Origin of the sequence: Polaribacter septentrionalilitoris (genome assembly GCF_009832745.1) — a bacterium.
Taxonomy (GTDB): domain Bacteria; phylum Bacteroidota; class Bacteroidia; order Flavobacteriales; family Flavobacteriaceae; genus Polaribacter; species Polaribacter septentrionalilitoris.
In genome coordinates this window covers 230,687-346,029 of sequence record NZ_VRMJ01000014.1, presented here as the reverse complement: position 1 = coordinate 346,029, position 115,343 = coordinate 230,687, and the positions used below count along the sequence as shown (strand labels likewise).

At 30.4% G+C, this 115,343-nt stretch carries 105 protein-coding genes and 2 tRNA genes (2 of these 107 running past the window's edge); 51 read left to right on the top strand and 56 right to left on the bottom strand.

What is annotated here, in order from left to right:
- Positions 1 to 126, top strand: partial view of an EamA family transporter gene (locus tag FP421_RS03655; protein ID WP_236548016.1) — the end only. The gene continues 771 nt to the left of window position 1, outside the view; only the last 126 of its 897 coding nucleotides appear in the window; its start codon lies off the left edge, out of view; it ends in the stop codon at positions 124 to 126.
- 1 nt (position 127) lies between these two features.
- Entirely contained in the window at positions 128 to 1,432 is a 1,305-nt protein-coding gene (locus tag FP421_RS03650) for an MFS transporter (protein ID WP_159947695.1), read from the top strand.
- Between the two features lie 7 nt (positions 1,433 to 1,439).
- Here FP421_RS03650 and FP421_RS03645 read toward each other — a convergent pair whose 3' ends face one another.
- Positions 1,440 to 4,580, bottom strand: coding sequence for a WD40/YVTN/BNR-like repeat-containing protein (locus tag FP421_RS03645; RefSeq protein ID WP_159947693.1), 3,141 nt, complete (start codon positions 4,578 to 4,580; stop codon positions 1,440 to 1,442).
- A 423-nt stretch (positions 4,581 to 5,003) separates the two neighbouring features.
- On the opposite strand from FP421_RS03645, the gene FP421_RS03640 reads away from it, so the two are divergent.
- The 4 genes from FP421_RS03640 to FP421_RS15260 all read left to right on the top strand — a co-directional run bounded on the left by FP421_RS03640 (position 5,004) and on the right by FP421_RS15260 (position 8,966).
- Entirely contained in the window at positions 5,004 to 6,767 is a 1,764-nt protein-coding gene (locus FP421_RS03640) for a VWA domain-containing protein (RefSeq protein ID WP_236548013.1), read from the top strand.
- A gap of 46 nt (positions 6,768 to 6,813) precedes the next feature.
- Positions 6,814 to 7,707, top strand: a complete 894-nt coding sequence (locus FP421_RS03635; RefSeq protein ID WP_159947691.1) for a cation diffusion facilitator family transporter — start codon at positions 6,814 to 6,816, stop codon at positions 7,705 to 7,707.
- A 45-nt stretch (positions 7,708 to 7,752) separates the two neighbouring features.
- Positions 7,753 to 8,583 (top strand): prohibitin family protein, encoded by an 831-nt coding sequence (locus tag FP421_RS03630; protein ID WP_159947689.1) that lies wholly within the window; start codon positions 7,753 to 7,755, stop codon positions 8,581 to 8,583.
- 260 nt (positions 8,584 to 8,843) lie between these two features.
- The gene (locus FP421_RS15260; RefSeq protein WP_262885935.1) at positions 8,844 to 8,966 is read left to right on the top strand and encodes a hypothetical protein; all 123 of its coding nucleotides are present in this window, start codon (positions 8,844 to 8,846) and stop codon (positions 8,964 to 8,966) included.
- A 73-nt stretch (positions 8,967 to 9,039) separates the two neighbouring features.
- On the opposite strand, the gene FP421_RS03625 is transcribed toward FP421_RS15260, so the two are convergent.
- From FP421_RS03625 to FP421_RS03615, 3 genes are all read right to left on the bottom strand, one after another.
- The gene (locus FP421_RS03625) at positions 9,040 to 9,843 is read right to left on the bottom strand and encodes a carboxypeptidase-like regulatory domain-containing protein (protein ID WP_159947687.1); all 804 of its coding nucleotides are present in this window, start codon (positions 9,841 to 9,843) and stop codon (positions 9,040 to 9,042) included.
- An 88-nt stretch (positions 9,844 to 9,931) separates the two neighbouring features.
- Positions 9,932 to 10,015: transfer RNA gene (locus FP421_RS03620), tRNA-Leu, on the bottom strand.
- A gap of 45 nt (positions 10,016 to 10,060) precedes the next feature.
- Positions 10,061 to 10,133, bottom strand: a tRNA-Lys gene (locus FP421_RS03615).
- Positions 10,134 to 10,228: 95 nt separating this feature from the next.
- On the opposite strand from FP421_RS03615, the gene FP421_RS03610 reads away from it, so the two are divergent.
- Complete coding sequence (locus FP421_RS03610) at positions 10,229 to 10,756, top strand: shikimate kinase (RefSeq protein WP_159947685.1); 528 nt, start codon at positions 10,229 to 10,231, stop codon at positions 10,754 to 10,756.
- Here the strand turns inward: FP421_RS03610 and FP421_RS03605 are convergent.
- Positions 10,736 to 11,242, bottom strand: coding sequence for a phosphoribosyltransferase domain-containing protein (locus FP421_RS03605; protein ID WP_159947683.1), 507 nt, complete (start codon positions 11,240 to 11,242; stop codon positions 10,736 to 10,738). The genes FP421_RS03610 and FP421_RS03605 overlap by 21 nt on opposite strands.
- A 5-nt stretch (positions 11,243 to 11,247) precedes the next feature.
- A complete protein-coding gene (locus tag FP421_RS03600; protein WP_159947681.1) occupies positions 11,248 to 11,619 on the bottom strand; it encodes an RNA-binding S4 domain-containing protein in 372 nt (123 codons plus the stop codon).
- 79 nt (positions 11,620 to 11,698) lie between these two features.
- On the opposite strand from FP421_RS03600, the gene FP421_RS03595 reads away from it, so the two are divergent.
- The gene (locus FP421_RS03595; protein ID WP_159947679.1) at positions 11,699 to 12,499 is read left to right on the top strand and encodes an FKBP-type peptidyl-prolyl cis-trans isomerase; all 801 of its coding nucleotides are present in this window, start codon (positions 11,699 to 11,701) and stop codon (positions 12,497 to 12,499) included.
- A 78-nt stretch (positions 12,500 to 12,577) separates the two neighbouring features.
- Here the strand turns inward: FP421_RS03595 and FP421_RS03590 are convergent, their stop codons facing one another.
- The 5 genes from FP421_RS03590 to smpB form a co-directional block, all read right to left on the bottom strand.
- On the bottom strand, positions 12,578 to 13,177 hold the full coding sequence (locus FP421_RS03590; protein WP_159947677.1) for a porin family protein: 600 nt from the start codon (positions 13,175 to 13,177) through the stop codon (positions 12,578 to 12,580).
- A 41-nt stretch (positions 13,178 to 13,218) separates the two neighbouring features.
- A complete protein-coding gene (locus tag FP421_RS03585) occupies positions 13,219 to 14,175 on the bottom strand; it encodes a transketolase family protein (protein ID WP_159947675.1) in 957 nt (318 codons plus the stop codon).
- Between the two features lie 133 nt (positions 14,176 to 14,308).
- A complete protein-coding gene (locus FP421_RS03580) occupies positions 14,309 to 14,887 on the bottom strand; it encodes a Maf-like protein (protein WP_159947673.1) in 579 nt (192 codons plus the stop codon).
- The gene (locus FP421_RS03575) at positions 14,888 to 15,787 is read right to left on the bottom strand and encodes a geranylgeranylglycerol-phosphate geranylgeranyltransferase (protein ID WP_159947671.1); all 900 of its coding nucleotides are present in this window, start codon (positions 15,785 to 15,787) and stop codon (positions 14,888 to 14,890) included. It abuts the gene before it with no gap.
- Positions 15,788 to 15,791: 4 nt separating this feature from the next.
- Entirely contained in the window at positions 15,792 to 16,253 is a 462-nt protein-coding gene (smpB, locus tag FP421_RS03570; RefSeq protein WP_201288782.1) for an SsrA-binding protein SmpB, read from the bottom strand.
- 95 nt (positions 16,254 to 16,348) lie between these two features.
- On the opposite strand from smpB, the gene FP421_RS03565 reads away from it, so the two are divergent.
- From FP421_RS03565 to FP421_RS03545, 5 genes are all read left to right on the top strand, one after another.
- A complete protein-coding gene (locus FP421_RS03565; protein ID WP_159947669.1) occupies positions 16,349 to 17,077 on the top strand; it encodes a DUF6503 family protein in 729 nt (242 codons plus the stop codon).
- A 46-nt stretch (positions 17,078 to 17,123) separates the two neighbouring features.
- Positions 17,124 to 18,773 (top strand): sensor histidine kinase, encoded by a 1,650-nt coding sequence (locus tag FP421_RS03560; protein ID WP_159947667.1) that lies wholly within the window; start codon positions 17,124 to 17,126, stop codon positions 18,771 to 18,773.
- A 9-nt stretch (positions 18,774 to 18,782) separates the two neighbouring features.
- Positions 18,783 to 19,409: a response regulator transcription factor gene (locus tag FP421_RS03555; protein ID WP_159947665.1), complete on the top strand. Its 627-nt coding sequence runs from the start codon at positions 18,783 to 18,785 to the stop codon at positions 19,407 to 19,409.
- A 126-nt stretch (positions 19,410 to 19,535) separates the two neighbouring features.
- The gene (locus FP421_RS03550) at positions 19,536 to 19,859 is read left to right on the top strand and encodes a hypothetical protein (RefSeq protein WP_159947663.1); all 324 of its coding nucleotides are present in this window, start codon (positions 19,536 to 19,538) and stop codon (positions 19,857 to 19,859) included.
- A gap of 92 nt (positions 19,860 to 19,951) precedes the next feature.
- Entirely contained in the window at positions 19,952 to 20,419 is a 468-nt protein-coding gene (locus FP421_RS03545; RefSeq protein ID WP_159947661.1) for an MCP four helix bundle domain-containing protein, read from the top strand.
- Positions 20,420 to 20,564: 145 nt separating this feature from the next.
- Here the strand turns inward: FP421_RS03545 and FP421_RS03540 are convergent, their stop codons facing one another.
- Both FP421_RS03540 and clpB read right to left on the bottom strand, forming a co-directional pair.
- Positions 20,565 to 21,062: a phosphoglycerate mutase family protein gene (locus tag FP421_RS03540; protein WP_159947659.1), complete on the bottom strand. Its 498-nt coding sequence runs from the start codon at positions 21,060 to 21,062 to the stop codon at positions 20,565 to 20,567.
- 148 nt (positions 21,063 to 21,210) lie between these two features.
- Entirely contained in the window at positions 21,211 to 23,829 is a 2,619-nt protein-coding gene (clpB, locus tag FP421_RS03535) for an ATP-dependent chaperone ClpB (protein WP_159947657.1), read from the bottom strand.
- Positions 23,830 to 23,986: 157 nt separating this feature from the next.
- On the opposite strand from clpB, the gene ytxJ reads away from it, so the two are divergent.
- From ytxJ to FP421_RS03500, 7 genes are all read left to right on the top strand, one after another.
- Entirely contained in the window at positions 23,987 to 24,388 is a 402-nt protein-coding gene (ytxJ, locus tag FP421_RS03530) for a bacillithiol system redox-active protein YtxJ (RefSeq protein WP_159947655.1), read from the top strand.
- A gap of 60 nt (positions 24,389 to 24,448) precedes the next feature.
- On the top strand, positions 24,449 to 25,996 hold the full coding sequence (locus tag FP421_RS03525) for a DEAD/DEAH box helicase (RefSeq protein WP_159947653.1): 1,548 nt from the start codon (positions 24,449 to 24,451) through the stop codon (positions 25,994 to 25,996).
- A 364-nt stretch (positions 25,997 to 26,360) separates the two neighbouring features.
- The gene (locus tag FP421_RS03520; protein ID WP_159947651.1) at positions 26,361 to 27,815 is read left to right on the top strand and encodes a type III PLP-dependent enzyme domain-containing protein; all 1,455 of its coding nucleotides are present in this window, start codon (positions 26,361 to 26,363) and stop codon (positions 27,813 to 27,815) included.
- Positions 27,816 to 27,839: 24 nt separating this feature from the next.
- A complete protein-coding gene (gene speB / locus FP421_RS03515) occupies positions 27,840 to 28,775 on the top strand; it encodes an agmatinase (protein WP_159947649.1) in 936 nt (311 codons plus the stop codon).
- Between the two features lie 9 nt (positions 28,776 to 28,784).
- The gene (locus tag FP421_RS03510) at positions 28,785 to 30,308 is read left to right on the top strand and encodes a carbon-nitrogen hydrolase family protein (RefSeq protein WP_159947647.1); all 1,524 of its coding nucleotides are present in this window, start codon (positions 28,785 to 28,787) and stop codon (positions 30,306 to 30,308) included.
- Between the two features lie 127 nt (positions 30,309 to 30,435).
- Positions 30,436 to 31,416 (top strand): deoxyhypusine synthase family protein, encoded by a 981-nt coding sequence (locus FP421_RS03505; protein ID WP_159947645.1) that lies wholly within the window; start codon positions 30,436 to 30,438, stop codon positions 31,414 to 31,416.
- Between the two features lie 101 nt (positions 31,417 to 31,517).
- Positions 31,518 to 31,796 carry a hypothetical protein gene (locus FP421_RS03500; RefSeq protein ID WP_159947643.1) on the top strand — a complete coding sequence of 93 codons (279 nt, stop codon included), beginning with the start codon at positions 31,518 to 31,520 and terminating at the stop codon, positions 31,794 to 31,796.
- Between the two features lie 208 nt (positions 31,797 to 32,004).
- On the opposite strand, the gene FP421_RS03495 is transcribed toward FP421_RS03500, so the two are convergent.
- Positions 32,005 to 32,673: a hypothetical protein gene (locus tag FP421_RS03495; RefSeq protein ID WP_159947641.1), complete on the bottom strand. Its 669-nt coding sequence runs from the start codon at positions 32,671 to 32,673 to the stop codon at positions 32,005 to 32,007.
- Between the two features lie 248 nt (positions 32,674 to 32,921).
- Positions 32,922 to 34,199: a fumarylacetoacetase gene (gene fahA, locus FP421_RS03490; protein WP_159947639.1), complete on the bottom strand. Its 1,278-nt coding sequence runs from the start codon at positions 34,197 to 34,199 to the stop codon at positions 32,922 to 32,924.
- 196 nt (positions 34,200 to 34,395) lie between these two features.
- Here fahA and glyA point away from each other — a divergent pair, with 196 nt between their 5' ends.
- On the top strand, positions 34,396 to 35,670 hold the full coding sequence (gene glyA / locus FP421_RS03485) for a serine hydroxymethyltransferase (RefSeq protein ID WP_159947637.1): 1,275 nt from the start codon (positions 34,396 to 34,398) through the stop codon (positions 35,668 to 35,670).
- A gap of 64 nt (positions 35,671 to 35,734) precedes the next feature.
- Here the strand turns inward: glyA and FP421_RS03480 are convergent, their stop codons facing one another.
- Positions 35,735 to 37,186, bottom strand: coding sequence for an L-lactate permease (locus FP421_RS03480; RefSeq protein WP_159947635.1), 1,452 nt, complete (start codon positions 37,184 to 37,186; stop codon positions 35,735 to 35,737).
- A 259-nt stretch (positions 37,187 to 37,445) separates the two neighbouring features.
- Between FP421_RS03480 and FP421_RS03475 the strand changes: the two genes are divergently transcribed.
- A complete protein-coding gene (locus FP421_RS03475; RefSeq protein ID WP_159947887.1) occupies positions 37,446 to 38,693 on the top strand; it encodes a cation:proton antiporter in 1,248 nt (415 codons plus the stop codon).
- 58 nt (positions 38,694 to 38,751) lie between these two features.
- Here FP421_RS03475 and FP421_RS03470 read toward each other — a convergent pair whose 3' ends face one another.
- Entirely contained in the window at positions 38,752 to 38,937 is a 186-nt protein-coding gene (locus FP421_RS03470; RefSeq protein WP_159947633.1) for a CsbD family protein, read from the bottom strand.
- Between the two features lie 19 nt (positions 38,938 to 38,956).
- Positions 38,957 to 39,202, bottom strand: a complete 246-nt coding sequence (locus FP421_RS03465; RefSeq protein ID WP_159947631.1) for a hypothetical protein — start codon at positions 39,200 to 39,202, stop codon at positions 38,957 to 38,959.
- 218 nt (positions 39,203 to 39,420) lie between these two features.
- Between FP421_RS03465 and FP421_RS03460 the strand changes: the two genes are divergently transcribed.
- Complete coding sequence (locus tag FP421_RS03460; protein ID WP_159947629.1) at positions 39,421 to 41,322, top strand: CBS domain-containing protein; 1,902 nt, start codon at positions 39,421 to 39,423, stop codon at positions 41,320 to 41,322.
- Positions 41,306 to 42,484 carry a M14 family metallopeptidase gene (locus FP421_RS03455; protein ID WP_159947627.1) on the top strand — a complete coding sequence of 393 codons (1,179 nt, stop codon included), beginning with the start codon at positions 41,306 to 41,308 and terminating at the stop codon, positions 42,482 to 42,484. Before FP421_RS03460 ends, FP421_RS03455 begins: the two co-directional genes overlap by 17 nt.
- On the opposite strand, the gene rmuC is transcribed toward FP421_RS03455, so the two are convergent.
- Positions 42,481 to 43,800, bottom strand: a complete 1,320-nt coding sequence (rmuC, locus tag FP421_RS03450) for a DNA recombination protein RmuC (protein ID WP_159947625.1) — start codon at positions 43,798 to 43,800, stop codon at positions 42,481 to 42,483. The genes FP421_RS03455 and rmuC overlap by 4 nt on opposite strands.
- A gap of 90 nt (positions 43,801 to 43,890) precedes the next feature.
- Here rmuC and FP421_RS03445 point away from each other — a divergent pair, with 90 nt between their 5' ends.
- Positions 43,891 to 44,430, top strand: a complete 540-nt coding sequence (locus tag FP421_RS03445) for a lysophospholipid acyltransferase family protein (protein ID WP_159947623.1) — start codon at positions 43,891 to 43,893, stop codon at positions 44,428 to 44,430.
- 147 nt (positions 44,431 to 44,577) lie between these two features.
- Here FP421_RS03445 and pepT read toward each other — a convergent pair whose 3' ends face one another.
- From pepT to FP421_RS03430, 3 genes are read right to left on the bottom strand one after another with little or no spacing between them, the layout of a single operon-like run.
- Entirely contained in the window at positions 44,578 to 45,819 is a 1,242-nt protein-coding gene (gene pepT / locus FP421_RS03440; protein ID WP_159947621.1) for a peptidase T, read from the bottom strand.
- Positions 45,819 to 46,319, bottom strand: coding sequence for a hypothetical protein (locus FP421_RS03435; RefSeq protein WP_159947619.1), 501 nt, complete (start codon positions 46,317 to 46,319; stop codon positions 45,819 to 45,821). Before FP421_RS03435 ends, pepT begins: the two co-directional genes overlap by 1 nt.
- Positions 46,320 to 46,375: 56 nt before the next feature.
- Positions 46,376 to 47,422 (bottom strand): WD40/YVTN/BNR-like repeat-containing protein, encoded by a 1,047-nt coding sequence (locus FP421_RS03430; RefSeq protein WP_159947617.1) that lies wholly within the window; start codon positions 47,420 to 47,422, stop codon positions 46,376 to 46,378.
- Positions 47,423 to 47,469: 47 nt separating this feature from the next.
- On the opposite strand from FP421_RS03430, the gene FP421_RS03425 reads away from it, so the two are divergent.
- On the top strand, positions 47,470 to 48,441 hold the full coding sequence (locus FP421_RS03425; RefSeq protein WP_159947615.1) for a patatin-like phospholipase family protein: 972 nt from the start codon (positions 47,470 to 47,472) through the stop codon (positions 48,439 to 48,441).
- Positions 48,441 to 49,340 (top strand): DUF72 domain-containing protein, encoded by a 900-nt coding sequence (locus FP421_RS03420; RefSeq protein ID WP_159947613.1) that lies wholly within the window; start codon positions 48,441 to 48,443, stop codon positions 49,338 to 49,340. Before FP421_RS03425 ends, FP421_RS03420 begins: the two co-directional genes overlap by 1 nt.
- Here the strand turns inward: FP421_RS03420 and FP421_RS03415 are convergent.
- Together FP421_RS03415 and FP421_RS03410 are read right to left on the bottom strand one after the other, a co-directional pair.
- Positions 49,332 to 50,852 (bottom strand): S41 family peptidase, encoded by a 1,521-nt coding sequence (locus tag FP421_RS03415; protein WP_159947611.1) that lies wholly within the window; start codon positions 50,850 to 50,852, stop codon positions 49,332 to 49,334. The two genes, FP421_RS03420 and FP421_RS03415, sit on opposite strands and share 9 nt — an antisense overlap.
- Positions 50,853 to 50,855: 3 nt before the next feature.
- Positions 50,856 to 52,298, bottom strand: a complete 1,443-nt coding sequence (locus FP421_RS03410) for a S41 family peptidase (protein ID WP_159947609.1) — start codon at positions 52,296 to 52,298, stop codon at positions 50,856 to 50,858.
- Positions 52,299 to 52,463: 165 nt separating this feature from the next.
- Between FP421_RS03410 and FP421_RS03405 the strand changes: the two genes are divergently transcribed.
- The 5 genes from FP421_RS03405 (at position 52,464) to FP421_RS03385 (ending at position 57,123) form a co-directional block, all read left to right on the top strand.
- Positions 52,464 to 52,973, top strand: a complete 510-nt coding sequence (locus tag FP421_RS03405; protein ID WP_159947607.1) for an RNA polymerase sigma factor — start codon at positions 52,464 to 52,466, stop codon at positions 52,971 to 52,973.
- Positions 52,960 to 53,382 carry a hypothetical protein gene (locus tag FP421_RS03400; RefSeq protein WP_159947605.1) on the top strand — a complete coding sequence of 141 codons (423 nt, stop codon included), beginning with the start codon at positions 52,960 to 52,962 and terminating at the stop codon, positions 53,380 to 53,382. The genes FP421_RS03405 and FP421_RS03400 overlap by 14 nt, the downstream gene beginning before the upstream one ends.
- Positions 53,383 to 53,421: 39 nt before the next feature.
- Positions 53,422 to 53,934 carry a DUF4252 domain-containing protein gene (locus tag FP421_RS03395; RefSeq protein ID WP_159947603.1) on the top strand — a complete coding sequence of 171 codons (513 nt, stop codon included), beginning with the start codon at positions 53,422 to 53,424 and terminating at the stop codon, positions 53,932 to 53,934.
- Between the two features lie 66 nt (positions 53,935 to 54,000).
- Positions 54,001 to 54,537: a DUF4252 domain-containing protein gene (locus FP421_RS03390; RefSeq protein WP_159947601.1), complete on the top strand. Its 537-nt coding sequence runs from the start codon at positions 54,001 to 54,003 to the stop codon at positions 54,535 to 54,537.
- A gap of 147 nt (positions 54,538 to 54,684) precedes the next feature.
- Positions 54,685 to 57,123, top strand: coding sequence for a M1 family metallopeptidase (locus FP421_RS03385; RefSeq protein ID WP_159947599.1), 2,439 nt, complete (start codon positions 54,685 to 54,687; stop codon positions 57,121 to 57,123).
- Between the two features lie 147 nt (positions 57,124 to 57,270).
- Here the strand turns inward: FP421_RS03385 and FP421_RS03380 are convergent, their stop codons facing one another.
- Both FP421_RS03380 and FP421_RS03375 read right to left on the bottom strand, forming a co-directional pair.
- Positions 57,271 to 58,791, bottom strand: a complete 1,521-nt coding sequence (locus FP421_RS03380; protein ID WP_159947597.1) for a sulfatase — start codon at positions 58,789 to 58,791, stop codon at positions 57,271 to 57,273.
- 265 nt (positions 58,792 to 59,056) lie between these two features.
- Positions 59,057 to 59,407, bottom strand: coding sequence for a helix-turn-helix domain-containing protein (locus FP421_RS03375; RefSeq protein WP_159947595.1), 351 nt, complete (start codon positions 59,405 to 59,407; stop codon positions 59,057 to 59,059).
- 345 nt (positions 59,408 to 59,752) lie between these two features.
- Here FP421_RS03375 and FP421_RS03370 point away from each other — a divergent pair, with 345 nt between their 5' ends.
- The 4 genes from FP421_RS03370 (at position 59,753) to FP421_RS03355 (ending at position 63,654) form a co-directional block, all read left to right on the top strand.
- The gene (locus FP421_RS03370; protein ID WP_159947593.1) at positions 59,753 to 60,811 is read left to right on the top strand and encodes a M14 family zinc carboxypeptidase; all 1,059 of its coding nucleotides are present in this window, start codon (positions 59,753 to 59,755) and stop codon (positions 60,809 to 60,811) included.
- A 76-nt stretch (positions 60,812 to 60,887) separates the two neighbouring features.
- Complete coding sequence (locus tag FP421_RS03365) at positions 60,888 to 61,367, top strand: Lrp/AsnC family transcriptional regulator (RefSeq protein ID WP_159947591.1); 480 nt, start codon at positions 60,888 to 60,890, stop codon at positions 61,365 to 61,367.
- Between the two features lie 114 nt (positions 61,368 to 61,481).
- A complete protein-coding gene (locus FP421_RS03360) occupies positions 61,482 to 63,467 on the top strand; it encodes an alpha-ketoacid dehydrogenase subunit alpha/beta (protein ID WP_159947589.1) in 1,986 nt (661 codons plus the stop codon).
- Between the two features lies 1 nt (position 63,468).
- Complete coding sequence (locus FP421_RS03355; RefSeq protein WP_159947587.1) at positions 63,469 to 63,654, top strand: CPXCG motif-containing cysteine-rich protein; 186 nt, start codon at positions 63,469 to 63,471, stop codon at positions 63,652 to 63,654.
- On the opposite strand, the gene FP421_RS03350 is transcribed toward FP421_RS03355, so the two are convergent.
- On the bottom strand, positions 63,655 to 64,359 hold the full coding sequence (locus FP421_RS03350; protein WP_159947585.1) for a pseudouridine synthase: 705 nt from the start codon (positions 64,357 to 64,359) through the stop codon (positions 63,655 to 63,657).
- A 103-nt stretch (positions 64,360 to 64,462) separates the two neighbouring features.
- Here FP421_RS03350 and FP421_RS03345 point away from each other — a divergent pair, with 103 nt between their 5' ends.
- Positions 64,463 to 65,023 carry a DUF4251 domain-containing protein gene (locus FP421_RS03345; RefSeq protein ID WP_159947583.1) on the top strand — a complete coding sequence of 187 codons (561 nt, stop codon included), beginning with the start codon at positions 64,463 to 64,465 and terminating at the stop codon, positions 65,021 to 65,023.
- A gap of 11 nt (positions 65,024 to 65,034) precedes the next feature.
- Here FP421_RS03345 and FP421_RS03340 read toward each other — a convergent pair whose 3' ends face one another.
- From FP421_RS03340 to FP421_RS03310, 7 genes are all read right to left on the bottom strand, one after another.
- Positions 65,035 to 66,246, bottom strand: coding sequence for a multidrug effflux MFS transporter (locus FP421_RS03340; protein ID WP_159947581.1), 1,212 nt, complete (start codon positions 66,244 to 66,246; stop codon positions 65,035 to 65,037).
- A 114-nt stretch (positions 66,247 to 66,360) separates the two neighbouring features.
- Positions 66,361 to 66,759 carry a DUF805 domain-containing protein gene (locus FP421_RS03335; protein WP_159947579.1) on the bottom strand — a complete coding sequence of 133 codons (399 nt, stop codon included), beginning with the start codon at positions 66,757 to 66,759 and terminating at the stop codon, positions 66,361 to 66,363.
- Between the two features lie 52 nt (positions 66,760 to 66,811).
- Complete coding sequence (locus FP421_RS03330; protein ID WP_236548011.1) at positions 66,812 to 68,146, bottom strand: DUF58 domain-containing protein; 1,335 nt, start codon at positions 68,144 to 68,146, stop codon at positions 66,812 to 66,814.
- A gap of 101 nt (positions 68,147 to 68,247) precedes the next feature.
- Entirely contained in the window at positions 68,248 to 69,270 is a 1,023-nt protein-coding gene (locus FP421_RS03325) for an AAA family ATPase (protein WP_159947577.1), read from the bottom strand.
- A 3-nt stretch (positions 69,271 to 69,273) separates the two neighbouring features.
- Positions 69,274 to 70,488, bottom strand: a complete 1,215-nt coding sequence (locus FP421_RS03320) for a DUF4350 domain-containing protein (protein WP_159947575.1) — start codon at positions 70,486 to 70,488, stop codon at positions 69,274 to 69,276.
- Positions 70,485 to 71,201 carry a DUF4129 domain-containing protein gene (locus FP421_RS03315; RefSeq protein WP_159947573.1) on the bottom strand — a complete coding sequence of 239 codons (717 nt, stop codon included), beginning with the start codon at positions 71,199 to 71,201 and terminating at the stop codon, positions 70,485 to 70,487. Before FP421_RS03315 ends, FP421_RS03320 begins: the two co-directional genes overlap by 4 nt.
- Positions 71,201 to 72,166: a stage II sporulation protein M gene (locus FP421_RS03310; RefSeq protein WP_159947571.1), complete on the bottom strand. Its 966-nt coding sequence runs from the start codon at positions 72,164 to 72,166 to the stop codon at positions 71,201 to 71,203. The genes FP421_RS03315 and FP421_RS03310 overlap by 1 nt, the downstream gene beginning before the upstream one ends.
- A 22-nt stretch (positions 72,167 to 72,188) precedes the next feature.
- Between FP421_RS03310 and FP421_RS03305 the strand changes: the two genes are divergently transcribed.
- Complete coding sequence (locus FP421_RS03305; RefSeq protein WP_159947569.1) at positions 72,189 to 73,001, top strand: RDD family protein; 813 nt, start codon at positions 72,189 to 72,191, stop codon at positions 72,999 to 73,001.
- A gap of 900 nt (positions 73,002 to 73,901) precedes the next feature.
- Here FP421_RS03305 and FP421_RS15090 read toward each other — a convergent pair.
- Together FP421_RS15090 and FP421_RS03295 are read right to left on the bottom strand one after the other, a co-directional pair.
- On the bottom strand, positions 73,902 to 77,690 hold the full coding sequence (locus FP421_RS15090; protein ID WP_201288781.1) for a YecA family protein: 3,789 nt from the start codon (positions 77,688 to 77,690) through the stop codon (positions 73,902 to 73,904).
- A 623-nt stretch (positions 77,691 to 78,313) separates the two neighbouring features.
- A complete protein-coding gene (locus FP421_RS03295) occupies positions 78,314 to 78,511 on the bottom strand; it encodes a hypothetical protein (protein WP_159947567.1) in 198 nt (65 codons plus the stop codon).
- Between the two features lie 106 nt (positions 78,512 to 78,617).
- Here FP421_RS03295 and FP421_RS03290 point away from each other — a divergent pair, with 106 nt between their 5' ends.
- Positions 78,618 to 78,842 carry a hypothetical protein gene (locus tag FP421_RS03290; RefSeq protein ID WP_159947565.1) on the top strand — a complete coding sequence of 75 codons (225 nt, stop codon included), beginning with the start codon at positions 78,618 to 78,620 and terminating at the stop codon, positions 78,840 to 78,842.
- Positions 78,843 to 78,844: 2 nt separating this feature from the next.
- Here the strand turns inward: FP421_RS03290 and FP421_RS03285 are convergent, their stop codons facing one another.
- On the bottom strand, positions 78,845 to 79,021 hold the full coding sequence (locus tag FP421_RS03285) for an adenylosuccinate synthetase (protein ID WP_159947563.1): 177 nt from the start codon (positions 79,019 to 79,021) through the stop codon (positions 78,845 to 78,847).
- 348 nt (positions 79,022 to 79,369) lie between these two features.
- On the opposite strand from FP421_RS03285, the gene FP421_RS03280 reads away from it, so the two are divergent.
- From FP421_RS03280 to FP421_RS03260, 5 genes are all read left to right on the top strand, one after another.
- On the top strand, positions 79,370 to 79,948 hold the full coding sequence (locus FP421_RS03280) for a TetR/AcrR family transcriptional regulator (RefSeq protein ID WP_159947883.1): 579 nt from the start codon (positions 79,370 to 79,372) through the stop codon (positions 79,946 to 79,948).
- A gap of 2 nt (positions 79,949 to 79,950) precedes the next feature.
- On the top strand, positions 79,951 to 80,613 hold the full coding sequence (locus tag FP421_RS03275) for an NAD(P)H-binding protein (protein ID WP_159947561.1): 663 nt from the start codon (positions 79,951 to 79,953) through the stop codon (positions 80,611 to 80,613).
- A gap of 10 nt (positions 80,614 to 80,623) precedes the next feature.
- Positions 80,624 to 81,256: an NAD(P)H-dependent oxidoreductase gene (locus tag FP421_RS03270; protein ID WP_159947559.1), complete on the top strand. Its 633-nt coding sequence runs from the start codon at positions 80,624 to 80,626 to the stop codon at positions 81,254 to 81,256.
- 46 nt (positions 81,257 to 81,302) lie between these two features.
- Positions 81,303 to 82,463 carry an iron-containing alcohol dehydrogenase gene (locus FP421_RS03265; RefSeq protein WP_159947557.1) on the top strand — a complete coding sequence of 387 codons (1,161 nt, stop codon included), beginning with the start codon at positions 81,303 to 81,305 and terminating at the stop codon, positions 82,461 to 82,463.
- A 205-nt stretch (positions 82,464 to 82,668) separates the two neighbouring features.
- Complete coding sequence (locus FP421_RS03260; RefSeq protein WP_159947555.1) at positions 82,669 to 83,349, top strand: type 1 glutamine amidotransferase domain-containing protein; 681 nt, start codon at positions 82,669 to 82,671, stop codon at positions 83,347 to 83,349.
- A 75-nt stretch (positions 83,350 to 83,424) separates the two neighbouring features.
- On the opposite strand, the gene FP421_RS03255 is transcribed toward FP421_RS03260, so the two are convergent.
- The gene (locus tag FP421_RS03255; protein ID WP_159947553.1) at positions 83,425 to 84,879 is read right to left on the bottom strand and encodes a DUF3360 family protein; all 1,455 of its coding nucleotides are present in this window, start codon (positions 84,877 to 84,879) and stop codon (positions 83,425 to 83,427) included.
- Positions 84,880 to 85,063: 184 nt separating this feature from the next.
- On the opposite strand from FP421_RS03255, the gene FP421_RS03250 reads away from it, so the two are divergent.
- On the top strand, positions 85,064 to 86,032 hold the full coding sequence (locus tag FP421_RS03250; protein WP_159947551.1) for a sugar phosphate isomerase/epimerase family protein: 969 nt from the start codon (positions 85,064 to 85,066) through the stop codon (positions 86,030 to 86,032).
- 82 nt (positions 86,033 to 86,114) lie between these two features.
- Here the strand turns inward: FP421_RS03250 and FP421_RS03245 are convergent, their stop codons facing one another.
- Together FP421_RS03245 and FP421_RS03240 are read right to left on the bottom strand one after the other, a co-directional pair.
- Entirely contained in the window at positions 86,115 to 88,607 is a 2,493-nt protein-coding gene (locus FP421_RS03245) for an ABC transporter permease (protein WP_159947881.1), read from the bottom strand.
- Positions 88,608 to 88,635: 28 nt separating this feature from the next.
- Positions 88,636 to 89,334, bottom strand: coding sequence for an ABC transporter ATP-binding protein (locus tag FP421_RS03240; protein ID WP_159947549.1), 699 nt, complete (start codon positions 89,332 to 89,334; stop codon positions 88,636 to 88,638).
- 38 nt (positions 89,335 to 89,372) lie between these two features.
- Here FP421_RS03240 and FP421_RS03235 point away from each other — a divergent pair, with 38 nt between their 5' ends.
- Positions 89,373 to 90,107: an arylesterase gene (locus tag FP421_RS03235; RefSeq protein WP_201288780.1), complete on the top strand. Its 735-nt coding sequence runs from the start codon at positions 89,373 to 89,375 to the stop codon at positions 90,105 to 90,107.
- A 12-nt stretch (positions 90,108 to 90,119) separates the two neighbouring features.
- Here the strand turns inward: FP421_RS03235 and FP421_RS15285 are convergent, their stop codons facing one another.
- Positions 90,120 to 91,493 carry an MltF family protein gene (locus tag FP421_RS15285; protein WP_317163310.1) on the bottom strand — a complete coding sequence of 458 codons (1,374 nt, stop codon included), beginning with the start codon at positions 91,491 to 91,493 and terminating at the stop codon, positions 90,120 to 90,122.
- A 204-nt stretch (positions 91,494 to 91,697) separates the two neighbouring features.
- Here FP421_RS15285 and FP421_RS03225 point away from each other — a divergent pair, with 204 nt between their 5' ends.
- Positions 91,698 to 93,203 carry a hypothetical protein gene (locus tag FP421_RS03225; protein WP_159947545.1) on the top strand — a complete coding sequence of 502 codons (1,506 nt, stop codon included), beginning with the start codon at positions 91,698 to 91,700 and terminating at the stop codon, positions 93,201 to 93,203.
- Between the two features lie 71 nt (positions 93,204 to 93,274).
- On the opposite strand, the gene fabG is transcribed toward FP421_RS03225, so the two are convergent.
- The 9 genes from fabG to FP421_RS03180 all read right to left on the bottom strand — a co-directional run bounded on the left by fabG (position 93,275) and on the right by FP421_RS03180 (position 104,239).
- Positions 93,275 to 94,021 carry a 3-oxoacyl-[acyl-carrier-protein] reductase gene (fabG, locus tag FP421_RS03220; RefSeq protein WP_159947543.1) on the bottom strand — a complete coding sequence of 249 codons (747 nt, stop codon included), beginning with the start codon at positions 94,019 to 94,021 and terminating at the stop codon, positions 93,275 to 93,277.
- 95 nt (positions 94,022 to 94,116) lie between these two features.
- Positions 94,117 to 97,080 (bottom strand): M16 family metallopeptidase, encoded by a 2,964-nt coding sequence (locus FP421_RS03215; RefSeq protein WP_159947541.1) that lies wholly within the window; start codon positions 97,078 to 97,080, stop codon positions 94,117 to 94,119.
- Positions 97,081 to 97,184: 104 nt separating this feature from the next.
- On the bottom strand, positions 97,185 to 98,057 hold the full coding sequence (sucD, locus tag FP421_RS03210; protein ID WP_159947539.1) for a succinate--CoA ligase subunit alpha: 873 nt from the start codon (positions 98,055 to 98,057) through the stop codon (positions 97,185 to 97,187).
- 107 nt (positions 98,058 to 98,164) lie between these two features.
- Positions 98,165 to 99,094: a UDP-3-O-(3-hydroxymyristoyl)glucosamine N-acyltransferase gene (locus FP421_RS03205; RefSeq protein WP_159947537.1), complete on the bottom strand. Its 930-nt coding sequence runs from the start codon at positions 99,092 to 99,094 to the stop codon at positions 98,165 to 98,167.
- A 2-nt stretch (positions 99,095 to 99,096) separates the two neighbouring features.
- Positions 99,097 to 99,663, bottom strand: coding sequence for an elongation factor P (gene efp, locus FP421_RS03200; protein ID WP_159947535.1), 567 nt, complete (start codon positions 99,661 to 99,663; stop codon positions 99,097 to 99,099).
- 92 nt (positions 99,664 to 99,755) lie between these two features.
- Positions 99,756 to 100,541: an acyl-ACP--UDP-N-acetylglucosamine O-acyltransferase gene (gene lpxA, locus FP421_RS03195; protein ID WP_159947533.1), complete on the bottom strand. Its 786-nt coding sequence runs from the start codon at positions 100,539 to 100,541 to the stop codon at positions 99,756 to 99,758.
- 1 nt (position 100,542) lies between these two features.
- Positions 100,543 to 101,934 carry a bifunctional UDP-3-O-[3-hydroxymyristoyl] N-acetylglucosamine deacetylase/3-hydroxyacyl-ACP dehydratase gene (locus tag FP421_RS03190; RefSeq protein WP_159947532.1) on the bottom strand — a complete coding sequence of 464 codons (1,392 nt, stop codon included), beginning with the start codon at positions 101,932 to 101,934 and terminating at the stop codon, positions 100,543 to 100,545.
- Positions 101,927 to 102,970, bottom strand: a complete 1,044-nt coding sequence (lpxD, locus tag FP421_RS03185) for a UDP-3-O-(3-hydroxymyristoyl)glucosamine N-acyltransferase (RefSeq protein WP_159947531.1) — start codon at positions 102,968 to 102,970, stop codon at positions 101,927 to 101,929. The genes FP421_RS03190 and lpxD overlap by 8 nt, the downstream gene beginning before the upstream one ends.
- Positions 102,971 to 103,015: 45 nt before the next feature.
- Positions 103,016 to 104,239: an HD domain-containing protein gene (locus tag FP421_RS03180; RefSeq protein WP_159947530.1), complete on the bottom strand. Its 1,224-nt coding sequence runs from the start codon at positions 104,237 to 104,239 to the stop codon at positions 103,016 to 103,018.
- 131 nt (positions 104,240 to 104,370) lie between these two features.
- Between FP421_RS03180 and porX the strand changes: the two genes are divergently transcribed.
- The gene (porX, locus tag FP421_RS03175) at positions 104,371 to 105,918 is read left to right on the top strand and encodes a T9SS response regulator signal transducer PorX (RefSeq protein WP_159947529.1); all 1,548 of its coding nucleotides are present in this window, start codon (positions 104,371 to 104,373) and stop codon (positions 105,916 to 105,918) included.
- A gap of 108 nt (positions 105,919 to 106,026) precedes the next feature.
- Here porX and FP421_RS15085 read toward each other — a convergent pair whose 3' ends face one another.
- The 4 genes from FP421_RS15085 to FP421_RS03160 all read right to left on the bottom strand — a co-directional run bounded on the left by FP421_RS15085 (position 106,027) and on the right by FP421_RS03160 (position 112,456).
- Positions 106,027 to 106,191: a hypothetical protein gene (locus tag FP421_RS15085; RefSeq protein WP_201288779.1), complete on the bottom strand. Its 165-nt coding sequence runs from the start codon at positions 106,189 to 106,191 to the stop codon at positions 106,027 to 106,029.
- A gap of 10 nt (positions 106,192 to 106,201) precedes the next feature.
- A complete protein-coding gene (locus tag FP421_RS03170; RefSeq protein WP_159947528.1) occupies positions 106,202 to 110,884 on the bottom strand; it encodes a BspA family leucine-rich repeat surface protein in 4,683 nt (1,560 codons plus the stop codon).
- 105 nt (positions 110,885 to 110,989) lie between these two features.
- Positions 110,990 to 111,682, bottom strand: a complete 693-nt coding sequence (locus FP421_RS15170) for a helix-turn-helix transcriptional regulator (RefSeq protein WP_159947527.1) — start codon at positions 111,680 to 111,682, stop codon at positions 110,990 to 110,992.
- Positions 111,683 to 112,456, bottom strand: coding sequence for an alpha/beta fold hydrolase (locus tag FP421_RS03160; protein ID WP_159947526.1), 774 nt, complete (start codon positions 112,454 to 112,456; stop codon positions 111,683 to 111,685).
- Between the two features lie 123 nt (positions 112,457 to 112,579).
- Between FP421_RS03160 and tsaE the strand changes: the two genes are divergently transcribed.
- The 3 genes from tsaE to FP421_RS03145 all read left to right on the top strand — a co-directional run bounded on the left by tsaE (position 112,580) and on the right by FP421_RS03145 (position 114,653).
- Positions 112,580 to 112,984, top strand: a complete 405-nt coding sequence (gene tsaE / locus FP421_RS03155; protein ID WP_159947525.1) for a tRNA (adenosine(37)-N6)-threonylcarbamoyltransferase complex ATPase subunit type 1 TsaE — start codon at positions 112,580 to 112,582, stop codon at positions 112,982 to 112,984.
- An 11-nt stretch (positions 112,985 to 112,995) separates the two neighbouring features.
- Positions 112,996 to 114,192 carry an alanine dehydrogenase gene (locus FP421_RS03150; RefSeq protein WP_159947524.1) on the top strand — a complete coding sequence of 399 codons (1,197 nt, stop codon included), beginning with the start codon at positions 112,996 to 112,998 and terminating at the stop codon, positions 114,190 to 114,192.
- Between the two features lie 92 nt (positions 114,193 to 114,284).
- On the top strand, positions 114,285 to 114,653 hold the full coding sequence (locus FP421_RS03145) for a DUF4258 domain-containing protein (RefSeq protein ID WP_159947523.1): 369 nt from the start codon (positions 114,285 to 114,287) through the stop codon (positions 114,651 to 114,653).
- Between the two features lie 35 nt (positions 114,654 to 114,688).
- Here the strand turns inward: FP421_RS03145 and FP421_RS03140 are convergent, their stop codons facing one another.
- Together FP421_RS03140 and FP421_RS03135 are read right to left on the bottom strand one after the other, a co-directional pair.
- The gene (locus FP421_RS03140; RefSeq protein WP_159947522.1) at positions 114,689 to 115,282 is read right to left on the bottom strand and encodes a YdeI/OmpD-associated family protein; all 594 of its coding nucleotides are present in this window, start codon (positions 115,280 to 115,282) and stop codon (positions 114,689 to 114,691) included.
- A gap of 2 nt (positions 115,283 to 115,284) precedes the next feature.
- A protein-coding gene (locus FP421_RS03135; RefSeq protein WP_159947521.1) for a TrmH family RNA methyltransferase crosses the window boundary here: on the bottom strand, positions 115,285 to 115,343 show its 3' portion. Its footprint extends 616 nt past the window's final position; only the last 59 of its 675 coding nucleotides appear in the window; its start codon lies off the right edge, out of view; its stop codon occupies positions 115,285 to 115,287.

The window sequence follows — 115,343 nt, the reverse complement described above, 5'->3', positions numbered from 1 at the left end:
AACCCTGTAATAGCTTTATTTATGGGTTGGTATTTTTTAGATGAAAAATTAAGTTTACAGTCCATAATAGCATCAATAATATTATTAACCGGAGTTTATTTTATTACTTCAAGAAAAAGACAATAATATGAAGCCCAATAAATATTCATTTATCAAACCAGAAAAGTGGCCTTTTTTTTATGGCTATATTGTATTGATTTTTGGTAGTATTGGAGTTTTATTTAGTATTCCAGGGCAAACTGTTGGAGTTTCTGTATTTACAGATCCAGTTAAAGATGCATTAGGTTTAACTAGAAATCAGTTTAGTAATGCTTATATGATTGGTACTTTGTTAAGTGCTTTTTTTGTTACTAAAGCTGGACGACTATTTGATAAATTTGGTGCAAGATTTGTAGCGTTCTTTGCAGCTTTTTTTTTAGCAATTACGTTAATCATATTTTCTTTTTCAGAGAAAACTTCAAATCATTTAAAACAATTCTTTCATTTAGAATCTTGGTTTATTCCTTTTTTATTGATTTGTTTTCTATTCTTTTTAATTCGTTTTTTTGGACAAGGTGTACTTACAATGTCATCAAGAAACATGATTATGATGTGGTTTGATAAGAATAGAGGAAAAGTTAATTCAATAAGTAGTATTGGAGTTTCTTTAGGTTTTTCGAGTTCTCCAATTTTATTTAATTATTTAATTGACAATAATGGATGGGAGGTAAGTTGGCAAATTTTAGCTTGTTGTTTATTGATTTTCAGTGTTTTAATTTTACAGTTTTATAGAAATAAACCAGAAGATTTTAATTTAATTCCTGATGGATATCTTAAAAATAAAAAAAGCACTAAAAAGAAAGTAGAAGAAGATATTGAAGTAAATTTTACCTTAAAAGAAGCAAAAAATACTAGAGCATTTTGGATGTTAGGTTTGGCATTATCATTCAATAGTTTTTTTAGCACAGGCTTAACTTTTCATATTGTGTCTATTTTTAGCACACAAGGATATAGTAAATCTGAGGCTATTGCAGTTTTTCTGCCAATTTCAATAATTGCGATTATTACATCAACAATAGCAAATATTCTTAGTGATTATATTCAGCATAAAGTGTATTTGTTTGTTATGATTGCAAGCGGATTTTTAGCAGCAACAGGTCTTTTAATGCTAGAAAATACTTTTGGGGTTTATTTTCTAATTGCAGGTTTAGGTATTTATAGCGGACTTTTTGCAGTTGTAAATGCTGTTACTTGGCCTCGTTATTTTGGTCGAAAATACTTGGGAGCCATCACTGGTAAAATAATGAGTTTTTTGGTGATAGCAAGTGCTCTTGCTCCAAGTTTGTTCAGTTATTGTTTTACAAGTTTAGGTAGCTATGAATTTATAAGCTATTTGTTAATCCCTTTTTTGGTGTTTTTGTTTATAGGATCACTAAAAATGAAAAAACCTTAAATTACTACTACATTTTTAATTGAATAGCACCAATACCAGCACTCCATAAATTTTTATTATAGGCAGGTATTTTAGTGTTGATTAAATTATCTACTGTTGCTTTTAATGGAATCCATTGAGCGTCTAATTCCTTTTTTCTATCAATTGAAGCTTGCGTAACCTTAGGTAAACTACTACTGGTCTGATTCATTAAAAACAAATACTCAGCTGTAAATTTATTTTCAAAGTTTTCTACATCATCATAAGCTTGAGATCTACGTTGTACCATCAATTCATCCCAATTTTTAATTTGTTTTAGTAACGTTTCTCCTTCCTTGATTAAGTTTGAATTCTTATTTGTTTTCTTTAATTGTTTTAAAGAAGATTTAATGTCTTTGGCTATTTTATTCAATAAATTTACCTTTTGATGCATGTCAGTTACGGTAGCTTCCATTTGATTCATAATTGCATCATATTCTAAAAATTCAGCTTTAGAAATTGAATAATTAGTATTTCCTTTAATGATCGCTTTTGTTTCATATGATTTTCCATCATATTTTAAAGTTACATTATAAGTGCCAGGAATTACTCTGTGACCTCTAAAATTTGCCTCAATATAAACTCCAGGAACACCTGGTACTATTTGATGTTGCATGTTCCAAACAAAACGATTTAAACCTTCTTTTTTTGGTAATCTAGGTGCTCTTGGAGCGCTACCACCATTATGAGGGACATAATTTTCATCTCTTTTAGAAGTGTAAGAGTTGATGATTTTACCACTGTTATCGGTAATAACAAGCTCTACAGACTTAGATTTATCGACTTCGGGAAGATAATAATACAACTCTATTCCATTTGCAGGATTCACTCCAACAAAGTTCTGCATTCCGTTAAAATTATCAATATTTCCATTCATTCTACTTCCCCAGTTTCCATATACTATTGGTTCTGGACTGTAAAGTTTTACTGCTTTTTTTCTTTTATCATACTGACTAATCAACGATAAATTGTCTAATATCCAAAAAGATCTTCCAGATGTAGCCACAACCAAATCATTTTGATGTACTTTAAGGTCAAGAATTGGAGTAGTAGGTAAGTTTCTTTGAAAAGATTCCCATGTTTTACCATCATTAAATGAAATGTAAATTCCTAATTCAGTTCCAGCATACAATAAACCTTTTTTAGTTTTATCTTCTCTAACAACTCTTGTGTGAGCTCCATAAGGAATGCCTGAACTTATATTTTTCCAAGTTTTTCCATAATTAGAGCTTTTGTAAATGGCAGGTGTATAGTCTCCTAATTTATATTTGGTAGTTGCTATATAAACTGTTGCAGGATCATGAGGCGAAACTTCAATGGCATTTACTAAGGTTTCTCCAATTTTTTTTGGAGTGATGTTTTTCCAAGAGTTCCCATTATTTCTGGTTATTTGTACATAACCATCATCACTACCAGTGTAAAAAACGCCTTTTTCATGAGGAGATTCAACAAGGTAACTAATTGTTCCGTAATTTTCTGCACCTACAGCTTCATTGGTGTATGGGCCACCACCTTTACCTTGCTTTTCATCTATATTCCTAGTCAAATCTGGTGAAAAATGCGTCCAAGTTTTACCCAAATCAGTAGATTTTAAAACCAATTGAGCTGCGTGAAAAATAGTATTTGGTTCGTGCTGAGACCATATAATTGGAGCATTCCAATTGTACAAATATTTCATATCTCTGGCAGTTTTTCCTAAATATTGGATTGGAGCTGCCATAATGTTAGTACTCACTTTGTTTTCCATATCTAAGGCTTCTATGGTTCCAAGATAGCTACCACCAACTGTAATTTTAGGGTTGTCTTTATCAAAGGCTAAAAATGCACTTTCACCCCCTGCAGCAGAAGTCCAGTTTCTCTCAGATATAGAATAACCTGTCATATTCATACTTGCTATTTTTACAGAAGAATTGTCTTGCTGCCCACCATAGATATTATACGGAAATTGATTATCAGTATTAATTCTATAAAATTGAGCTGTAGGCATAATGTCTTGAGAAGACCAACTTTTAGCAAAATTGAAAGAAATTGCTGCACCACCATCATTAGCAATTACCATATTTTTAGGGTTTTTAGGATTAATCCATAAATCATGATAATCTCCATGTGTACCTGTAATTCTTTCCCAATTTTTTCCTCCGTCTTTAGAACGTAAAGCAGGAGCACTTAAAACATAAACAGTTTCATCATCTGTAGGATCTGTAAAAACCTCTATATAATACCATGCACGTTGTGTTAATCTATTATCACCACTAACTTGACTCCAACTTTTTCCTGCATTGTTAGATACATACAAACCACTTAGGTCTGTTTGAGTATCACTTTCTACAAGCGCATAAACTTTATCACTATTACTTCTACAAACTGATATTGCTAATTTTCCTAACTCTTTAGGAAGTCCGTCTTCGAGTCTATTCCAAGTTTCTCCAGCATCAACAGATTTATACAAACCACTACCTTCGCCACCACTAATCATTTTCCATGGTGTTCTTTGATGATGCCATAAAGCAGCATACAAAACCTGAGGATTATTCATATCAATAGATAGTTCTGAAGCACCTGCATAATTGTTTACAAACAAGGTTTTTTTCCAAGTCTTACCACCATCAATAGATTTATAAACACCTCTTTCTTCAGTAGGACTCGTATATTTTCCTTGAGCAGCAACATAAACAATATCTGGATTAGTAGGATGAATCACAATTCTTGAAATTTGTTCTGTTTTCTCTAAACCTAAATGTGTCCAAGTTTTTCCTGCATCTGTAGATTTGTATACGCCATCACCATAAGAAGACATTACGCCTCTAATTGCGTGCTCACCCATACCAACATATATAATATTAGGGTTACTTTCTGATGCAGCAACAGCACCAACTGAACCTGTTTTAAAAAAAACATCACTAATATTATTCCAATGGGCACCAGCATCTTCAGTTTTCCATAAACCACCACCTGTGGTTCCCATATAATAGGTAAGAGGATTATTTGTAACTCCTGTTGCGCTAACAGAACGTCCACCTCTAAAAGGGCCGATATTTCTGTATTTGATTGGAGAAAAATAATTATCTGCTTCTTGTGCAAATAAAATAATAGGTAATAAAAAAGTAAGGATTGAAATATTTAGTTTCATAAAGGTTGGTTTAGAACTCTAAATTTACAAGAAAAACTTGATTTCAAGTATTTTTTATGAAAAATAGTTTTAATTTATAAACAGTTTATCTAAAAATAAAACTATAGGATTTTTAATTTTTAAATACTTCTTTATATCTTTCACAATAAATAAAAATCATTGCAAACAAACACTATTTTACTTATTCTTATTGCGTTGATACTGAGTGTTTCAGTAGCGTTTTTTCAATATTTTTTTAAAGAAAAGAGAAAAGATAAAATTCAACTTGTTTTATTTATTTTAAAGAGTTTTAGTCTTTTCTTGTTGTTGTTACTATTTATCAACCCGACAATAAAACAGACAGAACTTCAAAATATAAAACCTAAGTTATCGCTTTTAATTGATGATTCTCAATCTATTTCATTTTTTAAGGAGCAAAAAAGTATGCAAGATATTATTGCTAAACTTGCTGATGATAAAGAAATTAATGAAAAATTTGATATTAAGGAATTTCTATTTAAAAGTGATGTAAAACTTAAAGATAGTGTCACTTTTACAGGGGTTAATACTAATATTTATAAGGGATTAAAACTCGTTAATAATTTGTATAAAGATTATGTTTCTCCCGTGGTTTTATTGTCTGATGGTAATCAAACAATTGGTAATGATTATAATTTTATCAATTCTAATCAAAATATTTATCCTGTAGTTTTTGGTGATACAACAAAATATAAAGACTTAAAAATCAATCAGCTTAACGTTAATAAATACAGTTATATCAAAAATAAGTTTCCTGTTGAAGTATTAGTTCATTATGAAGGCAGAGAAACAGTAAATTCTAGGCTAAATATTTATAAGAAAGGTAAAGTGGTTTTTTCTAAAAGATTAAAATTTTCTGAAGCTAACAATTCTGAATCAATCACCACTAATTTAACTTCATCAGAAAAAGGACTTCAATATTACACTGCAAGCATTCTAAAAATTGAAAGTGAAAAAAACACAAAAAATAATACTAAAACTTTCTCTGTAGAAGTTATAGATGAACAAACAAAAGTTCTTTTATTAACCTCAGTATTGCATCCAGATATTGGAGCCTTAAAAAAAGCCATTGAAAGTAATAAACAACGTTCTTTAGATATTTTTACCATTGATGATTTTAATGATCAATTAAATAACTATCAATTAGTTGTATTGTTTGGTGTAAACAATAGGTTTAAGAATGTGATAAATGAAATAAAAAAACATAATAGCAATTATATTTTGGTTTCCGGTCCAAATTCTGATTGGAATTTTATCAATCAACAGCAATTAGGATTTCAAAAAAATGCAATCAATCAAACAGAAAACTTTGGCGCAATTCTTAATAATGGATTTTTAACTTTTTCACAAAAAGATATTGGTTTTAATCAGTTTCCTCCCTTATTAGATAAGTTTGGAGAAGTAGTAATTTCTAAAGAACATCAAACTTTATTGTATCAAAATATTAACGGATTAGAAACAAAACAACCACTATTGGTTACTTTTGAAGAAAATAGTCAAAAAACAGCTGTACTTTTTGGTCAAGGAATCTGGAAATGGAGAGCAAACAGCTTTTTATCAACCAATTCATTTCAAGATTTTGATGTATTTATAGGCAACCTCATTCAATATGTAGCTTCTAATAAGAAAAGAGATCGTTTAGAAGTAAATACTGAGCGTTTAATTCCAGCAAACTCAAAAGTAATAATTAGTGCATTTTATACAGATCAAAATTTTAAATTTGACAATAGAGCCTCTTTAGAAGTTACCATAACCAATTCAGAAACTCAAGAAGTACTAAAGTCTCCTTTTTCTCTAATCAATAATTCATATCAAACTGAAATAGAGAGTTTACCTTCTGGTGATTATCAATATAAAGTGGCTGTTTTAGGTCAAAATATTAATAAATACGGTAAATTTAAAATTACAGATTTTTTAATCGAAGAGCAATTTACGAGAGCTAATACAGAAAAACTTCTCCAATTAGCTGATAGAACAGGAGGTAAGCTATATTATAAAAGTCAGTTTAAAGATTTAAAAGAAGAACTTCTTACAAATACATCTTATTATACAATCCAAAAATCGATTACCAAAGAAAAAAACTTAATCGATTGGAAATGGATTTTATGTATTGTAATTTCCTTATTTTCGACTGAATGGTTTATCAGAAAATACCATGGAAAAATATAATTAAATTTTTTTGCATCTTTTAGCAATTTAATGCTTCTATTTTAAAATGAGTCATCAACATCAACATAATCACCATAGTTCAACAGAAAACATTCGTACTGCTTTTTTTCTTAATCTTTTTTTTACAATTATTGAATTTGTTGGAGGTGTTTACACCAATAGTTTGGCAATAACCTCTGATGCTATTCATGATTTAGGAGATAGCTTAAGTTTAGGTATGTCTTGGTATTTTCAAAAAATATCAGACAAAAAACCAACCAAAACATATTCTTATGGGTTTAAAAGGTTTTCATTATTAGGAGCTATAATAAACTCTGTTATTTTATTTGTTGGATCTGTTTTTATAATTGTCGAAGCAATTCCTAGAATAATCTCTCCAGAAGAATCAGATGCAAAGGGTATGATGTGGTTTGCAATTTTAGGAATTTTAGTAAACGGAGCAGCTGTTTTAAAATTAAGAAAAGGAACATCAATTAACGAAAGAGTAGTTTCTTTACACATCTTAGAAGATGTCTTAGGATGGGTAGCTGTGTTAATTGCAAGTATTGTTATGCAGTTTTGGTATTTGCCTATTTTAGACCCAATTCTTTCATTATTAATAGCATTATTTATTTTGTATAATGTATTTAAAAACGGAAAAGAAAGTGTTACAATTATTCTACAGGGTGCTCCAGCTCAAATCAATATAGATAACGTAAAAGAAAAATTACTAAACTTTAGAAAAGTAAAAAATATTCACGATTGTCATTTTTGGACAATGGATGGAGAATATAATGTCCTTACAATGCATTTAGTTGTTGATGAATCTCTAACATGGGAAGAAGGAAAAGAATTAAAATCTAAAATTAGAAATAAACTGCAAGAAAATTTTAATTTAAAGCATATTACCATAGAAATAGAGGTTTTTAAAGAAGATTGTGATTTTATAGATTGTGTTTGATAAACTTATGTTGTAAATTTGAAAGAATTTAAATTTTAATATATAATGGCAAATAATCAAGTTGATTTAAAATTCCCAAAAGGAGGAGTTTTTATAATAATAATTATTGTAGCAGTATTAATTTTATTTTCAAAATCTACAGTAACTATTGGACCTGGTGAAGGTGGAGTAGTTTTTGAAAGATTTGGAGATGGTATTAATACAGAAAAAACCTATGGAGAAGGATTTCAAATTGTAGCTCCTTGGAATGAAATGATTGTTCGTAAAGTACGTCAACAATCCGTTTCTGATGAAATGAATGTACTTTCTGTAAATGGATTAGAGGTAAAAGTTAATGGTACCATTTGGTATGAACCTGAATTCTCTAACTTAGGTTTATTGATAAAAACCAAAGGAGAAGACTATGAAAGAGAATTGTTAGATCCTGCTATTAATGCAGCAGCAAGAAGTGTTGTAGGACGTTACACTCCAGAACAATTATACTCTAGTAAAAGAGATGTTATTGAACAAGAGATTTTAGATGAAGTTCAAATATTACTAAAAGATCAGTATTTAATTGTAAAAAGAGTTTTGGTAGAAGATGTAAAATTACCAACAACAATTAGAACAGCAATTGAAACAAAACTAAAACAAGAACAAGAATCTTTAGAATATGAATTTAGGTTGGCAAAAGCTAAAAAAGAAGCAGAAAGACAAAAAATTGATGCAGAAGGTAAAGCTACTGCCAATAAAATTTTAAGTGCTTCTTTAACTGATAAAATTCTACAAGAAAAAGGAATAGAAGCAACGTTAAAGCTTTCTGAATCTAACAATAGTAAAGTTGTTGTAATTGGTTCTGGTAAATCTGGAATGCCAATTATTTTAGGAAATCAGTAATAGAAATCCCACATATAAAAAAAATCCAGCTTTAGCTGGATTTTTTTTGTCTTTAAATCTTCTAAGAAAGAAACTATATATCCTTTTCTTTAAGTCGATGAATAGTTTGATCAAATTATTTATTTCCACCTTTAAAAACATTAACTTCTTTGTTAGCAACAAATTAACAGAGATTCTTAAAGTTCTGTTAAACCGATTTTAGCTTGTAACGAACCTGATACAAAGGCGTCATATCAGTATAAATATAAAACAACAACACCATGAGTAAAGAACAGAATAATAATCAAAAAAGAGATAATTCATTCGAAATTGTACAATCAAAAAGAATGACTTGGAATACAAGGAGAAAGTATAACTACAAATACATTACAACAGTATTTTAGTTAGTAATTAGTTAGTTTTTAATAGTTGATAGAGTCAAAAGCGTTGCTTTTGGCTCTTTTCGATTTATAGAAGTTAGTTTTTAACCGGAATTTTATCACGCTCAATTTTACCTTTCTTGAGCGCTTTATAATTTTCATAACAGTCTAAAACGGCTTCAATCATTTGTAAATCTGACGCTTTTTTGATAAAATAATCTGAGTAATTACAGTCTGTTAAGAGTTCAGTTAATTCTTGACGATCCATACCAAGGTATTCCATCATTACTTCTCTATCAAATTTACCTGCTAACATTTTGCGTAAATCGTCTTCTTTTTTTAGCTTTTGTAGTTTTTTGAGTTGCTTCGGTTTTTTTCCAAAGAGATTGTAAAGAAAATCTACAGGTTGAAACAATGCAGCAATAGGAGAGGAGAAGTCTTTTCCTTTAGGTTTACCAACTTCATAAGTTTGAGGCAAACCGTTAATTTTAATCCTAGTAAACCTATCTTTTGGTACTTGTTTGATGTCAATCTCTAATACTCCAATAAGTTTGGTAGATTTAATAACAACTTCTTTTATGGCTTCTGGTTTTTCGTATAAAGCTATTAGTAATTCATTTCCTTTTAATAAATCGTTTGTGATTTTTAACTTAATGGACGAATAGCCTAAATAAGAAACTAAAATAGTATCATTTGCTCTTGTCGGAATTTCAAAAAAACCTTTATCATTGGTGATGGTTCCCTGAACAGTGTTTAAATTTAAAATATGTGCTGCACTTAAAGGCTTTTTATTTTCAGCATGAACAATTTGTCCTTTTAAATTTTTTACACGAATCGTATCGTTCTGAGAAAAAGTACTTATTGAAGCAAATAAGCACAAAATAATGAATAGTCTTTGCATAATGCAATATTACTAATAAAACTGCTTAGAAAGGTTAATTTTATGTGAAACAGTGTGATGTTTTTTTACTTTTATTGAAGTTTTAAAGTGCGCACGAGAAGATTCGAACTTCCACGAACTTGCGTTCACTGCCCCCTCAAGGCAGCGCGTCTACCAATTCCGCCACGTGCGCTCTACTTAAAACAAAAAAGTTAAGCGATAGCTTAACCTTTTTTAGTGACCGGGCTGGGGCTCGAACCCAGGACCCTCTCCTTAAAAGGGAGATGCTCTACCAACTGAGCTACCAGGTCATTCTTTAAATGGATTGCAAATATAATATCAATCATTTAAATTATTGATGTTTATTTGAAAAATTTTTACTCATATTTGCAGAAATATTTTAGACATGAAAATTATCTTATTAGGGTATATGGCATCTGGGAAATCTAGTATTGGAAAAAGGCTTTCTAACATATTGTCTATGCGATTTTTAGATTTAGATGATTATATTATTGATAAAGAAAAAATGTCTATTTCATCTATTTTTAAAAAGAAAGGTGAAGTTTATTTTAGAAAAATAGAACACCAATATTTAAATGAAATTTTAAATACAAAAGAAGATTTTATTTTAGCATTAGGAGGAGGAACACCTTGTTATGCAAATAACATGGAGCAAATTAGAAATGATAAGAACTCTATATCAATTTATTTACAGGGAAGTACACCAGTAATGATTGAGAGATTGATTCGTAAAAAAAGCAAAAGACCTTTAATAGCTTCTTTGGGTGATGAAAAAATTCCTGAATTTGTAGCCAAACATCTTTTTGAAAGAAGACCCTTTTACGAACAAGCAGAATACACAATAAAAATAGATCACAAACGTAAAAAAGAAGTAGCTGTAGAAATTGCTGAATTATTCAACCAAATACGCTAAAGCACCTTTTTCTGAAAACTCAACCTGTATATGTTCTTTTATTGAGGTAGAAAGAGAAATACCCTTAAAATCGGCTTTTACTGGATATTTTTTATGATTTCTATTGACCAACACTGCAGTTTTAAACTTTTTTAAAGGAACTTCAAGAAAATGTTTAATTCCGTAAATTAATGTAGTTCCTGAGCTTAGAACATCATCAACTAAAACCAGTGATTTATTTTTATACTCAGAAACTTCAAGAGAAGTAGTAACAGGTTCTAAAGGCTTTTTCTTGTTGATTATCACTTTACAGATTATTACTTTTAATGGTGATATTTCTTTCAATACTTCAACCAACTTTTCTGCAAAAACATAACCATTACCTACAATTCCTGCAACGATAACTTCTTTTTCAGATGCGTTAGTTTCATATATTTGATAAGCAATCCTTTTTATTTTTTGATTGATTTGTAACTGATCTAAAATTATATTTTCTGGTGTTGTCATAAGTCTTAATCTATATCGTCTTGATAATTATCAATATCTCTTCTATCTTTTTTTGTAGGTCTACCACTTCCTTTTTTTCTATAATAATCCTTAGCAAATTTTAGAAGTTCTGTCTTTTCAAATTCTTCTTTTGGGGTAATATCTTTACGATACAAATCTACCAATTTTGCTCCAACTCTACTTTTAGGTAAATCTAAAACTTTTATCTGATAATTAATTTGATTTTTTCGAACTAAAATAATTTCATTACTAAACACCTCTTTTGAGGGTTTAACTGATGAATTATTAATTTTTACTTGCCCTTTTTTACAAGCAGTTGTTGCAATACTTCTAGTTTTAAAAACACGAATGCACCATAAATATTTATCAATCCTCATAAAAATAGTTAAAATATAGACTTTGTCTTTTTACAAAGGTATAAAAATGGTAAATTGCGCCCTTAAATTTTCGATTTAAATGAATAAAATTAAAAATATTTTTGCCCTACTTATTATTAGTTTAGTGTTTTTCTCTTGTGGAGATAATAACAATGGAATAGTTTTTGACAATTTTGATCATGAAGGGCAAGCTTTAATAGATAATGATTCTCTAACACAATTTTTAAAGAATTTTTATTTTGATAGCTCTACAGAGGCTATTAAACCAATGGTTGCTGGCCAAACATCTTTAGCAGATGATACTTCTGGCAATTTAAAAACACTAAATGTTACAGAAAATGATATTGATTATACAATGTATATTTATGTGATTGATAGAGGAGGAAAAGATGCTAGTGGAAATATAATCAACGCAAAAGGAAGTCCAAGTGTCGTAGATTCTGTTTTTGCTAAATATAAAGGTCAAAGAATTGTAAGAAATGATAGCATAGGATCAGTTCCATTTGATCAGAATGAATCTGGTATATGGTTTACACTTGATGGTGTAATTAGAGGTTGGACATATGGTATTAGTGATAACTTAGAAGGAGGTAAAAACATAACTAATAACGGACCAATAACTTATGAAAATTTTGGTAAAGGAATTTTAATTATTCCTTCTGGTTTGGCTTACAGAAATTCAGGTACTGATGGAATACCCCCAAATGAAAATTTAATTTTTTATGTAAGTTTATTAGATTTTGTAAAAGGAACAGATCATGATAATGACGGTAAAGCTTCAATAGATGAAGATGCTGACGGAGATGGAGATCCAAGAAATGACTTTAGTGATGAGGATTTTCCTTCTACACCAGATTACTTAAATTCTAATGTCAATTAAAATATAATAATCCTAATATATAAAAAATCCCTTGAGTAACTCTCAAGGGATTTTTTATATATTATTTGTACTTATTTATTATAATCTATAAGACAAACCTAGAATTATTTGATTAATTCTAGTATCAAAATTTACATTACCTGCATTGCCGATAAAAGTAGATTCAATACCAGAGAAAGCTCTTTCCCATCTTACATCAATACCTATTTTTCCTAGTTCTATTCCACCTCCAAATTGAAGTCCTACTGTAAAACCATCTGCTTCTACATCAGGAATATCACTAAAACTAAAATCAGAATCTAATATGTATTGAAATGAAGGCCCAACATAAACATTACCAATTCCAAAAATCTTTTTCCCTAACAATACAGGTATGTCAATTTTTTGAAAGTTATATGAAGTTGTATTTCCAGATGTTTTATACAAAACTTCATTTTCTAAACTTGTATAAACCAATTCTGGTCTTAAATACAAACCAATTACTGGAATTTTAAAACGTAACCAAATACCAGCATGATAACCAGTTTTACTTTTTGCTCCGTCAAAAACATCAGTTTGAACTTCTTTGATAGAATTTGAGTTGTAGTTGATTCCTCCTTTAAGACCAAAATTAATTTGGGCATTTGCAGCTTGACTTAATCCTAAAGCCAAAACCATCATTAAAATTACTTTTTTCATATATTACTGTTTTTAATTAGACGCTTTAAATTGATAAAACGTTATTTTTTTCTAGAAATTACTTTTTTTACTGCTTTTAGAACTGAATTGGCATCTAAACCATATTTTGCCATCAATTGATCTGGCGTTCCTGATTCTCCAAAAGTATCATTAGTTGCCACAAATTCTTGCGGAGTAGGAGTGTTTAACGCTAAGGTTCTTGAAACACTTTCACCTAAACCACCTAATTTATTATGTTCTTCTGCAGTTACGATACAACCTGTTTTTGCAACCGATTTTAAGATGATTTCTTCATCTAAAGGTTTTATAGTGTGTATGTTAATGACTTCAGCAGAAATTCCTTGAGCTTCTAATTGTTCAGCTGCTTGTAAAGATTCCCAAACTAAATGTCCTGTAGCAACTATAGTAACATCTGATCCTTCTGTTAACTGAATTCCTTTACCAATTTCAAACTTTGCATCTTCTGGCATAAAAACAGGAACTTTTGGACGACCAAATCTTAAATAAACAGGACCATCAAAATCAGCAATAGCAATAGTAGCTGCTTTTGTTTGATTGTAATCACAAGGATTAATCACAGTCATACCAGGTAACATTTTCATCAAACCAATATCTTCTAAAATTTGATGAGTTGCACCGTCTTCACCTAAAGTTACACCTGCGTGAGATGCACAAACTTTTACATTTTTACCAGAATAAGCAATAGATTGACGAATTTGATCGTAAACTCTACCAGTAGAAAAGTTTGCAAAAGTACCCGTAAACGGAATTTTACCTCCAATAGTTAGTCCAGCAGCCATACCCATCATATTAGCTTCTGCAATACCAACTTGGAAAAAACGCTCAGGGTTTTCTTTAATAAATTGATTCATTTTTAAGGAACCTATTAAATCTGCACATAAAGCAACAACATTTGGGTTTGTTCTTCCTAATTCTGTTAAACCATCACCAAAACCAGAACGTGTGTCTTTTTTTTCTGTGTACGTGTATTTTTTCATTGTAAAAATTGTGTGTTGTATAATTTGGCGTAAAAATAAACTTTTATTTTGCTTTAAAGAAAAGAAAAGAGGGAATAGCAAAAAGACTATTTTACTTACTGTTTTTAGGGTTAAGTATTTGAAAGTAAATTTTTTACAATTTCATTAGTTCTTCATACAATTTGTGAACAGGCAAACCAACTACATTAAAATAACTTCCTTCTAACTTATTTATGGCAATAAAGCCAATCCATTCTTGAATTCCATATGCTCCAGCTTTGTCAAAAGGTTTGTAATTATTGATATAATAATTGATTTCTTTATCAGAAATTTTTTTGAAAGAAACTACTGTGGTATCATTTACAATGGTTTGAAAATCTTTACTTTTTATACTGATTGATGTAATTACTTCGTGTTTTTTTCCTGATAATGAGCGCAACATACTAAAAGCTTCTTTTTTGTTTTTGGGCTTTCCTAAAGCTGTATTTTCTAACCAGACAATGGTATCTGAAGTAATTAAAATATCATTTTCAGATAAGTTTGTGAATGCTTTCGATTTTAAATCGGCTAAATAATCTGTAATTTCAGATCCTTTTAATTCTGGTGGATAAATCTCCTCAACCTCTTTAAGTTGAATGGTAAAATCAATATCTAAATCTTTAAAAAATTGCTGCCTTCTAGGAGAACCAGAAGCTAAAATGATATTATATTCTTGTAGTTTTTCTCTTAACATTTATTGAAATTTAAATAATAACATTGATAGAATCCCTATTAACATAATACTTTTTAGAAAACTACTCAATTTAGAAAAGTCTTTTTTACTTTTTGCCACCCACAACTTACTCATAAAATAGATTTGTGGAAGTATTAAAAGGAGAATTCCATAACCTAAAAACAAATAATTATTCTGCAGAAACTGCAAGATTATAATAAAAAAAATAAAAAGTAATGATGAAAAAACAAAAGCAACCCTAGAAGCTCTTTCTCTACCAATAATAATAGGGAGTGTTTTAGCTTTTATTTTTAAATCTCCATCAATATCTTCAATATCTTTAATAATTTCTCTTATAAATGTTGTAAACATTGCAAACAAACAATATGCTAAAACAGGAAAATCAAAAAAGAGAACATCATTTAATTCTGTAAAGCTTAGACCTGTAATTAGGAAATATAATATTAAGATTGGAAATCCACATAAAAACGAAACAATCAAGTTTCCTAAAAATGCTATTTTCTTAAAAGAAAAAGAATACAGAAATAAAATCAATATTGAAAATAGATAATAGTTAAGTAAGTAAATTTTATGATTTTTATAAGAGACATAAAAACCAATAAAAAAACCAACTAACCCTAATAAAATACTAAGGTATAAAGCTGTTTTTTTTGAGATGTAATGATCAATAAATACCTTTTCTGGCTTATTTATTTGATCTGCTTTTATATCAAATAAATCATTTATAATATAACCATAGGCAGTAATAAGAACTATGCTGATGGCAAAAAGCACAAAATCAAAACCAGATAATTCTATATTTGGAATAAGATGATCTAATAAAGTGTACCTAGTTAAAACCATCGTTAGTAAAACCATCAACAAGTTCTTATAACGAATGAGTTTTAGAAAAGAAATCATTAAATTATGCGTTAAAACTCTTTTTAATTCTAGCTAAATCACGCTTATTATCTCTGTCTTTGATAACATTACGCTTGTCGTGAGTTTGTTTACCTTTTGCCAAAGCAATTTCTAATTTGGCAAAACCACGTTCGTTAATAAATAAGCGTAAAGGAACTATGGTATTTCCTTTAGCTTCAACATCTTTTTTTAAACTTCTCAATTCACGCTTATTTAGTAGTAAACGTCTTTCACTCTTTGGGTTATGATTAAAATGATGTCCAAATAAATACTCTTGAATGTACATGTTTATAATAAACAACTCTCCACGTTCATTAAATTCACAAAAACTCTCAGTTATTCTTGCTTGACTGTTTCTAATCGATTTTATTTCTGTACCAGTTAATTGAATTCCAGCAATATATTTATCTAGAATTTCAAATTCGAAACGTGCTTTTTTGTTCTGTATGTTTATTTTTTTCTGCATAATCGTCTTCACAAAAGATTAACAAAGATACATTTTTACTTTGGTCAAAGAAATGTAATTTTGAATTCTATTTATACCAAACACAACTAAAGAGAATGAAATACTTTTACTTGTTTACGCTGTTATTTTTAATTTCTTGTAATCCACAGAAGGATAAAATTTTAGCAAAAGATGTTATTGATAAAACTATTGTGTACTCAGGAGCCAACAAAGTTATAAACTCTGAAATTTCATTTCAATTTAGAGATAAAAAATATAATGCAATTAGAAAAAGAGGAAGTTTTACATTAAGTAGAAGTTTTGATTCAATAAAAGACGTGTTATCTAATAATGGATTTACAAGATTTATCAATGATAAAAAAGTAAATGTATCTGCATTAGATTCTTTAAATTATGCGAACTCAGTAAATTCTGTACATTATTTTTCTGTGTTGCCTTATAGTTTACATGATACTGCCGTAAAAAAAAGGCTATTACCATTATCAACAATAAAAGGTAAAATTTATTATAAAATTGAAATTACTTTTTCTGAAGAAGGAGGAGGAGAAGACCATGAAGATGTCTTTATTTATTGGATTGGAAAAGAAGACTATTTAATTGATTATTTAGCATATTCTTACAAAACTAATGGTGGAGGAATGCGTTTTAGAGCGTTAAAAGAACAATGTATCGTAAACGGGGTTCGTTTTGTAGATTATCACAATTATAAGCCTAAAATTAAAAATATTGAATTGATTGATATTGATAAAGCATATGAGAACAATCAACTAAAAAAGGTTTCTGAAATAGTTTTAAAAGATATTAATGTAAAACTTTTGGATTAATTTCATATATTAAACATACTATTTACCTTAAATAAAAGGATTGTATATGAATATTAAAAGTTGGATAATTGTTATTATAAATACTCTTATTGTATTTGTAGTATTGTTTCTTTCATTTACCTTTTACAAGGAGTTTTCTAAGGTTTTAGACAATCGTGTATTACTGCAATTAAATTCAATTAAAACACTAAAAAACATACAATTAGAAAAGCTTATTCATGCAGAATGGCAAAAATTTGAAGAAGAGAATGTTTTTAATACACCAAATTTTCAAATACCAGAAAACCAGTATTTAACCAAAGGAATTTATGATGTAACCCATTTGAATCCAAATCAACAAACTTCTATAGTCTTTGTTAAAATTTCTGAAGCTAAAAGAATAATTCACCTTTTAGATTATAAAAAAATTAAAAATATTTTATTAGAAAGAACAGGTATGGGGCTGAGTGGGGAATCTTACTTAGTTGGTGATGATTTTAGGCTGCGTTCTCAATCACGTTTTTTTCCAAACAAAACGCCATATACTATTATTGCAAAAACAGAAGGAGTAATGAATGCTAGTAATGGTTTGCAAAAAACAGGTGTTTTTCCAGATTATAGAAATATACCTGTATACAGCGCTTATCAACCTATTGAAATTGGAAATTTAAATTGGGTAATTCTCTCAGAAATAGATGTTAGTGAGGTTTCTAAACCATTAATAGAAATGCGTAAAAAGTTGATTCTAATTACAGTTTTCATAATTATTGTTTCTGTTGTTTTATCACTTTTCCTAACTAGAATCATTACACAACCTATTATTGAAATGAAGGAGAAATTAATGGTAATGGCTAAAGGGAATTATACTGAAAAAAATGAGTTAGGTTCTTCTTATTATTCTTTTTTATCAAAACCCAAAGAAATTAATGAAATGTTTGAAGCGCTAAGTAGTTTAAAAACAGCACTTTCTGGAGCTGTGGATTTTTCTGTGGATGTTGGTAATATGAATCTAACGTCAAATTATAGTCCAAAAAGTTCTGATGATTTACTTGGGCAAACGCTTTTAAAAATGCGTGAAAAGTTGATAGATTTTCGAAATAAAGAGCAGCAGGTGATCATAACCAACAAAAGAGTTTTGGTGGATCGTTTAGAAAATGAAAGAAAAAAATTAGCAAGAGAACTACATGATGGTATAGGACCCTTTTTAACTACATTAAAGTTTTACATTCAGAATAACATTCAAAAAGAAACTCACAAGGCTGAAATTAAAAAAATGATTGATACTACAATTTCAGAAGTAAGATCTATGACAAATGCTCTAATGCCCTCTACATTAGAAGATTTCGGAATTGGTCCTACGTTACAAAACTATGTTGAAACCATACAACAATCTGTAAATATAGAGATCAATTTTGATGATGCTTCAAAAGGAAATATCTCTAATGAGTTGGCTATTAATCTATTTAGAATTGTTCAAGAATTTATTAATAATACTATAAAACACTCACATGCAAAACAAATAAAAATCACCTTATCTGAATTTGATAATTTTATATCTTTATTTTATTTTGATGATGGAGGAGGATTTGATTTGGAAAAAACAACTTTTGGTTCTGGAATTACAAACATAAAAGAAAGAGTTGAAATCTTTAATGGTACAATAGATATCCAAACTAGTAATGGCACTACCAAGTTTGAAATTGAATTACCAATTTAATTGATAAAAATGATAAACTTAATAATTGCAGATGATCACGATTTATTTCGATTTGGTTTGTCTGAACTTCTTAAAAAGTATAGTGATATTAATGTTGTTAAAACCGTTTCTGATGGACAAGAACTAATAAAATCACTAGAAAATATAAAAGATATTGATGTAATTTTATTAGATATAACTATGCCAAATATGGATGGTTTTGAAGTTTTAAAAAGGCTCAGTTCAACAGAGTCTACCATAAAACCAATTATTATTTCTATGCACAATGAGGGAAATTATATTGCCAAATGTGCTAAAGAAGGAGCTTATGGATATTTAATAAAAAATGCAGATGCAGAAGAGCTTTTATTAAGTATCAGAACAGTTGCAAATGGTAAAAAATATTTTAGTCCAGAAATATCAGAAAAAATGGTAAACTTCATGTCAGAAAATAGGGTAAGTGCTAACCAATTATCCAATAAAGAAAATGAAGTATTACAACTTATTTCTAAAGGAATGACAACTAAAGAAATTGCAGCAAAACTATTTGTTAGTTCAAGAACAATAGAAACTCATAGAGCTAATATTCTAAAAAAACTTGAAGTAAAAAACACTGCAGCTTTAATTAAAAAAGCTACAGAACAAAAGATTTTATAACTAAACATCCGTATAAATACGGATATACATTTACCAATTTTCTTATAACAGTATAAGACTTGTTTCATGATTAATTTTATGGTAGTCAAACAATAGGGTTTGATATAACTATAAAACAACATCATCATGAAAAAAATAGTTTTAGTATTAGGAATTATTTTCCTCTCAACATCTGCTTTTGCACAAAAAAGAAATGATTTAAAAGGACCAGAATTTAAAAACTTTAAGGTTTGGGAGAGTACTGCAGAGCCAACAGTTGTGTATGTTGGTAGTCCAAAGAAAGGTTTAAAAGGGCCTGCTTTTAAAAACTTTAAACCTTGGCAAAAAAATAACAAGAATGCTACTTTTAAAGTTTTAAACATACAGTCAACTAAACCAAAATTAAAAGGGCCTGCATTTAAGAACCAAAAGCCATGGCAAAAAAATAAAAAAACAATCATTAAAAAATGATGTTGTTTAATGTCTTGATTTTAAGATGTTAACCTATTAAACCTCAAGATTATCTTGGGGTTTTTATATTTCTTAACAATAATTAATTTAATATGTCAATATATAACAAAGTAAAGTCTATTTTAGGAGTGCTAATCATTTTTATAATTATTATTACTACAAACCTTGTAGATAAAAATAATTTTAATAGAGTAAAGCAAACTGTTGTTAACATATACCAAGATAGGCTTATTGCCAATAATATAATTTTTGAAATATCTAAAAATATTCATCTAAAAGAAAAAGAGGTTCTGTTAAATAATTCTGCAAGATTATCTTCAAAAGATGATATTATTAACAGTTCTATTGAGAATTTAATTTTTGACTTCGAACAAACAAAATTAACCATAGAAGAAGCAAAAACATTAACTAATTTAAAGGATAATATTAAGCTTTTATTTGATTTAGAAAATAAGAATATAGAAAACCCATCACATGATCTTAAATCTAAGATGATGATGAAGTTTTCTGAAATTGATAAGAACTTAATCAAACTTTCAAAAATTCAAAAATTCAAATAAATGAAGGAAGAAGACAATTTTTTATTGGTAAAAAAGCGGTTTCAACAATAGAATTATTTACTCAAATTGAAATAGGAATTTTGGTGTTGTTGGCAATTACAATTCAGTTAATTATAATTTATGAACCCCAAAAAAAGATTGTAAATTAGTGTATTTTAAGAATTTTACTTGTTTTTTTGCCATTAGAAATAGTGACAATAAATAAGCTTGAATTATCATCATCTTTCATCCATTCATACTTCTTTTTACCCAAAATTTTATTTACAAAAACAGGAGTGGTATTGCTATGACCAACAACTAAAACAGTTTTTCCTTTTGTGTTTTGTTTAAAAATAGAATCGTACATTTTCCTTGGATCATAATTTACTATTTTTAAATATTTACTATCTGCAGTTGGTTTTGCAGTTTGCATTGTTCTATTGTAATTTGTAGAATATACAGCGTCTAGATCTATCAAATCAAAATATTTAGCCCATGTTTTTGCTCTTTTAAGGCCCTTATCATTCAAATTAGGATTTCTATTAGTTTTGTCTGTTCTGTCTTTTTCTGCATGTCGAATTAAATAATACGTAGTAGTTTCATCAGAAGTACAAGAGGTTAAGATTGTTAATGTAACAATAAAAAGCAATAAAAATTGTTTCATGATATTTAAATTAGATGACTAATATAGTTAAAAAAGAAAAAACGATGTTTTAACAAACATCGTCTTTCTTAATTGACCAAATTATATTTTGTCTTTTTGAGCGCAGTCAAGAATTAGAAATCTTACGACTGAACTCAAGTTGAAAATTTTACACTGACTTTCTAGTTTCTACCAAATCAGACTGATTTCTAAACACTAATTTATCATCAAAAGCATCTAATAAAATAATACTATCTGTTGTTATTTTTCCAGATAAAATTTCTTTAGATAATTGATTCAATACCTCTTTCTGAATGACTCTTTTTACAGGTCTTGCACCAAATTCAGGTTGATATCCTTTCTTAGCTAAATAAGCAATAGCTTCATCAGTAGCATCTAAGGTGATGTCTTGTTTTGCGATCATTTTTTGTAACTGAACTATTTGCAAACGTACAATTTCAAAAATATCATCTTTACTCAGTGGAGTAAACATAATTACATCATCAATTCTGTTTAAAAATTCAGGTCTTACAGATTGTTTTAACAACCCTAAAACTTCTAACTTGGCAACTTCTGTAACAGCATCAACATCTGCTTTTGGGTCGCTAAATTTATCCATTATAATATGACTTCCCATATTAGAGGTCATGATGATAATTGTATTTTTAAAATCTGCTACACGCCCTTTATTATCAGTTAACCTTCCTTCATCTAACACTTGCAATAAGATATTAAAAGTATCTGGATGTGCTTTTTCAATTTCATCTAACAATACTACAGAATAAGGTCTTCTTCTTACTGCCTCAGTCAATTGTCCACCTTCATCATACCCCACATAACCTGGAGGCGCACCCACTAATCTACTAACAGAATGACGTTCTTGATATTCGCTCATATCTATTCTAGTCATGGCACTTTCATCATCAAATAAATATTCTGCTAAGGCTTTTGCCAACTCTGTTTTTCCTACTCCTGTTGTTCCTAAAAACAAGAAACTTCCTATGGGTTTAGACGGATTTTGCAAACCTGCCTTAGAACGTCTTACAGCATCAGAAATTGCAACAATAGCTTCTTCTTGACCCACAACTCTTTTATGCAATTGATCTTCTAACTTTAAGAGTTTGTCACGTTCTGACTGAATCATTTTAGTAACAGGGATTCCTGTCCATTTTGCAATGACTTCAGCAATATCTTCATAGGTTACTTCCTCTTTTATTAAAGAATTTCCATTCTGGTTTTCTGCTAAAATTTGTTGATATTCTTCAAGCTTTTCTTGAGCTTGTTTAATTTTTCCATACCTTATTTCTGCTACTTTACCATAATCTCCTTCACGTTCTGCTTTTTCAGCTTCAACTTTAAAGTTTTCAATATCAGATTTTGCATTTTGAATGTTATCTACAACCTCTTTTTCAGATTTCCATTTTGCATTCAACGTATTTCTTTGTTCTTTTAAATTCGCCAATTCAGCGCGCAAAGATTTTAGTTTTACTTCATCTTTTTCACGTTTAATGGCTTCAATCTCAATTTCTAGTTGCATTATTTTACGGTCTAAAACATCCAGTTCTTCTGGCTTTGAATTGATCTCCATTCGTAATTTAGAGGCAGCTTCATCCATTAAATCAATAGCTTTATCTGGTAAAAAACGATTGGTAATGTAACGTTGAGATAACTCTACAGCACCAATAATAGCATCATCTTTAATACGAACTTTATGGTGTGTTTCGTACTTTTCTTTGATTCCTCTTAAAATTGAAATGGCACTTTCTGTATCTGGTTCATCAACCAATACCTTTTGAAAACGGCGCTCTAACGCTTTGTCTTTTTCAAAATATTTTTGATATTCGTCTAGAGTAGTGGCTCCAATTGCACGTAATTCTCCTCTTGCCAACGCTGGCTTTAAAATATTTGCAGCATCCATTGCCCCTTGGCCACCTCCAGCACCAACTAAGGTGTGAATTTCATCAATAAACAAGACAATATCTCCATCAGAAGTAGTTACTTCTTTAATAACGGATTTTAAGCGCTCTTCAAACTCTCCTTTGTATTTTGCACCTGCAATTAGAGCCCCCATATCCAAAGAAAAAATGAGTTTATCTTTTAGATTTTCTGGGACATCTCCATCAACAATTCTGTGGGCTAAACCTTCTGCAATGGCTGTTTTACCTGTTCCTGGTTCTCCTACTAAAATTGGATTGTTTTTGGTTCTTCTTGATAAAATTTGCAATAACCTTCTGATTTCTTCATCTCTACCAATTACAGGATCTAGTTTTCCGTTTTTTGCTAAATCGTTTAGGTTTTTAGCATATTTATTCAAAGAATTATAAGTTTCTTCTTGATTTTGAGAGGTTACTCGTTCGCCTTTTCGCAATTCTTCAATTGCTGCTTTTAAATGTTTTTCTGTAACTCCTTGATCTTTTAAAACCTGAGCTATATTACTTTTTGATTTAAAAATTGCCAAGATTAAATGCTCAATAGAAACATAATCATCTTTCATGTTTTTGGCGATGATAGATGCTTCATTTAAGGTTTTTCCAGCTTCTCTTGATAGCATTAATTCAGCTCCAGACACCTTTGCTAAACTCTGCAGTTGTTTGTCTAGAATCTGGTTTATAACATCGATATTAATGTTCAGTTTCTTTAATAAAAAAGGCAATACATTTTCATCAACTTGAGTTAAGGCTTTAAAAATATGCTCATTTTCTATTTGATTATGACCAAATCCTTGGGCAATCTGTTGGGCCATTTGGATGATCTCTTGTGATTTTGTTGTATAGTTATTAAAATTCATAATCTTTTTTTGTTTTTAAACTTATAAAGTCAATAATAATACCATTGTGAATTCCGAAACAAAACCAGTCAAAATGTCTTGTTAAGTCTTTGTTTTACTGACTTTTTGGCTTGAAAAAGTTTTCTATATTTGTATCGTAAAAGGATAAAATATAAAAATGGGTATATTTAATAAAGTATTTGGAGCAAATGGCGAAAAGGAATCAAAACCAGAAAAAAAGTCATATTTACATTGGATTCCTTTAACCTCAGTAGATCAATTAGAAGAAATTAAAGAACAATCTAAAACAGCATCTGTTCTTATTTTTAAACATTCTACACGTTGTGGAATTAGCAGTATGGTTATCAAACGGTTTGAAAACTTGTTTCAAGAAGAACATCAACATTTAAAAGTATATTACTTAGACTTATTAAGTTACAGAACAATTTCTGATGAAATAGGATATGCTTTTCAAGTAATGCATCAATCACCTCAATTGATAGTTGTAAAAAATAGTGTTGCTGTTCATCATGCATCGCATTATGACATAGCTGCTACAGATTTAACAAGATTTCTATAGCATAAACTTGCATAAAACCTTATTTAAGTCGTACTTTTGTTTTTCAAAATTTTTATTCTTTTGGCGGAAACAAATACGACAGACACAACTACAGGAAAAGAATTATACGGCTATCAGCAAGACGCACTTCAAGAAATTTTTAAGCGTTTTGAGACAGCTCCACCAGATTATCATTTATTATACCAATTGCCTACAGGTGGTGGAAAAACGGTTATTTTTTCAGAAATTACCAGACGTTATCTAAAGACCTTTAAAAAGAAAGTTTTAGTCTTAACCCATAGAATTGAGTTGAGTAAACAGACTTCAAGAATGTTGGGTGAGTTTGGTGTGACTAATAAAATTATTAATTCTACTGCTAAATTAGATGATCAACATGATTTTGATTGTTTTGTAGCTATGGTAGAAACGCTAAAGAATCGTTTGAATGATGAAAAATTAGATATTTCAGATATTGGTTTAGTTATTGTTGATGAGGCGCATTACAATTCGTTTACAAAAATCTTTAAGTTTTTTAACGACGCATTTATATTAGGTGTTACAGCAACTCCCTTGAGTTCTAACATCAAGCTACCAATGTATGAGAATTATCAAGAACTGTTTGTAGGAGAATCTATCCAAGATTTAATAGATAATGGGTATTTGGCAAGAGCTAACATGTATTCTTACAACGTAGGTTTAACCTCATTAGAAGTTGGAGCAAATGGTGATTATACCGTAAAATCTTCAGAAGATTTATATACTAATTCTGATATGTTATCTAAGTTGGTTGCTGCTTATGAAGAAACTGCTAAAGGAAAGAAAACCTTGATTTTTAATAATGGTATTAATACTTCTATTCAGGTTTTTCATGCCTTTAAAAAAGCCGGATATCCAATTGCGCATTTAGACAATACGAATACAAAAAAAGAACGTGAGTTAATTTTACGTTGGTTTCATAAAACACCAAATGCTATTATTACCTCTGTAAGTATATTAACTACTGGTTTTGATGAACCTAGTATTGAAGCTATTATTTTAAACAGAGCAACAAAGTCACTGACGCTATATTACCAAATGATTGGACGTGGTTCTCGTATTTTTGGTGATAAAACTACGTTTGATGTTGTTGATTTAGGGAACAATTTCTACAGATTTGGACCTTGGGGTGCTGATTTAGATTGGCAAAAAATGTTTAGAGCTCCAGATTATTATCTAAATGCAATTCTTTCTGATGAAGAAATTGAAAGCACTTTTAGATACGAATTACCAGCTGATGTAAAGAAAGAATTTGCAAAATCTACAGATACTTATTTCGACATGAAAAAAGTATATATAGATACCATTAGATCTGGTGAATCCTCAAAAAGAGTTTTAGAGAAATCCATTCAACACCATGCAAAAATGTGTATTGAAAACAGTGAAGACGTCTTTGATGCCTTAATTTTAGCAAAAATGCTAGGAGAGGAGATAGATGATAGAATTAACAGATATGCAAAGTGTATTTCTAAAAGTACACACAACTTTGTTACCTGGTTAAAAGACGATTACAGGAAGAAATTAAACTCTTATTTAAGAGAAAACTTTGATAGAGATTTCGAAGAAATACATGGGTATCCTCCAGAGGAGTAGTATTTACTGATAACATTAAAGTGGAAATTTTTTTTCACTTTTTTTTTGATTTTGTTTTTTATATTAAAAAATAATTTACATTTGACTCGCTTATTATAAGTTAAATGTATCGTTTTTCTTATTTCGGGAGTGATTTTTTACAGGAGATAAATCATCACAATGCATTTTGGAAATGCGACGAAAAAATTAAGGTTTCTCCATTTTCTTATTTTAAAAAAATACAGCTAATTTCTAGGCTGCATGTAGTTTACTTACAAATTATACAGTGATAACCTCTTTTTTTAAAGAGTATGTTTCTTATACTTTAATCTGTTCATCAGGTTTTAGTAGAGAATAATTTATTGTACAATTAATAGAACTAAAAGTGAACACAAAATATATTGATTTAATCGAACAAACGTTTGATTTTCCACAAGAAGAATTTAAAATAGTAAAGGGTAAATTGTTTTGGCATGGTATTAATTTAATGGAATTAGCTGCAAAATATGGGGCTCCGTTAAAATTTACTTACTTACCAAAGATCTCTGAAAACATCAACAAAGCAAAAATTTGGTTTAACACTAGTATTGAAAAAAACAACTATAAAGGCAAATATTTTTACAGTTATTGCACAAAAAGTTCTCATTTTAAACACGTTTTGCATGAGGCTTTACAAAATGATATTCACATAGAAACATCATCTGCTTTTGATATAGATATTGTAAATAATTTAATAGCAGAAGGCAAAATAAAAGACACTACTTATATTGTTTGTAATGGTTTTAAAAGAGAGCAATATATTAACAATATCAGTGATTTAATTAACTCTGGTCATAAAAATTGTATCCCAATTATAGACAATTACGAAGAGTTACCTCTTTTGCAAAAAGAAATTACCAAACGCTTTAAAGTTGGAATTCGAATTGCTTCTGAAGAAGAACCAAAATTTGAATTTTATACATCTAGGTTAGGTATTGGTTATAAAAACATCGTTTCTTTTTACGAACGTGAGATTTCTAAAAACAAACAAGTAGATTTAAAAATGTTACATTTTTTCATCAATACTGGTATTAAAGACAATGCGTATTACTGGAACGAGTTGATGAAATGTTTAACGGTTTACATCAACCTAAAAAAAGTATGTTCAACTCTAGATAGCTTAAATATAGGAGGTGGATTTCCAATAAAAAGCTCACTCGCTTTTGATTATGATTATGCATATATGATTGATGAAATTATAATTCAAATTCAGCAAGCATGTAATGAGGCAGGTGTAGATGTCCCCAATATTTTTACAGAATTTGGAAGCTTTACAGTAGGTGAATCTGGAGCAGCAATTTATGAAGTTTTGTATCAAAAAAAACAAAATGATAGAGAACGTTGGAATATGATCAACTCATCTTTCATTACCACGTTGCCTGATTCATGGGCCATAAATAAACGCTTTATTATGCTGCCCGTAAATAAATGGAATCATAAATATGAACGTGTTTTATTAGGTGGTTTAACTTGTGATAGTGATGATTATTATAACTCAGAACAACACGTAAACGGAATTTATTTGCCCATATATGAAAAAGAGAATCCGCTTTACATTGGGTTTTTCAATACAGGAGCTTACCAAGAATCTATTGGTGGTTTTGGGGGGTTACAGCATTGCTTAATACCACATCCAAAGCATTTAATTATAGACAGAGATGAATACGGTAATTTAACCACTCGCATATTTAAAGAACAACAAAAAAGTAGTGAATTACTATCTATATTAGGTTATGGAGAAGCTACTGAAAAAGAAAATCAAGAAGAAAAATTAATAAACGAAGAATTACAAGAGGTATAAACTCTTTTAGAAATAAAATATAAAATGAATACATTAAAAACATATGCAGGAATTCCACAGGAGTTTGGAAACCTGTCCACATCAAAAATTGTAATTATCCCTGTTCCTTATGACGGAACAAGTACATGGCAAAAAGGAGCAGACAAAGGACCTAAAGCTTTTTTAGACGCCTCTGAGAATATGGAATTGTATGATATAGAAACAGATTCTGAAGTCTATAAACAGGGTGTTTTTTTAACAGAGCCTGTTACCGAAAATAGTTCTCCAGAAGCTATGATAGACGCTGTTCATCAAGAAACTAAAAAGTACATCAACAGAAATAAATTTGTAACTGTTTTTGGTGGAGAACATTCTGTTTCTATTGGAACAATTAGAGCTTTTAACGAATGTTTTAACGACTTAACAGTGTTGCATATAGATGCTCATGCTGATTTAAGAAAAGAATACGAAGGGTCTAAATGCAATCATGCTTGTGCAGTTTTTGAAGCAAATCAATCTACAAACTTAGTGCAAGTTGGAATTAGAAGCATGGACATTTCAGAGAAAAGAGAAATGAATTTAGACAAGGTTTTCTTTGCTCATGATATGGCTTTAAACGAAGATTGGATGGATGATGTTATCGATCAATTAAGTACCAACGTCTTTATTACTTTCGATTTAGATGCATTAGATCCATCTATTTTCCCTAGTACTGGAACGCCAGAACCAGGTGGTTTGTTTTATTACGAAACTTTAGAATTTTTAAAACGTGTGTTTGATGAAAAAAATGTTGTTGGTTTTGATATGGTAGAATTATGCCCGATTGAAAATGATAAATCATCAGATTTTTTAGCTGCAAAAATATTCTATAAAATGCTAAGCTATAAATTTTTAGAAAATGATGATGATTATGATATTGGAGAAAATGAAGAAACCTTTACTAAGTTTTCGAAATTTAAAGACAATGATGACAATTATTAATCAAATATAATGATTAAAAACATAGAAAATATAGAATTACAGTATTTGACCATTAACGACTATCAACAACTAAAAGCGGCAATGATAGAAGTGTATTCTAATATGGAGAACATGTATTGGAATGAGGCTCAAATACAATCTTTAATTGATAAATTTCCAGAAGGACAAGTTGTTATTAAAATTAACGATAAATTGGCGGGTTGTGCTTTTTCTTTGCGAGTAGATTATGATAAGTTTGATGATCACCACACCTACCAAGAAATTACCGGTAATTATTCGTTTAATACACATTCTGATAAAGGTGATGTTTTATATGGTATAGAAGTTTTTATAAAACCAGAATATCGAGGTTTACGATTAGGACGTAGGTTGTATGATTACAGAAAAGAATTGTGTGAAAAGCTCAATTTAAGAGGAATTGCTTTTGGTGGCAGAATTCCTAATTTTAACAAATATGCTGATAAAATAACGCCTAAAGAATATTTAGAGAAAGTAAAACGTAAAGAAATTTATGACCCAGTATTAAACTTTCAAATCTCTAACGATTTTCATCCTTCTAAAGTAATCAAAGGATATTTAGAAGGCGATACAGACTCAAATGATTATGCTGTTTTATTAGAATGGGACAATGTTTATTATAAAAAAGAAACTAAAAAGGCGGTTACAAAAAAGAGTGTTGTTCGTTTAGGATTAATTCAATGGCAAATGCGTTTGTATAAAGATTTGGCAGAATTAATGCAGCAGGCAGAATATTTTGTAGATGCTGTGTCTGCTTATAGAGCTGATTTTGCTCTGTTTCCAGAGTTTTTTAATGCGCCTTTAATGGCAGAACATAACCATTTACCAGAATCTCAAGCAATTCGTGAATTGGCAGCATATACACCAGTTATTGTTCAGAAATTTTCTGAGTTGGCAATTACATATAACATCAATATTATTACTGGAAGCGTACCAGAAATAAAAGATGGTTTATTATATAATGTTGGTTATATCTGTAAAAGAGATGGCACAACAGATCGTTATGAAAAACTACATGTTACTCCAGATGAAGCTAAAGTTTGGGGAATGCAAGGTGGTCATCAATTAAAAACGTTTGATACAGATTGTGGAAAAATAGGTGTATTGATTTGTTATGATGCTGAGTTTCCAGAACTGAGTAGAATTTTGGCTGATGAATGTATGGATATCTTATTTATTCCGTTTTTAACAGATACCCAAAATGGCTATTCTAGAGTAAGACATTGTGCACAAGCAAGGGCAATAGAAAACGAGTGTTACGTGGCTATAGCAGGAAGTGTAGGGAATTTACCTAAAGTAAATAATATGGATATTCAATATGCACAGTCTATGGTATTTACACCTTGTGATTTTTCTTTTCCCGCAAACGGAATCAAAGCAGAAGCAACCACAAATACAGAAATGATTTTAATTGCTGATGTGGATTTAGATTTGTTAAAAGACTTGAACCAATTTGGGAGTGTACGTAATTTAAAAGACAGAAGAACAGATATTTTTGAAGTTCGAAAACTTTAATAAAAATAATTAGTAGAATCTAAAATTTATAAAATGAATACTGATAAAAAACTATTAGTTCGAGTGTCTCTATGCTAATTAGGATGTTTCGAGAACGTTTTAAAGATTTTACTTAAAAAATTAAAAAATGAATAAACCAATTACAAATTTTATAGAAAAATACTTTTTACACTTTAATGCAGCAGCTTTAGTAGATGCTGCAAAAGGATATGAAGAACAATTGAATAAAGGAAACAAAATGTTAGTTTCATTAGCAGGAGCGATGAGTACTGCAGAGCTAGGGAAAATTTTTGCAGAAATGATTCGTAAAGATAAAGTACAAATTATTTCGTGTACAGGAGCCAATTTAGAGGAAGATGTCATGAATTTAGTAGCTCATTCTCATTACAAGCGCGTACCAAATTATAGAGATTTAACACCTCAAGATGAGTGGGGTTTATTAGAAAAAGGCTTAAATAGAGTTACAGATACTTGTATTCCAGAAGAAGAGGCTTTTCGAAGAATACAAGAACATATTGTAAAAATATGGAAAGAAGCAGAAGCGAATGGAGAACGATATTTACCACACGAATACATGTACAAATTATTACTTTCTGGTGTTTTAGAGCAATATTATGAAATTGATATCAAAGATTCATGGATGTACGCAGCCGCAGAAAAAAACCTTCCTATTATTTGTCCTGGTTGGGAAGATTCTACTATGGGAAACATTTTTGCATCTTATGTATTAAAAGGAGAACTACAAGCAGCTACTATGAAATCTGGAATAGAATACATGACATTTTTAGCAGATTGGTATACAGAAAATGCTAATCCAGAAAGTTCAGGAGGAATTGGTTTCTTTCAAATAGGAGGTGGCATTGCTGGAGATTTCCCTATTTGTGTTGTGCCCATGTTATACCAAGATATGGAAAAAACAGACACGCCATTTTGGAGTTATTTCTGTCAGATTTCCGACTCTACCACTAGTTATGGTTCGTATTCTGGTGCAGTACCTAACGAAAAAATAACTTGGGGAAAATTAGATATTGATACGCCAAAGTTTATCATTGAGAGCGATGCTACTATTGTTGCTCCATTAATTTTTGCTTATCTTTTAGAAATGTAATACACTTGTCAATTTGAGCGAAATCAAGAACTTTTAAATTAGAGTTTTCATAAAAAAAAGACCTATCGATTGCGCTCAATATGATATTCAAATTATAAAAAATGAAAAGAGTAATTGTAGAGTACGCAAAATTAACCAAAGATATTTTAGATCTTTTGATTGAAAAATACCCTGATGGTTATGATTATGAAGATATTATCTCATTTAAAAATGGAAAAGGAGAGACCATAAAAGCGGTAGAAGTAAAAACTAAAGACACTAACTATTTGGTGAAAATTAGCACGAAATTAGAAAATGCGATGGAAGAATATGCTGAGGATGAAGAGTTTTTTGATGATAATAACGATTTTGATGCAAATGATCTTGAAGATGAAGATTAAATTATAAAATAGTTTCTTAAATTAAAATCTCTTTTCTTCATTGAAAAGAGATTTTTTGATTTAGCTAACGTGTTAGTCTAAGCAAATTTGCAATTAAAAATGCCTAATATTAAGTTCTTTTTTACAATTAAAAACAAAGTAAATAATTATTTAAACACCTTATTTTGTTTTCTATTTGTGCTTGTTTAGTTTTCAACACAAAAAAAAATTAATCTATATCTTGTGATAAAGGAGAAATCATGATGTGTGCCCTATGAGTTCCAGGATTCATAATCCAAGGGTGGTTTGAGGCAATTGGAGTTTCAGGTAAACCTGTAGAAGCAGCTGTTGCCCATGGCATATATACTACATAACGTAGTTGAGCTCCCTCAACTTTTGAAGTTTCATGGTTATACATTGATTTTGCTCCATAATAAATATGCAATGTTGATCCAGTTGCTATTTTTAGTTTACCCGATTTCATTTCTGCTTCGCGAATATCAAAAATTTCTTGTCTATTTTTTCCTTCTGCTTTTAAGGCTCTTCCTCTTGCCATAAAAGGTTCAAGATCTTTGTGATAACAAGCAGCATTAAATCCATCTTGAATAGGATTATCGACCAGAACAATGAATTCATTATTTCCCTTTTTAAACGTCACAAATTCACCAGCCATATTATATCCAATAACTGTACAACTTTCTCTACTTTCCTCTGGTGCAGCCAATAATGCAGTTGCAACTAACGCTTCATCAGTATTAATAGGTTTAAAAAGTACCTCTTTAGCATTAGAAATACTTTCTATTGAAGAAGTTTCATTTGATTCTGTTTTAGTTTTATTTGATGATGTGCAAGAAACCAACAATCCTATAAAAGCAATAGCAGTAATAATATTTTTCATGGGTTTTTGAATTTTATCTTTAATTCAACTTTTCTCTCAAAAACGTAAAACACATTTAGTATGCATCTAGATTTAACACTAGATGATATTTATAACCATGTTATCGGTTTCTAATTTAAGCTAAGTTCGAACTTTTTTATCAGAAAGTCAAATCCTATAAACACGATTAACTCAAAAGCCTAATCATCAGATTAGGCTTTTGTATGAATTAAGTTATTTTATTGTATAAAATAAGAAAAGAGAAGTAATTATTTAGCAGGCAATACTTTACCAACACATTCTCCAAAACCAATACGTACTTTATCATTTTTACAATGTGCACGCATAATTACGGTATCATAATCATTAATAAATTTACGTTCTGTTCCGTCTTTTAATTGTATTGGATTTTGTCCTCTCCAAGTCAATTCTAGCATAGAACCAAAACTATCTTTTGTAGGTCCAGAAATGGTTCCAGAACCCATCATATCTCCAGCCTCTACAGGACAACCATTTACAGTATGATGTGCCAATTGTTGCGCCATGGTCCAATACATATATTTAAAGTTAGAATTGGAAACAACAGTTTCTTCGGCGTTTTCTGGTTGAATAGCTACTTGTAAATTAATATCATAACTTCCTTTCCCTTTTTGTGTTAAATAAGGCATAGGTTTGTGCACTTGTTTTGGGTTATCAACTCTAAAAGGTTCTAAGGCATCTAAAGTAACGATCCAAGGAGAAATAGTAGAAGCAAAACTTTTTCCTAAGAAAGGGCCTAAGGGCACATATTCCCAAGCTTGAATATCTCTTGCTGACCAATCGTTAAATTGTACTAAACCAAAAATATATTCTTCTGTTTCTTCAATAGGAATTCTATCACCTAAAACGTTAGCATCTGTTGTAATAAAAGCCATTTCTAGTTCAAAATCTAACAATTGACTAGGCCCAAAATTTGGTCTATCACTTCCTTCTGCCGGTTTTGTTTGTCCAAAAGGTCTTCTTACTGGAGTTCCAGAAGGTATGATTGAAGAACTTCTTCCATGATAACCAATAGGAATGTGCAACCAATTTGGTAATAAAGCATTTTCTGGATCTCTAAATAAAGAACCAACATTGGTTGCGTGCTCTTTACTTGCATAGAAGTCTGTATAATCACCTACAGCAACAGGCAATAACATTTCTACTTCATCCATTCTAAAAATAATTTTGTCTTTGTGATCCGCGTTATCGCGTAAACTACCATTAGTTACATCAAAAACTTCAGCAATTCTATTTCTTACCAAACGCCAAGTTTTACGGCCATCTGCAATAAAATCATTTAGATTATCTTGTAGAAACATATCATCTGTTAACGGAATTCCATCAAAATAACCTAGTTGATGAAAGGCACCTAAATCTATGGCATAATCACCAATTCTACTACCAATAGTGATAATGTCATCCCTTGTGATAAAAACCCCGAAAGGAATATTCTGAATTGGAAAATCTGAATTTTTATCAACTTTTAACCAAGATTTACGATTAGGATTATTTGCTGTTATGATCATTTTGTTTCATTTTATTTTCCTCAAACCTACATATTTTTTTTTCATTTTAAAATAAAATATCAATGAAAAATTTATTTTTAACAGTACTTTATTCGTAAAAATATAATAATCGTTAAAAATTATAAAATATCACTAAAACTTGTTTTTTACGAATACGTTTTTTGTTATTTTTGATGCTTCTATAAAAATAATAATAATGCAATTAGACAATCAAATTTTTGATTTAATTCAAGAAGAAAACGAAAGACAGTTAAATGGCTTAGAATTAATCGCTTCTGAGAATTTTGTAAGTGATCAAGTAATGAGAGCACAAGGTTCTATTTTAACCAATAAATATGCTGAAGGATATCCTGGGAAGAGATATTATGGAGGTTGTGAAATTGTTGATATTGTAGAGCAGATTGCAATAGATAGAGCCAAAGAATTATTTGGTGCAGAATATGTTAATGTACAGCCTCATTCTGGTTCTCAAGCAAACACAGCTGTTTTTGCAGCGTGTTTAAAACCAGGAGATAAAATCTTAGGTTTCGATTTATCTCATGGTGGACATTTAACACATGGTTCTCCAGTAAACTTTTCTGGAAAATTATACAATCCTGTTTTTTATGGAGTAGAAAAAGAAACAGGTGTTTTAAATTACGATAAAATTCAAGAAATTGCTACTGCAGAAAAACCTCAATTAATCATTGCTGGTGCATCAGCATATTCTAGAGATATCGATTTTGAACGTTTTAGAGTCATTGCAGATAGCGTTGGTGCAATTTTAATGGCAGATATTTCTCATCCTGCAGGTTTAATTGCAAAAGGTATTTTAAACGATCCTTTACCTCATTGTCATATCGTAACAACAACTACTCATAAAACACTACGTGGCCCAAGAGGAGGAATGATTATGATTGGGAAAGATTTTGAAAATCCGTTTGGAGAAACCTTAAAATCAGGTAAACCTAAAAAAATGTCTACCTTATTAAATTCTGCGGTTTTTCCTGGTAATCAAGGTGGACCATTAGAACACGTTATTGCAGCTAAAGCAATTGCTTTTGGTGAAGCGTTGACGGATGAGTTTTTAGAATATCAAATTCAAGTGAAAGAAAATGCAGCTGCAATGGCTAAAGAATTTGTTGCTAAGGGATATAATTTAATCTCTGGAGGGACAGATAATCATTGTATGTTAATTGACCTTAGAAATAAAGATATTTCTGGTAAAGATGCTGAAATTGCTTTAGGTAAGGCAGATATTACAGTAAATAAAAATATGGTTCCGTTTGATGATAAATCGCCATTTGTTACTTCAGGAATTCGTGTTGGTACAGCAGCGATTACAACTCGTGGTCTAAAAGAAGAAGACATGAAGCAAGTTGTAGACTTTATAGATGAAGCATTACAAAATGCAGATAATGATGAAGCATTGCATGAAATAGGAGAAAGAGTATCAGAAATGATGAGTTCTCGTAGATTGTTTGTAATGTAACTTTATAAAAATTATAAGTTCTTAAAAACACCACTTTTCAAGTGGTGTTTTTTTATGAGTTGTTTTAAATTAATTGTAGAATTATCATCCCAATAATAGAGGTAATAAATGTTGCTAGTAGAACAGGAATAATATTTTTACCTAATATTTTAGTATATTGAGTAACACCTGCTACAGCTGCAGCAGCAATAATATTAAATAAGCAAATTGCGTTCCCTAAGCTAGCGCCATTAAGTTGCATTGCCAATATGAGCTCTTTTGATAAACTTAAATTTTCTGCTGTGTTAAATTGAACTGATCCAAAAATAATATTCGATACTGTAGTGCTTCCTGTAATAAACGTTCCCATAACTCCAATAAAAGGACTAATTAGTGGATAAGCATTACCGGTTTTTGCAAATAAAATGGACATTGTATCTATCATAGATGGCATTTCAGAACCACTAGATAACATCAATTGTGTAATAGCTAATGAAGGAAATAGAATTAAAAAAACACTCAATGTTTTTTTAAATACGGGTTTTAACTGCATCTTTCTATTCTTTCCTAAAAGTGCAGTACAGATTGCTGCAAATACAAACGGAAATAACGGAGATCTAAAAGGTGAAAATGATGCACTTACTGTTGAGCTAAATATCTCATTAAATAATAATTTATAGGCGATTAAAGGTTGCAATGGTGGTATCAATTTTGGAACTAATAATAAAACCACTAATATTCCATAAGGTAGCCATGGTTTCCAAACCAAATCTTTGTTTGTAAAAAAGAAAAAATAAGCAATTGCTCCCATAACTGTTGCAGCTACAATCCCTGTGAGTTCTTGTAGAAAAAAAGATAGTATTACAAAAGGAATGGTAACACTAAAGTACATTTTCCAACTATATGCAGAAATTGAGGAATGTTCTTTATTTACAAAACGTTTAATGAAAAATAGAAGTATTGCTCCAGAAATAATCATAAAACAAGAAGCATAAATATAGATATTATTGGTCTGATCTGTAGTTAAGTCTAAGTTATTACCAAAACCAGCAATAACAGGTGTACCAATAGCTCCTGTAATTGCAAATAAACCATCAATTAATAAAACAACTACAATAGATAAAATAGGCGAGAAACCTAAAGAAATTAGCAATAGAGGCACAATAGCTCCTGGTGTACCAAAACCTGCAACACTTTCAAAAAATGCTGTTAAAAAAAATGCCAAAAAATAAAACTGAAAACTAGTGTTATGATGTGCTTTTTTTAGAGAAACTTTTATGTTTTCGATAAATCCAACTTGCTCCATGTTTGCATGAAGCAACAATGCTCCAAAAATAATCATCAATATTGATATTGTATTGATAAAAGCCGAAACCAATGCAGCTGGAAAAGCAATAAAAGGACTACCCCAAACAAAAAATAATAGGGTTGTTATAATAAAACCTGAGTAAACTCCTGCTTTTACACCTTTAAATAGACTAATTAATAGAAGTACTAAAATTGGGATTAATGATAGTAGCGAAAAAAGAAGACTCATCTGTTATAATTATAAAATAAAACTTTAAATGTTCAATTCCTTGTCTAAGAAAACCAAATTAAAATCCAAAATTAAGTCAACTTTAAGTTATCAATTATGATAAATATCAACTCTTATTTAAATCTTTTAGGACAATGATCTATCCCAATACCAATAAATGTTTAAATAAATAGACTTAGTCTATAATTAGAGAGTAAATAATCTTATTTAGTATAGCTGATTAAGCCTCCTTTTTTTAAATTTGAAAAAACATAAAAATATGGATGCCTATTTTATCGCAACAATTTTAATTTTTTTATCAGCAGTATTTGGTTACATCAATGTGCGCTTTTTAAAAATGCCTAATACTATAGGTTTGATGATTATTACCATCATTTTTACCTTAGGTGTTTTACTGTTGAGTTATGTTGACCCAACACTTTTAAACTTAGAAAAATCTATTATTTCTAGTATCGATTTTAAAAGTATTTTACTCGATGAAATGCTAAGTTTTTTATTGTTTGCAGGAGCATTGCATACCAATTTTGAGCAATTAAAAATTCAACGTTGGCCAATACTATTATTTTCAACCTTAGGTGTCTTAACTTCTACTTTTTTAGTTGGATTTGTGATGTATTTTGTTTTACAACTATTAAATTTTCAAATTGATTTAATTTATTGTTTGTTATTTGGTGCATTAATATCTCCAACAGATCCTATTGCCGTATTAGGAATTTTAAAAAAAGCAGGTGTTCCTAAAAAGCTAGAAACTAAAATTGTTGGTGAATCATTGTTTAATGATGGAGTAGGAGTTGTGGTGTTTTTAACTATTTTTCAAATTGCAAAATCTGGATTAGAACAAACAGAAACCTTTGATATTGTTCAGTTATTTGGACAAGAAGTTTTTGGAGGAATCTTATTAGGAGCTATTTTAGGTTGGGTTTCTTATAGACTTATGAAATCTATAAATGATTATGACATTGAAGTAATCATTACACTAGCAGCAGTTATGGGAGGGACTTTAATTGCACATAAATTACATTTATCAGCGCCTTTAGCCATGGTAACTGCTGGTTTAATTATTGGTAATGATACTGTTAGAGCATCTTCCATGTCTGAAGTTACAGAAAAATATGTAGATAAATTTTGGGAACTTATTGACATCTTGTTAAATGCAGTTCTATTTGTATTAATTGGTATGGAGTTATTGGTATTGGTTTTTGAAGGGAAATATATTTTAGTAGGAGTTTTAGCAATTCCTATTGTATTAGTTTGTAGATATATATCATTGTTTTTACCAATTAATTTATTTAAAAAGAAACTAGAATTTGTTCCAAAAACAAACTTAATTATGACTTGGGGTGGCTTGCGTGGAGGAATTTCAATTGCATTGGCATTAGGACTCTCAGCAGATATGCACAGAGATTTATTTTTAGTTATTACGTATGTTGTTGTAGTATTTTCAATTATTGTGCAAGGTTTAACAGTGGGGAACTTAGTAGAAAAGTTTAAGAAAAAAGAAATTTAGAACTAAAAAAACATCAGAAATCTGATGCTTTTTTTAGTTAAATCTAATAGTTAGAAAATTACCAATTTTTAATTTCTTCGGTAATTTCATCTTTGGTTTTACCATATTTTTCTTGAATTTCTCCAATTAATTTTTCTTTTTCACCTTTTGCTTTTGTAGAGTTATCATTAGAAATTTCACCAAGTTTTTCTTTAAACTCTCCTTTTATCTGTTTCCAAGTTCCTTCTCTTATATCTGTATTCATAAGTTTTGTTTTTAAATTATTATTTATTTTCTGAGTTTTGTATTTTATCTGACACTCGTTTATCAGAAGCCTCTGTGGCTGTTTGTATTTGATTTTCTAATTCTTCTTTATCCAATCCTTCTAATCTATTTTTAGAAGCATCTTCATCTTTGTAATGATTATCTTTTACTGTGCCTTTTATTGGATGTAAACCTTGTTCTTGCTTATCACCTGAGTTACCTTTTGTAACATTTTCGACACTAGCTCTTTTTGTTTTTTCTGACATAATATTTTTGTTTACCCAAAACTATGAGATTTACAGACTCTATATTAGTTGTATCAATGTAAATAATAACTCAAATGAAAACTTGAAGTATTTTATCAATTAATTTTTATTTATAATTGATAAAATTGTAGGGTTCAGTGTGTTTTTTATAATGATAAAAGTCATTTTTAATGTTATTATTAATTGGGATATTCGTAACTTAGAGGAATACCTAAATTATGGGATCACAATCTGTTACCGCAATCAAAACCCTAAAAGATCGTAAAGATTTTGTACGTCATTTACTAAATGACATTGAAGCTTTTGAGTATATGCTACAAAACAATTTGTTTGAAACCGGTATTCAAAGAGTAGGAGCAGAACAAGAAATATGTATTGTAGATAAAGATTACAGGCCTTCTATTAAAGCCATAGAAATTCTTGATAAAATAGATGATGATCATTATACTACAGAGCTGGCCTTATTCAATTTAGAAATCAACCTTGATCCTTTTGAATTAAAGAACAACTGTTTTTCTGAAATTGAAAAACAATTAACATCACTATTAAATAAAGGGTACAAAGTTGCAGAAGCTACTGAAAATAACAAATTAATTCTATCAGGTATTTTACCAACTCTAAGAAAAAAAGACTTAGTATTTAAAAATATAACACCTTATAAACGTTATAAAACATTGAATAATGTTTTAAAAAAAATTAGAGGAGATGATTTTAAATTACATATTCAAGGAGTTGAAGAACTCATGTTAAAGCATAAATCTATTTTATTTGAAGCATGCAATACAAGTTTTCAAGTACACTTACAAATTAGTCCAGATGAGGCTATTGATAAATACAATTGGTCTCAAGCAATAGCTGGTCCTTTATTATCTATAATGACTAATTCACCTTTGTTATTAGGTAAAGAATTGTGGAGTGAAACTAGAATTGCTTTGTTTCAACAAAGTATTGATTTACGTAACGTTTCGCATATTTCTAGAGAACAAAAACCTAGAGTATCTTTTGGAACAGGTTGGGTAAAGAACTCTATTTTAGAATTATTTACAGATGATATTTCTAGGTATCCACCAATTGTGTCCTCTGAGTTTGAAGAAAACTCTTTAGAATCGATTCAGAATGGAATTATGCCCCAATTAAAAGCTTTTAACCTTCATAATGGAACTTTATACAAATGGAATAGATTATGCTATGGCGTGCATAAAAATGTAGCACATTTGCGTATTGAGAACAGATATATTCCTTCTGGGCCAAGTATAAAAGACGAAATTGCAAATACATTATTGTGGGTTGGGGTTATGCAAGGTATGCCAAAACAATATGAAAAGATTTGGCTAAAAATGCCTTTTTATGAAGCAAAAGGTAACTTTATAAATGCGGCAAGAACTGGGATAAACACTTATTTTTCATGGTTCGGAAAAGGAATTTCTGCCAAGAAATTATTAGAAAATATTTTACTTCCTATGGCAAAAGAAGGTTTATTAAAATCGAATGTAGATGAAGAAGAAATTGACTATTATTTAGAAATCATTCAAAAAAGAATAGATAAAAGCATTACAGGTAGTAAATGGCTCATTAGAAACAAAAGAAAGCTTAGAAAAGAAGTCTCTAAATACGAATCTAATGCAATTTTAACAGAGCATACCTATAAAAATCAACGATTGAATATCCCTATTTCAGAATGGGATGAAATAAACGTTCATCAAAATGATATTTCAAAAAAATACGATAAAGTTTATAAAATAATGTCATCAGAACTTTTTGTGGTTCATGAAAATGATTTGTTGCAACTAGCTTTTAAAATAATGGAATGGAAAAATATTCATCATATTCCTGTTGTTGATAAAAACAATTTAGTAACAGGTGTACTTGAGAAAAATAGATTGGAAAAATTAGATTTTACATCAAAAAAAATACAAAATAAAGTTGCTAAAAATATCATGACCAAAAATTATGATATTGTAAAACCAGAAACGTCTTATGAAAAAGTAAAAAAATTAATTGAAACCACAGAGAACACTTCTGTAATTGTTGTAAATGATGGTAAATTAGTTGGTATTTTTACAAAAAATGATTTAGAACGCATAGAAAAAAGAAAAATAGCTGATGATAAATCCAATTGAAATTGAATCTTTTAGTCAAAAAATTTCTGTTCAGAGAGTTTTAGGAAAAGTTGTGGGTAGCAAACAATTTCCAACAGTGATTGCTTTAGGAGGTATTCATGGAAATGAAAGAGCAGGAGTAAATGCATTGTTAAAAGTATTTGAGACTATTAGATCTGAAAAAATTAGTTTAAAAGGAAATTTCTATGGAATTTCTGGAAATATCAACGCAATTTCACAAAACATTCGTTTTCAAAATGTGGATTTAAATCGTATTTGGACCAAAGAACAGCTTTTAAAACTTTATTTAGAAGAAGACGATTTAGATGAAGAATCAAAAGAGCAAAAAGAGATTTATCATATCATTAAAAATATTTTAGAAACAGAAAAAGGGCCTTTTTATTTTTTAGATTTACACACTACTTCTGCAGATACGCAACCATTTATTACAATTAGTGATTCTTTAAATAACAGAAAATATTCTGCTAATTTCTCGATTCCAACAATTTTAGGAATTGAGGAATATTTAGATGGTCCACTATTGACTTACATCAATGAATTTGGACATATTGCATTAGGGTTTGAAGCGGGTCAACATGATAAAGAAGTTTCTGTAGATAACTGTGTTGCATTTCTTTGGTTGGCTTTGGTAGCTGCAAAATGTGTCAGAAAAAAAGATGTCGTTAAATATAGATTTTACAAACATTCATTATCAATGTTTAATGAAACGCAAGATTTTTACAAGATAGATTTCAAATACACCATAAAACCTTTTGAAGAGTTCAAGATGATAGAAGGTTATAAAAACTTTCAAGAAATTCAAAAAAACGAACTTTTAGCTTATTCTAATAATCAAGAACTGTTGGCTAAATTTGATGGTAAAATATTTATGCCATTGTATCAAAAAAAAGGTGATGATGGGTACTTTATAATCTCTAGGTTATCTCGTTTTTGGCTAACGATTTCTCGTTTTTTACGAAAACTGCATATGCACAATATCTTAAAATTATTACCAGGCGTTACATCACAAAAGAAAAAACCACATACTTTAATTGTAAACCCAAAAACAGCAAAGTTTTTAGCTACAGAAATATTCCATTTGTTTGGCTATCGAAAGAAAGTATTAAAAAAAGGAAAACTATATTTTATCAAAAGAGACCGTAAAGTGAGTGAGTTTATTTAATTATCACTAGCTCTTTCAATAATTTTTTCAGGTAAAGCTTTTTTTGCTTTAGCACCCATTTTCTTTAACTTTTCTACACTTATAATTAGGTTTCCTCTACCTTCAAAAAGTTTATTCATTGCGTTAGAATATTCTTTTTTACTATCGTCTATACGTTTTCCAATTCCAATTAAATCACCTAATAAACCATTAAATTTATCATACAAAGCACCAGCTTGTCTTGCAATTTCTAGAGCATTTCGTTGTTGTTTTTCGTTATTCCACATCGTATCAATAGTACGTAAGGTTGCTAGAAGAGTAGAAGGAGTAACAATAACAATATTTTTTTCAAAAGCTTTGTTGTATAAGTGGTTGTCTGCATTCAAAGCCACAGCAAAAGCAGGTTCAATAGGGATAAACAACAATACAAAATCAGGTGATTCTATTTTATAAATATCTTCATATTTTTTTTCTGATAATTGTTCAACATGGCGCTTTAAAGAGGTAATGTGTTCTTTTAAAAATTGTTCTTTATTACGATCATCTTCAGCATTTACAAATTGCTCATAAGCTACTAAAGAAACTTTAGAATCGACAATCATTTTTTTGTTATCGGGCAAATGAATCACTACATCTGGTAGCATGCGTTTACCATCATCATTGGTAAAGCTCTGCTGTACAAAATACTCTCTATCTTTCTCTAAACCAGACTTTTCTAATACGCGCTCTAAAACCAATTCGCCCCAATTACCTTGCATTTTATTATCACCTTTTAAGGCTTTAGTTAAGTTTAAAGTCTCTTTACTCATTTGCTGATTCAACTCTTTTAAACCTAATATTTGCTGACGCAAAGCTGCGTGATAATCGATACTTTCTTTATGAGTTTTGTCTACTTTATCTTCAAAAACCTTTATTTTTTCTTGAAGCGGATTTAAAATGTTTTTTATGTTTTCCTTGTTTTGTTCTGTAAACTTGTTCGATTTTTCATCTAAAATTTTGTTCGCTAAATTCTCAAACTCTTTGGTGAATTTTTCTTGTAGTTTTTCAACTTCGTTTTTATTCTCATCCAACTTTAGTTGTAGATTCTTTAATTCTGATTCTAATCTTGTGTTTTGAGTGAGTAATTGTTCTTTTTCTTGTTGATTTGATTTTACTTCTTTTTGCAGTTCAATTAAATTATGATCTACAATTTCTTTAGATTGTTGTAATAATGATGCACGTTCTTCTAAAGTGGATTTTTCCTTTTCTGATGCTAACTTACTGAGGATTTTACCAATATAAAATCCAATAGCCACAAAAACAATGGCAATTATTAAGTATGTAATCAATTCTGTCATTATATCAATTTTAGTCCTTAAATTTATCACTTTAAAATACAATAGAAAATCTTATTTAATGGATTTTGTAAACAATTATTAACTTTTTTAATGAAATACATTTCAAGATTTATATTACTCAGACTTTTAGGCTGGAAAATCGAAAATTCATTTCCTACAACACCTAAAAAATATGTTGTTATTGCTGCACCACATACAAGTTGGGTAGATTTTCCTGTAGCTATTTTAACACGCATGAGTTTAGGGGTAATGGTTCACTTTATTGGTAAAGGTTCTTTATTTAAACCACCTTTCGGGTTTTTCTTTCGAAAGTTAGGAGGAACTCCTGTAGATCGTTCTCAAAGTAATAATTTGGTAGATGCTGTTGTGCAGATTTTTAATAGAAAAGAAGAGTTTCGTCTAGGATTATCTCCAGAAGGCACTCGTAAAAAAGTAGAAAAATGGAAAACAGGGTTCTATTATATTGCTAAAGGGGCAAACGTACCTATAGTTATGGCGACTTTAGATTTTGGAAATAAAAGAGTGAAAATATCTGATCCTTATTATATTACGGACAATAAAGAGAAGGATTTTGAGGTGTTTTATGACTTTTTTAAGAATATTAAAGGTAAAAATCCTGAATTATTTTAACTTTATATGGTGATAATAAAATAAAAATTTGTAATTTTGTGATGTAAACAAGATTTCTTAATAGAGATTAGGGGCTTTATTATTAATGAGTTTACTGTAATAGCATAAGCTATGATAGATAAGTCTCCAGATCTCTGGAGACTTTTTTTATGCATATTTCTTAGAAACCTTCTCAGCTATACCTACAATAACTTCAGTTGCTTTTATCATAGATTCTACAGGAACGTACTCAAAACGTCCATGAAAATTGTGTCCACCTGCAAAAATATTAGGACAAGGTAATCCTTTATAAGAAAGTTGAGAACCATCAGTTCCTCCTCGAATTGCTTTAATTATAGGTGTTATTCCTTTTTCTTTCATTACTTCCTCTGCAATATCTACAATATGCATTACAGGAGTAATTTTTTCTTTCATATTAAAATATTGATTTTTAATATCAACCTGAATTACTTCATTATCAAAACGTTCATTAAAGTCGAAAGCAATTTTTTGCATTAAATATTTACGTTTTTCAAATTTATCTAAATCATGATCTCTAATAATATATTCCAAAACGGTTTGTTCAACAGTTCCTGTCATATCATGCAAATGAAAAAAACCTTCATAACCTTCTGTTTTTTCTGGTGTTTCTTCTGATGGAATTAGAGCAATATATTCGTTGGCAATCAACATAGAATTAATCATTTTCCCTTTGGCATAACCAGGATGTACAATTTTTCCTTTAACAGTAATTTTAGCACTTGCCGCGTTAAAATTTTCATATTCTAATTCTCCTATTTGGCTACCATCCATAGTATAAGCCCATTCTGCACCAAATTTTTCAACATCAAATAAATGTGCACCTTTGCCAACTTCTTCATCAGGAGTAAAACAAATTCTTATTTTTCCATGTTTAATTTCAGGATGTTTAATAAGATATTCCATAGCTGTTACAATTTCTGTAACTCCGGCTTTATCATCAGCTCCTAAAAGTGTTGTACCATCTGTAGTGATTAAAGTCTGACCCTTATATTGTAATAAATCATCAAAATAATCAGGAGACAAAACAATACCCTCTTCGTCATTTAAAATGATATCATTTCCTTGATAATTTTCAATTATTTTAGCCTTTACATTTTTTCCAGTAAAATCTGGACTAGTATCGATATGTGCAATAAAACCAACTGTTGGCACTTTATAATCTAAATTACTAGGCAAGGTTGCCATAATGTAGCAGTTTTCATCTAAATCAACTTCTTTCATGCCAATTTGTTTTAATTCTTCTACTAAAACATTTGCCAAATTCCATTGTTTTTCTGTACTTGGAAAAGCAGGATTGTTAGGGTCTGACTCAGTATCTATGGTTACATATTTTAAGAATCGGTTGGTAATATGTTGTTTGTCAATCATTATTGTTGTGTAATTTTTATTTTTTCGATTAAAGAAATTGCTTGACATAATCTATTTTCTACTAAAGAATCTCCATAAATTTCGACTTTAGCTAAGATAAAATGTTTTTGATTTATTTTGATAAAAGCCTGTAGTTTTTGATATAATAAAGATGATTTTTGACCTTTAGAAATAACTAAGTATGCTGGTTTTTCTATAATTGTAACTTCTTTTGCTTTTTTTTGAATAAGGTTTTTATTCAAGTTTTCTTGTTCAATTTTTAATTTGAATAGGTCATCAAATTGAAGGTTATTTTTGATGTAACTTACATCAATTAAAAAGGTTTCTGTAAGTTGCTTGGTAGTGTCTGCTGTAAAAATTGACGATTGTAAGGCATCTTCATACAAATTGATGTTCCAGTTTTTAGGAATAGAGATAGAAAAAGCATTTCTAACATCTTTAACAGTTTCTAAATATTCTAAACTTGAAGGCTTGCAGTGAAATTCTTCACTGAATTGCATTTGTTTTGTACAAGAAACACAAATGAGAAAACAAATTATAAAATACTTTTTTATCATTATTGTAAAACCAGTTTTCCTATTTTATTGTTTCCACCCAACCAAGCTGTTTTTTTATCTACAAATTGAATGATATAATAACTATCTTCAGATACTTTTTGCCAAGTTTGTCCACCATCATTAGAGAAAGAAACTCCTGTTTTGCCCACTGCAAAGACTTCTTTTCCTTGAGTTTTTGGCACATATTGTATGCAACTTTTGTAATTAGGTTCTAATCCGTCTGCAACAAGATTCCATGTTTTGCCACCATCATTAGTAACTGCTTTGTTCGCTTTATTTTCTAATGGTTTTGAATAATCTCCACCAATAACAATTCCGGTGTTTTCATCAAAAAAATCAATAGAATAAATTCCTTGTGGTCCATTTCCTTGAATAATTGGAGTGTCATAAATCTGCCAAGTTTTTCCATAATCATCAGATTTTAAAACACGAGCTTTTTCACCTCCAGAAGCAATCCAAACAGTACTTCCTATTGTTTTGATATTGGTGTTACTTGCTGCAAAAAAAGCTTCACCATTTTTAAATTTTGGAGTATTATCACAAGAAATTTTGTTCCAAGTTTCACCACCATCATCTGTAATGATAATAGAAGGACAATCTTCTGTTGGGTCACCAACTGCAATTCCATGAAGATTATCATCAAAAAACTTCATGGAATCATAAAACACCTTTCCATGTTCTTCTTTATAAACTAAAGTTGATTTACCTCCAGAAACTTTATACAATAATGCAGGATTACCAATAGATAAGGCAAAAACAGCTTGCCCGTTTGAAGCAATACTTCTAAAGTTTGGCAAAATTGAATCTTGATATTGTATTGATATTGGATTAGCATTGCTTTTTTCGTCTGTGTCTACATACCCAATATTTCCATTAGAACCAGCATAAATCACTTTATTTTTGTTTACAATTTGTATGGCTCTAATGCTTATGCTATCTAGTTTAAATTCTTGGATAGAAACACTCTTGATATTTCTTGGTTGATACTCCGTATCACAAGAGATAAAAAAAAGTAAAGTAAAAATAAATATGATTATTCTCTTCATTTTTGATATTTTTATAGGACTAAAATAAACAAATCATTTTGTAGATAATGAAAAAAGCATTGGTAATTTCGGGAGGAGGAAGTAAAGGAGCATTTGCAGGTGGAGTTGCGCAATACCTTATGAAAAAAGAACGTAAAGAATACGATTTATTTTTAGGAACATCTACAGGAAGTTTAATGGTTTCGCATCTGGCATTAGGGATGCTAGATGAATTGAAAGACTTGTATACCAATGTAAATCAGAAAACTATTTTTAGTAACAATCCTTTTAAAATAAAAAAAGTAGCTGGTGAAAAAGTAGTTAGCATTCGACATTTAAATACATTTTGGAATTTTTTAAACGGTAGAAAAACCTTTGGTGAGAGTAAAAACTTAAGAAGTCTTATAAAGAAGAAAATTACCAAAGAAATGTACGAACAGATTAAAGCAAGTGAAAAAGAAGTAGTGGTTACTGTTTCTAATTTAACTGCAAATCAAATTGAATACAAATCAAGTAATGAATGTACTTACGAGGATTTTTGCGACTGGGTATGGGGTTCTTGTAATTATGTGCCTTTTATGAGTTTGCTCGAAAAAAATAACCAACAATATGCAGATGGAGGTTTTGGTTCTTTAGTACCAATTCGTGATGCCATTTTAAGAGGAGCTACAGAAATTGATGCTATTATTTTAGAAACAGAAGTGACTCAGTTTAATAGACTACCTGCAAAAAATCCTTTTTCGTTATTATTTGATGTTTTTGATTTTATGCTTACACATGTAGAAAGGCACAATATAACTATTGGTAAACTAGCCGCAACAAATAAAGACATCAAGTTAAATTTGTATTATACCCCAACAGTTTTAACAACAAACTCTTTAGTTTTTGATCAAAATTTGATGCGAAAATGGTGGAAATCTGGTTACAAATACGCAAAATCACAACGTGATGAATTGATGAGTGAGTTTAGACCAGATGTTCTTACAGATAAAGAAATAGATGAAGGCATAAGTGATGTTGAAGATTTAAAAGTAAAATAATGAAATTTGGAAAAGTAGATCACCCAGAAATTATAGACTTTACAATACCAGAAACGCATAAGGATACTTTAAGTTTATTGAGAAATTTTAAAAAACCAGAAAAACCAAGTGTTTTTGTAGGATGTGCAAAATGGAATAGAGCAGATTTGAAAGGATTTTACCCAAGAGGTACTAAGGATGAATTGGAATATTATTCTAAACAATTCAACTCCATTGAGTTAAATGCAACTTTCTACAGAAATTTTCCAGCACAACAATTTGAAAAATGGCGTGATAAAACTCCAAATAATTTTAAATTTTTTCCAAAGTTAGGGCAAGAAATTAGTCACTGGAAACGATTAAATGGAGTAGAGGAAGTGGTAAATTCTTATCTCTATAACTTTAGCAACCTTCAAGAAAAATTAGGAACTATCTTTTTACAAATGCATGCTAATTTTGGGCCAAAGAATTTTAGTACTTTACAAAACTTTGTAGAAAGTTGGCCTAAAGAAACCCCTTTGGCAGTAGAAGTGAGACATAAAGATTGGTTTGCTAATAAGGCAATTGCAGAAGATTTTTACCAATTACTGGAAGCAAACAATGTTGCCAATGTCTTGGTTGATACTGCTGGCAGAAGAGATATGATGCACATGCGTTTGACTAACAATGAAGCCTTTATACGATTTGTTGGCGCAAATCATCCAACAGATTATGATCGTTTGGATGATTGGAATCATAAGTTAACAGAATGGATTGATGCAGGGTTGCAAAACATCCATTTTTTTATTCATCAAAATTTAGAGAAAGAATCACCATTATTAGCAACCCATTTCATCAAAAATTTAAACTCTCAATTTAAACTTGATATATTGCTTCCTAACCATAGTGATTCTCAAACTACTCAGATAGACTTATTTTAATTTTAAGTCTTTAAGTTCTATATACATGTTATTGCCCATTGGTTTAGCTATAGAAGAATTATAAATTTCTTTTGAGTGAATACTGGTTTTAGAGTTAAAATTACCTTTAGAACCTGTAGTTATTAAATTAACAGCAGCATTTAATAAAGGATCAGAGGTTTTTCCTAATTCTCCTAAATTACCATAATCTTCTGCTATTTGAACACCAGGAATATCTACACCAGGTGTATATCCGTCAATATCATTTTCATTGTTTTTATTAACAATTTCTAGTACAATAGGTTGCATTGCATAAGCATGTTTTGCATTTAAATTTTTCCCTGTTCTTTGTAAATCCTCAGAGTCATAGAGCGTAATAGACCCAACTTGTTTTCCAACAGTGGTTACTCCAATAATCTTAACATCAATGTAAGCGTTTAGTGCATTGATTACTAATTCTGATGCAGAAGCAGTATTTCCAGAGACTATAAAATAAGCTTTGTCTAGATTTAAACTATTAATACTTTCATCTAAAATAACATTTCCATCTCCATCTGTATTTGAAATCCTATTGGTAAAATTATCTTTAAAATAATCAGCACCAAATTGTTCAATTACTTTTGAGTTCCATCTTTGTCTTGAATATACTTGATTATTAAATTGCCCAGTAATCATGCTCCCTAAATATATAGCAGATCTAACAGAACCACCACCATTATACCTAAGGTCAACTATTAATTCATCTATATTATCAGCTTTAAATTTTGCAAAAGCAGCGTTAAGTTGACCATCAAAACTTGCCGAGAATTGATTGTACATTAAGTAACCTATTTTTTTACCTCCTTCATTTAATGTTTCTGTTACTGCGACAGGATTTTCTTGTAGTTCTGTTTTTGTTAAAGTGATGCTGTTACCAGTGCTTGTAGGAAATCCACTATTGTAATTTGCTAAACCTATGGTATAAGTGGTAGAGTTTTCGCCAAATAACAAATCTCTGTAATTAGATATTGTAATATTTGTACCATTAATAGTATTAAAATACATGCCTCTTTTAACTCCATTTTCTGAGGCACTAGAATTTGCAACAACATATCTAACGTATCCAAAAACATTTTCACTACCATCACTATTTTGAACTAAGCCAAACTCCATTCCATTACTTTTAGAAATTCCTTGAAAAGAATTTTCTAGTTCAACATAATTGTCTACAATCCAAGAAAAACGATCAACTTCTCCTTTCTTATATAACAATGCGTCAAATGTTGTTTCTGGATTACTAAATTTTCTAAAATTAAGATATAGTTCTTTATAATTTGTAAATTTAGTATCACTCAAATCTGGCACGTTGTCTTGCCATAAATAATATGTATTTAAACCGGTCCAAATAAATCTATTTATTTCATCCTCTGTAGTGAGAACAAATTCTTCTTCTGGTTCAGGAATAATTTCTTCTACTTCGTCTTTTGAACTACAAGAATAAAAAGTGAATGTTAATAAAAATACTAGGGTTGTTGTCTTAAAAAAATATTTCATAATCTATAATGTATTTGGTAAAATCTGTTCAATAAATACTCCTAAATCAGGTTCTTTTGATATTGAGTTAAAAATATGATCATAGTTGTCAGAATTACAATTAGCGTTTCCTAAACTACCATTAGATATATAATCTAATATACGATTTAATATGGGTTCTGATGAGTTTCCTAAAACTCCTAAGTCTAAAATATCTTCATTATTACAAAGGTTTAGACTAGGTGAAAAACCACTTTCATAATCTTGGTCGTTTTTATTTAAGAAAGTTAACACTATTGGCTGTAAAGCAAAGGTATGTGTATTATTTCTTAAAGCAAAATTGTAATCTACAGAATTGTATAAGGTAATAGCTCCTGTATTATTTCCTATAGTTTGGTTACCTACAATATGAACATTAAGGTAAGGAGTTAAGCTATTAATCAATAATTCGGTTGCTGAAGATCCAGAAAAACTTTCTCCATTTAAAATAATATAAACATCTGTTAAGTTAAGGCTATTAATAGGTGTTGAAGAGTTTAAGTTTTTAGGGAATTTTGTTGATAGAGAATCTGGCTGATTCAATTCAAACCAAGTTTGTGCTTTTGTGTTCCACTGTTCTTTGATAAAAACTGCATCTGCTGATTGTTCTGTTAGCATAGCACCTAGTTTTGCTATATTACTTGTAAAACCACCTCCGCTAATATTGTATCTTAAATCTAAAATTAATTTAGTAACTGATTGATTTTTAAATCTTAAAATAACATTATTTAAATCATTTAAATAAGTTTTAGAAAAGTCGTTGTTGTACAAGATATAACCAATATTGTCTCCATTTTGTGGTATTAATTCTTCTTTCAAAATTGGAGGCGAAGATAAAATTTCGTTATCAACTGTTATAAAATTTCCATTTGGGGTTACAGTTGTACCATCAAAGTTTACCATAGTTAAGGTTAACTGATTACTAGAATTGTTAACTAGTAGGCTTTCAAAATTAGCTAAAGTTAATTGGGTGCCATCTACAGCATTAAAAAAATCACCTCTATTTAGACCTTTAATTCTAGCGTCTGAATTTGGTAAATGATACAAAACAGAGCATAGTACATTATCTGTGGTTCCTGGTTCTATAATTACTTTATATTGAAACCCTTTTTCACTTCTTATGTTTGGTTCCTCTAAAGTGGTATAGTCATCTATTAGCCTAGATTTTAAATCATTAGAAAGTAACAAATTGTTAAATAAATTTGAAGGTGAAGTAAAAGTTTTAAGATAATTATTTAATTGTTGGTCAGAATTGAACCTTCTATCTGATAAATCTTCAATTTGATCTTGGTACAAATAATAAGCATTTAAACCTTTCCAAACAAAATCGGAAACCACAGTATCATCAGGTATTTCACTAACTTTAGTACAGTTTTTAAAAAAGAATATTGTTGCTAGAAAACAAAGCAAATAAATGTTATTTTTCATTCTATGTAATCAAATAAATATGCTAATTGAAACGCAATATAAACAGAAAAAGTATTTTTTTTATGATATCTTGTAACAAAATAAATACTACCTCGTCGTAATGATGTAAACCCGATAATATTTAACAGTTTAAAAACGGATTTACAATAAAAACGAAATTAAATAATGAACCAATCAGACTTTTTAAAAGTTGTTTTACCATTTAAAGACAAAGTCTTTCGTCTAGCAAAAAGATTGTTAGTTTCTACAGAAGAAGCTGAAGATGCTACGCAAGAGCTATTCTTTAAACTTTGGAGAAGTAAAGAAAAAATAGCTGATTATAAAAATGTTGAAGCATTTGCAATGACCATGACAAAAAATTACTGTTATGATCGTTTAAAAAGTAAACAGGCAAGTAATTTAACATTAGTTCACAGTAATTATAAAGAGAAAGAAACGTCTTTAGATAAAAAAGTAGAACATCGAGACAGTGTAAACCAGGTACACCAATTGATAGAAAACTTACCAGAAAATCAAAAGATTATCATTCAACTAAGAGATGTTGAGCAATATGATTTTGATGAAATCTGCAAAATGGTAGATATGAAGCCAACAGCAGTAAGAGTAGCATTGTCTAGAGCAAGAAAAACAATAAGAGAAGAACTCATTAAAAAACACAACTATGGAGTTAGCTAACATAGAAAAATTAGTAGAGAAATACGAAAACGCAGAAACTTCTTTGCAAGAAGAAACAACCTTAAGAAACTATTTTACAGGAGGTAATGTTGCACCACATTTGCAAGAGTACGAGTACATGTTTAATTATTTTGCTACAACAAAAGATGAAACGTATACAAAAACCATTCAGTTAGAACCTAAGAAATCTAAAAAGAGAAACTTAAAATGGTTGTCTGTAGCAGCATCAGTAGTATTGTTATTTAGCGTATTTATTGGTAGAGATCAATACCAAAGATATCAAGCAGAGAAAAAATTTGCGCAAGTAACAAAAGCATTAGGTATGTTATCTTCTAACCTTAAAAAAGGAGAACAAGCAGTAGCAACTTTATATACCTATGAAAACACCGTAAATAAAATATTAAAATAAACCAAGTAGAATTAGTAAAACCAAGTAAACACAGAAATTATGAAAAAAATAGCAATATTAATAGCGTTAGTAGTTGCACCAATGGTAACCAGCGCACAATCTTTTTTTGATACTTTAGAAGACATGGATGGAGTAGATGTGGTCGTAGTTACCAAAGATGCTTTCGAAATGATTTCTAAATTCAAAAATGTAAAAATTGAAGATAATGAGGCAATGCAAGTGTTTCAAATGATTCAAGAGTTAAAAGAACTTAGAGTTTTTTCTACAGATGACTCTTCTATTGCAGATAAAATGGATGTAATGGTAAGTAAAGCCATCAAAAGCCATAATCTAACAGAATTTATGCGTGTAAAGCAAGACGATTCTAGAGTTAAAATTTACATGAAAACTGGTAAAAATAAAGATTATGTAAGTGAAGTTTTAATGTTTGTAAAAGGTATTAGCAAACAAACCAACAAAGCTTCAGAATCTGTAATTGTTTCTTTAACAGGAAACATAGACATCAATAAAATGTCTCAATTAGCAGATACTTTTTCGAAAGAAAAAAAATAAGTAAACACAGATGTCAAAGTCGGGTTTTAAAAATCCGACTTTGTCTATCAACTAAAAAAACATAAAATGAAAAAAATTACCAAAATACTTTCACTTTTAGCATTGGTCTTAATGGTTACTTCATGTAAAAATGAAAAATCATTACAAGGTTACTTAGTAGAAAGCCAAGACAAAACAAATTTTATGCATGGAGACTTACCAGTAGGCTCCATGTTAACGGCAAAGACAGGCGTTTCTGAAGAAGTAAAAGAAACCTTAAAAAGCATTAAAAAAATTAACGTTGCTTTTCTAAAAAAAACAGAGGATAATACTTCTGAATATGAAACTGAAAAGGCAAAACTAAAAAACATTTTTACAAGCGATACCTATAAAAGCTTAGGAGCTGTAAAAGCAAAAGGAATGAATGTAAAAGTGTATTACACAGGTGATACAGATGCTATTGATGAAATCATTGCATTTGGATACAGTAAAAAAGTTGGAGTAGGTGTTGCACGTTTATTGGGCGAAAACATGAATCCTGCAAAAATCATTGAAATGATGAATGATGTAAAACTTGATGGAGACAACTTAGAAAGTTTTGGAGCATTTTTTAATGGTAAATAAAATCTTATTTCGTAGTCAGTAAAAAAGCTGTAATTTCATTAGAAATTGCAGCTTTTTTCATTTTTGTTATATGTTGCAGGATTTAACTGCTCATTAACAGCATCAACCTTTAATTTTATTATTTTTGATGCTTGATAAAGATGATATATGAAATTTTCTAAATTGTTGCCTTTACTATTCTTTTTTACAATTTTGAATAGTGTTGCGCAAAATTCAACTTATAAAGCAGAGAGAGAAAAAGTACACAACTTAGTGCATACAAAACTAAAGGTTGACTTCAATTTTGCAGAAAAGACAATGAATGGTGAAGCTTGGGTTACCGCAAAACCACATTTTTATCCGTCAAAAACAATCACTTTAGATGCAAAAGCAATGTTAATTCATCAAGTATTGCTGAACAATACTAAGTTAAAATACAATTATAATGATTTTGAATTGGTCATTGATCTGCCTAAAGAATATCAACGTAATGAAGAGTTTACTATTTATATTAAATATACAGCTAGACCAGAAAAAGTAAAATCTAAAGCGAGTCTAGCAATTACAGATGCCAAAGGATTGTATTTTATCAACACAGATGGTTTAGATAAAAACAAACCAACACAAATCTGGACACAAGGTGAAACTGAAGCAAATAGTGCTTGGTTTCCTACTATTGATGCGCCAAACCAAAAAACAACTCAAGAAATTTACATTACAGTTCCAGATAAATTTGTAACGCTTTCTAATGGTAAACTCATCAACCAAACTAAAAACGGAACGAATAGAACAGATTATTGGAAAATGGATCAAAAACATGCTCCGTATTTGTTTTTTATGGGAATTGGTGAATATGAAATTATCAAAGACAACTACAAAAATATTCCTGTTGAGTATTATGTAGAGAAAAAATATGCTCCGTATGCAAAAGACATTTTTGGGTTAACTCCAGAAATGATGGGCTTTTTCTCAAATCTTTTAGGAGTGGAATATCCTTGGAATAAATACAGCCAAATTGTGGCTAGAGATTACGTTTCTGGAGCTATGGAAAACACCACAGCTGTCATCCACAGTGATAAGGCATATCAAACTCCTGGGCAATTGATTGATGAAAACGTTCAAGAAAATACCATTGCTCACGAATTATTTCATCATTGGTTTGGAAATTTAGTCACTTCAGAAAGTTGGGCAAATTTAACCTTGAACGAATCTTTTGCCAATTATAGTGAGTATTTATGGAGAGAACATAAATACGGAAAACTAAATGCAAATACGCACATGTTTGAAAATATTGAGGCGTATAAAAACGGACAAAATACAGACAAACCTTTGGTGCGTTTCAATTATATAGAACAAGAGGATATGTTCGATTTGGTAAGCTATAATAAAGGTGGCGCAATTTTACATATGTTGCGTAATTACTTAGGTGACAAAGCTTTTTTTGAAGGGTTAAAAACCTATTTAACCGAATTCAAATACAAAAGTGCAGAAGTTCATCAATTAAGATTGATTTTTGAAAGAATCACAGGAAAGGATTTAAACTGGTTTTTTAACCAATGGTTTTACGGTGCTGGTCATCCAAAAATTGAGGTTTCTTATGATTACAATATCCTACAAAAGAAAGTGACTGTAAATGTTATACAAATGCAGGCCAACGAATTTCAATTTCCTTTTGCCATAGATATTTTTGAAAACGGTAAAAGAAAGCGTCATCATGTTTTTGTGGATGGGAGAGATGCTTCATTTACATTTCCGTATTCAAAACAGCCAACGTTAATTCAAGTGAATGCAGATGCTGTTTTACTCTGTGACATCACTGTAAATAAAGTATTGAGTGATTATATTTTTCAGCTAAAAAATGCTGAAGAATATTCAGATCGTAGAGAAGCTTTGTTAGAAGTTGCTAAAAAGCAAGAAGAAAAAGATGCTTTTAATGCAGTGGCTGAAGCATTGAATGACAAATCGTATAAAATCAGAATTTTAGCATTAGAGAAAATTGATTTAATCAACAAGTTTTCTAAAAGAGCAACCATTCAGAAAATCATGGAAATTGCCAATAACGATTCGAAAACTATGGTACAAGCTGCAGCCATAGAAACTTTGGGCAAATTAATAGATCCTGAGTTAAAACCTATTTTTGCAAAGGCTTTAGAAAGTAAATCGTACAAAGTATTAGGAAATGCCTTGGTAGCAATCTATTATGTAGACAAGCAATTGGCAATTCAAAAATCGGCAACATTACCAGATGAAGTCAGACAAATTTTAGCAACTCCATTAACACGAATTTTTATCGAAGAAAACAATACAGACGAATTGCCTTTTATTGCAAAAAGTGTGTTATCTGGAATGTATTTAACAGGTGATGACAGCACCAAAGCCATTTATCAAAAAGCATTTAAGCTGATTTCTGAGAGTAATAATTCTGAGGCAATACAAAACCTTGTTGATGATATGGTTGTAAAAGGAAAGCAATTTAAAGGCTTTAATTTTGATAAGGTGGTTATCAACTTAATGCGTAGAATGATACAAACGCAAGAGCAAAAAAACACACCCAATAAAATAAGAAACACAGCTATTATAAAAGAAGCAATGGCGAAATTGTTGTAGGTGTTTCGATAATGGTCTAGTATAAAGATAGTTGCGGATTTGTTTACGCGGGTTTTCCGTAGGAAAATCAGAGTACGCAAACACACAACGCCCATTGATTAAGCACTAACCCGCAATTATTTTTATACATTGTTAGCAATAGTTTTTTTATTTAAGTAAAGCTTCTCTTCTTTGTCTAAGGATTTGTGATTTTCGGTAGCTTGCCATTCCTGAATATTGAGTGCTGTCACTTGGGTTATATATCTTATTAATTGTTGGCATTGGAGCATCGGTTTCTAGTAACCAGTCGGTTAATAGTGTGTTGAGTGAATCTGTAATATCAGTTCTTTTTTTAGCCAAATCATCTTGTTCATAGGGATCGGTTTTCAGATTAAATAATTGCGTTGTACCCTCATGATTGTTGTAATAACGGTATAGCTTCCACGATTGGTAACGAATTGCACTAAAGGGGGTGCAGCCTACTCCACTATAATGCGGAAAATGAAAAAATAAGGGACGTTCGTTAAGCTTTCCTTTATCCATTAGAATGGGTTTTAAGCTCACTCCATCGAGGTGCTGATTTGGATTGGGTTTTATACCTGCCAAGTCTAGCATTGTAGGGTATAGGTCCACCTGAACAGTTGGAGTAGAGTCTTTTACTGCAGATTTAATTTTATTTTTCCATTTAAAAATTAAAGGCACACGAGAACTTCCCTCGTAGGGCATCGCCTTGCTACCAAGCAAGGGATACGTTGATGTACCAACGTGATAACCTCCGTTGTCTGATGAAAAAATGACTATTGTATTTTCATCTAAATTTAACTCTTCCAAGGTGTTCATAATATTACCAACGCTTTGGTCAACACTTTCAATCATGGCTGCCATTGTTGGATTATTCTGATCGGTAGTTGGAACCTTTTTCCACTTTTCCAAAAGCTCGGGCTTAGCCTGAAATGGAGCATGTACAAGGTAGTGTGACAATACCAATAAAAACGGTTGCGCTTGGTGCTCTGTAATAAACTCTTGTGCCCGACGTGTTAAAGCATCCGCCATGTATTCATCAGCAGTTAAGCCCTTTAAATCCCATGACAGTTTCGGAATGTAATCTCTTCCGTAATGCCCATGTGTTCTCGTCGCGAGTGTTCGAAAGCCTTCAGCCATTTCGAAACCTTGCTTGTCAGGCCATTGCGACTCGTGATATCCACAATGCCATTTTCCCAGGTATCCAGTTTTGTATCCGGCACTTTGCATTACTTCGGCAAAAGTAATCTGATCGGGGTGCAAACAACCTCTTCTGGCAGGACTTCGGGTAGGAAGCCACTCGAGGTTTTTGCCTTTATTATCATTTTTTGCCATAAGCGAATCTGGCGATGGGCTCATTTCAGGCCCTTCTGTCATTTTATTGCGTGCAGGATATTGCCCCGAGAGTATAGCCGCTCGAGAAGGAGAGCATACTGGACCGGCTGAATAAGCTTGTTCAAAAAGCATCCCTTCAGACGCCAGCTGGTCTATGTTGGGTGTACGGTAGTATTTGCTACCCATGCAAGCCAAATCCTTCCAACCCATGTCATCAATCAGAATAAAGACAATGTTGGGTTTTGTTGCGTTTGTTTTTTCTTCTTTTTTTGTAGCGCACCCTACTAATAGTACAAGACATGTAGTGAATAAAAGACTGAATTTCCAAATCATAATTTAATTGTTTTTATTTGTGATAAGTCTGCTTTTAAAATTCTCTAGAAAAAATTAAGTCGATATAATCTTTTCCTATAGTTTGGACTTTATAAGCATTAACGATTATATAAGGTTTTTCTTTATCTATTTATCAATTATAGGATGAATCTCCCCCTAGCTAATTATTGCCAACTTAATACGAATATGACGTCGTTTTAATGACTTATATTCGGCGTTAGCGAAGTTCGTGTTTTATTGTTAAAAAATCAATAGGTAAAAACACTTATTTCTTGTACTCATCAAAAGTACCGTCATTATAAAAAACAACAATACGTTGTATTTTTTTTCCTGTATTTTCTGTTTCAGAGGCAAATAAAGATGGAGTAGTAGGTGAGCTTGTCATTTCATTTTTAGGAAAACTTCCTTTTCCATCTAACAACCAATACAAATCTACATCCTTAAAAGTTGCAGTAACTTTCATTACAAAATCTAAACTTGGTTTATTTCTTCCAGAAAGAATATGAGAAATGCTAGAGCGTTGCACACTCACTTTATCTGCAAATGTAGAAGCAGAAAGTTGATGGAATTCCATTACTTTTTTTAATCGAGCAGTAAATTCAGCTATGTTTACCATTGTAATATTTATGATTTATACAAATGTAAATAATCTAACTACAACAGCAAAAGGTATTCTTTAAAAAGTATATACATCAACTGATTGATATTAAATTAAAACTTTAGTTAAAGCTTATAATAAACTAATAATGTGTTTTTTATATTTTATTTATTGCTATTATTTATGCTATTGATTATAGTGATGCAATGATAAAACGTGTATTTTTAAATCCTGTTACAAAAGTAACAATTGTAATTGAGTCTTTGTTTTACAATTGTAACAATTTCACAATTTACAATTGTAATATTTTAGTTTGATGACAATTGTAAATACCCTAATTTTGAAAAATATTTATACAACCAAATGAATACCTTATCAATCGATTTTATAAAAGAGATTTATGCAACGCATAAAGAAAACTCGTTGCATGGAAAATGGATTACGTTTAAAGACTTAGAACAACTGTTTTCTAAATACACCTCTGTTTTTGAAGTTTCTCAAATAGGAACATCTGAAGAGAACAGACCCATCATGCAATTAAAAATTGGTAATGGTGAGAAGAAAATATTGTTGTGGTCGCAAATGCATGGTAACGAAAGCACAGGAACAAAAGCGTTATTCGATTTATTTAATTGTTTTTTGTCATCTAACCACGAAGTATTTTCTACAATTTTAGAGCAATGTACATTAGTTTTTATACCAATGCTAAATCCTGATGGAGCATTAGCTTATACAAGAGTAAATGCTAATCAAATCGATTTAAACAGAGATGCCGTAGACAGAAGTGCCAAAGAGAGCAAACTACTAAGAAGTGTCTTAGAAGACTTTCATCCGCAGTTTTGTTTCAATTTACACGATCAAAGAACCATCTTTGGAGTAGAAGGCACTAAAAACCCTGCAACCATTTCTTTTTTAGCGCCATCAGAAGAAATTACAAGAAGATTAACCAAAGGCAGAATACAAACCATGGATGTAATTGTTGCGATGAATTCTTTACTGCAACAGTTAATTCCTAATTTTGTAGGGAGATATACAGACGAGTTTTATCCAACCGCTACTGGAGATAATTTTCAAAAAATAGGCTACAATACTATTTTGATAGAATCTGGTCATTATCCAGATGATTATCCTAGAGAAGAGAGTAGAAAATATACTTTCTTTTCCATTTTGCAGGGAGTATATCACATTGCCAAATCATTTTCATTCAATAATTATGAAAAGTATTTTGACATTCCGAATAACGAGAAACTATTTTTTGATGTCATTCATCGATTTCCAAATACAAAAGAGGATGTTGCCTATCAATATGAAGACAAGATTTTAGATGGTAAATTTGTATCAAAATTAAACAAAGTAGGTGAAAATAGTCTAAAATCTAAGATTGGACACTCCGAAATCGTTTTCGAAGCTAAAAAAAATTAAGTATTTGTTAGTTTTGTGCTTGTTTAATTAAATTTAATTCATAAATTTGTATTATAAATTGAATAATACATAAAATATGAAAAAATTTATTTTAGACGAAATCGACCATCAAATTCTTGACATCCTTATAGAAAATGCAAGAACTCCATTTACTGACATCGCAAAACAATTATTAGTTTCAGCAGGAACCATTCACGTTCGTGTTAAAAAAATGGAAGATGAGGGTATTATTCAGGGCTCTACATTAACGTTGAACTATGAAAAAATGGGGTATTCTTTTATTGCTCATGTTGGAATATTTTTAGAAAAAACGTCAATGACTCAAAATGTAATTCAAGATTTAAAAAGCATACCAAATGTAACTGTAGCTTATGTTACTGCTGGCAAGTATAATATCTTTTGTAAAGTAAGAGCAAAAGGTACTAACGATGCTAAAGATATTATCTATAAAATTGATGACATTCCTGGTGTTAATAGAACAGAAACTATGATAGCACTAGAAGAAAGCATCAATGATAAAAAGAGAATGATGCACGCAATTTTTAAAGAATTGTAGAAAAAGCATTTCATCATAAATTAAAATCCTTATCTGTAAAACGATAAGGATTTTTTTATGGATTTTATAGTTTTATCGTTATGTTTGTTAGATTGATTGCGATATGTATAATTAATGACTGATAAAATTCTCTTTACTAAAAAGTCTATAGAAGACAATACTTTACTTGAGTTGTACAAAAGAATGTTAAAACCTCGTTTAATTGAGGAAAAAATGCTCATTCTTTTAAGACAAGGTAAAATATCAAAATGGTTTTCGGGTATTGGTCAAGAAGCAATTGCTGTAGGGGTTGCTTCTGCTCTAGAAAATGATGAGTATATTTTACCCATGCACCGTAATTTAGGCGTTTTTACCACAAGAGAAATTCCCTTGTATCGTCTTTTTTCGCAATGGCAAGGTAAAATGAACGGATTTACCAAAGGGAGAGACAGAAGTTTTCATTTCGGAACTCAAGAACATCACATTGTGGGTATGATATCGCATTTAGGACCACAATTAGGGGTTGCAGACGGAATTGCACTAGCCAACAAATTAAAAGAAAACAATAAAGTTTGTGCTGTTTTTTCGGGTGAAGGAGGTACAAGTGAAGGAGATTTTCACGAAGCTTTAAATGTTGCTGCGGTATGGAACTTGCCTGTACTTTTCTGTATAGAAAATAATGGGTATGGTTTATCTACACCAGTTTCTGAACAGTTTAAATGTACCAATATTGCAGACAAAGGTATTGGTTACGGAATGGAAAACCATGTTATTGACGGAAACAATATTCTTGAAGTATACACAAAAGTTTCTGCATTGGCAAAAAGTGTTCGAGAAAACCCAAGACCTATTTTATTGGAGTTTAAAACCTTTAGAATGCGAGGTCATGAAGAGGCAAGTGGTACAAAATATGTACCTCAAGAGACTTTAGATTACTGGGCAGCTAAAGATCCTTTAGAAAATTATCAAGAATTTTTAAAGAATGAACAACTTCTTACAGATGAACTTGAAGTTTCCTTAAAAGAAGAAATCATCCATGAAATCAATGAAAATTTACAAATTGCTTTTGATGAGGAAGCTATTACACCTAATTTAGAGCATGAATTGAATGATGTGTTTCAAGAACATCAATATAAAGCTGTAATTCCATCAGAAGAAAAAAAGAGAATTCGCTTTGTAGATGCCATTTCAGAGGGTTTGCAACAATCTATGGAACATTATGATAATTTAGTTGTCATGGGGCAAGATGTTGCTGAATATGGTGGTGTTTTTAAGATTACTGATGGTTTTGTCTCTCAATTTGGTAAAGAACGTGTTAGAAACACGCCTATTTGTGAATCTGCTATTGTTGCAGCTGCTTATGGATTATCTGTCAATAAAATGAAGGCGGTTATGGAAATGCAGTTTGCAGATTTTGTGAGTTCTGGCTTTAATCCTATTGTAAATTTATTAGCAAAATCTCATTACAGGTGGAATCAAAATGCAGATGTTGTGATACGAATGCCTTGTGGTGCAGGTGTAGGAGCTGGTCCTTTTCACAGTCAAACTAATGAAGCTTGGTTTACCAAAACTCCTGGTTTAAAAGTAGTGTATCCTGCTTTTCCCCAGGATGCTAAAGGCTTGTTAATTGAAGCGATACATGATCCAAATCCGGTATTGTTTTTTGAACATAAAGCCTTGTATCGCTCAATTTACGATGATGTTTCAGAGAATTATTTTACCACAGAAATTGGGAAAGCAGCTTTAGTAAAAGAAGGGAATAAAGTTACAATTATTAGTTATGGCGCTGCTATTCATTGGATCTTAGACGAAATTAAAAATCAAGAGTTTTCTGCTGATATCATTGATTTAAGAACATTACAACCTTTAGATACAGAGATCATTTATCAATCTGTAAAAAAGACAGGAAAAGTGATTCTTGTGCAAGAAGACTCTATGTTTGGTGGAATTGCTAGTGATATTTCCGCATTAATTTCAGAACATTGCTTTGAATATTTAGATGCACCAATCAAAAGAGTGGCGAGTTTAGAAACTCCCATTCCGTTTGATAAAAATCTAGAGCATCAATATTTAGGGAAAAATAGATTATTGCAAAATATTTTAGAAGTAATCAATTATTAATATGGAATTAGAACATTTTTTTCAGTGCCCGTATTGTTGGGAAGACATTTCTATGATTTTTGATGCAAGTGTTCACCATCAAACCTATATCGAAGATTGTGAAGTCTGTTGCAATCCTATAGAGGTTTCTCCAACTTTTGAACAAGGAGAACTCATCGCTTTTGATGCACAATCTATAGAGCAATAGCTAATCTAAAGGATTCTCCCAATTAAATTCCTTAAAAAGGGTACTCCAATCGTTAGGGAAAACAGCAATTAAAGATAATTGTTCATTCGTAAAAGGATGAACAAATTCTAATTTCCCTGCATGTAAAAAGAGATTTTTACAGTCAAAATTTTTCTCAAACATCAAGTTATGATTTTTATCTCCATATTTTGGATCACCAATTAAAGGATGAGAAATTTTATTAGTATGAACACGTAATTGATGCATTCTTCCAGTTTTAGGTATCATTTCAACCAAACTATATCGTGAAGAATCGTAAGGCTTTACTGGAATTTCTAAAGTGATATTCGCTAACGTTTTTAAATGGGTTAACGCTTCTTTATGCACCTTAGCATCTCTTCCTTTTACTGGAGAATCTATTGTTTTGGTCTCAGGAGAAAATCCTCTTACGATTCCAAAATAGGTTTTCTGAATTGAGTTAGAACTAAACAATTCTTGAAATTTAGATACGTATTCTTTTTCTTTGGCTAATAAAATTATTCCAGAGGTTTTTCTGTCCAAGCGATGTATAGGATAGGTCTTGAAACCTTGGTCATTTTCAACAGCTTGTAACAAAGAAATTTCTTCAGATACATTTCTAGAAAGGTGTGCATGATGAACAACCATATTATTTGGTTTACTCACGCAAAGTATATACTCATCTTCAAAAATTACAGGAATACTCATTATTACTTTTTAGATTCTAAAAATACTATTTAATTTATGATAAATTTAAAACAATTTACAAACAGATTTTGTAAATTTATATAAGTCTAAACTTCAATGAATTATGAAAAAAATAATGTGTTTTTTATTAGTGATAACAGTTTTTTTTATCAGTTGTAAAAGCGCTAAAAACACCATAACGCCAGAGCAAATGGCTTTATTTGATGAAATGATTTCTAAAAAAGAAATAGATATCGAATTTATTTGGGCACAACCTTCAGGGTTATTTAATAATGTTAGAGGTATAGAAAATTTACTTCCTAATGGCAGTACTGTAGGTAGTATTAGTCTTATTGGTAATGATAATTATTTAAAAATTATTAAGGATAGTATTGCTATGGATATTCCGTATTACGGAGAACAACAACTATCTAGTAGCAGTAGTTATGGAACAAGTGGTATTGGATTGGCTTATAATGGCATTCCTGAAAAATTTAGTGAAACCTTTAACAAAAAAAGAAATAGATATGTTTTAAAATATACGATGAAAGCTAAAACAGAAATTTTGGATATTATATTGTATTTATATCCCAATTATTCGACCACACTATCAGTGAATAGCTCTCATAGATCTACTATTAATTATAATGGAAATTGGAAAGTTCTGACAGTAAAAAAAGAGTAAAGAATCTTAACCTAAAGTTCTTGTTTATGATTCTTTTGCTGAAACTTTAAATATTGAATTAAAACAATTGTTAAAACTCCACAAATTAAAAAACCCACAAATAATGGAGTAACAGTATCTGTAACATATCTACCAATTAAAGTTGCGATGGGAACAGCCATAATTGTTGAAACAAAACCATTAATTGCAGCTCCAATTCCTGCGATATGTCCAATGGGTTCCATAGCCAAAGCTCTTGTATTTCCGAATAAAAATCCTATAGCAAAAAACTGAAGCACAAAAAAAGGGATTAAAACAAAAATACTAGGGTTACTTTCACCTGCAAACAATACAAGATATATTAGAGGAATAATTGCAAATATATGAGCAAAAATGGTTACCAATTTTAGCATCCCCAACTTAACCACTAAAGTTCCGTTTAAAAAAGTAGCCAAACCAACACTAATTGCTAAGCCTGCAAAAATAAATGGAAATTCTTCTTTTAAATGGTATTGATTTTCAAATATTTGCTGACTCGCACTTAAATACACCATAAAAGAACCTGTAATAAATCCAGAAACTAACGTAAAAATTACAGCATATTTATGCTTTAAAAATTCTTTTGATCCGTTTATAAAAAGAGAGAATCTAAATTTCTTTCTCTTTTCTTTTACTAAAGTTTCAGGTTGACGTTTCCACATCCAAATCATTACAATAAAACCAAAAACCAATTGACTGTAAAATATAGATTTCCATCCATATAGATTTAACATCAGTTTCCCTATTGCTGGAGCAACTACAGGAACTAAAATAAAAATGACAACAATAAAAGACATGACTTTGGCCATGTAATTCCCACTAAAACGATCTCTAACCATAGCAATGCTTATGGTTCTTGGTGCAGATAACCCAATTCCTTGTAAAATTCTTCCAATTAACATCATTTCTAAGCTATTTGAAAAAACACAAAGCACACTTGCCAAAGCAAAAAGAATAAAACCAACATAAATTACAGGTTTTCTTCCAAAACTATCAGATAAAGGTCCAGAGATTAATTGACCAAAACCTAAGCCTAAAAAAATCATGGTAATTAAAAGCTGATTATTGGTTGTATCTACCACATGGATTGATACACTTATATCTGAAATTGCTGGCAATAAAGCGTCTATTGATAGCGCTACCAAAGACATTAAAGATGCCATAACAATAATAAATTCTAATTCTGATTTTTGTCTAATCTCCATCTGGCAAAACTAGTTTTATTGAATGGTTTTAACGTAAATTAAGTCTTAAAATAATGACAAAAAAATAGGATTGCTATTTGCAATCCTATTCATTTTTTTACTTTTAAATAATGCTTATTCTTTACCAATAAAATCTATTTCCACACTATTAATATCTTTCGGGTTTTTACCCCATTGATTGGTTTTATATTCACCTTCCATACATAATAACACCAACAACCAAATTGGTCCAGCTATAGGAATTAGACCTACTAAAATATACACACCGCTTTTACCAGTATCATGCAATCTTCTTACAGCTACAGCCAAGGCAGGTATAAATACCGCTAAAGGGTATACATACATAAGCAACAACATTAAAGGTGTGTCCAAAGCCCCACCAATTAAAGCAAAAAGAAACATAAATGCATAAGTAAATATGACATGAAATAACGTAAACATCCAATATTCTTTACGTCTTGCTCTTCCAGAAAAATCTGCATATTGTTTTAATACTTTTAAATACCAATTCATTTTTTATAGTTTTTGTTGATTAATTTATCATTTAACAAAAATAAGAGAATAATTAAAAAAGTCCTCTAGATTTTAGTTCTAAATATTTATTGATGGTGTCACCTGTTAAATTGGCTGGTGTGGTTAACACAGACTGAATTCCGTATTTTTTCAATTCTCTAACAATACTCTTTTTTTCATACAAGAATTTCTCTGCAATAATGCTATCATAAACCCCTTCAATGGTTTCTTTGTCATTATGAATTAAAGCATCTAACTGCGTATTTTTAAAGAAAACAATCAATACCAGATGATTTTTAGCTAATGCTCTTAAATAAGACAATTGTCTATTTAAACCATCTAAGGTTTCAAAATTAGTATATAGAATTAATAAACTTCGATGGGTAATTTTTCGTTTTACAACCGCATACAATGCACTAAAATCTGATTCTGCAAAATCGGTAGAAATGTTGTGTAATGCTTCTGAGATTAAACTCATCTGCGAATTCCTACTTTCTGCAACTACCCAATCTTCTAGTTTTTTAGAAAACGTAAGCATTCCTGCTTTGTCTTGTTTTCGTAACACAGCACTACTTACCGCTAATGTTGCATTAATGGCATAATCTAACAAACTTAAGTTGTTAAAATGGAGTTGCATTGCTCGACCTTTATCAATAATCGCATACACTGGTTGCGATTTTTCTTCTACATATTGATTCACCATCAACTGGTTGCGTTTTGCTGTAGCTTTCCAGTTTAAGGTTCTAATATCATCACCAGAAACGTATTCTTTAATTTGTTCGAATTCTAACGAATGGCCAATTCTTCTTATTTTTTTAGTACCGTAAGTAACCGAATCATTCGTAAATGCTTTAAAATCAAAATCTCTCAACTTTAAAAAAGAAGGATAACATTTGATTTCTTTTGGAGTGCCTAAAACGTATTTTTTTGTACTTAATTGTAGTGGAGTAGAAGCATACACATTGATGTTCCCAAAAAGATACACACCTCTTTCTGTAGGAGTTACATCGTAATGAATTGTTTTTTCTCCATTTACTGGTAAAACTTGTTTAAAAATAAAATCTCTTTTTTGGAATTGATAAGGTAATTCCTCAATAATAGATAAATGAGCAGGAAATTGATACTCACTTTTTAAATGTAATGATATTTGATTTGCATCACCATTAGACAAACGCTCAGGAATGGTCCTTACAATTTGGATGGCATTTTTGGTGAGGTATAACACAACAATATCAATTACTGTAAGCAAACCTAAAATAAATAGTAACACTTTAGCTATTGTAAAGAAAACAGGAATAAAGAAACCAACCACAAATAACAACGCAATTCCTCCTAAAAAATAGAAAAAACGATTGTTTAAAAATAAAGTGTTGTATAAATGTTTCAATCTACTGGTTTTTGGTTTGTATGTTTTGGCTTTTAAAGATCATAACAGTCAACTATTCCCTAATTCCTAATCCCTAATATCTAATATCTAATCCCTAAAATCTATCTCGGAATTTCTACCGCTTCAATAATTTGTTCAATAATTTGTTTGCTGGTCAATCCTTCCATTTCTCTTTCTGGTGTTACAATAACTCTGTGTTGTAAAACAGGAATCGTTGCTTTTTTGATGTCTTCTGGTGTTACAAAATCTCTACCCTCAATAGCAGCAAAAGCTTTTGATGCATTTAAAATAGCGATACTTGCTCTTGGTGAAGCGCCTAAATATAAAAAGGAATTAGAACGTGTATTCACCACAATATTGGCAATGTATTGCAGCAAGTTCTTCTCGATACTAATTTGTTTGACTAGTTTTCTAAACTCCACAATTTTTTCTCCAGAAATAAGCGTTGCTACTTTACTATCTTTTGTGGTATCTTCTAAAGCTTGTTCTTTTAGAATGATGTCTAATTCTTCTTCTGCATTTGGATAATCAACATTAATCTTGAATAAAAAACGATCTAATTGCGCCTCTGGAAGTCTATAGGTTCCTTCCTGTTCTATAGGGTTTTGTGTTGCCAATACTACAAAAGGTTCATTCATTTTATAGGTATTCCCATCTATGGTGATTTGTTTTTCTTCCATCACTTCAAACAATGCGGCTTGTGTTTTGGCTGGTGCTCTGTTGATTTCATCAATTAAAACCATGTTCGAGAAAATAGGACCTTTTTTAAACTCGAAATCAGAGGTTTTTACATTAAATACAGAGGTTCCTAAAATGTCTGAAGGCATTAAGTCTGGTGTAAACTGAATTCGACTAAAATCTACGGCAATGGTTTTTGACAATAGTTTTGCAGTAATGGTTTTTGCCACTCCAGGAACACCTTCTATCAAAGCATGACCATTAGAAAGTAGGGCTACCAATAGTAAATCCATCATTTCTTTCTGACCTACAATGACGTTTTGCAACTCTTTTTTAATGTTAAAAATACATTCTTGTAGTTCAGACAAATCCAACCTGCTTTCAAAAGATAAGTTCTCTGGATTTTCTATATGTGCTTTATTGTCTTCTGTGTTTGGTGTTTCCATGGATTATGTGTTAAAGAAATTTTTAATCATTTTATGCAATACTAATAATTCTTCTTCTGTACATTCTGTTTTTTTGTTCAGTAAGATGATGGTATTGATCAAGTATTTTGTTCGGTTAATATCGTTTCCTGACTTTGCTGCTAATTTATCAATAAAGTCTTTGTTTAAGTTTGTGGTGTTTAACAAGTACTTACTTCTTACTTTTTCTAAGAAATAGGCTATTTTTTTATCTACCAAATTCTTATGATCTTGTTCTTTTAAGTATAAATTGGCAATGGTTTGGGTAAATTCTACCGTTGAATTTTTTAGCGGTTCTATAACCGGAATAGGTCTTTGTTTTCTTCTGGCATTGAACACCATAAACAATATTACCCCTGCTAGAGATACTAGTAAAAACCAAGTAAGGGTTTGATGTGCTAAGAAGAAACTAAAAATAGAAGGTTGCTCTTCATCAAGTCTGTCATCATATTTACTAGATCGTATCAATGGATCCCACAAAGTAGGGTTGTTAGGAATGTAGGAAAACACATTGGCAGCATAGGCTTCATTACCATTTAATAAGTTGTAATTGGTAAAGGCAATAGGCTGTGTATGTAACAAAACACTCCCTTTTCCGTGCGCTATTTTAATAAAATTGGGGACTTGTTCACCACCAACTTCAATGGTTCCTAGCACTGTGGTTATGGTGTCATTATATTGTAAAAAGTAATTTCTTCTGATGTTTCTATCAAACGTGAATTTCGTTTTTTGAAATGCATCATTTTTTAAGTAAAAGGTCCCTTTGAGTTCTTTTAAACGATGAATATTACGAACCTTCTTGTCTAGGTTGTTGTTAGTAAATCCCAGTTTTATTTGTAACGAATCGCTAAAGCTATTCAAAGCCAAAAAGGCAGTATTTCCTTTATATACAAAGTCTAACAGTTGTTTTTTACCTTGATTGGTTCTTTTGTAATTGGATGATTTGATGATGACATAGTTCTTTTTCTCATCCACCACATCATCATAGATATAAAACAAGAGATGATCATAAATGTGCTTCTCAAGCAGCTCTACTTTTTGTCCGTCTAATAAATTAGCTGCTTCATTATAGATAACATAATTCCCAAAAGGTGATTTTTGTTTTTCTTTATAATTCTCATTCCAATCAGTTTTGTTACAACTTAAAAGTAGGCCAATGAGTAGGAGAGGTGTATATTTTATGAATCTAAGTATCCTCATTTTAAAGATTTTTTAAAAGATTGATACTTGTGTTCTGCTACTTTAAAAGCTTTCTCATCCACTGGAAACTCACCATACCATACATAGGTAAAGACATAAGAAAGGTAAGAAAACTGACTTCTGGTTTCTTTGTCTGCTAACTCAAATAAATATTCTGAGTTGGTTTTGTCTTTATGATATTCAATCAGCTTTTTGTCTGAGAGTAATTTTAATACCGATAAATAATAATAACGGATGGCCAACCTGTATTCTTTATTCTGGATGGCACGTTGTAATAAGGCTTCAAAATCAGATTCGTGAATGTCTTCCTCTTCATAAATCAGTTTTTTGGCTACTTTTTTACCCGATTTTTGTAAGTTCCAAAAACCAATTTCTTTGCCTAAAAATGCTTTTAAAATAATAACTACAATAATAATACCTAAGATAAATGGAAACACTTTTCCTATAAACATAAAGAGTGGCCCTAAAAAAGAAGTATCTATGGGTTCTTCTGGAGATTCCTCTTTTTCTTCTTCAAGTTCTTGATATTGAAAGTCTTTATCGCTGTATTTTTCTTGTAAATTGTCGTTGAACTCCCTTTGTGTGATGTATTCAACAGGTTTAGAATCTGTATGAGATTGGTAGGTTCCAATAGGAACAGAGTCGTATTCTTGCATGAATTGTCCAAAACTAGACAGACTACACAAAAGGAATATTAGTAGCAGTCTTTTCATTAGCGTAGATTGTGTTTGGTCGCTACTTTAAACGGTAAGACTAAATAATAATAACTGATGGTAAACAATGACAAACCAATAATGGCAAAACATATAATAGTAGGCATGGTATTGGAATACCTAGTGATGTAGCCTTCTAAAAAGGCTGCTGCTAAGGTAAACGGAATGGTACTTATAAAGATATAAAAGGCTGCTTTCATACCGCGTGTAAAGGATTCCATACGCTTTAAAGCACCAGGAAATAAAATACTTGCGCCAATAATATAGCCAGCTGCTGCTTCGATAATCAAAGCAAAGATTTCGTAAGTACCATGAATCCAGATGCCTTTTAGGCTATCAAACAAGGTGTTTTGTTGATAGAAAAAAGCTTGAAACACAGCTACCATAATTGCATTGTATGCTACATAAAACCCTGTGCCAATGCCTAGAAATATGCCAGATAGAAACATATTGAGTCCCACACGTTGGTTATTGTTGTAAATGCCAATAAAACTACCCCAATTGGTACCGCCTTTATAAACTGCCATAGCATCACCACTTTCTATATTTTCTAAGGTTTGATCTATGTATCTATTTCCTAAGATTTGACGTGCAAAAGATTCTTCGTTGAAGGTTGATAATAATCCGATGAGAAAAAAAGCAAAAAAGATGGCAAAAGAGAGATACAGGAATTTTCTGTATTGGTAGGCGAGTAGGGGTACTTTGTCTAAAAAGAAGTAGGCAATAACATTTTGCTCTCTTCTTTTGGAATGGTAGACTTTGTCGAAACTCGATTTTGCCAATTTATTGAGATAGCTAGTTACCTTACTTTTAGGATAATAGGTTTTCGCATATACCAAATCATTCATGATTTTAATATGCAGGTTGGCTATGTCGTCAGGACTTTTTTTCTTTTTATTTGAAATTACTTGTTCAAATTCAAGCCATTTTTCTTTATTTTGCTTTATAAAAGCGACCTCTCTCATTCGTAGCGAATGTACATATTGTATGAAAAGACTCCAAATAAAAACTGCACAAAATGTGAATATCAATTTTACGCTGGCTAATGTTGGTCAACGCTTGTTGGCATTCTTGATAGACAACGTTTTAAAGTTTGCGTATTACTATTTTGCACTTTATTTTTTAAACTTTAAATTGTTTGAAGGCATTGAGCATACAGATGGTTGGACCTTGCGTGCGCTGGATATCTTGATTTTCTTACCCATTACATTTTATTCGTTATACACTGAGATTTTAATGGACGGACAAACTGTAGGCAAGCGACTTTTGCATTTAAAAGTGGTCAACGAAGACGGATTTAAGCCCTCAATTACAGACTATGTGATTCGTTGGTTTTTGCGTATTGTGGACTTTAATTTGTTTATTTTATTGTATGTCTATATTGCTTCTTTAGGCATGGACAACCAAGTGATGTTGTTTGTTGTTTTGTTTTTATTTGGTAAAATGATTGGTTTCTTCTTGATTTTATTCACCAACAAGAATCAACGATTTGGTGATATTATTGCCAATACTATCGTGATTTATACCAAAGACGATGTTAAATTCTCTGAAACTATTTTAGAAGAATTGGATACTACATACCAACCAACTTATCCTAATGTAATTCGGTTGTCTGATAATGATGCTAGAATTATTAAAGACACGTTTTATTCTGCTAAAAAGTTTAACGACTTTAAAACGCTCATTAAACTAAGAAGTAAAATCTTGGAAGTAACCGAAATTAAATCCATACACAAGAGTGATATCGAATTTATAGATACTGTATTAAAGGATTATAATTATTATACACAAGACATGTAAGGTTGATGTTACAAAATATTCTATTTTACATAATATAAATTATAGTACATCTATATAATAATTTCTGTATAGCCGTTTTTCAGGCTATTTATACATAATTGTAGATATGACTTCTTTAGAATCATATCGTGAACAATTATGTTAAAAGAAATTACGGCTATTTAACTTCTCGATTTATTTGATAGCTATAATTCTCCATTATGTAAAATACGCAGTAATTTTTTTAAACACAATTTTCCAACGCTTACAGCCGCTAAAAAAGCTAACATTTATAGTTTGTTCAAAACTTTGTTATTCTATAATAATCCGTTACTATTTTTTTTCAAGACCATTTTAGTAAACTCGCCACAAGAGCATAAATTTTATGAAATCGACTTTTTAGGAGATTCACGAACTCCTTTAAAATCTTAAGAATTAATAAATAAGTGAGTAAAAATAAAATTCTATGCACTTGTTCTATTTGGAAATTAGAATTAACCTTTTTTTTGTTATGTCAACTTTATTATGTTAAATAGAGAATAATCCTGAAAGTTAATTAAATCGTGGATTTGGCTATTTTAAAAATTTATCCACTGGATTAATTCTTTAAAATAATATGTTAAATAGATAATAAACATTGTTACTGTTAATCATTTATTATTTTCTTTTTTTCCTTGATGAAAAAAGAAACAAAAAAATCAAGACTTACATATAATTTTGGAAACAATTAACGGCTCATTCGCTATATTTTAGGAAATATTGTAACTGGTTAATATTGTTTTGAAATCCCTTGTGTAATTAGAACTCTTAAGAAACTGTATTACTAAACCCCTAAAATATGTACGCTCATTTCACCTATTGTTTTGACCAAAATTTTATGAGGCCAAGTTAAACATCGAGGTTCTATTTTACATAATAATATTAATCTTCAAAAGCACTGAATAATTTATCATTAACATTATAAAAACTTACTAATTTAAAAGGCAATTCTTCCTTTTTAAGGAATTCCGTTGCTAATTGTTCCGATGTTAATATAATTGGAATAACATCAAACTCTTTTAAATCAATTTTATATTTTACTCCAAGCAAATCTTTATTCGCTATAACCCATTCATACCTTTCCTTATGCTTTTTTATCCAACCTTTCTTTGATTCACTTCCAAATAAGTTATTTACTTCTACTACTAATTGCTTAACATTTTTTGCAGCTTCAGTATTCTTGCATTCAAGTAAATAGATTTTTTTTAATTCTTTATTAATTACTAAAACATCAATATCGCCAATATCTTTTGAATGCTTTAATTGAGATTTAGTATTTATTTCAACTTCTTTATCAATCAAAGAATTTTCACTCTTATCATTAAAAAACTCAAAGACTTCATTTGTAAAATCCTCTCCTTTTTTTTCTAAATTCCTGCCTATAACTTTTATTAATTTACCTTCAGGTTTAGCTCTTAACTTTCCTGAATAAAACAAATAAAGTAAAAACTTTCCTGATTTTATTAACTGTCGTGGTCCAACGTAATATTTGTTTTTCTTCTTTGCTACATCATAAACTTTCACAAGAGGTTTTTGATTTAGCGATAATCTTCGATTAAATCTCCAAGGAAAAATATCATATGTTTCCATTCCTTCAGGAAGTTCCATAATGTGCTTCCTTTTACTTAAAGAAAAATGATTTAATAGTGCAATTACTTCCTCTTTACTTATTTCTGGCAATATCTTTATGATTTCTGTAATTAATTCGTCTTCATAAAAAATAGAACATCCTGGGTCCTTGAAAAAACAAATACCACTCAATGCTTGAGTGAATTGAATTAGTTGAGTTAAAGTAACACCATACTCATCTTTAAATGCTTCTTCTGTTTTTTTTGTAAAAACATCTGTTCCATCATCTTCTGGCAAGTCAGCATAATTATTATTATAATTTTTTATTGCATCATTAACGTTTTCACTTGACTTTGACAAACTATAAGGTTTGAATACTTGTTCTGATAAAATCTTATCTGTACCAATTCTTCCAGATTTTAAGACATCTATTTTTATTTCAAACAAATCATAATTTACTTGATCACCAATCATTCCCCAATTAATTATTTGATCCATCATAGCTAGTAAATTATCTATATTTTCCTGGCTTGGTATGAGCTTACCTTTTCCTGGACATGCAGCTATATGTTCAATTAAACATCTAATAGACAATGTAGTTCTATCAATATCTTGAAATACTTCGTTTAAGTTTTCTGTTTGTTTTTCCTTACTTATAAAGCAAGCAATCATTGTAGGAGTATTTAATATTTGCTTATTCCTTTTATATATTAGAGATTCATTTAATCTAATGAAATGCTCTAATAGAAAATGGCTATCGTATTTTTCAATTTCATTTATTAGGTCTGGAAGAAATACTTTAGACGACATTTTCTTTATAAAACTGTTTTTATCATCTATAATTTCAGTTTTATCATCAATGATTTTAGCTTCAATAAGCTTTGGTAATAGTTCATCAAGTCTTTTATTTACATTGTATTCTTGTAAGTATCTTACTTTTGAAGTTCCTCTTGGGTCTAACAGTAGATTGTTATTAGTATTCAAAAGATATATCTTTTTCTTATGTGGGATATTAACTACGTTCTCAATTATTTTATTAATCAACTCTGGAGTCAAAATAGATTTCCCTAATTTATTATTAGCTAATTCATTAAAACCATCTAAAATTTTTCTAATCAATATTTGTTCACCTAAATTGTCATCTCCATATAAATATGGTAGAATTTTATGTGGGATTATAATATTGATAATATTATCATTAACAGTAATTTCAAAATCATCTTCTACACCTTCTTCCCTATCAAATTTAAATTCTATCTCATGAAATTTTGATTTTTCCTTGAATCCAAAATTTATTGTTATTGGATCAGAACCTATTGAGCTTAAAGTAGGTGCCAAGTAATCTGTTATTTGCCAAATCCAGTAGCAAATAGCGTCAAGAAATTCAATATAAATTCCTTTATAATCATTTGGAATTTTAGATATGTCTTCAAGCGATTCTACCCAAATAGGTTGCTTGTATCCTGTAATAGCTTTTGTAAGTCTATTGCCTATATCACCAAGAGAAAAATATAAATTGTTTTCTCCCTCTATTTTAATAGAAAGCACATTATATAATTTACCACTTTCGTCTTCTCTAGGTATAGAATGCCTGTCTTCATTTACATAAGAATTATAAATATATTTGCGTGAATAACCCACATCAACCATCATAAAATTTGGTCTTTGGTTATCATTTATGTAGAATGAATCATTCAAATCCTTATACATCGCGTATAGGTTAATCTCATCTGTAAATGGAGCGAGTTGTGTTGTGGAAGTAAAATCCTCTTTAGTTTGAGTATAATTCCAAAAATCTAGTGTTTCATAGTTTCTTGAGTTCATTATAACATCAAAATAATAAGCAGGTAAAACTACCTCACTAATCTTATCATGCTTCTTATATGCTCTGAAGTACTCTCTACCAAGTCCTGCAAGAATCTTAATAGATAATATTTTGTCTTCTGGATATTGTTCTATTAGCTTCTTTATTACACCATCTTTATGTTTATCTAATTTCACAGAATCAAATTCACCTCTAGACGCAAAGGGATGCAAAATATTGTAATTGCTTCCATCATCAAATTCCAAACTTACATAAGCAATTTTGTCTTTATCAATTCTGTAGTATTCTTCATAAATATTTACTCCATTGTTATCTGGTTTTTTGAAATCACTTAACAATTTGTATCTAGCATGTCCTAGATGTACATTAACATTATTCCACAGTATTGATGTGTAAATTTTGACCAACTCATTTATACATTTATGAGAATTAGCGATTTCTAATATGACATGCAAAAGAGCAACATGTAAATTACTTGCTGATATTATTTTATAGCCATCATCCACTTCAATTATTGGCTTTGCAATAATTGGATTTGTATTGTAATCGTCATTTTTTAAATTATCATCTTCTTCTAAAACTAAAAGCTTAATAATGTCACTTTTAACATGGAGTTCTTTACATAAAATTTCCAATTCATCATAGGTAAGACTAATTGCACTAACATATTTTTCTTGATTTTTAGCTTTAACTAAATTTATTTCTTCATTTAGCGTTTCTGCCTCTAAATACCTCTCTAGTCCCACATCTTTTAATACTTTGTCAGAAATATTTAGAGTTAAAAGACTAATTTGAAAAACAAGTTTTTTGAAAACTTCTGGTAATTCATTCTTTGTATGAAAAATTGCTCCTAATATATTAGCTAAAATAAATTCACCTCCATCAGAAATACCTGGTAGGATTAAATAATCTCCTCCATAAAAAGTAATGATATTAGTGAATATATTTATTGGTGGATCTTCAAGGTGGTGATGAGAATAATTACTCTTAAGGACTTTTTTTAATTCATTAATATCATGAGACCCTTTATCTTTTTGTCCATAAATTAAACTCTCACGTATTAATAGTTCTAGCCTTATATTTTTACCATAATTACTTGGTAGTAGCGAACTTGAACTAATATTATCAATCAAAAATTGCACATTAAATTTTGATAATGGGTGTGTCTTAACCGCTTGTACTGATTTTTTATATTTCATCTTACCAATACAACATTTTTTGTATTTTTTTCCACTACCACAAGGGTATTTTTCATTGCGTCCAATTTTATTTCCCATAATAATTTATGTATGATTTTTCAAGAGCTATATTAGCTAAAAAGGGAGAGTTTAAATTTACGAAATATTGTAGGAATCTATGTAAGGGAAAACCGTAAACTATTGAGTCTTTATTAATTTATAACCATTCCACACACATTACGCTTCCCTCCTACGTCGTCGCATAAAAAGTGTTCCATTAACATTGCAGAAGAAACTTTTGATAACAAATTTTTCAAGAAACTGTAGTTACAACTTTCGCTTTTAGCCAAAGCTCAAGTTACATAACGCAAAACATTATAGTACATCTATATAGTAATTTCTGTATAGCCGTTTTTCAGGCTATTTAATCATAATATCAGATATAATACCTTTAGGTTTATATCGACAGCTATTATGTTAAAAGAAATACGAAGTATTCATGAACTCAAATAAAAAACAATAAGAATGACGTGAACTAAATTATGGTTAAATAACTTTAGGATTTTAATATTTGAGAAAAAATTATAATACATAAATATAGTATTTAGCTTTTTTTTAGTTCTGAAGGAAGTTTTTATTGCATCAGGACGCAATGTCAATTGCATCAGCATCCGTTAAGAGTTGCAAGCTAATGGAATTATTGTTGTAAAAACAGCAAAAAATTACCCAACCATTCCTGTAATAAAGATATCTACGTATTTTTTCATCTTTGATAGTATTCTATCTCCAATTTCACGTGCTCTTAAAATACTTGGTCTATTGTCTAAACATTTAAAAATATCTTGTCTAATGGGTTCTTGTCCGTTAAATGTGTAGCTTTTTTTATAGGTTACAGAAAAAACAAGGATAATTTTCCGCATAAGCATTAAAATTTTAATGTTTTGAGTTAAGCTTACAAATGGCTATGTGTAACTTAGAGGAAGTTTAAAACAACGCATATTTAATAATAATATTAAAAAACACACCATGAAAGATTACAAAAATGTATCCACAGACCAAAACAATGGAAAACCAATAAAGAAACGTAAAAACGAACCTGAAAGTGCTAAAGAAAATTTAGACATTCCTGTTAGTAGAATTGGTAGACCCTTAACAAACGATAGACATTCTGATACGACAGATACAAAAACTACCGAGAAAGCACCTATAGAAAATATCGAATTAGATACAGACCCAGGTAAAGAAAAGTAAACTTATTTTTTGTTGTTTTTTTGCCTTTTCCATAGCAAGTATAAAATAACTGCCACAATAGGTAATACAATAAAAACAATAACCTCAAAGGGATCTGATAGATCTAATGGGGTATTGTCATCTGGGTTAGGCGTTCCTATAGGCAACTGAATCCTAAGTATTTGGTATAAATTACGCATCGTTGTATTTTTTTAATGAATGATTTACTGTAAGTTACATAAATAAAGAAGAATTAAGAAAAATATATTTAAAATAAATAATGGACTTGTATTAGAGCTACTTCCCTACGCTTATAGATAAATTAGTACAACTTGAACCAAAAACTGTAGATTTGAAAACCTAATCTAGATTGAAATCTCCATTATTTAGTGCTAAATATAATTCGTTTTTATATCTAAAGACAAATACCTTATTTTATAAATCAGTAATTTATTTTGTAAACACCTCTATTATTACATTATTAAAGTTTTCTTAAAAAAGAATGAACATTCATTTTTAATTGTATCTTTGTACTCTCAAATAAAATAATAGTGAAACTTCAAAAAAGTATAGACAAAAGAAATGCGCTTGTAAAAGCAACTATAGCATTGGTAAACAATAATGGTTTTCATGCTACACCTATGAGTAAAATTGCAAAAATGGCAAATGTATCTCCTGCTACAATCTATTTATACTTCGAAAACAAACAAGATTTGGTCAATCAAACCTATCTAGAGCTAAAAACAAAATACACCGATTTTGTATTTGATTCTTATGATGAAAATTCTTCTGTAAGCGTAGGTTTTGAATATATCTGGAAACGCATAGCCAAATTTAATACTACTGAGTGCGAATATTCTTTTTTTTTAAATCAATGCAACAACACACCTATGATTGATGAACCAAGTAGAAAAGAAGGAATTAAACACTTACAACCCCTACTCGATTTGTGGGAACGCGGACGTAAAGAAGCGGTTATAAAACCTTTTTCTGATCATATTTTATATGCGTATTCTATCAATCCTTTATCATTTTTAATGATGATGCAAAAGCAAGGAGAATTTGAAATGACTAAAAAAAATATACAGGAAGCATTTGTAACAGCATGGGATAGTATTAAACTTTAATCATGAACAAAACAGCAATAATTTTGGGTGCAACTGGTTTAACTGGTTCAATTCTTTTAGAGAAACTACTAAATGATCATCGATACAAATCAATTAAACTATTTTCTAGAAAACCAATTGATGGTTTGCCGCAAAAAGTAGAACAATTTATTGGAGATATTATAGCATTAGAACAGTTTAAAAAAGATTTTACAGCAGATGAAGTATTTTGTTGTATTGGTACAACCGCAAAAAAAACACCAGACAAACAACGCTATAAAAAAATTGATTTTGGAATTCCGGTTACTGCTGCAAAATTAGCAAAGGCTAATAAAATTCCATCATATTTAGTTATTTCTTCATTAGGAGCCAATGCCAATAGTCCTATTTTCTATAATAAAGTTAAAGGAGAAATGGAACAAGCGGTGCTATTAGAAGAAATTAAAAAAACACACATTTTACAACCCTCTATTATTGGTGGTCACAGAAAAGAAACACGAATAGGAGAAAAAATAGGATTGATAGTACTTCAATTACTACAACCGTTATTTTTTGGAAGTTTCAAAAAATATCGCATTACAGAAGCGGAAGATATTGCACAAGCCATGATACAATTGGCAAATTCTAAGTTTGAAAAACAAATAATAACATCAGAAAAAATAAAAGAAATTACAACTAAAAATTAATAAGATAAATATGGAATTATTAGATAAATTAAATTGGAGATATGCTGCAAAAGCAATGAATGGAGAAAAAGTATCTGAAGAAAAAGTGGATCGTATTTTAGAAGCTGCACGTTTAGCTCCAACCTCAAGTGGTTTGCAACCTTTTGAAATTATTGTAGTTAAAAATCAAGAGATTAAAGAACAAATTAGACCCATAGCTTGGAATCAATCTGTGATTACAGACTGTTCTCACCTGCTTGTTTTTGCTGCTTGGGATACCTATACAGAAGATAGAATTAACTATATGTTCGATTTAACAAACGAGATTCGTGGGTTTAAAAATGAAGGTTGGGAAAACTACCGTCAAATGTTATTAAATTCATACCCTCAAAAAGATGCTGAAGAAAACTTTAATCATGCTGCCAAACAAGCATACATTGCATTTTCACAAGCCATTATAGCAGCGGCTTACGAAGGTGTAGATGCAACACCTCTTGAAGGTTTTGATCCAGAAGCTGTAGATAAAATATTAGGATTACGTGAAAAAGGTTTACGTAGTGCAGTGTTGTTACCTATTGGATATAGAAAAGCGGATGAAGATTGGTTGGTAGACCTTGTAAAGGTTAGAAAACCTATGGATAAATTAGTAACTGTTGTAGAATAACAACTGCTCTAACTTAACACTAAACTATTAATAATTTAAAAAAATTATGAACAATTTTGAATTCAAAAATCCTACTAAAATCATTTTTGGTAAGGATACTATTAAAAAAATAAATGAAGAAATACCTGCAGATGCAAAAGTATTATTGCTCTATGGTGGAGGAAGTATTAAAAAAAACGGAATTTATAACCAAGTAAAAGAAGCATTAGCTAATATTGATGTTATTGAGTTTGGAGGAATTCCTGCAAATCCTGAGTATGCAACTTTATTAGAAGCTTTAGAAGTAATTAAAACTAAAAATATCACCTATTTACTAGCTGTTGGTGGTGGTTCTGTAATTGACGGAACTAAATTTTTGTCTGCTGCTGCCGTGTATGAAGGAAAAACTCCTTGGGATATTTTACAAAAGAACATTAGAACTGAAAAAGGAATGCTATTTGGAACTGTGTTGACCCTACCAGCAACAGGTTCTGAGATGAATTCTGGTGCTGTAATTACCCGTAAAGAAACCAAAGAAAAGTTAGCTATGGGAGGTCCAGGCTTATTTCCACAATTTTCGATTTTAGATCCTGAGGTTGTAAAATCAATTCCTCAACGTCAATTGGCTAATGGTTTGGCAGATGCTTTTACTCATGTTTTAGAACAATACATGACCTACTCTGTAGATGCAAAATTGCAAGATCGTTTTGCTGAAAGTATTTTACAAACGTTGATTGAAATTGCACCAACAATTCTTAACGATGAATTCGATTATAAGGCGGCTTCTAATTTTATGTGGAGTTGCACAATGGCCTTAAACGGATTAATTCAAAAAGGAGTTCCTACAGATTGGGCTATTCACGCTATAGGTCACGAATTAACTGCTTTATACGGTATAGATCATGCTAGAACGTTAGCCATCATTACCGAAAGTCATTACAAACATAATTTTGAAACTAAGAAAGATAAATTAGCACAATATGGAGAACGTGTTTGGAATATTACTGAAGGTAATGTTGATGATAAAGCCCAAGCAGCTATCAAAAAAACAACGGCATTTTTTAAATCTTTAGGAATTGATACCAAACTATCTGATTATACTTCAGATTACGAAGGAACAGCAAAAGAAATCGCAAAACGTTTCACTGATCGTGGTTGGTTAGCATTAGGAGAGCATCAGTCTTTATCACCAGAAAAGGTTGAAAAAATTGTAGAAATGGCATATTAACAGACTGTCTGAAAAGTAGGTTTGGATGTCATTTTGAGCGAAGTAGAAAAATATATGTATTTAATTATCAGTAAATAAGATTTCTAAATTGCAGTCGAAATGACAAATTTTAATACTTTTCAGACAGCCTCATACCATGCAAAATTAAGTATTAAAAATAAATTCGCTTCAAGACATAAGTTTGAAGACATAAAAATTTAAAAAAATGAAAATATTATTTGTATTAACATCTCATGATAAATTAGGGGATACAGGAAAAAAAACAGGTTTTTGGGTAGAAGAATTTGCAAACCCATATTATACACTATTAGATAAAGGAACAGAAATTACAATTGCTACACCAAATGGAGGTGCTGCACCAATAGACCCAAGTAGTGACTCACCAGATGCTGCAACTAAAGATACAGATCGTTTTAATAATGATACAGAAGCTAAAGAAAGAATTGCAAATACAAAAAAATTAGCTGATATGAATACAGATGATTTTGATGCTGTTTTTTATCCAGGAGGACATGGACCTTTGTGGGATTTAGCAGAAGATAAAACATCTATTTCATTGATAGAACGTTTTTATAATGAAAACAAACCTGTAGCTTTTGTATGTCATGCTCCAGCAGCATTAAAAAGTGTTAAAAAATCCGACGGAAACCCTTTGGTAAAAGGTAAAAATGTAACAGGTTTTACAAATAGTGAAGAAGCTGCTGTGGGACTTACAGATGTTGTTCCTTTTTTAGTAGAAGATATGCTTACTGAAAATGGAGGAATCTATTCTAAAAAAGAAGATTGGGCTCCATATGCACTAGAAGATGGCTTATTAATTACAGGTCAAAACCCTGCATCTTCTGAATTAGTAGCTAAATTACTATTAAAAAAACTAGAAAAATAATAAGATTTAACCCCTAAAATTTAAAAAGCTCATTAATCTAATTAATGAGCTTTTTTTATCTATACAATATTGTTTTTAAACTACTCCAGGAATTCCTGGAAGTTGTCCTACCAATGCTAATGCAGTGATACAAATTAAAAACATAATACCTGGAATAATTAACCTTTCTTTTAGGGTTAATTTTTTTGCTCTTTCACGATCTCCAATCAATCCTAAGTTATCTAATAACATCGTTAATGCCCATCCAAATACAGGATTGACAAATGCACAGGCAAAAATACATGTCCCTGCACTTAAAGAATCGTTTTGTTTTTTTACCATTTGCATTCCTGCTTCAAGTAATGGTAAAAATACTCCTACTATTAAGGCGATTCTTAAAACGGGTTCCCACATGGCTAAATCCATTGGATACCCAAAAACAGAAGCCAAAATACATAGCAATGCTGTAAGTATGGCTCCTCCAGGAATAGGTCTTTTTGCAATCGCTGCAGGAATCATATAGGTACCCCAAGAAGAAGCAATGTTACCACCACCTAAAAAGGCACCAACAACCTGTCTTATTGAAGAAACGGTCATGGTGTCATCTACATCCATTAATACATCTTTTGCTTTTTTAGGATAGTTCATTTCTTGAAAAACACGGTGACCTAAATAATCAGGAGACCACATGGCAACAGCTAAAATGGCAAAAGGAATAACTGCAATATAATGTCCAAAATCAGGCCATCCTAGTTTCCATCCTGTATTTTCTCCCCACCACCACAATGGATTAAAATGAGGCAAGCCAGGTTCTGTAGTAAATTCGAAACCAGCTCCCATGGCATAAGCTGTTATTCCTGCAATGGCAGAACATAAAGGTATGGCCAACCAACGTTTTTTAATTCTTGCCAAATACGCATAAACAAAAACAGTGATTCCGATCACAACAAAAGAAACTGTGCTTGCATTTTCGGCTGCTGCCCATAATTCAAATTTTGTGATTTGACCTATAAGACCTACAGCACCTAAATAAATTAGAAGTCCGCCACGAACCCCAACTCCAGTGAGTTCCATTAATTTAGACCCTCCTTTGGTAATGCTTAAAATAAGGCCAAATACCCCAATTAAAATTCCTAATGCCAGTGGGTGTCCTCCAGCAGCAGCGATAATTGGAATTAGAGGAATCATAGGGCCATGCGTACCTGCTAAATTGGCTCTAGGATTTAAAATTGCTGAAAAAATAAGGACAAAAATACCTCCTGCAATTAACAATTCATAACGTACATTCTCTGCAACAAATTCTGGAGATAAACCAAATTGAACAGCAAATGCTGCCACCATAGCAGTAACCATTACAACTTTTCCGATTGTTGCTGCCACTGCAGGTACTAAATCTTCAAATTCAATATGAAAATCTCTAAAAGGTAAGTGAACTTTCCATCTTCTAAATTTCATACTAAGCAACTCATGCTCTAAATACTCTTCTCTTTTATCAAATTCACTCGATTTTTTACGGTTCTTTTTGTAGTGATTCTGGTCGATTTCTTTCATTTTATAAATATACTATCTTTTTAGAATGGTCAAATATACTCTCTAAATAAACTCCTATTTATGAGAATTATCATTTTTTTGAGATTGTTTTTCTTACATTGTTAAAAAATTTAATTATTGATAAAATATTTCATAAAAGAAATTATATTTTTAAACATACAAACTACAATTAAAAAAACAATTGATGAGCAAAAAAGCAACTGATATCTCTAGAAGAAAGTTTGCAAAACTATCTGTATTGGGTATTGCAAGTATGCCTTTATTCTCTTTTAGAAATGAGTTGCTGAAAACTGCAGATAACTCACCAAAACAATTAGAGATACATTTATTTTCTAAACATTTACAATTTCTAGATTATAATGAGATGTCTTTAGCAGCAGCAACAATGGGCTTTGATGGTTTAGATTTAACAGTTCGTAGAAAAGGACATGTATTGCCAAAAAATGTGTCTAATGATTTACCAAAAGCAGAAAGTGCCATGAAAAAACACGGACTTGCAACTACAATGATGACGACTAATGTTTGGGATGCTCATAGTTTAGTAAATAAAAATGTATTAGAAACCGCAAGTAATTTAGGCTTTACACATTATAGAACCAATTGGTTAAAATACCCAGAAGATAAATCCATTATAGAAAGTCAGGCTTTGTTTGGTAAACAAGCTAAAGAATTGGAGATTTTAAATAAAAAATTAGGTATTATTGGAGGATATCAAAACCATACAGGTAAAAATGTTGGTGCTCCTATTTGGGATTTGTTACCAATTCTAGGAGCTACTAAAGGAAAATTTATAGGTAGTCAGTATGATATTAGACATGCAGTTGTTGAAGGTGGAGAAAGTTGGGAATTGGGGCTTAAACGTATAAAACCCTTTATCAATTCTATAGTTATCAAAGATTTTAAATGGGGAAAAGTTAAAGGGAAATGGAAACCAATTAGTGTGCCTATGGGTGAAGGAATGGTTAATTTTAAACGCTATTTTTCTTTATTAAAAAAGTATCAAATACATGTACCAGTATCACTTCATGTAGAACATGATTTAGGTGGCGCTGAAAAAGGAAAAAAGAAGATTAATATCACAAAAAAAGAGGTCCTATTACGTATCCAAAAAGATTTGAATTATGTTCGTGAAATGTGGAAAAATTCTATTTAAATAACTTTTTTATTCAATAAGTTGTGATAAAATTGTGTAATACTAAACCTATAAAATAAAAAATCAATAGTCTAAAAAAGTATTACATTTCTTTTCTTAATACTTCTAAAGGCGGACTTTTTAAAACAGTGTTAAGATTACTTAATCCGATAATAAACACTAAAAAAGTAATACCGGGTACAAGTACTAAAAAAGGAATTATTGAAGGCACAAAAGGTTCTTTAAATAAAAATACCGCTAGCAATTGGCTGCTTACTAAAGACAATAAGATTCCGATAAAACTTCCTAAAAGGCCTAAGAAAATATACTCGTAAGCGGTAATTTGATAAATCTGTTTGCTTTTTGCCCCTAAAGTTCTCAATAAAACCGATTCTTTAATACGTTGGTATTTACTGTTTCTAACAGAACCTATCAGTACAATTAAGCCTGTAATGATGCTAAAAAATGCCATGAAGTTGATAATCCATGAAACTTTATCAATAATATCTTCTACAATGGTAAATACCTGGCGTAAATCTAAAATGGTAACACTTGGAAAGTTTTGAACCAAATCTCTTTGCAATACCGCAGAACTTTCTTTGTTAGCTACATACGTAGTAATGACATTAAATTTTGGCGCATTTTCTAAAACACCTTTTGGAAATACAATAGAAAAATTGACTTTCATACTGCCCCAATCTACTTTTCGAATGCTGCCCACAATGGTTTTCATTAAAACCCCTTGTATGTTGAATACAATTTCATCTCCTACTTTTAAGTTGGCATCTCTAGCTACATTATCTGCCACAGAAATAGATATAGGCTTGCCTTTTTCTACAGTACCTGTCCAATTGCCTGACATTAGTTCTTCTGTATCTGACAATACATCTCTATACGTTACTCGAAACTCACGATTTAGCATCCATTTACGCATTTGTATAGTTGTATCTTTCCTGATATCATTTACCGATTTTCCACGAATACTGTGCATTCTCATGGTAATTATAGGGATGTTATCAATCACTTCTAAACCTTTACTTTTAAAACTTTGTAAAAGAGCTGTTTCTTGTTGGCTTTGCACATCCATTAAAATGATATTCGCATCATTTTTTTTATTTTCAAGTGATGTTTTAGCTAACAAAATGTCTTTTGTAAAATATAACGTGCTTATTAAAAAAGTACCCAGACCAATAGCCAAAACCAACACCATGGTTTGGTTATTTGGACGATATAAATTCAAGATACTTTGTCGTTTTGTAAAACTCCAATTAGTAGGAAACCATTTTTTGATAAGTTTCATAAAAAGGCTAGAAACTCCAGCCATAATTGCAAATGTAATTACTATTCCGATAGTAAATGCAAAACCATTTACAGCACTTTTTAACATCCAAAAGGAAAATAAAAACACAAACAACACAATTGCTAACAAGGTGAATATTCTTGCTTTTCTTGGTTTTTGTGCATTTTCTTCAGAGGTTCTTAACACCTCTAATGGAGACACATACCAAGTCCCTAACAAAGGCAATAGTGCAAAAAGTACAGACATAAAGATTCCTAAAACTATCCCCATAAAAATAGGTTGTAGTGTAATAGAGACCACTACATCAAAAGGTAGAAAATCTTGTAAGATGTATGGAAATGCAAATTGTAAAGCAGTTCCTATACCAGCTCCAATTATTCCTCCTACCAAACCAATTCCGATGATTTGTAACAAGTAGATTAAAAAAGATTGCTTTCTAGAAACCCCCAAACATTTTAAAACGGCAACGTTTTTTAATTTCTCTTTGATATAAATATGTACAGAGCTTGCAATACCAACACAACCCAATAATAAGGCAATAAACGCGACTAAATTGAGGAATCTCCCTACATTGTCATATCTTCTTCCTAAACGTCTACTTGTACTTGTATGCGTATCTAAATCCGCATTATTATCATCTAAAATAGGATCTATCTTTTGATCTAATACCTCTAAATCCATATTTGGAGCTTTAAAGAAATACTGATATTCTTTTCTGCTACCCAATTGAATCAATTGGGTTTGCTCTAAAAATCGATACGGAATTAATACAGTAGGTGCTATAGAAGAAGAAATAGCTGTAGTACCAGGAATGGATTTTAGACTCCCAGTAATCGGAAATATAACTTTCCCTAATTTAATAGAATCACCAGGTTTTAAATTGTATTGCAATAACAAAGTAGCATCTACCAACGCTCCGCCCTTTTTTTGATATTGGGCTGCTGCTGTAAGTGGCGCTGTAGCCAATTTTCCATAAAAAGGAAAGTTTCCTTTTATGGCACGTACTTTTACTAATTTTGTACCATCATTCTTAGGAAAAGCAGCCATAGAAACAAAATTGACTTCATTAGCAGCAGGTTGTAAAGAATCGATAATGGCTTGTACTTTTTTAGAAGGTTTGTTTCTACTATCAATAATAAAATCTGCCCCCATCAAAGATTTTGATTGCTTTTTGATGTTGTCTTTTAAATTAGCGCTAAACAACTGAATAGAAACTACAGCTGCTATTCCTAAGATAATAGATGCCATAAATAGCATTAACCTAGAAATGCTGGCTTTACCATCTCTCCATGCCATTTTTAACAACCAAGGCAAGTTGATCTTTCTATTGCTCATGTTCGGAAACTAATTTTTCGTTTGCAATAATCTTTCCTCCTTTTAATCGTAAAATTTGTTGGGTTCTATTGGCTAAATCTAAATCGTGAGTGATAATTACTAAGGTAGTCCCTGCTTCTTTGTTGAGTTCAAAAAGCAGTTGAATGACTTTCTCGCCTGTTTCTTCATCTAAATTTCCTGTAGGTTCATCTGCAAATAAAATAGAAGGTTTGTTAGAAAATGCTCTTGCCAAAGCTACTCTCTGCTGCTCTCCACCAGATAATTGAGAAGGATAATGATATAGACGGTCTTGCAAACCTACTTTTGTCAACAATTCTGTTCCTATTTTAGTAGCGTTTTTTTCGCCTTGTAACTCTAGAGGAACAATAACATTTTCTAAAGCTGTTAGTGTGGGTAATAGTTGAAAGTTTTGAAAAATAAATCCTACTTCTTTATTTCTTAATTCAGCACGTTTGTCTTCATTTAAATCTTGTAATGCAGTTCCGCACAATTCTACTGTTCCAGATGTTGGGTAGTCTAAACCAGCACACAACCCTAGTAGAGTTGTTTTACCACTACCTGAAGGACCAACTATAGAAAAAATACTCCCCTGCTCTACTTCAAAAGAAATATTACTGATTACTGTTAAGTTTTTAGAACCACTTGTGTAGGTTTTCTCTAAATCGTTAATCTTTAATATCTTTGACATTTACTGAATTTAAAATTATTCTTACCTATAAAAAAGTTATGATGAAAAATAAACATTTGATGCCCAATTATCACACGATTGCTAGAAATATTTTCTTAAAATTATGTTATTTTTCATTTGTGATTGCACTATTTTCCTGTAAAACTGATAGTGCTACAAAAACTAGCCAACAAGATGAACCTAAGAAAACAGCAGCTTCTCAAAAACAAGAAACTGACAGTATTCAAAAAATTGTATTTTTTGGTGATAGTTTGACAGCTGGTTATGGTTTAGATGATACTAGTAGTGCTTTTCCAGCCATTATTCAACAAAAGATTGATTCTTTAGAGTTACCCTATACTGTTGTAAATTCTGGAGTAAGTGGAGAAACAACTTCTGGAGGTAAAAATAGAATTGATTGGGTATTGCAAGAAAAACCTTCCATTTTTGTATTAGAATTGGGTGCAAATGATGGTTTACGAGGTGTACCACTAAAGGAAACAACAAAAAATTTACAGGCGATTATAGATGCTGTGCAACAAAAATATCCATCTACAAAAATTGTGTTAGCGGGTATGCAAATTCCACCTAATATGGGACAAGAGTATACTGCTGAATTTAAAGCGATATTTCCTACTCTTGCTAAAAAAAATGATGTGTATTTGATTCCGTTTTTACTCGAAAATGTTGGTGGAATAGCAGCGTTAAATCAATCTGATGGAATTCATCCTACTGCAAAAGGACATCAACTATTGGCAGAAAATGTTTGGAAAGTATTGCAAGGAATTTTGTAGCAAGTGTTTTGCTTATAACTCATTTTCTTTCTCAGTAATAAACTTTTTATAGTGCTGATAACGTTCGTAGATTTGTCTAACATAAGTTACAGGTTCATAGCCTCTAACGTATCCATACTTGATAAAATCTTTATTGTAATTTTTAGGAAAACGCAAAGCCAACAACATTTTTTCAACGTTATTTTCCCAAATCATTGGGTTTAAATTATTGGCTTCTGCCAACAATTGTGCATCTCTAACATGACCATAGCCACAATTAAATGCTGCTAATGTAAATTTTGTTCTATTGATAGTATCTGTAACATCAGAAAAACGCTCAAAAATCTGATTTAAATACGTTGTTCCTCCTCGTAAACTTTCTATGGGATCTGTAACATCTTCAATACCTAATTCTTTCGCAGTTGCAGGCATTACTTGCATCAATCCTTTTGCACCTGCCCAAGATTTAGCTTTTGGATCGAATCTTGACTCTTGATAAATTTGTGCAGCTAGTAACCTCCAGTCCCAACCTAGTACTTTATTGAATTTTTTAATTAAATCATCAAACTGACTAATTTGATTGTTGGTTAAGCTATAATAATCACTCTTTACACGACGTCTGTAGAAACGTTTGTTTTTAAAATACTTATTATAAATAACAAAATAATCTGTGGTTTTACGTTGTTTTAATATCCATTGATTAACAACGTTTGTTAAGTTTTTTGACTTTTTTCTAGTAACCCATGCAATTCGTTGGGAAAAAGAAATAGGCACATCAATCTTTAATATAGGATTGGTAGAAGCATTAATTTTAGCAAGATTTTCGTCTGCAATAGTATATTTAATTTCTCCATTTACCACCATATCAATAATTTCACCTGTAGAGAGTTTGCTATCTAAAGTGTCAATATAAATGGTTCCACCTAATTCGTTTGATAAACTTTCAATTCTTTCATGGTAAGCAGAGTTTTTTCTGATAGAAACAGTATCTCCTATCAAATCCATAGGATCATCAATTAGTTGTTTTTGTAAAGCACTCCAAGAGATAGTTCTAAAATTATCTGGTTTTTTTTGCACCAAAACTTGTTTGGTTAAGTATAAATATTCGGTAAAATCTACTTCCCATTTTCGTTGATTGGTAATGGTCATTCCATGAGCAATAATATCTACATCACCTCTATTCAATACTTCAAATTCAGCATCTAAATCATCAGAAATTACAATTTCTAACTTTAAATTTAAATGCTTTGCCAATCGTTGTAAAATCTCATATTCAAATCCCATGGGTTGCCCCTTGTATAGGAAGTAACTGGTACTACTATAGACCACTAAAGCTCTTAAAACACCATCTTTTTTTATATCCTCTAAATCTCTATCTACTGAGTTAGCTACAATAGAATTTGTCAATATTGAGGAGTTATTCGTTTTTGTAGTGTTTTCCTTTTTACAAGAAATAAAGAACAATGTGAATAAGAAAAGTAAGAATAATATCTTTTTTTTATGAATCATAAACATCTAAATATAAGTGATTTATTATGGATATGAAAATCTCTTCTAAAACTCTTTAAAAATAAAATCAAAACTTTAGCTTTGTTGTATATAAAATATTACATGAAAACACTTCAAATCAACCTATTATTTCTATTATTTTTAAGTGCTCCTTTATTTTCTCAAGAACAACATTTTACTACAAAAGAAAGCCCTAAATATAGAGACCAGTTTAAAAGTTCTTACATTATTAATATTCATACCACAGACGAAAAGCTTAACGTTATCGCAAGAAAAAGCAAATCTCATTTGGTATTTGAATCTTTTGATGAAGAAGCGAAAGGAAAAAAACTGCTCTTGGTTAATATTAATAGAAAAGAAAGTTATGTTGGAGAATTATTTTATGATCATACCTTTAGAGTTTTTTTGGTAGAAAGCCCTTCTAAAACAGAAAGAATACTTCATTGTTACACCTATAATGTTATTGAAAACACTTATACTAAAACGACGTTATTAAAAAAGAAAGTACAAAAAAAAGGAAAGTTATTTTCTGGAGAAAACAAACGTCAAACTAATTTTTCTGTTTCTCCTGATAATAAATATATTGCAATTGCAGTAGACAATATTAAAAAGAATTCTAACTCTTACGACGTCTATGTCTATAATGCGAGTAATTTAACTTTAGCCTACACTAAAAGTTATTATTCAAACACTGAGAAGTTTTACACCGCTTCTGATATGGTTGTTGATGATAACGGAACAGTATATCATATTGGAAAAGAGTATTTTAAAGGAAGGCGCGAACGTAAAAAAGCTAAAGCAAACTATTCTTATGTGTTGAGCAAAATAGAAGAAAAAAATGTATCAACAAGTAAAATTGAGCTTACAGAGGATGAGTTTATTAAAAACCTAAACATGTCTTTTATCAATAATAAATTAAGGTTAATTGGTTACTATTCTAAAGATAAAGCGTTTGGTATTAAAGGTGTTAGTACTATTTATGTAGATAAATCTACCTTATCTCTTTTAGATAAAAAAAAGCAGGAACTACCTCTTAAAGTTTTTGAAGATTTATATGGGTACAGATCTGCCAAATCGAAAAAGGATTCAGAATTGACCAGTTTTGATTTAGATTATCTTCTTGAAGATGAAGACGGAAACACGTATTTAGTAGCGGAAGAATTCTATGTTGTGCAAATGTATGTTCCTAACGGAATGTATGGAGGTACCTATGTAACTACTTTTCATTATGATGATATTTTAATTACTAAACTTGATGCTAATGGAAATTTACTTTGGGGTCGTAGTATTTTTAAACGAGCAAATAAACCATCTTACAATGCTTTTTTAAATCATAATGAATTACATGTTGTTTTAAATTCTGGTAAAAAATTATTACAAAAACAAGACGGACGTTTAAAGGTTTCTAAAGGATGGTTTGAATCTACTGCACTATATGTTTTCTTATATGATAAAAATGGAAATGTAACCCATGAGAAAATTCAAGATAATAAAAAGAGAACTAAATATACTCCTTACACAGGTAGTTATGCAGATGGAAAATTTGTGATGTACAATCACTCTATGAAAAGTAAAAAGATTATGTTACTAACTTGTAAAGAAAAATAAATTAATTTTTACATAAAAAGCTCTAGTTTTAATTACAAACTAGAGCTTTTTAATTATTTTTTATGATGCTTTTACGTTAACATTCCACCATCAACAGATAAGGTTTGACCTGTGATGTATGAACTCATATCAGAACCTAAAAACACACATGCATTTGCGATGTCAATAGGTTGTCCTCCTCTTTTTAAAGGAATTCCATCTCTCCAACCCTGAACTACTTTCTCATCTAATTTTTCAGTCATTTCTGTTTCAATAAATCCAGGAGCTACCACATTACTTCTAATGTTTCTTGACCCTAATTCTAATGCTACAGATTTAGAAAAACCTACTATACCTGCTTTAGAGGCTGCATAATTAGTTTGACCAGCATTTCCTTTAAGTCCTACTACAGAACTCATATTAATGATAGAACCACCTCTTTGTTTCATCATAGGACGAATGACAGCTTTGGTTAAATTGAATACCGATTTTAAGTTAACTTCGATTACTTTGTCAAAATCTTCTTCAGTGATTCTCATTAACAAATTGTCTTTGGTAATACCTGCGTTGTTTACTAAAATATCTATGGTTCCAAATGCTGCCAAAACCTCTTTCGCTAATTCTTGAGCTGCATCAAAATCTGCTGCATTAGATTGATATCCTTTTGCTTCAACACCAAAAGCTTTTAACTCTTCTTCTAATGCATTTGCAGCATCTACAGAAGAACTATAGGTAAATGCAACATTTGCACCTTGTTTTGCAAATTCAATGGCAATTCCACGACCAATACCTCTAGTAGCACCAGTTATTATTGCGGATTTATTTTCTAATAACTTCATATTGTTTAGTTGTTTTAAGGATTCAAATATACTAAAATAAAAAACTCGTAAAACAAAAATGCTTTACGAGTTTATGAGTATAGATTATACAAAAATTAGAGTTTTACTTTTTTCTTATCTATATAATTAAATAAATAATCGATTTCTAATTCTTGGATTTTCCCTAACTTTTTTAACGATTGTACATCCAAATCTTTTTTGTTTCCAATTACCATTACATTGTAAGATTCTCCTTTAATATTGTTGTTAAAAAAGGCTTTTAAATCTTTCATTGTCATTCCTTTAATGGTATTGTACATCGCTTCTCTATGATCATTGTCTATGCCTAATTTCTGTAATCTTTCATAAGACCAAAAGATATTAGATTTTGTAATTCTTTGCGCAGCTAATTTCTTTAGAGTAGCTTCTTTTGCAGCATTAAATTGCTTTTCTGCCTCTGGCATATTGTTCATTAACTCCATCATTGCATCTACAGCTTGTTCTAATTTGTTTGCTTGTGTACCTACATAAGCCATCACATAATTAGGTGAATCTTTCTTAGAAGCATTACTGTAAGAAGCAAATGCTGAATATGCTAAAGATTTAGATTCTCTAATTTCTTGAAAAACAATAGATGATAATCCGCTACCAAAATACGTATTAAACAATGTTGATGCAGCCATATTTTCAGCTTTAAAAGGCTCTCCTTTTGCTAAAAACAATAGTTCTGTTTGTACCATATCATAATCTGTGAAGAATACATTTCCTCCTGTTTCAGTTTCTTTATATTCTTTTGCAACAGGATACTCTTTTAACTCACCAAATATTTTATGATGTGTATTTAATGAAGAAACTGCATTATTTACATCTTTACCATAATAGAAAACACGTTGTTTATAGTTTTTCATGTCTTTGATTAAAGCGACCAATTCTTCTGGATTAATGGCTTTTAATTCATCAACTTGCATGATATCTCTTAATGGTGAATCTTCACCATATTTACCATAATTCATCAGACCATTGAAAAGAATATTACCTTTCTGAGTTTTTCCGTCTTGACGTCCTTTGTAAATCTTTTCTACATATTTATCATACGCCTCTTTGTCTGCTTTTGCATTGTCCCAAAGATGTTCTAATAGTTCTAAACCTTTTGGTAAGTTCTCTTTTAATCCGTTTAAACCTACATAAGTTTTGTCTCTTGCTGTACTTACGTAATAAGATATACCTAACTTATAGAACTCTTTTTTAAGTTCTTCATTTGTGTATTTGTCTGTACCTATATATTCTAAATATCCAGCTGCAAGAGATAGTTTTTTATCATTATCACTACCCATATCAAAAATGATATTCATATCAAATAAATCATTCTTTTCATTTAGTACATAAGAAACCTTGATACCGTTTTCTGTTTTAGTTTCTTTAATTGCAGTTTTATAATCTACAAACTGAGGCTTCAAGGGTTCAGATTCTATTTTATTGAATTCTGTTATGTATTCTGAACTTTTATCTCTGTTTAAATTAACAGGAGTAATCCCTGGGTTAGCAACTTTTACAATATTTTTATCCTCACCTTTTCTTTTATAAGTGATGACATAATTATCCTTGTAAAAATCTTTCGCAAAATTTACCAATTGCGTTTTGGTAATTTTCTTTAAATCATCTAAAAATTGAACTCTTTGAGACCAATCTTGTTGATAAATAAAAGCATTTACATAAGTATCTGCCAAAGCTGAGTTGTTTTCATACTGACGAGTTTGACTTAATTTTAAATCATTTACGACAGCTTCAATCATCCATTCATCAAATTCGCCATTTTTTAATTTCTCTATCTGAGCTAATAATAACTCTTTTACTTCATCTAAAGATTGTCCTGATTTAGGAGAACCTGTAAATGTATGATATCCATAGTCATTTAAAAATGTAGGAGAACAACTTGCTCTTTGTACCAATTGTTTTTGATTTAAATTTAAATCGATAATACCAGCATTTCCATTTGCCATAATCATATCAACTAAAGTCACAAATTTTTCTTCTTCAGAATTTACACCTTCAGATCTAAATGCAATAGCAATAGACTCTGATGTTGGTCCAAAAACTTCTTTTACAACAGGAGCTGTAATTGGTTCTTCTTTTGGTAAAGTTGGATGGGTTAATTCCTTTCTTTCAAACTTACCAAAAGCATTATTTACTTTTTGAATTGTTGGTTCAAACTCAAAATCACCTACCAAAATTACTGCCATATTATTTGGCACATAATATTTGTTAAAGTAATTATGAATATCTACCATAGAAGGGTTTTTCAAATGATTTGCAGTACCAATTGTTGTTTGTTGCCCATAAGGATGATTTGGAAATAAACCATCTAACATGGCAGCGTAACGCTTTCTAAAGTCATTATCTTGTCCACGGTTAAACTCTTCAAATACCGCCTCTAATTCTGTATGAAAAAGTCTTAAAACTAACGTGCTAAAACGTTCTGCTTCAACAGTTACCCATTTGTCTAATTCATTAGCTGGTATTTTATTAGTATACACAGTTTGTTCAAACCAAGTGTAAGCATTTGTTCCTGTAGCACCTAAAGAAGCTGTCATTTTATCATATTCATTTGCAACAGAATAGTTTGACGCTTCTAAAGAAGTCTTATCGATTTCTTTATAAATCGCTAATTTTTTTTGTGGATCTGTTTCTGCTCTATGCTGTTCGTATAAACTCGATATTTTATCTAAATAGGTTTTTTCTTTTTCCCAATTTACAGTACCAATTTTGTGAGTACCTTTAAATACCATGTGTTCTAAATAATGTGCTAAACCAGTAGATTCTTTAGGGTCGTAATTAGAACCTGCTCTAACAGCAATATAAGTTTGTATTTTAGGTTCATCAGAATTTTGACTTAAATACACTTTGAGTCCGTTATCTAAGGTATATAAACGTAAACCTGTTGGATCATTTTCTACGGTTTCGTAAGTTAAACCGTTTGCATCTTTTTGTTCAGTTACTTTGTAACTTTTGTCATTATCAGTTTTACAACCTATAGTTGCTACCAATAACACGCTAAGAAATAACCATTTAATTTGTTTCATATTTAATTGATTTGAGTTGAAATGAAAAATCCGTTGAATTTACTAATTCAACGGATTCTAGCAATATAAATTGTTAAAATTTAACTTTAATTTATTATTTGTGTTTAATTTAAAACAGAAGCAACCATTTCTCCAATTTTAGCAGGAGAACTCACAACATGAACACCATTTTCTGCTAAAATTTTCATTTTAGCTTGAGCAGTATCATCAGCACCACCAACAATAGCACCAGCATGTCCCATAGTTCTTCCAGCTGGAGCAGTTTGTCCTGCAATAAAACCAACAACTGGTTTTCTATTTCCATCTGCTTTAATCCATTGTGCAGCTTCAGCTTCTAGGTTACCACCTATTTCACCAATCATAACAATAGCTTCAGTATCATCATCATTCATTAATAACTCAACTGCTTCTTTTGTTGTTGTTCCGATAATAGGATCACCACCAATACCAATTGCTGTAGTAATTCCAAAACCTTGTTTTACAACTTGGTCTGCAGCTTCATAAGTTAATGTTCCTGATTTAGAAACAATACCAACTTTTCCTTTTTTGAAAATAAAACCTGGCATAATACCAACCTTAGCTTCGTCTGGAGTAATAACTCCTGGGCAATTTGGACCAACTAAAGTACAGTCTTTATCTTCGATATATGCTTTTACTTTTACCATATCAGCAGTAGGAATTCCTTCTGTAATACAGATAATAACTTTGATTCCTGCATCTGCAGATTCCATAATTGCATCTGCTGCAAAAGCAGGTGGTACAAAAATGATAGAAGTGTCTGCACTTACTTTTTCTACAGCTTCAACAACTGTATTAAAAACAGGCTTCCCTAAGTGTTCTTGACCTCCTTTACCTGGAGTAACACCACCAACAACGTTGGTTCCATAATCAATCATTTGACCCGCATGAAACGTTCCTTCACTTCCTGTAAATCCTTGTACAATAATATTTGAATTCTTATTTACTAAAACACTCATTTGATATGATATTTAATTTTGTTGTGCAAAAATAGTTTATTGTTTGCTTTTTAAAAAAGAAAAAAGGACAATTATATGACTTGATTTCTTTATAAAAAGTTAAAAATTTAACGGTTCTTGTTTTGATCTTTTAAAAAACGCCTAATTCCCGCAATTTCTTTTAATTTTTCTCTTGATTCTGATATAGGCGTTCCAAAATAGGTTTTGCCTCCTGGAACAGATTTGGTGACTCCTGTTTGGCCTAAAATTACAGCTCCTTTTCCTATTGTAATTCCACTATTAGTTCCTACTTGTCCCCAAAGTGTAACTTCATCTTCTATAACAACACATCCTGCTATTCCAGTTTGTGAAGCTATCAAACATTTTTTTCCAATTATAGTATCATGACCAACATGTACTTGATTGTCAATTTTTGTACCTGCTCCAATAGTGGTATCTCCTGTAACACCTTTATCAATAGTACATGAAGCCCCTAAGTCTACATTATCTTCTAAAACCACTCTACCTCCAGAAATTAATTTATCGAAACCTGTTGGTCTATTTTTATAATAAAACGCATCCGCACCTAAAACGGTGTTTGCATGTATTATTACATTGTCTCCAATAACCGTATTATCATAAATAGAAACGTTAGAGTGAATGAGACAGTTTTTACCAATTTTCACATTATTTCCAACAAAAACATTAGGTTGTATAGCAGTATTCTCTCCAATAGTTGCAGTCTTAGAAATACTAACTCTAGATGAAATAAATGGATTAAAATGAAGCGTAAGTTTATTGAAATCTCGAAAAGGATCATCAGAAATTAATAATGATTTACCATCAGGGCAAGCTACTTCTTTGTTGATTAAAATAGTTGTTGCTGCAGAATGTAGTGCTTTGTCATAATATTTTGGGTGATCTACAAAAACAATGTCACCTTTTTCTACAACATGAATTTCATTAATCCCTAAAATTTCAAAATCTTTATCACCAACAAAATCAACTTTAATAATGTTTGCAATACTACTTAATGTTTGAGGTGATTTGAATTTCAAGTTTATTCTTTTATGCGTTCTTGATAAGTCCCTTTAGTGGTTTCAATCTTGATTTTATCACCTTCATTGATAAATAAAGGTACATTTACAGATGCTCCAGTTTCTACAGTTGCTGGTTTAGTTGCATTTGTTGCTGTGTTTCCTTTTACACCTGGTTCTGTATGTGTAACTTCTAAAATTACACTTTGAGGCATTTCTACAGAAAGCGGCATGTTATCTTCAGAATTGATAATAATAGTTACTACCTCTCCTTCTTTCATCAATTCTGGAGTGTCTAAAGCACTTTTTTGTAATTGAATCTGTGTGTAATCTTGCTCGTTCATAAAATGATAGGTATCACCATCATTATATAAATATTGAAATTTATGTGTTTCTACACGAACATCATCAATTTTTCTACCTGATGGAAATGTATTATCTACTACTTTACCAGAAGTAACACTTTTTAATTTTGTTCTTACAAAAGCAGGTCCTTTTCCTGGTTTTACATGTAAAAATTCTATGATTTTATAAATATCGTTATTGTATCTAATACACAATCCGTTTCTAATGTCTGAAGTTGTTGCCATTTAGTGGTTTATAATTAATGGTTTATAGTTAGTAGTTTATAGTTCATGGCTTTTAGAAAATGATGACTAGCAACCAGAAACTACAAACTAAATTAATTTGCTTTATAATATCCTTTCATAATCCCTCTGTGCGAATCTTTGATGAATTGGACAATTTCATCACGTTCTGGAGTTGCTTCCATTTCTGCTTCAATAATATCTATTGCTTGGGAATTGTTATAATTTTTTTGAAATAATATTCTATAAATATTTTGAATTTCTCTAATTTTATCTGTTGTAAAGCCTCTTCTTCTTAATCCTACTGAGTTGATTCCTACATAAGACAAAGGCTCTCTAGCTGCTTTTACATAAGGAGGAACATCTTTTCTTACTAAAGATCCACCCGTTACAAAAGCGTGATTACCAACAGAGGCAAACTGATGAACAGCTACCATACCTGCTAAGACTACATTGTCTCCAATGGTAACATGACCTGCTAATGTAGAATTGTTAGAGAAAATACAATTATCACCTACAAAAGAATCATGTGCTATATGGCAATACGCCATAATTAAACAATTGTCCCCAATTTTGGTTTTCATTCTATCTGAAGTACCTCTATTAATGGTTACGCACTCTCTTATAGTGACATTGTCTCCAATTTCGACAGTAGTTTCTTCATCATCATATTTTAAATCTTGAGGAATTGCAGAAATTACTGCTCCTGGAAAAATTCTACAGTTTTTACCAATTTTTGCTCCTTCCATTATGGTCACATTAGAACCAATCCATGTACCTGAACCAATTGTAACATTATTATGAATTGTAGTAAAAGGTTCAATTACAACATTTCTAGCAATTTTTGCTTGTGGATGAACATAAGCTAATGGTTGATTCATACTATTTTATTTTTGAAATTTGAGCCATTAATTCGGCCTCAGCAACTAATTTACCATTAGCATAAGCATAGGCTTGCATATGACAAATTCCACGTCTAATTGGTGTAATCAATTCAGCTTTAAATATAATTGTATCTCCAGGAAGTACTTTTTGTTTGAACTTAACATTATCCATCTTCATAAAATAAGTTAGGTAATTTTCAGGGTCTGGTACTGTACTCAACACTAAAACTCCACCACATTGTGCCATTGCCTCGACTTGTAAAACTCCTGGCATAACTGGCGCTCCAGGAAAATGCCCCACAAAAAAGTTTTCGTTCATGGTTACATTTTTCATTCCCACAACATGTCTATCTGAAAGTTCTAGAATTCTATCAATCAATAAAAATGGTGGTCTGTGTGGAAGAATATCCATAATTTGATGAATATCCATTAAAGGTGTTTCATTCAAATCATATTGAGGAACGTTATTTCTTTTTTCTTGCTTAATAATTTTAGCTAACTTTTTTGCAAACTGAGTATTGATTAAATGCCCTGGTTTGTTTGCAATAACTTTTCCTTTTATTCTTGTACCTACTAGTGCTAAATCTCCAATAACATCTAATAACTTATGTCTTGCAGCTTCGTTAGCCCAATGTAAATTTAAGTTATCTAAAATACCATTAGATTGCACTGTTATATCATCTTTTTTAAAGGCTTTTTTTAACTTTTCCATTGTTGCTTCAGATAATTCTTTATCTACATACACAATAGCGTTGTTTAAATCTCCTCCTTTAATTAAATCATTTTCTAGGAGCATTTCTATTTCGTGTAAAAAGCTAAATGTTCTTGCTGCTGCTATTTCTTTTTTGAAATCTGAAATGGTCTCTAAATTTGCGTTTTGAGTACCTAAAATTTTAGTACCAAAATCAACCATTGCTGTAACCTTATATTCATCTGAAGGCATTAAAATGATTTCACTACCAGAAATTTCATCTTTGTAAGAAATAATTTCTTTTACTACATATTCTTGAATATCTGCTTCTTGCTCTTGAACTCCTGCTTTTTCTAAAGCTTCTACAAAATATTTCGAAGAACCATCCATAATTGGAGGTTCAGAAGCGTCTATCTCAATTAATAAGTTATCGATATCTAGCCCTACAGCAGCTGCTAAAACATGCTCTGAAGTCTGAATTTGTACACCATTTCTTTCTAAATTTGTACCTCTTTGAGTGTTTACAACATATTCTGCTTTTGCTTCAATTGTAGGAGAACCCTCTAAATCAACTCTACTAAAAGCAAAGCCATGATTAATAGGTGCAGGTTTTAAGGTCATATTTACTGTATTACCCGTGTGAATTCCAACACCAGATAAACTAACTTCTTTTTGAATGGTTTTCTGTTTCTTACTCATTTATGGTTGATTTTTGAGCCTTCAACTCTTTTTCTATGTTATTAATTTTTGTTGCTATTTTAGGAAGATTTCTAAAGTAGACATAGCTTTTATTAAAATCTGAATATCCAAATGCAGGTGTACCTTGAACTAGATCATTATCTTTTAGATTTTTGGAAATACCAGATTGAGCTTGAATACGCACATTGTTACCAATAGTTAGATGCCCCACAATACCTACTTGACCACCAATCATACAGTTTTCACCAATTTTGGTTGAACCTGCAATACCTGTTTGAGCTGCAATTACAGTGTTTTTACCTACTTCTACATTGTGTGCAATCTGGATTTGATTATCCATCTTAACTCCCTGTCTTATAATGGTTGAGCCTAATGTGGCTCTATCAATAGTTGAAGACGATCCAATATCTACATTGTCTTCGATAATTACATTCCCTATTTGGGGGATGGCTTTATACTCTCCGTTTTCATCAGGAGCAAAACCAAATCCGTCTGAACCAATAATTGCTCCAGAATGAATTTTACAATTGTTTCCAATGATCGTTTCAGAATAAATTTTAACACCAGAAAAAATGACACAATTATCACCAATAACAACATTGTCTCCGATATAAATGTTTGGATAAATTTTTACGTTATTACCAATAACTACATTTTCACCTACATAAGAAAATGCTCCCAAATATAAATTGTCCCCTATTTTAGCAGATTCTGAAACAAAGTTGGGTTGTTCTATACCCACTTTATTGTTTTTTACTTCATTGTAAAATTCTAATAATTTTGAAAATGATTTATAAGCATCATCTACTTTAATAAGTGTTGTAGAAGTTTCTTTTTCTAGCTCAAATGATCTATTTACAATAGCAATAGAAGCGTTTGTAGTATATAAATACGGGGTGTATTTAGGGTTAGACAGAAAGGTTAAAGAACCCTTTTCTCCTTCTTCTATCTTAGACAATTTAAAAACTTCTTCTTCAGTGTTTCCTACTACTTCTCCTTCTAAGATGTCTGCTATTTGTTGCGCTGTAAATTTCATTAATCGCAAAAATATAAAATTTAATGCGATTTGACTAATCTGTTTCTATTTTGGGTAACAAATAAAGTGCTTTACAACTGGTTTTGTTAATGCTTTTATGTTTAATTGATCAGAAGCTTTAGCAATATCCTTTAATTTCCCTTTTTTGTTTAAAATAAAAATAGGTTTATTTGTATTGTAGGCTTGATTGGTAATAATATCAGCAAAAACAAAAAAACTACTTTCAGTTTGGTCTAAATTATATCTATTACAAACTTTATCTATTTTTTTTGTAATATACTCAGGTTCAAATGGTTTTTTCTGTATCTCAACTCTAAACAATTTTCGATTTACAATCATTTGAGATAATATGGACAATACTTTGTCTGGATGATGTACCCATTCTTTTACCGCAAGTAAAACATCATAATCATCAAGCTGAGCTAAAGTTTCTAACGTAACATCGTCAAAATTTGTTTTAGATATTTTATTGAATAGAAAATATTTTAAAGCAGAACTTGCAAACAAGTCTTCTCCTTGTTCAGCCAGCTCTTTCGCTCTTTTTAAAACGTTGACCAGCATATTTTCGGCAACTAAACCCGTTTTATGTAAGTATACTTGCCAATACATTAATCTCCTGGCAATCAAAAACTTCTCTACAGAATAAATTCCCTTTTGCTCAATAACTAATTGATCATCTTTTACATTCATCATTGCTATTAAACGATCTGATGAAATATTACCTTCTGTAACTCCTGTATAAAAACTATCTCTTTTTAAATAATCTAACCTATCTATATCTAATTGACTAGAAATGAGTTGACATAAAAACTTCCTTGAATTTTTCCCTTCAAAAATTTCTATTGCCAATGTTAGTTTTCCCTCATACTCATCATTCAGTTTTTTCATAAACTTTAAAGAAATCTCTTCATGTGAAATACCATTAACAATACTGTGTTCTAAGGCGTGTGAAAAAGCTCCATGACCAATATCATGCAATAAAATGGCAATATACAAGGCGTTTTCTTCATCATTTGAAATCTCTACACCTTTAAAACGTAATACTTGTACCGCTTTTTGCATTAAATGCATACAGCCAATTGCGTGATGAAATCGGGTATGATTTGCTCCTGGATACACCAAATTAGAAAAACCCATTTGTGTAATTCTACGTAAACGCTGAAAATAAGGATGTTCTATGATGTCAAAAAGTAAAGAATTTGGAATTTGGATAAATCCGTAAATTGGATCATTTAGGATTTTGAGTTTGTTCGGTTTTTTTTTCTTCAAAAGAGGATTTTTATCAATCTACTGCAAAATACAAACATTATTTTTTTTAGCAATATTTTATCATTTTAAAACCAAACAAAGTATAACAATTGGTTACTTTTATCGTTAAATGTTAAAATTTAAAACTATTTATGAGCAATATTCAGATATTATGGGTTGATGATGAAATAGAGTTGTTAAAACCACACATTCTTTTTTTAGAGCGTAAAAATTATAAGGTTACAACATGTACAAATGGTGCTGATGCAATTGATTTGGTAGATGAAGATAATTTTGATATTGTTTTTTTAGATGAAAACATGCCTGGTTTAACAGGCTTGGATACGCTTTCCGAAATTAAGCAAAAACAGGCCAACTTACCTGTGGTGATGATTACCAAAAGTGAGGAAGAATATATTATGGAGGAAGCTATTGGTTCTAAAATTGCAGATTATTTGATAAAACCCGTAAATCCGAGTCAGATTTTATTGAGTTTAAAAAAGAATTTGGATCATTCTCGTTTAGTAACAGAGAAAACAACTTCTAACTATCAACAAGAGTTTCGAAAAATTTCTATGGATTTAGCTATGGTGAATTCTTATGAAGATTGGATTGAGCTGTATAAAAAACTAATTCACTGGGAATTAGAGTTAGAAAACATAAGTGATCCAGGAATGCTAGGAATTTTAGAGAGTCAGAAACAGGAGGCTAATAATCAGTTTTTTAAGTTCATCAAAAAAAATTATGAAGATTATTTAACTGCACATGACAAGCCTACATTTTCACACACATTGTTTAAAGATTATGTGGCACCAGAATTAAGCAAAGATCAAGGTGTTTTGTGGGTTGTAATTGATAATTTGCGTTACGACCAATATCGAATTTTAGAACCGTTAATCAATAATCATTACAAAAAAGAAGAAGAGTATTCTTATTTCTCTATTCTACCTACTGCTACTCAATATGCTAGAAATGCAATTTTTTCTGGTTTAATGCCTTCTGAAATGGAGAAACGTCATCCTAATTTTTGGAAAAATGATACAGATGAAGGTGGAATGAATTTGTATGAAAATGAATTTTTATCTGCTCAAATTAAACGTCTTGGTTTGGATATTAAACATGAGTATTATAAAATTTCATCTTTGAAAAGCGGAAAAGAATTGGCAGACAATTTTAACGGAACAAAACAAAACGATTTGACTGCTATAGTTTATAATTTTGTTGACATTCTCTCCCACTCTAAAACAGAAATGGAAGTGATTAAAGAATTGGCTGGTGATGATAAAGCGTATAGAAGTTTAACGTTGAGTTGGTTTAAAAACTCTCCGCTATTTGAAATTATTCAAAAAGCACAACAATTGGGTCAGAAATTAATCATTACAACCGATCACGGAACCATTAATTGCAAACACCCAACTAAAGTAATTGGTGATAAGAACATTAGTGCAAACTTGCGTTATAAAACAGGAAGAAGTCTTTCTTACGAGGAAAAAGATGTGTATGCAGTTAGAAATCCAAAAGATATTTTTTTACCAACAGTGGCTATGAATGCGCCTTTTATTTTTGCTAAAGAGGATTTGTTTTTTGCTTATCCAAATAACTTTAACCATTTTGTAAAGTATTATAAAAACACATATCAACATGGTGGGGTTTCTTTAGAAGAAGTAATTATTCCTTGTGTGGTATATAGTGCGAAGTAATTTCGTTTACTTTTCTATCTGTAGATATTAATTTAAATTGATATCAATATAAAAAAAGCCAGCTGTTTAAAAACAACTCGCTTTATAAATCTAAAAATACTTTTTCTTTTAAAAACCAGTACCTGGAGCTTCTGGACTTTGAGATTGAGCTTTTTGAGGAGACAAAATTAAATATGTTCCAAGTGCTGTTAACGCTGCATATCTGCCATAATTACCTATTTTTTTAATAGCTTCTTTTCTTGATATATTTTGTGTTTGATTATTTTTTTTCATAATTTTTTATTTATCTCAATACAATTTTTTTAACTAAGCTTTTATTATCAACTGTAACTTTTACTACATAAACTCCATCACTTACAGATAAAGGCATATCAATTGTATTTATATTTTTAAAAGATTTAGTATAAACATTTTTACCTAAAAGATCAAAGACTTCTACCTTAATTAGATCTTTGATTCCTCTAATATGTAGTGTTTTATTTGAAGAAAAAACTTGAATTTGATTAATTAAAGAGTTATCTAGATTTAATACTTCTGATTTTACATGTAGATAAAATCTCTCTTTTATGATATTAGTCTCATTAAAACTAATTTTATAACCGTTTGTTTCTTGTGTAATATCAGTAAAAGTATTTTTCACTTTATCTTCTAAATACAATTTTACATTCTCTTTCAGGTTTATAGATTTCGATGAAAATGTAACCTCATTATTTTTTATCTTGAGTTCTAAAGGAATTATGATATCATCCTTGTTTTCTTTTGCTAAAGACTGTGTTGTATAATTTTTGTTATTACTCTTATCTACTAGTTTAGTATAAAAATCAAAAGAAGATGAGCTAAAGTTACCAATATCCAAACCAACGTCAAAACCAGAAGTTGCATTGTCTAAAAAATTAATATTTGTTGCTACTTTATATTCGCCATTACTCACAAATAATTGAATGTAACTATTATCATTTTTATTAAAAACATTGTTTCCTGTATTTGGTTTTACACTTCTTTTATCTTGCTTAAATGCTATTTCATTTTCACCCGCTTTCAATTTTATAAAAAAACCTTGACCTGGTGTAAGTGCACGATTCTGAATATCTGCTTCACTTACTGCTATATATTTATTTTGAGAATTATCCCAGACATAAATACCTTTATAATTATCATCTAAAATATCATAGTTATCATTTATAAAACTACTAGCACCATTTTTATTTGCTGGATAGTACGTTGTAAACGGATTTCCTATTGCGTTCCATTCTCCTGGTTGTAATGTTCTTGTTAAATTATTTGTAGTTAATGTTCCTGTAAAACTTACAGAACCGTCTGTTGCTCTCGATAGTGCGTAACTTTGACCTGCTATAAATGTTAAGTTTTCATCCACATTAGCAGTATAATAAACCCATTTATCACCCTCTGTAGCTGCATCACTGTAATAACCAATTGCATATCTATTTGGGTTTACGGTTGTATTTACGCGAATGTCATTATTAGTATCTGTTGCAAATCCCTTAATTTTTTGACCTGAAACGGGTGGTGTTACCAAACTCCATTTATTTGCTTTTAAGCCACCTCTTGTATAGGTTACATTTCCTGATGAAGTACCTTCTATAAACAAGACTGAACTATCATCTATACCAGAATCCATAACAATTGTCCCCGTATTTACCAAATTACTTTTAGATTTTAGAGAATACGTAGGGCTAATAACAATAGTACCTTCATTTTCTAATGAATTTACTTCAGAAATATCTGCACTAATTTGCAATGTTGTTCCTGAAGGAATTACAACGTTATCTGTTGTGGTTGGTACAACACCACTACTCCAATTTGCGGGGTCATTCCACATTCCGTTTGTATTTGTTGATGTGTTTATTGAGGAGCAGTCTTTACTATCTCCAGAAAAATTCCAATTATAATCGTTAATTAATTTATTTCTTGCTGTTTCTGAGTTGCAATAATTGATGCCTAATGCTCCTAAATTGATATTAGATTTTAAAGTAGATAATACACTCCAACTTTTAAGAGTTTTATCATAATTAACTACAGAAATTCCCGAGTTATCAAACATTGAAAGCATTGTATACACCTTACCAACATTCCAATTGCTCAAATCTTGGTTATAACTTGTTGCATTTTGAAATACTTCTTGCATATTAAAAGTATTTACTGTATCCCAAGAACTTAAGTCTTGATTAAAACTAGTTGCACCTTTAAACATTGCCTGCATTGAATTTAAAACACTTACATTCCAACCACTAATATCTTGATTAAAACTAATTGCACCTTCAAACATTGATCTTGTATTAGTTACTTTACTCAATTCCCAAGAATTAATATTTTGGTTAAAAGCTGTAGCATTTTTAAAAGCACTACCCATAAAAGTAACATTACTAGTATCCCAATTACTTAAGTCTTTATTAAAATTAGTTGCACCAGAGAAAATTTCGCCAAGGTCTGTAGCTTTTGATAAATTCCATGAGCTAATATCTTGATTAAAATTTGTTGCATTTCTAAACATACTAGAAAATCCAGTAATATTACTTGTATCCCACGAACTTATATCTTGATTAAAACTAATAGCACCATCAAACATTCCTACTATTCTACCTGTAAAACTACTCAAATCCCAAGAACTAATATCTTGATTAAATGCCTTCGCATATTGAAAAACTCCCGAAAAACCATCTACTTCACTTATACTACTTACATTCCAACTGCCAATATCTTGGTTAAAATCTTGGGTTGAAGCAAACATCCATTGTATGTTTTTTACATTACTAACATTCCAATTAGTTACATTACCATTAAATTTTGTAGCAAATTGAAACATTGACTTCATATTGGTTACATTACTAACGTTCCAATTATTCAAATCTTGATTAAATATTGAAGCCCTATCAAACGTACTTTGCATATCTGTAATTGAAGATACATCCCAGTTATTAACTGTAGAATTCCATATTAATGCTCGACAACTTCTAAAAGCGACATTTAAACTTGTAAGGTTACTCAAATCAGGAATATCTGTAGCTGTAATATCCATTTTATAGCACCCAGAAAAGGACATATTAGACCAATTTATGTTACCCCATTGTATTATTTCTAATATTTTTCCAGTATTGGAAGCAACCGATTCTGTAGCAAAGTTTAAACCAGTAATATTTCCAGTAATTTTGATTGTATGATTGCCTATTGTCGTATAAGTATGTTTTATATTATATCTATTGTAACCACCAAAGTATTGAATTTCACCATCTCCCCAATCTATAGTAAAACTATTACTTCCAACTGTTACAGGTATAAATAAGGATTCATTGGCAGCAGTTGTTTCCCATTTGGTAATAAAAGGGTTAAAACTACTACAATCTTTACCTGCATCTGAAAATGTCCAATTAAAATCATTTATTAATTTAGTCCTTCCAGTTTCGCCATTACAATATTGTTTACTTAATGCACCTAAATTTACGTTTTGCTGTAGACTTGCCAAACCACTCCAAACTAAAAGTATTGCATCATAGTTTTCTATTGATAAACCTGAATCATCAAACATAGAGGTCATATTAATTACAGAACCTACATCCCATTTATTTAAAGTTTGGTTAAATTTAGTTGCTCCTTCAAACATACTTTGCATTGAAATAATGTTACTAACATTCCAATTGTTTATCAAATTTCCTTCAAAATTTACACAACCTTTAAACATTGCCTCTGTGCTGGTTACATTTGACAAATCTGGAATATCAGTAGCAGTAATATTCAAGTTTGGACAATCTTCAAATGAAATAGATTCCCATGGATTATCACCCCATTGAACTACATCAATAATTTTATTTTTACTGCTTGTATCAAAAATGCTAAACCTAGGAAACACACCTGTAATTTTAATGGTATAAATACCAGAAATTGCGTAATTATGAGCTATCCCGCTTGTTACGTGATTACTGACTGAGCCATCACCCCAATCTACTCTATAATCATAACCATTTCCTGAAGTTGAAAGAGCCAAAAATTCATTATCATTCTTTATATCCCATTTGGTAATGAACCCTTCAGTACAGTCTTTACCTGCATCATAGATTGTCCAATTATAATCATTTATAAGTTTGTTTCTTTCTGTTTCACTGTGGCAATAATTAATATTGTTACCTCCAAAAGTTACATTATTTTTTAAAGTTGGTAAATTACTCCAACCTGCTATAATTCTATCATAATTTTCTGTTGATAAATTAGTACCATTAAATATATTAGACATTGAACTAACATTTGTAATATTCCAAGAACTTAAATCTTGATTAAAAGATCTAGCTTGATCAAACATTTCTTGCATTGTCTCAACTTTGCTTACATTCCAAGAGCTAATGTTTTGATTAAACTTAGTTGCATAATCAAACATATACCTTGTTTGTGTAACATTACTAACATCCCAATTACTTATATCTGAATTAAAATTTGATGCGTTTTGAAACATTGACCACATATTAGTAATATTTGAAGTATTCCAAGAATTAATATTTGGTATTGTTGTTATAGCTGAACAACCATAAAACATGTCTCTAAATGTTGTCACATTAAGTAGATTTGGGGTATCAGTTGCTGTTATTTTCATATTATAGAGACCTTTAAAAGCACTCTCCATAGAAACCCAAGTATTATTACCCCATTGAACAAGTTCTATTATATTTCTTTTATCTGAACTAGAACCTTTTTCTCCTAATACAAATCTTGGGTAAACACCTGAAATTTTAATAATATACTCTCCAGTATTATCGTAAAAATGTTCTGCATCTCCTGTAACGTTTGTTTCAATATTTCCATCTCCCCAGTCAATTGTGTAATTATAAGTTAAGTTTGCATCAACAGGAATATCAATATAAAATCCAAATTGTAATTTCCATTTTGTTATAAATTCATTCTGCCCAAAAGACAATAAAATGTAAAATGTAAAAATGAGTGAAAGTAATCTCTTTTTCATAGCAATTTGTTAAAGTTAGTATACTAGCAAAGATAGCATACGTCCAAAAACAAAAAAATACCTACAACTAGGTATTTTTTATACTTTTAAAAAAATATTTTTTATCTATAAAATTTCTAAAACCATAGAAAACCTTATTAAATCTGCTAAAGAAGAAGCATCTAATTTGGTGTAAATATTTTTTCTATGGGTAATTACTGTATGTTTAGATATAAATAATTGTTCACCAATTTGTTTGCTATTATAACCCTTTGTAACTAATTTTAAAATAGTTTTTTCTTGTTTTGTTAAACTTTGAAATTGTTGCCAAAACAAAAAGCAATTTTTATTATCTGGTATAATACTATGAAATAGCTTAGAAAGAGAATTTGTCTGGTCTGGAAACAATGTTGTATTCAAAGTTATTTCATCATCAATTAAAGATTTATTTGTAAAATAGTGTGTCATTTTATTATTTAAAGAGACACATTGTAAATAATTACAAATAGCACTAAGATCATTTGTTTTTTGAAAAACCTGTGCTTTTTTCTTAGCTTTTTCCAATAAAAAAGGTTCAGAAATACAGGATAAATATTTACCTCCAAACTCAAATAAATTTTCTATTTCTTTACCATAACTAAAAAACAAATCACTAAAATAAATATAATCTAAACTTTCTTTTTTATTGATATAAATAGGGCTCGGAAGATAATCTACCAATTGATAAAATTGAACCTTGTTTTCTAAGTATAAATTCCTTAAACGAAAAGTAAAGTGCTGGTTTTGAGTAAAGAACTCTTTTTCGGTATATTTTTTCATTTAAAAGACTTTTTCAGTAATAGTTTGCAACGTTTTTAAAAACTCTTGTGGCTTTTCTAAACTTGGGTAATGCCCACAATTTTTAAAAGGGATTATAGTGCAATTATCTTTACAAACATTTTTAACATTTACTAAATAATTAGAGTTTACTGACGGATCTTCTTCACCAACAATAATAAATTTTGGAATTTTTAATTTAGTAAAAATTTCAAATTCGTTAGATAATTTACCTCCTAAAATATCTTCTGCAATACATTTTCTAACTAAAGGATTTGTTTTCTTAAAATCTACAATAATATTAGTTGAATGTTCATTATCAAAGACAGCTATTTCTGCAGCAGTTTCAATTTCTTGAGAAGATGGAATCTCGGTCAAAAAAGTTTGCAATGCTTCTACTGGTAAAAAAGCTTCTTCAAAATTAATTGGTTTTTTAACAGGTGGCGTTCCAAAAATGACTAATCCTTTTAAGTTTGTAATAGATTGAGCAATTTCGATAGCTAAATGTCCACCTAAAGAATTTCCCACCAATATTATTTCATCATTTATATTATTTATTAATTCAATTAATTGATCTTTATAAAATTGAACTGAAAAATCTGTATGATATTTATATTCTCTAATGCTTTTTCCATGCCCAGGTAAATCAATAGCAATTTTAGTTTGTAGTATTTCATCTGCTTCTATTATTTGTTCAAAAACAGCACTTGAAGATGAATTTCCGTGAATAAAAATTATTGTCCCCTTAACCTTTCCTTTTTGTATTATTTTTTTCATAGCTACCTTAAAAGAACGAAATAATATTATATCCCACAAAAATATGTTCTAAAAACTAAGTATATAGATACAAACAAAACTATTTTTGTGATTTAAATAAATATTCTTTACTATTTTTGCGATATGAATAATAATTATTCTTTAGAAAACTTACCTAAAATTGCTTTAGAAATTATTTCATCCTCAGAAAACAAAATCTTATTGTTTTACGGACAAATGGGTGTTGGAAAAACCACTTTAATTAAAGAAATTTGCAAACAATTAGGTGTTTTAGATACCATTTCCTCTCCTACTTTTTCTTTGGTAAATGAATATCAAACAAAAACAAATGAAAAAGTGTATCATTTTGATTTTTATCGAATTGAGGATGAAGAAGAGGCTTTAGATATGGGAATTGATGATTATTTTTACAATAATGAATGGTGTTTGATTGAATGGCCAGAAAATATCGAAAATTTATTACCTTTAGATGCTGTCAAAATTGAATTGACGATGTTAGAAAACGGACAGCGTAACATTCAACTATAAACTACCAAAACATGAGTTCATTTTCTCCTTTCAGTAAAGAAGAGTTAATTCCGCAAGAAGAAAAACTAGAAGTTAAAAGGCAAAAAGGAGAGTTGTTTATTGGCTTACCCAAAGAAACTTATTTAGGTGAAAAACGAGTTTGCTTAACTCCCGATGCTGTTTCAGCATTATGTGCTCATGGACATAGAATTGTTATTGAAAATGGTGCTGGAGATAATGCCAATTATTCTGACAGCGAATATTCAGAAGCTGGTGCAAAAATTTCTTATGATGTAGAAGAGGCCTTTAAGTGTAATATTGTGTTAAAAGTAGCACCTCCTACTGAAAATGAAATAGAATACATGAATCCTCAAACGATTCTTATCTCTTCATTGCAACTCAAAACCCAGAACAAACAATACTTTGAAAGTTTAGCGAAAAAACGAATTACTGCTGTTGCTTTTGATTATATAAAAGATTCGCACAACACCTATCCTATTGTAAAATCATTAAGTGAAATTGCAGGAACAGCTTCAGTTTTAATTGCTGCTGAATTGATGAGTGGCATTAACAAAGGAAATGGATTGTTATTAGGTAATATTGGAGGTGTTCCTCCATCGAGCGTGGTGATTTTTGGAGCAGGAACAGTTGGTGAATATGCAGCTAGAACTGCTTTGGGTTTAGGAGCTAGAGTAAAAGTCTTTGACAACTCGATTACAAAACTTCGTAAATTACAACATTCTTTGCCTTCTCCTATTTACACGTCAACATTACAACCCAAATCCGTTGCAAAAGCATTAATGCGTTGTGACGTAGCTATTGGAGCTATTAGAGGGAAAAATAGATCTCCTATATGTGGAACAGAAGAAATGGTAGAAACCATGAAGGAAGGTGCTGTAATTATAGATGTGAGCATTGATAGAGGTGGTTGTTTTGAAACATCAAATGTAACCACACATAAAACTCCAACCTTTATAAAACATGGTGTTGTACATTATTGTGTACCTAATATTCCTGCACGTTACGCTAGAACTGCATCATTATCTATAAGTAATATTTTTACTCCGTATTTGTTAGACATTGCTGATGAAGGAGGTTTTGAAAATGCAGCTCGTTTTGATAAAAGTTTACGAAACGGAATGTATTTTTATCACGGAATTTTAACCAACAAAACTGTTGCAAATTGGTTTGAATTGCCTTTTAGAGATATTAATTTATTAATCTTGTAAAGATTATTTATTAAAGATTGATAAAGAACTATTTTAAGAAATAGTTCAATTACTTTTTTTAAAATTGTAAATTTGCACTTCAAAATTTCACAATGTTAATCAAACGAATTGGGTATTATTTAGTAGGCTTATCTATAGGGTCTGTAGCTGTTTATTTTTTCTGGCAAAAGAAAGAAGCTTCTTTTGATTATGGTATGGATGCTAGAACTTTAAAAACCATTAGAATTCGTGAGCGTTTGTATTCTGAAGAGGCTAAAAAATCTATGAGAGAATACCATATAGACACACTTAAAATCTCCACAATTTTATATACTGGTGATGTTGATTTTGGCAAAGGAAAACCAAGACAGAAACCTTGTGCAGAATATTATGTTACCGGAAAAAAAGAATTAGAAAACGTAAGTCTTTACATTAAGCGTTGTGATTCCACATCGACTATAGAAAAAGTGATTGTTGAGTAAACTTAATATCATTATTCTTACTCATTATTAACAAGTTAGCAATTTTTATATTTATCATTTAAACCTACTTTGTTTAAAATCATAGGTGTTATTTTCTCAAGTCTAATTTGTTTGGTAGTTGCTCTTTTTGCTGATAAAATATACTCACAAAACTCTCTTTGCTTAGAAGTAGTAAACTCATTAAAAAAAGCTTCTAATTTTTCATTTTCTAAAAAAGCTACTTTTAATTCTTCAGGAATTACAATTGGTTTTGTATTTCTTTTGGGTTTGATCTCTTTACCTGCCTTAGAATTCTCTATTGCTTCTAAAATATATTCTTTTATCAAATTTATGTCAATTTCTTTTAAAGAATAAAAACGCCATTGTAGCATCGCTTTGGTTTTTCCTTCTTGTGCATTTATAAAGACTTTTTGTTTGTCTTCTAATAAAGCACCTTGAAAAAACCATAACCCACAATAATTTTTGAAAGCTGCTAAACCCACAATATTCTTTCCTTCAAAAACATAAGTTGGAGCTCCCCATTTTATGGTTTCTTCTACAGGTAAATCAGAAAAAACTGAACGCAATAATTCTAGTTCAGCCCTCCAATTTCCTTTTTTTAAAATATATTCATCAACTTTTGAACTCATTGTTAGAGTTTTAAATTATTGTAATAATGTTCTTCAATTTTAGTCACATTTTTAATTGTTT

Bases quoted from the DNA above. Each gene is read 5' to 3' on its own strand.
- FP421_RS03415 (WP_159947611.1), bottom strand. From the start codon at position 50,852: ATGAAATATTTTTTTAAGACAACAACCCTAGTATTTTTATTAACATTC.
- FP421_RS03355 (WP_159947587.1), top strand. From the start codon at position 63,469: ATGGAATTAGAACATTTTTTTCAGTGCCCGTATTGTTGGGAAGACATT.
- FP421_RS03215 (WP_159947541.1), bottom strand. From the start codon at position 97,080: ATGAAACAAATTAAATGGTTATTTCTTAGCGTGTTATTGGTAGCAACT.
- FP421_RS03240 (WP_159947549.1), bottom strand. From the start codon at position 89,334: ATGTCAAAGATATTAAAGATTAACGATTTAGAGAAAACCTACACAAGT.
- FP421_RS03285 (WP_159947563.1), bottom strand. From the start codon at position 79,021: ATGCGTAATTTATACCAAATACTTAGGATTCAGTTGCCTATAGGAACG.
- smpB (WP_201288782.1), bottom strand. From the start codon at position 16,253: ATGCAGAAAAAAATAAACATACAGAACAAAAAAGCACGTTTCGAATTT.
- FP421_RS03405 (WP_159947607.1), top strand. From the start codon at position 52,464: ATGAACCAATCAGACTTTTTAAAAGTTGTTTTACCATTTAAAGACAAA.
- fabG (WP_159947543.1), bottom strand. From the start codon at position 94,021: ATGAAGTTATTAGAAAATAAATCCGCAATAATAACTGGTGCTACTAGA.
- lpxA (WP_159947533.1), bottom strand. From the start codon at position 100,541: ATGAATCAACCATTAGCTTATGTTCATCCACAAGCAAAAATTGCTAGA.
- FP421_RS03350 (WP_159947585.1), bottom strand. From the start codon at position 64,359: ATGAGTATTCCTGTAATTTTTGAAGATGAGTATATACTTTGCGTGAGT.
- FP421_RS03140 (WP_159947522.1), bottom strand. From the start codon at position 115,282: ATGAGTTCAAAAGTTGATGAATATATTTTAAAAAAAGGAAATTGGAGG.
- FP421_RS03320 (WP_159947575.1), bottom strand. From the start codon at position 70,488: ATGAGGATACTTAGATTCATAAAATATACACCTCTCCTACTCATTGGC.
- FP421_RS03565 (WP_159947669.1), top strand. From the start codon at position 16,349: ATGAAATACTTTTACTTGTTTACGCTGTTATTTTTAATTTCTTGTAAT.
- FP421_RS03375 (WP_159947595.1), bottom strand. From the start codon at position 59,407: ATGGTAAACATAGCTGAATTTACTGCTCGATTAAAAAAAGTAATGGAA.
- clpB (WP_159947657.1), bottom strand. From the start codon at position 23,829: ATGAATTTTAATAACTATACAACAAAATCACAAGAGATCATCCAAATG.
- FP421_RS03575 (WP_159947671.1), bottom strand. From the start codon at position 15,787: ATGATTTCTTTTCTAAAACTCATTCGTTATAAGAACTTGTTGATGGTT.
- rmuC (WP_159947625.1), bottom strand. From the start codon at position 43,800: ATGACAGAATTGATTACATACTTAATAATTGCCATTGTTTTTGTGGCT.
- FP421_RS03545 (WP_159947661.1), top strand. From the start codon at position 19,952: ATGTCAATATATAACAAAGTAAAGTCTATTTTAGGAGTGCTAATCATT.
- FP421_RS03335 (WP_159947579.1), bottom strand. From the start codon at position 66,759: ATGAATTGGTATTTAAAAGTATTAAAACAATATGCAGATTTTTCTGGA.
- FP421_RS03265 (WP_159947557.1), top strand. From the start codon at position 81,303: ATGAACAATTTTGAATTCAAAAATCCTACTAAAATCATTTTTGGTAAG.
- FP421_RS03610 (WP_159947685.1), top strand. From the start codon at position 10,229: ATGAAAATTATCTTATTAGGGTATATGGCATCTGGGAAATCTAGTATT.
- FP421_RS03500 (WP_159947643.1), top strand. From the start codon at position 31,518: ATGAAAAGAGTAATTGTAGAGTACGCAAAATTAACCAAAGATATTTTA.
- FP421_RS03435 (WP_159947619.1), bottom strand. From the start codon at position 46,319: ATGCAATTCAGTGAAGAATTTCACTGCAAGCCTTCAAGTTTAGAATAT.
- FP421_RS03305 (WP_159947569.1), top strand. From the start codon at position 72,189: ATGAAAAGACTCCAAATAAAAACTGCACAAAATGTGAATATCAATTTT.
- FP421_RS03650 (WP_159947695.1), top strand. From the start codon at position 128: ATGAAGCCCAATAAATATTCATTTATCAAACCAGAAAAGTGGCCTTTT.
- fahA (WP_159947639.1), bottom strand. From the start codon at position 34,199: ATGATCATAACAGCAAATAATCCTAATCGTAAATCTTGGTTAAAAGTT.
- FP421_RS03480 (WP_159947635.1), bottom strand. From the start codon at position 37,186: ATGAGTCTTCTTTTTTCGCTACTATCATTAATCCCAATTTTAGTACTT.
- FP421_RS03430 (WP_159947617.1), bottom strand. From the start codon at position 47,422: ATGAAGAGAATAATCATATTTATTTTTACTTTACTTTTTTTTATCTCT.
- FP421_RS03295 (WP_159947567.1), bottom strand. From the start codon at position 78,511: ATGCGGAAAATTATCCTTGTTTTTTCTGTAACCTATAAAAAAAGCTAC.
- FP421_RS03560 (WP_159947667.1), top strand. From the start codon at position 17,124: ATGAATATTAAAAGTTGGATAATTGTTATTATAAATACTCTTATTGTA.
- FP421_RS03585 (WP_159947675.1), bottom strand. From the start codon at position 14,175: ATGAAAAAATACACGTACACAGAAAAAAAAGACACACGTTCTGGTTTT.
- FP421_RS03390 (WP_159947601.1), top strand. From the start codon at position 54,001: ATGAAAAAAATTACCAAAATACTTTCACTTTTAGCATTGGTCTTAATG.
- FP421_RS03595 (WP_159947679.1), top strand. From the start codon at position 11,699: ATGAATAAAATTAAAAATATTTTTGCCCTACTTATTATTAGTTTAGTG.
- FP421_RS03395 (WP_159947603.1), top strand. From the start codon at position 53,422: ATGAAAAAAATAGCAATATTAATAGCGTTAGTAGTTGCACCAATGGTA.
- FP421_RS03625 (WP_159947687.1), bottom strand. From the start codon at position 9,843: ATGCAAAGACTATTCATTATTTTGTGCTTATTTGCTTCAATAAGTACT.
- FP421_RS03465 (WP_159947631.1), bottom strand. From the start codon at position 39,202: ATGTCAGAAAAAACAAAAAGAGCTAGTGTCGAAAATGTTACAAAAGGT.
- FP421_RS03270 (WP_159947559.1), top strand. From the start codon at position 80,624: ATGGAATTATTAGATAAATTAAATTGGAGATATGCTGCAAAAGCAATG.
- lpxD (WP_159947531.1), bottom strand. From the start codon at position 102,970: ATGAAATTTACAGCGCAACAAATAGCAGACATCTTAGAAGGAGAAGTA.
- FP421_RS03310 (WP_159947571.1), bottom strand. From the start codon at position 72,166: ATGAGAGAGGTCGCTTTTATAAAGCAAAATAAAGAAAAATGGCTTGAA.
- FP421_RS03445 (WP_159947623.1), top strand. From the start codon at position 43,891: ATGAAATACATTTCAAGATTTATATTACTCAGACTTTTAGGCTGGAAA.
- FP421_RS03645 (WP_159947693.1), bottom strand. From the start codon at position 4,580: ATGAAACTAAATATTTCAATCCTTACTTTTTTATTACCTATTATTTTA.
- FP421_RS03540 (WP_159947659.1), bottom strand. From the start codon at position 21,062: ATGAAACAATTTTTATTGCTTTTTATTGTTACATTAACAATCTTAACC.
- FP421_RS03260 (WP_159947555.1), top strand. From the start codon at position 82,669: ATGAAAATATTATTTGTATTAACATCTCATGATAAATTAGGGGATACA.
- FP421_RS15085 (WP_201288779.1), bottom strand. From the start codon at position 106,191: ATGAAAAAAAATAATCAAACACAAAATATATCAAGAAAAGAAGCTATT.
- FP421_RS03145 (WP_159947523.1), top strand. From the start codon at position 114,285: ATGTTAATCAAACGAATTGGGTATTATTTAGTAGGCTTATCTATAGGG.
- glyA (WP_159947637.1), top strand. From the start codon at position 34,396: ATGCAATTAGACAATCAAATTTTTGATTTAATTCAAGAAGAAAACGAA.
- FP421_RS03455 (WP_159947627.1), top strand. From the start codon at position 41,306: ATGATAAATCCAATTGAAATTGAATCTTTTAGTCAAAAAATTTCTGTT.
- FP421_RS03370 (WP_159947593.1), top strand. From the start codon at position 59,753: ATGAATACCTTATCAATCGATTTTATAAAAGAGATTTATGCAACGCAT.
- FP421_RS03495 (WP_159947641.1), bottom strand. From the start codon at position 32,673: ATGAAAAATATTATTACTGCTATTGCTTTTATAGGATTGTTGGTTTCT.
- FP421_RS03475 (WP_159947887.1), top strand. From the start codon at position 37,446: ATGGATGCCTATTTTATCGCAACAATTTTAATTTTTTTATCAGCAGTA.
- FP421_RS03360 (WP_159947589.1), top strand. From the start codon at position 61,482: ATGACTGATAAAATTCTCTTTACTAAAAAGTCTATAGAAGACAATACT.
- FP421_RS15260 (WP_262885935.1), top strand. From the start codon at position 8,844: ATGAGTAAAGAACAGAATAATAATCAAAAAAGAGATAATTCATTCGAA.
- FP421_RS03640 (WP_236548013.1), top strand. From the start codon at position 5,004: ATGCAAGATATTATTGCTAAACTTGCTGATGATAAAGAAATTAATGAA.
- FP421_RS03245 (WP_159947881.1), bottom strand. From the start codon at position 88,607: ATGGCATGGAGAGATGGTAAAGCCAGCATTTCTAGGTTAATGCTATTT.
- FP421_RS03325 (WP_159947577.1), bottom strand. From the start codon at position 69,270: ATGGAAACACCAAACACAGAAGACAATAAAGCACATATAGAAAATCCA.
- FP421_RS03255 (WP_159947553.1), bottom strand. From the start codon at position 84,879: ATGAAAGAAATCGACCAGAATCACTACAAAAAGAACCGTAAAAAATCG.
- FP421_RS03505 (WP_159947645.1), top strand. From the start codon at position 30,436: ATGAATAAACCAATTACAAATTTTATAGAAAAATACTTTTTACACTTT.
- FP421_RS03340 (WP_159947581.1), bottom strand. From the start codon at position 66,246: ATGGAGATTAGACAAAAATCAGAATTAGAATTTATTATTGTTATGGCA.
- FP421_RS03590 (WP_159947677.1), bottom strand. From the start codon at position 13,177: ATGAAAAAAGTAATTTTAATGATGGTTTTGGCTTTAGGATTAAGTCAA.
- FP421_RS03150 (WP_159947524.1), top strand. From the start codon at position 112,996: ATGAGTTCATTTTCTCCTTTCAGTAAAGAAGAGTTAATTCCGCAAGAA.
- FP421_RS03635 (WP_159947691.1), top strand. From the start codon at position 6,814: ATGAGTCATCAACATCAACATAATCACCATAGTTCAACAGAAAACATT.
- porX (WP_159947529.1), top strand. From the start codon at position 104,371: ATGAGCAATATTCAGATATTATGGGTTGATGATGAAATAGAGTTGTTA.
- FP421_RS03290 (WP_159947565.1), top strand. From the start codon at position 78,618: ATGAAAGATTACAAAAATGTATCCACAGACCAAAACAATGGAAAACCA.
- FP421_RS03170 (WP_159947528.1), bottom strand. From the start codon at position 110,884: ATGAAAAAGAGATTACTTTCACTCATTTTTACATTTTACATTTTATTG.
- FP421_RS03510 (WP_159947647.1), top strand. From the start codon at position 28,785: ATGATTAAAAACATAGAAAATATAGAATTACAGTATTTGACCATTAAC.
- speB (WP_159947649.1), top strand. From the start codon at position 27,840: ATGAATACATTAAAAACATATGCAGGAATTCCACAGGAGTTTGGAAAC.
- FP421_RS03315 (WP_159947573.1), bottom strand. From the start codon at position 71,201: ATGAAAAGACTGCTACTAATATTCCTTTTGTGTAGTCTGTCTAGTTTT.
- FP421_RS03250 (WP_159947551.1), top strand. From the start codon at position 85,064: ATGAGCAAAAAAGCAACTGATATCTCTAGAAGAAAGTTTGCAAAACTA.
- FP421_RS15090 (WP_201288781.1), bottom strand. From the start codon at position 77,690: ATGGGAAATAAAATTGGACGCAATGAAAAATACCCTTGTGGTAGTGGA.
- FP421_RS03580 (WP_159947673.1), bottom strand. From the start codon at position 14,887: ATGTTAAGAGAAAAACTACAAGAATATAATATCATTTTAGCTTCTGGT.
- FP421_RS03555 (WP_159947665.1), top strand. From the start codon at position 18,783: ATGATAAACTTAATAATTGCAGATGATCACGATTTATTTCGATTTGGT.
- FP421_RS03410 (WP_159947609.1), bottom strand. From the start codon at position 52,298: ATGAAAAATAACATTTATTTGCTTTGTTTTCTAGCAACAATATTCTTT.
- efp (WP_159947535.1), bottom strand. From the start codon at position 99,663: ATGGCAACAACTTCAGACATTAGAAACGGATTGTGTATTAGATACAAT.
- FP421_RS03600 (WP_159947681.1), bottom strand. From the start codon at position 11,619: ATGAGGATTGATAAATATTTATGGTGCATTCGTGTTTTTAAAACTAGA.
- FP421_RS03235 (WP_201288780.1), top strand. From the start codon at position 89,373: ATGATGAAAAATAAACATTTGATGCCCAATTATCACACGATTGCTAGA.
- FP421_RS03160 (WP_159947526.1), bottom strand. From the start codon at position 112,456: ATGAAAAAAATAATACAAAAAGGAAAGGTTAAGGGGACAATAATTTTT.
- FP421_RS03400 (WP_159947605.1), top strand. From the start codon at position 52,960: ATGGAGTTAGCTAACATAGAAAAATTAGTAGAGAAATACGAAAACGCA.
- FP421_RS03550 (WP_159947663.1), top strand. From the start codon at position 19,536: ATGAAAAAAATAGTTTTAGTATTAGGAATTATTTTCCTCTCAACATCT.
- FP421_RS03190 (WP_159947532.1), bottom strand. From the start codon at position 101,934: ATGAGTAAGAAACAGAAAACCATTCAAAAAGAAGTTAGTTTATCTGGT.
- FP421_RS03460 (WP_159947629.1), top strand. From the start codon at position 39,421: ATGGGATCACAATCTGTTACCGCAATCAAAACCCTAAAAGATCGTAAA.
- FP421_RS03420 (WP_159947613.1), top strand. From the start codon at position 48,441: ATGAAATTTGGAAAAGTAGATCACCCAGAAATTATAGACTTTACAATA.
- FP421_RS03275 (WP_159947561.1), top strand. From the start codon at position 79,951: ATGAACAAAACAGCAATAATTTTGGGTGCAACTGGTTTAACTGGTTCA.
- FP421_RS15170 (WP_159947527.1), bottom strand. From the start codon at position 111,682: ATGAAAAAATATACCGAAAAAGAGTTCTTTACTCAAAACCAGCACTTT.
- FP421_RS03605 (WP_159947683.1), bottom strand. From the start codon at position 11,242: ATGACAACACCAGAAAATATAATTTTAGATCAGTTACAAATCAATCAA.
- FP421_RS03380 (WP_159947597.1), bottom strand. From the start codon at position 58,791: ATGATTTGGAAATTCAGTCTTTTATTCACTACATGTCTTGTACTATTA.
- ytxJ (WP_159947655.1), top strand. From the start codon at position 23,987: ATGGGTATATTTAATAAAGTATTTGGAGCAAATGGCGAAAAGGAATCA.
- FP421_RS03365 (WP_159947591.1), top strand. From the start codon at position 60,888: ATGAAAAAATTTATTTTAGACGAAATCGACCATCAAATTCTTGACATC.
- FP421_RS03630 (WP_159947689.1), top strand. From the start codon at position 7,753: ATGGCAAATAATCAAGTTGATTTAAAATTCCCAAAAGGAGGAGTTTTT.
- FP421_RS03385 (WP_159947599.1), top strand. From the start codon at position 54,685: ATGAAATTTTCTAAATTGTTGCCTTTACTATTCTTTTTTACAATTTTG.
- FP421_RS03425 (WP_159947615.1), top strand. From the start codon at position 47,470: ATGAAAAAAGCATTGGTAATTTCGGGAGGAGGAAGTAAAGGAGCATTT.
- tsaE (WP_159947525.1), top strand. From the start codon at position 112,580: ATGAATAATAATTATTCTTTAGAAAACTTACCTAAAATTGCTTTAGAA.
- FP421_RS03225 (WP_159947545.1), top strand. From the start codon at position 91,698: ATGAAAACACTTCAAATCAACCTATTATTTCTATTATTTTTAAGTGCT.
- FP421_RS03345 (WP_159947583.1), top strand. From the start codon at position 64,463: ATGAAAAAAATAATGTGTTTTTTATTAGTGATAACAGTTTTTTTTATC.
- sucD (WP_159947539.1), bottom strand. From the start codon at position 98,057: ATGAGTGTTTTAGTAAATAAGAATTCAAATATTATTGTACAAGGATTT.
- pepT (WP_159947621.1), bottom strand. From the start codon at position 45,819: ATGATTGACAAACAACATATTACCAACCGATTCTTAAAATATGTAACC.
- FP421_RS03470 (WP_159947633.1), bottom strand. From the start codon at position 38,937: ATGAATACAGATATAAGAGAAGGAACTTGGAAACAGATAAAAGGAGAG.